97 protein-coding genes, 3 tRNA genes and 3 pseudogenes (2 of these 103 cut by a window edge) are annotated in these 115,343 nt (G+C 57.5%); 38 read left to right on the forward strand and 65 right to left on the reverse strand.

Annotation, left to right across the window (positions count from 1 at the left end):
* On the forward strand, positions 1 to 1,330 hold the 3' portion of the coding sequence (locus tag HV822_RS01050) for an alkaline phosphatase D family protein (protein ID WP_238871826.1). The gene continues 299 nt to the left of window position 1, outside the view; 1,330 of the gene's 1,629 nt are visible here — the last part of the coding sequence; the start codon falls outside the window, past its left edge; the stop codon is at positions 1,328 to 1,330.
* A gap of 21 nt (positions 1,331 to 1,351) precedes the next feature.
* On the opposite strand, the gene arfB is transcribed toward HV822_RS01050, so the two are convergent.
* The 3 genes from arfB to HV822_RS01065 are packed head-to-tail and all read right to left on the reverse strand — an operon-like array spanning position 1,352 to position 3,537.
* Complete coding sequence (arfB, locus tag HV822_RS01055; protein ID WP_238871827.1) at positions 1,352 to 1,765, reverse strand: alternative ribosome rescue aminoacyl-tRNA hydrolase ArfB; 414 nt, start codon at positions 1,763 to 1,765, stop codon at positions 1,352 to 1,354.
* 53 nt (positions 1,766 to 1,818) lie between these two features.
* Complete coding sequence (locus HV822_RS01060) at positions 1,819 to 2,535, reverse strand: glutamine amidotransferase-related protein (RefSeq protein ID WP_238871828.1); 717 nt, start codon at positions 2,533 to 2,535, stop codon at positions 1,819 to 1,821.
* Between the two features lie 15 nt (positions 2,536 to 2,550).
* On the reverse strand, positions 2,551 to 3,537 hold the full coding sequence (locus HV822_RS01065; protein WP_238871829.1) for an Lnb N-terminal periplasmic domain-containing protein: 987 nt from the start codon (positions 3,535 to 3,537) through the stop codon (positions 2,551 to 2,553).
* Between the two features lie 167 nt (positions 3,538 to 3,704).
* Here HV822_RS01065 and HV822_RS01070 point away from each other — a divergent pair, with 167 nt between their 5' ends.
* Entirely contained in the window at positions 3,705 to 4,679 is a 975-nt protein-coding gene (locus tag HV822_RS01070; RefSeq protein ID WP_238871830.1) for a hypothetical protein, read from the forward strand.
* Between the two features lie 9 nt (positions 4,680 to 4,688).
* Here HV822_RS01070 and HV822_RS01075 read toward each other — a convergent pair whose 3' ends face one another.
* Positions 4,689 to 4,853, reverse strand: coding sequence for a hypothetical protein (locus HV822_RS01075; RefSeq protein ID WP_238871831.1), 165 nt, complete (start codon positions 4,851 to 4,853; stop codon positions 4,689 to 4,691).
* A gap of 202 nt (positions 4,854 to 5,055) precedes the next feature.
* Here HV822_RS01075 and HV822_RS01080 point away from each other — a divergent pair, with 202 nt between their 5' ends.
* Genes HV822_RS01080 through HV822_RS01095 form a run of 4 tightly spaced genes read left to right on the forward strand, consistent with a single transcriptional unit; the run spans position 5,056 to position 8,355 of the window.
* Positions 5,056 to 5,658: a PepSY-associated TM helix domain-containing protein gene (locus tag HV822_RS01080; protein ID WP_238871832.1), complete on the forward strand. Its 603-nt coding sequence runs from the start codon at positions 5,056 to 5,058 to the stop codon at positions 5,656 to 5,658.
* A 14-nt stretch (positions 5,659 to 5,672) separates the two neighbouring features.
* Positions 5,673 to 6,182, forward strand: a complete 510-nt coding sequence (locus HV822_RS01085) for a DUF2271 domain-containing protein (protein ID WP_238871833.1) — start codon at positions 5,673 to 5,675, stop codon at positions 6,180 to 6,182.
* A 17-nt stretch (positions 6,183 to 6,199) separates the two neighbouring features.
* Positions 6,200 to 7,054: a DUF4198 domain-containing protein gene (locus HV822_RS01090; protein ID WP_238871834.1), complete on the forward strand. Its 855-nt coding sequence runs from the start codon at positions 6,200 to 6,202 to the stop codon at positions 7,052 to 7,054.
* On the forward strand, positions 7,054 to 8,355 hold the full coding sequence (locus HV822_RS01095) for an NADPH cytochrome P450 oxidoreductase family protein (RefSeq protein ID WP_238871835.1): 1,302 nt from the start codon (positions 7,054 to 7,056) through the stop codon (positions 8,353 to 8,355). Before HV822_RS01090 ends, HV822_RS01095 begins: the two co-directional genes overlap by 1 nt.
* A 35-nt stretch (positions 8,356 to 8,390) precedes the next feature.
* On the opposite strand, the pseudogene HV822_RS01100 reads toward HV822_RS01095, so the two are convergent.
* Positions 8,391 to 10,516 (reverse strand): annotated as a pseudogene (locus HV822_RS01100) (TonB-dependent receptor family protein).
* Between the two features lie 287 nt (positions 10,517 to 10,803).
* Here HV822_RS01100 and HV822_RS01105 point away from each other — a divergent pair.
* The 4 genes and pseudogenes from HV822_RS01105 (at position 10,804) to HV822_RS01120 (ending at position 15,763) form a co-directional block, all read left to right on the forward strand.
* A complete protein-coding gene (locus tag HV822_RS01105) occupies positions 10,804 to 11,007 on the forward strand; it encodes a hypothetical protein (protein ID WP_238871836.1) in 204 nt (67 codons plus the stop codon).
* A gap of 150 nt (positions 11,008 to 11,157) precedes the next feature.
* Positions 11,158 to 12,255, forward strand: coding sequence for a helix-turn-helix domain-containing protein (locus tag HV822_RS01110; RefSeq protein WP_238871837.1), 1,098 nt, complete (start codon positions 11,158 to 11,160; stop codon positions 12,253 to 12,255).
* Positions 12,191 to 13,512, forward strand: a pseudogene (locus HV822_RS01115) (amidohydrolase). Before HV822_RS01110 ends, HV822_RS01115 begins: the two are co-directional and overlap by 65 nt.
* An 817-nt stretch (positions 13,513 to 14,329) precedes the next feature.
* The gene (locus HV822_RS01120) at positions 14,330 to 15,763 is read left to right on the forward strand and encodes a tyrosine-type recombinase/integrase (RefSeq protein ID WP_238871838.1); all 1,434 of its coding nucleotides are present in this window, start codon (positions 14,330 to 14,332) and stop codon (positions 15,761 to 15,763) included.
* 44 nt (positions 15,764 to 15,807) lie between these two features.
* Here the strand turns inward: HV822_RS01120 and HV822_RS01125 are convergent, their stop codons facing one another.
* From HV822_RS01125 to HV822_RS01215, 19 genes are all read right to left on the reverse strand, one after another.
* A complete protein-coding gene (locus HV822_RS01125; protein ID WP_238871839.1) occupies positions 15,808 to 17,625 on the reverse strand; it encodes a DUF2357 domain-containing protein in 1,818 nt (605 codons plus the stop codon).
* A complete protein-coding gene (locus HV822_RS01130) occupies positions 17,622 to 20,111 on the reverse strand; it encodes an AAA family ATPase (RefSeq protein ID WP_238871840.1) in 2,490 nt (829 codons plus the stop codon). Before HV822_RS01130 ends, HV822_RS01125 begins: the two co-directional genes overlap by 4 nt.
* Complete coding sequence (locus HV822_RS01135; RefSeq protein WP_238871841.1) at positions 19,996 to 21,459, reverse strand: hypothetical protein; 1,464 nt, start codon at positions 21,457 to 21,459, stop codon at positions 19,996 to 19,998. The genes HV822_RS01130 and HV822_RS01135 overlap by 116 nt, the downstream gene beginning before the upstream one ends.
* Positions 21,449 to 24,763, reverse strand: a complete 3,315-nt coding sequence (locus HV822_RS01140) for a DEAD/DEAH box helicase (RefSeq protein ID WP_238871842.1) — start codon at positions 24,761 to 24,763, stop codon at positions 21,449 to 21,451. Before HV822_RS01140 ends, HV822_RS01135 begins: the two co-directional genes overlap by 11 nt.
* Positions 24,764 to 24,770: 7 nt before the next feature.
* Positions 24,771 to 26,198, reverse strand: a complete 1,428-nt coding sequence (locus HV822_RS01145; protein WP_238871843.1) for a protein kinase domain-containing protein — start codon at positions 26,196 to 26,198, stop codon at positions 24,771 to 24,773.
* Positions 26,195 to 26,899: a PP2C family serine/threonine-protein phosphatase gene (locus tag HV822_RS18200; protein WP_396264968.1), complete on the reverse strand. Its 705-nt coding sequence runs from the start codon at positions 26,897 to 26,899 to the stop codon at positions 26,195 to 26,197. Before HV822_RS18200 ends, HV822_RS01145 begins: the two co-directional genes overlap by 4 nt.
* Entirely contained in the window at positions 26,899 to 27,714 is an 816-nt protein-coding gene (locus HV822_RS01155; RefSeq protein WP_238871845.1) for a vWA domain-containing protein, read from the reverse strand. Before HV822_RS01155 ends, HV822_RS18200 begins: the two co-directional genes overlap by 1 nt.
* A gap of 518 nt (positions 27,715 to 28,232) precedes the next feature.
* Positions 28,233 to 30,029 (reverse strand): GmrSD restriction endonuclease domain-containing protein, encoded by a 1,797-nt coding sequence (locus tag HV822_RS01160; protein WP_238871846.1) that lies wholly within the window; start codon positions 30,027 to 30,029, stop codon positions 28,233 to 28,235.
* Between the two features lie 29 nt (positions 30,030 to 30,058).
* Positions 30,059 to 32,989 (reverse strand): UvrD-helicase domain-containing protein, encoded by a 2,931-nt coding sequence (locus HV822_RS01165; RefSeq protein WP_238871847.1) that lies wholly within the window; start codon positions 32,987 to 32,989, stop codon positions 30,059 to 30,061.
* A gap of 48 nt (positions 32,990 to 33,037) precedes the next feature.
* Complete coding sequence (locus HV822_RS01170; RefSeq protein WP_238871848.1) at positions 33,038 to 33,184, reverse strand: ATP-binding protein; 147 nt, start codon at positions 33,182 to 33,184, stop codon at positions 33,038 to 33,040.
* A 117-nt stretch (positions 33,185 to 33,301) separates the two neighbouring features.
* The gene (locus HV822_RS01175; RefSeq protein ID WP_238871849.1) at positions 33,302 to 34,429 is read right to left on the reverse strand and encodes a restriction endonuclease subunit S; all 1,128 of its coding nucleotides are present in this window, start codon (positions 34,427 to 34,429) and stop codon (positions 33,302 to 33,304) included.
* The gene (locus HV822_RS01180) at positions 34,426 to 36,030 is read right to left on the reverse strand and encodes a type I restriction-modification system subunit M (protein ID WP_238871850.1); all 1,605 of its coding nucleotides are present in this window, start codon (positions 36,028 to 36,030) and stop codon (positions 34,426 to 34,428) included. Before HV822_RS01180 ends, HV822_RS01175 begins: the two co-directional genes overlap by 4 nt.
* A 31-nt stretch (positions 36,031 to 36,061) precedes the next feature.
* On the reverse strand, positions 36,062 to 37,906 hold the full coding sequence (gene rmuC, locus HV822_RS01185) for a DNA recombination protein RmuC (RefSeq protein ID WP_238871851.1): 1,845 nt from the start codon (positions 37,904 to 37,906) through the stop codon (positions 36,062 to 36,064).
* A gap of 12 nt (positions 37,907 to 37,918) precedes the next feature.
* On the reverse strand, positions 37,919 to 41,296 hold the full coding sequence (locus HV822_RS01190; protein WP_238871852.1) for a type I restriction endonuclease subunit R: 3,378 nt from the start codon (positions 41,294 to 41,296) through the stop codon (positions 37,919 to 37,921).
* 48 nt (positions 41,297 to 41,344) lie between these two features.
* Positions 41,345 to 42,829: a sigma-54 interaction domain-containing protein gene (locus HV822_RS01195; protein WP_238871853.1), complete on the reverse strand. Its 1,485-nt coding sequence runs from the start codon at positions 42,827 to 42,829 to the stop codon at positions 41,345 to 41,347.
* Positions 42,830 to 42,894: 65 nt separating this feature from the next.
* A complete protein-coding gene (locus HV822_RS01200) occupies positions 42,895 to 49,566 on the reverse strand; it encodes a DUF3320 domain-containing protein (RefSeq protein ID WP_238871854.1) in 6,672 nt (2,223 codons plus the stop codon).
* A gap of 391 nt (positions 49,567 to 49,957) precedes the next feature.
* Positions 49,958 to 53,206, reverse strand: coding sequence for an SNF2-related protein (locus tag HV822_RS01205; protein WP_238871855.1), 3,249 nt, complete (start codon positions 53,204 to 53,206; stop codon positions 49,958 to 49,960).
* Between the two features lie 34 nt (positions 53,207 to 53,240).
* Complete coding sequence (locus HV822_RS01210; protein ID WP_238871856.1) at positions 53,241 to 54,230, reverse strand: Fic family protein; 990 nt, start codon at positions 54,228 to 54,230, stop codon at positions 53,241 to 53,243.
* A gap of 137 nt (positions 54,231 to 54,367) precedes the next feature.
* Positions 54,368 to 55,054 carry an OB-fold protein gene (locus tag HV822_RS01215; RefSeq protein ID WP_238871857.1) on the reverse strand — a complete coding sequence of 229 codons (687 nt, stop codon included), beginning with the start codon at positions 55,052 to 55,054 and terminating at the stop codon, positions 54,368 to 54,370.
* Positions 55,055 to 55,191: 137 nt separating this feature from the next.
* Here HV822_RS01215 and HV822_RS01220 point away from each other — a divergent pair, with 137 nt between their 5' ends.
* Positions 55,192 to 56,067, forward strand: coding sequence for a WYL domain-containing transcriptional regulator (locus HV822_RS01220; RefSeq protein ID WP_238871858.1), 876 nt, complete (start codon positions 55,192 to 55,194; stop codon positions 56,065 to 56,067).
* 14 nt (positions 56,068 to 56,081) lie between these two features.
* A complete protein-coding gene (locus HV822_RS01225) occupies positions 56,082 to 56,663 on the forward strand; it encodes a plasmid pRiA4b ORF-3 family protein (protein WP_238871859.1) in 582 nt (193 codons plus the stop codon).
* Positions 56,664 to 56,681: 18 nt separating this feature from the next.
* On the opposite strand, the gene HV822_RS01230 is transcribed toward HV822_RS01225, so the two are convergent.
* Genes HV822_RS01230 through HV822_RS01250 form a run of 5 tightly spaced genes read right to left on the reverse strand, consistent with a single transcriptional unit; the run spans position 56,682 to position 59,072 of the window.
* Positions 56,682 to 57,221: a hypothetical protein gene (locus tag HV822_RS01230; RefSeq protein WP_238871860.1), complete on the reverse strand. Its 540-nt coding sequence runs from the start codon at positions 57,219 to 57,221 to the stop codon at positions 56,682 to 56,684.
* Positions 57,218 to 57,718, reverse strand: coding sequence for a hypothetical protein (locus tag HV822_RS01235; protein WP_238871861.1), 501 nt, complete (start codon positions 57,716 to 57,718; stop codon positions 57,218 to 57,220). The genes HV822_RS01230 and HV822_RS01235 overlap by 4 nt, the downstream gene beginning before the upstream one ends.
* Positions 57,718 to 57,909: a hypothetical protein gene (locus tag HV822_RS01240; RefSeq protein ID WP_228246455.1), complete on the reverse strand. Its 192-nt coding sequence runs from the start codon at positions 57,907 to 57,909 to the stop codon at positions 57,718 to 57,720. Before HV822_RS01240 ends, HV822_RS01235 begins: the two co-directional genes overlap by 1 nt.
* A gap of 56 nt (positions 57,910 to 57,965) precedes the next feature.
* Entirely contained in the window at positions 57,966 to 58,721 is a 756-nt protein-coding gene (locus HV822_RS01245) for a hypothetical protein (protein ID WP_238871862.1), read from the reverse strand.
* A 12-nt stretch (positions 58,722 to 58,733) separates the two neighbouring features.
* Entirely contained in the window at positions 58,734 to 59,072 is a 339-nt protein-coding gene (locus tag HV822_RS01250; RefSeq protein WP_238871863.1) for a hypothetical protein, read from the reverse strand.
* Positions 59,073 to 59,197: 125 nt separating this feature from the next.
* Between HV822_RS01250 and HV822_RS01255 the strand changes: the two genes are divergently transcribed.
* The gene (locus tag HV822_RS01255; protein ID WP_238871864.1) at positions 59,198 to 59,578 is read left to right on the forward strand and encodes a hypothetical protein; all 381 of its coding nucleotides are present in this window, start codon (positions 59,198 to 59,200) and stop codon (positions 59,576 to 59,578) included.
* 61 nt (positions 59,579 to 59,639) lie between these two features.
* Here the strand turns inward: HV822_RS01255 and HV822_RS01260 are convergent, their stop codons facing one another.
* Positions 59,640 to 60,875, reverse strand: a complete 1,236-nt coding sequence (locus tag HV822_RS01260; protein WP_238871865.1) for an ADP-ribosylglycohydrolase family protein — start codon at positions 60,873 to 60,875, stop codon at positions 59,640 to 59,642.
* 87 nt (positions 60,876 to 60,962) lie between these two features.
* Here HV822_RS01260 and HV822_RS01265 point away from each other — a divergent pair, with 87 nt between their 5' ends.
* A complete protein-coding gene (locus HV822_RS01265; protein WP_238871866.1) occupies positions 60,963 to 62,003 on the forward strand; it encodes a helix-turn-helix transcriptional regulator in 1,041 nt (346 codons plus the stop codon).
* The gene (locus tag HV822_RS01270; RefSeq protein ID WP_238871867.1) at positions 62,000 to 62,650 is read left to right on the forward strand and encodes a HEPN domain-containing protein; all 651 of its coding nucleotides are present in this window, start codon (positions 62,000 to 62,002) and stop codon (positions 62,648 to 62,650) included. Before HV822_RS01265 ends, HV822_RS01270 begins: the two co-directional genes overlap by 4 nt.
* A gap of 28 nt (positions 62,651 to 62,678) precedes the next feature.
* Here the strand turns inward: HV822_RS01270 and HV822_RS01275 are convergent, their stop codons facing one another.
* Positions 62,679 to 63,662 (reverse strand): hypothetical protein, encoded by a 984-nt coding sequence (locus tag HV822_RS01275; RefSeq protein ID WP_238871868.1) that lies wholly within the window; start codon positions 63,660 to 63,662, stop codon positions 62,679 to 62,681.
* Positions 63,663 to 63,982: 320 nt separating this feature from the next.
* Between HV822_RS01275 and HV822_RS01280 the strand changes: the two genes are divergently transcribed.
* On the forward strand, positions 63,983 to 65,551 hold the full coding sequence (locus tag HV822_RS01280) for a transposase (protein ID WP_238871869.1): 1,569 nt from the start codon (positions 63,983 to 63,985) through the stop codon (positions 65,549 to 65,551).
* A 369-nt stretch (positions 65,552 to 65,920) separates the two neighbouring features.
* Here HV822_RS01280 and HV822_RS01285 read toward each other — a convergent pair whose 3' ends face one another.
* The 3 genes from HV822_RS01285 to HV822_RS01295 form a co-directional block, all read right to left on the reverse strand.
* A complete protein-coding gene (locus HV822_RS01285; protein WP_238871870.1) occupies positions 65,921 to 66,637 on the reverse strand; it encodes a hypothetical protein in 717 nt (238 codons plus the stop codon).
* A gap of 86 nt (positions 66,638 to 66,723) precedes the next feature.
* A complete protein-coding gene (locus HV822_RS01290) occupies positions 66,724 to 67,374 on the reverse strand; it encodes a hypothetical protein (RefSeq protein WP_238871871.1) in 651 nt (216 codons plus the stop codon).
* A 189-nt stretch (positions 67,375 to 67,563) separates the two neighbouring features.
* Positions 67,564 to 69,714 carry an NERD domain-containing protein gene (locus HV822_RS01295; RefSeq protein WP_238871872.1) on the reverse strand — a complete coding sequence of 717 codons (2,151 nt, stop codon included), beginning with the start codon at positions 69,712 to 69,714 and terminating at the stop codon, positions 67,564 to 67,566.
* Between the two features lie 530 nt (positions 69,715 to 70,244).
* Between HV822_RS01295 and HV822_RS01300 the strand changes: the two genes are divergently transcribed.
* The 6 genes from HV822_RS01300 to HV822_RS01325 all read left to right on the forward strand — a co-directional run bounded on the left by HV822_RS01300 (position 70,245) and on the right by HV822_RS01325 (position 74,710).
* Entirely contained in the window at positions 70,245 to 70,562 is a 318-nt protein-coding gene (locus HV822_RS01300; protein ID WP_238871873.1) for a complement resistance protein TraT, read from the forward strand.
* A gap of 155 nt (positions 70,563 to 70,717) precedes the next feature.
* Complete coding sequence (locus HV822_RS01305) at positions 70,718 to 71,686, forward strand: DUF932 domain-containing protein (RefSeq protein WP_238871874.1); 969 nt, start codon at positions 70,718 to 70,720, stop codon at positions 71,684 to 71,686.
* Positions 71,687 to 71,819: 133 nt separating this feature from the next.
* A complete protein-coding gene (locus tag HV822_RS01310) occupies positions 71,820 to 72,824 on the forward strand; it encodes a YqaJ viral recombinase family nuclease (protein WP_238871875.1) in 1,005 nt (334 codons plus the stop codon).
* A 112-nt stretch (positions 72,825 to 72,936) separates the two neighbouring features.
* Positions 72,937 to 73,833 (forward strand): recombination directionality factor, encoded by an 897-nt coding sequence (locus HV822_RS01315; protein WP_238871876.1) that lies wholly within the window; start codon positions 72,937 to 72,939, stop codon positions 73,831 to 73,833.
* Complete coding sequence (locus tag HV822_RS01320) at positions 73,830 to 74,315, forward strand: JAB domain-containing protein (protein WP_318035912.1); 486 nt, start codon at positions 73,830 to 73,832, stop codon at positions 74,313 to 74,315. The genes HV822_RS01315 and HV822_RS01320 overlap by 4 nt, the downstream gene beginning before the upstream one ends.
* A 212-nt stretch (positions 74,316 to 74,527) precedes the next feature.
* Entirely contained in the window at positions 74,528 to 74,710 is a 183-nt protein-coding gene (locus HV822_RS01325; RefSeq protein WP_238871877.1) for a hypothetical protein, read from the forward strand.
* A 9-nt stretch (positions 74,711 to 74,719) separates the two neighbouring features.
* On the opposite strand, the gene HV822_RS01330 is transcribed toward HV822_RS01325, so the two are convergent.
* The gene (locus tag HV822_RS01330) at positions 74,720 to 75,064 is read right to left on the reverse strand and encodes a helix-turn-helix domain-containing protein (RefSeq protein ID WP_238871878.1); all 345 of its coding nucleotides are present in this window, start codon (positions 75,062 to 75,064) and stop codon (positions 74,720 to 74,722) included.
* Between the two features lie 128 nt (positions 75,065 to 75,192).
* Between HV822_RS01330 and HV822_RS01335 the strand changes: the two genes are divergently transcribed.
* Genes HV822_RS01335 through HV822_RS01345 form a run of 3 tightly spaced genes read left to right on the forward strand, consistent with a single transcriptional unit; the run spans position 75,193 to position 76,316 of the window.
* Positions 75,193 to 75,642, forward strand: a complete 450-nt coding sequence (locus HV822_RS01335) for a hypothetical protein (RefSeq protein ID WP_238871879.1) — start codon at positions 75,193 to 75,195, stop codon at positions 75,640 to 75,642.
* 27 nt (positions 75,643 to 75,669) lie between these two features.
* On the forward strand, positions 75,670 to 76,044 hold the full coding sequence (locus tag HV822_RS01340) for a hypothetical protein (RefSeq protein ID WP_238871880.1): 375 nt from the start codon (positions 75,670 to 75,672) through the stop codon (positions 76,042 to 76,044).
* A complete protein-coding gene (locus HV822_RS01345; protein WP_238871881.1) occupies positions 76,041 to 76,316 on the forward strand; it encodes a hypothetical protein in 276 nt (91 codons plus the stop codon). The genes HV822_RS01340 and HV822_RS01345 overlap by 4 nt, the downstream gene beginning before the upstream one ends.
* A gap of 150 nt (positions 76,317 to 76,466) precedes the next feature.
* On the opposite strand, the gene HV822_RS01350 is transcribed toward HV822_RS01345, so the two are convergent.
* The gene (locus HV822_RS01350) at positions 76,467 to 77,369 is read right to left on the reverse strand and encodes a hypothetical protein (RefSeq protein ID WP_238871882.1); all 903 of its coding nucleotides are present in this window, start codon (positions 77,367 to 77,369) and stop codon (positions 76,467 to 76,469) included.
* Positions 77,370 to 77,573: 204 nt separating this feature from the next.
* Positions 77,574 to 77,791: pseudogene (locus HV822_RS01355) on the reverse strand (transposase); the annotation flags it as partial.
* Positions 77,792 to 77,965: 174 nt separating this feature from the next.
* On the opposite strand from HV822_RS01355, the gene HV822_RS01360 reads away from it, so the two are divergent.
* On the forward strand, positions 77,966 to 78,667 hold the full coding sequence (locus tag HV822_RS01360) for an abortive infection family protein (protein ID WP_238871883.1): 702 nt from the start codon (positions 77,966 to 77,968) through the stop codon (positions 78,665 to 78,667).
* A 376-nt stretch (positions 78,668 to 79,043) separates the two neighbouring features.
* On the opposite strand, the gene HV822_RS01365 is transcribed toward HV822_RS01360, so the two are convergent.
* The 4 genes from HV822_RS01365 to HV822_RS01380 form a co-directional block, all read right to left on the reverse strand.
* Positions 79,044 to 79,586 carry a P-loop NTPase family protein gene (locus HV822_RS01365; RefSeq protein ID WP_238871884.1) on the reverse strand — a complete coding sequence of 181 codons (543 nt, stop codon included), beginning with the start codon at positions 79,584 to 79,586 and terminating at the stop codon, positions 79,044 to 79,046.
* Positions 79,587 to 79,909: 323 nt separating this feature from the next.
* Entirely contained in the window at positions 79,910 to 80,593 is a 684-nt protein-coding gene (locus HV822_RS01370) for an inovirus Gp2 family protein (protein ID WP_238871885.1), read from the reverse strand.
* Positions 80,594 to 80,908: 315 nt separating this feature from the next.
* The gene (locus HV822_RS01375; RefSeq protein WP_238871886.1) at positions 80,909 to 81,097 is read right to left on the reverse strand and encodes a helix-turn-helix transcriptional regulator; all 189 of its coding nucleotides are present in this window, start codon (positions 81,095 to 81,097) and stop codon (positions 80,909 to 80,911) included.
* Positions 81,098 to 81,177: 80 nt separating this feature from the next.
* Positions 81,178 to 82,275 (reverse strand): hypothetical protein, encoded by a 1,098-nt coding sequence (locus tag HV822_RS01380; RefSeq protein ID WP_238871887.1) that lies wholly within the window; start codon positions 82,273 to 82,275, stop codon positions 81,178 to 81,180.
* A 382-nt stretch (positions 82,276 to 82,657) separates the two neighbouring features.
* Here HV822_RS01380 and HV822_RS01385 point away from each other — a divergent pair, with 382 nt between their 5' ends.
* Positions 82,658 to 84,046 (forward strand): ATP-binding protein, encoded by a 1,389-nt coding sequence (locus tag HV822_RS01385; RefSeq protein ID WP_238871888.1) that lies wholly within the window; start codon positions 82,658 to 82,660, stop codon positions 84,044 to 84,046.
* A 717-nt stretch (positions 84,047 to 84,763) separates the two neighbouring features.
* Here HV822_RS01385 and HV822_RS01390 read toward each other — a convergent pair.
* The 11 genes from HV822_RS01390 to uvrB all read right to left on the reverse strand — a co-directional run bounded on the left by HV822_RS01390 (position 84,764) and on the right by uvrB (position 94,865).
* A tRNA-Pro gene (locus HV822_RS01390) sits at positions 84,764 to 84,840 on the reverse strand.
* A 76-nt stretch (positions 84,841 to 84,916) separates the two neighbouring features.
* Complete coding sequence (locus HV822_RS01395) at positions 84,917 to 85,276, reverse strand: MerR family transcriptional regulator (protein ID WP_083727851.1); 360 nt, start codon at positions 85,274 to 85,276, stop codon at positions 84,917 to 84,919.
* The gene (ihfA, locus tag HV822_RS01400) at positions 85,257 to 85,559 is read right to left on the reverse strand and encodes an integration host factor subunit alpha (RefSeq protein ID WP_083727852.1); all 303 of its coding nucleotides are present in this window, start codon (positions 85,557 to 85,559) and stop codon (positions 85,257 to 85,259) included. The genes HV822_RS01395 and ihfA overlap by 20 nt, the downstream gene beginning before the upstream one ends.
* A gap of 5 nt (positions 85,560 to 85,564) precedes the next feature.
* Entirely contained in the window at positions 85,565 to 87,943 is a 2,379-nt protein-coding gene (gene pheT / locus HV822_RS01405; RefSeq protein ID WP_238871889.1) for a phenylalanine--tRNA ligase subunit beta, read from the reverse strand.
* 39 nt (positions 87,944 to 87,982) lie between these two features.
* Positions 87,983 to 88,987, reverse strand: coding sequence for a phenylalanine--tRNA ligase subunit alpha (pheS, locus tag HV822_RS01410; protein WP_238871890.1), 1,005 nt, complete (start codon positions 88,985 to 88,987; stop codon positions 87,983 to 87,985).
* A gap of 107 nt (positions 88,988 to 89,094) precedes the next feature.
* Complete coding sequence (rplT, locus tag HV822_RS01415; RefSeq protein ID WP_083727855.1) at positions 89,095 to 89,451, reverse strand: 50S ribosomal protein L20; 357 nt, start codon at positions 89,449 to 89,451, stop codon at positions 89,095 to 89,097.
* A 31-nt stretch (positions 89,452 to 89,482) separates the two neighbouring features.
* A complete protein-coding gene (rpmI, locus tag HV822_RS01420) occupies positions 89,483 to 89,677 on the reverse strand; it encodes a 50S ribosomal protein L35 (protein WP_083727856.1) in 195 nt (64 codons plus the stop codon).
* Between the two features lie 61 nt (positions 89,678 to 89,738).
* A complete protein-coding gene (infC, locus tag HV822_RS01425) occupies positions 89,739 to 90,290 on the reverse strand; it encodes a translation initiation factor IF-3 (protein ID WP_238873663.1) in 552 nt (183 codons plus the stop codon).
* The gene (gene thrS / locus HV822_RS01430; RefSeq protein WP_238871891.1) at positions 90,287 to 92,212 is read right to left on the reverse strand and encodes a threonine--tRNA ligase; all 1,926 of its coding nucleotides are present in this window, start codon (positions 92,210 to 92,212) and stop codon (positions 90,287 to 90,289) included. The genes infC and thrS overlap by 4 nt, the downstream gene beginning before the upstream one ends.
* A 180-nt stretch (positions 92,213 to 92,392) precedes the next feature.
* A tRNA-Val gene (locus HV822_RS01435) sits at positions 92,393 to 92,469 on the reverse strand.
* A 386-nt stretch (positions 92,470 to 92,855) separates the two neighbouring features.
* Positions 92,856 to 94,865, reverse strand: coding sequence for an excinuclease ABC subunit UvrB (gene uvrB, locus HV822_RS01440; protein WP_238871892.1), 2,010 nt, complete (start codon positions 94,863 to 94,865; stop codon positions 92,856 to 92,858).
* 251 nt (positions 94,866 to 95,116) lie between these two features.
* Here uvrB and HV822_RS01445 point away from each other — a divergent pair, with 251 nt between their 5' ends.
* Positions 95,117 to 96,319, forward strand: a complete 1,203-nt coding sequence (locus HV822_RS01445; protein ID WP_238871893.1) for an amino acid aminotransferase — start codon at positions 95,117 to 95,119, stop codon at positions 96,317 to 96,319.
* 78 nt (positions 96,320 to 96,397) lie between these two features.
* Positions 96,398 to 96,473: transfer RNA gene (locus tag HV822_RS01450), tRNA-Asn, on the forward strand.
* A gap of 49 nt (positions 96,474 to 96,522) precedes the next feature.
* On the opposite strand, the gene HV822_RS01455 is transcribed toward HV822_RS01450, so the two are convergent.
* Positions 96,523 to 97,122: an FMN-dependent NADH-azoreductase gene (locus HV822_RS01455; RefSeq protein WP_238871894.1), complete on the reverse strand. Its 600-nt coding sequence runs from the start codon at positions 97,120 to 97,122 to the stop codon at positions 96,523 to 96,525.
* A gap of 103 nt (positions 97,123 to 97,225) precedes the next feature.
* Complete coding sequence (locus HV822_RS01460) at positions 97,226 to 97,546, reverse strand: 3-phosphoglycerate kinase (protein ID WP_238871895.1); 321 nt, start codon at positions 97,544 to 97,546, stop codon at positions 97,226 to 97,228.
* Positions 97,547 to 97,645: 99 nt separating this feature from the next.
* Here HV822_RS01460 and HV822_RS01465 point away from each other — a divergent pair, with 99 nt between their 5' ends.
* From HV822_RS01465 to HV822_RS01475, 3 genes are all read left to right on the forward strand, one after another.
* A complete protein-coding gene (locus tag HV822_RS01465) occupies positions 97,646 to 98,539 on the forward strand; it encodes a LysR family transcriptional regulator (protein WP_238871896.1) in 894 nt (297 codons plus the stop codon).
* 63 nt (positions 98,540 to 98,602) lie between these two features.
* Positions 98,603 to 99,442, forward strand: coding sequence for an alpha/beta fold hydrolase (locus tag HV822_RS01470; protein ID WP_238871897.1), 840 nt, complete (start codon positions 98,603 to 98,605; stop codon positions 99,440 to 99,442).
* 14 nt (positions 99,443 to 99,456) lie between these two features.
* Complete coding sequence (locus tag HV822_RS01475) at positions 99,457 to 100,023, forward strand: peptidylprolyl isomerase (RefSeq protein ID WP_238871898.1); 567 nt, start codon at positions 99,457 to 99,459, stop codon at positions 100,021 to 100,023.
* A 5-nt stretch (positions 100,024 to 100,028) separates the two neighbouring features.
* On the opposite strand, the gene HV822_RS01480 is transcribed toward HV822_RS01475, so the two are convergent.
* The gene (locus tag HV822_RS01480) at positions 100,029 to 101,153 is read right to left on the reverse strand and encodes a GNAT family N-acetyltransferase (RefSeq protein ID WP_238871899.1); all 1,125 of its coding nucleotides are present in this window, start codon (positions 101,151 to 101,153) and stop codon (positions 100,029 to 100,031) included.
* A 126-nt stretch (positions 101,154 to 101,279) separates the two neighbouring features.
* On the opposite strand from HV822_RS01480, the gene ada reads away from it, so the two are divergent.
* Both ada and HV822_RS01490 read left to right on the forward strand, forming a co-directional pair.
* Positions 101,280 to 102,344, forward strand: coding sequence for a bifunctional DNA-binding transcriptional regulator/O6-methylguanine-DNA methyltransferase Ada (gene ada / locus HV822_RS01485; protein ID WP_238871900.1), 1,065 nt, complete (start codon positions 101,280 to 101,282; stop codon positions 102,342 to 102,344).
* Entirely contained in the window at positions 102,337 to 103,248 is a 912-nt protein-coding gene (locus HV822_RS01490; RefSeq protein WP_238871901.1) for a DNA-3-methyladenine glycosylase 2, read from the forward strand. The genes ada and HV822_RS01490 overlap by 8 nt, the downstream gene beginning before the upstream one ends.
* 41 nt (positions 103,249 to 103,289) lie before the next feature.
* Here the strand turns inward: HV822_RS01490 and HV822_RS18130 are convergent, their stop codons facing one another.
* On the reverse strand, positions 103,290 to 103,415 hold the full coding sequence (locus tag HV822_RS18130; protein WP_275419395.1) for a hypothetical protein: 126 nt from the start codon (positions 103,413 to 103,415) through the stop codon (positions 103,290 to 103,292).
* Between the two features lie 138 nt (positions 103,416 to 103,553).
* Here HV822_RS18130 and HV822_RS01495 point away from each other — a divergent pair, with 138 nt between their 5' ends.
* From HV822_RS01495 to HV822_RS01510, 4 genes are all read left to right on the forward strand, one after another.
* A complete protein-coding gene (locus HV822_RS01495; protein ID WP_238871902.1) occupies positions 103,554 to 103,958 on the forward strand; it encodes a DUF2251 domain-containing protein in 405 nt (134 codons plus the stop codon).
* Positions 103,959 to 104,051: 93 nt separating this feature from the next.
* Positions 104,052 to 104,654 (forward strand): hypothetical protein, encoded by a 603-nt coding sequence (locus tag HV822_RS01500; protein ID WP_238871903.1) that lies wholly within the window; start codon positions 104,052 to 104,054, stop codon positions 104,652 to 104,654.
* Positions 104,655 to 104,809: 155 nt separating this feature from the next.
* Entirely contained in the window at positions 104,810 to 105,715 is a 906-nt protein-coding gene (locus tag HV822_RS01505) for a YihY/virulence factor BrkB family protein (protein ID WP_238871904.1), read from the forward strand.
* Between the two features lie 125 nt (positions 105,716 to 105,840).
* Positions 105,841 to 107,031: a serine hydrolase domain-containing protein gene (locus HV822_RS01510; protein ID WP_238871905.1), complete on the forward strand. Its 1,191-nt coding sequence runs from the start codon at positions 105,841 to 105,843 to the stop codon at positions 107,029 to 107,031.
* A gap of 174 nt (positions 107,032 to 107,205) precedes the next feature.
* Here the strand turns inward: HV822_RS01510 and HV822_RS01515 are convergent, their stop codons facing one another.
* The 9 genes from HV822_RS01515 to hrpA all read right to left on the reverse strand — a co-directional run.
* Positions 107,206 to 107,925: a DUF2057 family protein gene (locus HV822_RS01515; RefSeq protein WP_238871906.1), complete on the reverse strand. Its 720-nt coding sequence runs from the start codon at positions 107,923 to 107,925 to the stop codon at positions 107,206 to 107,208.
* 168 nt (positions 107,926 to 108,093) lie between these two features.
* On the reverse strand, positions 108,094 to 109,143 hold the full coding sequence (locus tag HV822_RS01520) for a porin (RefSeq protein ID WP_238871907.1): 1,050 nt from the start codon (positions 109,141 to 109,143) through the stop codon (positions 108,094 to 108,096).
* 221 nt (positions 109,144 to 109,364) lie between these two features.
* Positions 109,365 to 110,099 carry an HvfC family RiPP maturation protein gene (locus HV822_RS01525; protein ID WP_238871908.1) on the reverse strand — a complete coding sequence of 245 codons (735 nt, stop codon included), beginning with the start codon at positions 110,097 to 110,099 and terminating at the stop codon, positions 109,365 to 109,367.
* Complete coding sequence (locus tag HV822_RS01530) at positions 110,096 to 110,941, reverse strand: HvfB family MNIO-type RiPP peptide maturase (protein ID WP_396264973.1); 846 nt, start codon at positions 110,939 to 110,941, stop codon at positions 110,096 to 110,098. The genes HV822_RS01525 and HV822_RS01530 overlap by 4 nt, the downstream gene beginning before the upstream one ends.
* 2 nt (positions 110,942 to 110,943) lie before the next feature.
* Positions 110,944 to 111,180 (reverse strand): HvfA family oxazolone/thioamide-modified RiPP metallophore, encoded by a 237-nt coding sequence (locus HV822_RS01535; RefSeq protein ID WP_238871909.1) that lies wholly within the window; start codon positions 111,178 to 111,180, stop codon positions 110,944 to 110,946.
* Between the two features lie 97 nt (positions 111,181 to 111,277).
* Complete coding sequence (locus HV822_RS01540) at positions 111,278 to 111,538, reverse strand: zf-HC2 domain-containing protein (protein WP_238871910.1); 261 nt, start codon at positions 111,536 to 111,538, stop codon at positions 111,278 to 111,280.
* On the reverse strand, positions 111,532 to 112,137 hold the full coding sequence (locus HV822_RS01545; protein ID WP_238871911.1) for an RNA polymerase sigma factor: 606 nt from the start codon (positions 112,135 to 112,137) through the stop codon (positions 111,532 to 111,534). The genes HV822_RS01540 and HV822_RS01545 overlap by 7 nt, the downstream gene beginning before the upstream one ends.
* 8 nt (positions 112,138 to 112,145) lie before the next feature.
* Positions 112,146 to 113,267 carry a beta-ketoacyl-ACP synthase III gene (locus HV822_RS01550; protein WP_238871912.1) on the reverse strand — a complete coding sequence of 374 codons (1,122 nt, stop codon included), beginning with the start codon at positions 113,265 to 113,267 and terminating at the stop codon, positions 112,146 to 112,148.
* 297 nt (positions 113,268 to 113,564) lie between these two features.
* A protein-coding gene (gene hrpA / locus HV822_RS01555) for an ATP-dependent RNA helicase HrpA (protein ID WP_238871913.1) crosses the window boundary here: on the reverse strand, positions 113,565 to 115,343 show its 3' portion. It continues 2,130 nt past the right edge of the window; the window shows 1,779 of its 3,909 coding nt (coding positions 2,131-3,909); its start codon lies off the right edge, out of view; its stop codon occupies positions 113,565 to 113,567.

The following is a 115,343-nucleotide window of genomic DNA, read 5'->3' on the forward strand; positions in this document are numbered from 1 at the left end:
GGCCGGCAGTATCGAGCAAGTGCGCTTTGCCGTGCTCTCGTGCTCCAACTATCCGGCAGGCCTGTTCCATGTCTACGCCGCTGCTGCGGCCGAGGCAGAACTGGACGCGGTGCTGCACCTGGGCGACTACATCTACGAATACGGCAACGGCGGCTACGCCACCGAAGATGCAGCCGCGCTAGGTCGCCTGCTGCCGGACGACAACGCCAGTGAAATCCTCTCGCTGGATGACTACCGCAAGCGCTATGCCCTCTACCGCACCGATGAGAACCTGCAGCTGCTGCATGCCAGCGCGCCCTTTATCGCCGTGTGGGACGACCATGAAGTAACCAACGACACCTGGCGCAATGGTGCCGAGAACCACAACGACGGCGAAGGCGACTTCACCGAGCGCAAGCTGGCGGCGCTGCAGGCTTACTTTGAGTGGATGCCCGTGCGCCCGGCCAGCGCCGACGATGAAGAAACTATCTACCGCCGCTTTGACTTCGGTGATCTGGTCAGCCTGCACATGCTCGATACCCGCATCATCGGGCGCGATGAGCAACTGAACTTTGCCGATTACATCAGCGCCACCGGCTTTGATGCAGTGCGCTTCAGCGCCGATGTCAGCGACACCAACCGCACGCTGCTGGGGCTGTCCCAGCTTGACTGGCTGCAGACTCAACTGGCCACCTCGACCGCCACCTGGCAGGTGCTTGGCCAACAGGTGCTGATGGGCCGCATGCTGCTGCCCGCAGAGATGCTTACCGCCCTGCAGAACCCGGGCGCGGTCGACATGACCACCATGCTGACCGAGCTGGTCACCATCAAGCTGCGCCAGCAGGCCGGTGACCCGACGCTCACCGCTGCCGAGATTGCACGTATCGAGACGGTGATTCCCTACAACCTGGACGCCTGGGACGGCTACGCCTACGAGCGCGAAGTATTACTGGGCGCGGCCCGGGCCCTGAATCAGAACCTGGTGGTGCTGGCCGGCGACACCCACAACGCCTGGGCCAACAACCTGGCCACGCTGGCGGGCGATGCGGTGGGTGTGGAGTTTGCGACTGCCTCGGTCAGCTCACCGGGGCTGGAGTCCTACCTGGGCCTGAGTGAGGCGCAAATTCCAGCCGCCGAGCAGGCCATCACCACGCTGGTAGACGGTTTGCAGTATCTGAACGCCAATCAGCGCGGTTATCTGCTGGTGACCTTTACCGCAGAGGAAGCACGCGCTGACTGGCGCTTTGTCAGCACCGTCAAGGCTACCGAGTACAGCATCGACAACAGCCGCGCCCGCAGCTTGCGCACCCTGCCCGGCGCAGGCAATCGCGTACTGGTGCCAACTGCCTGAGCGAGTGCGGAACCAGTCAGTCTACAGGTCGACCTTGCCGCGTAGCTGTTTGGTGCGGCCGCGCTTGACCTTACCGTCCACCCGCTTGAGTTGCGAGCTGCGGGTGGGCCGGGTCGGGCGGCGCTTTTTTTGCACCACAGTGGCAGACAGAATCAGCTCGCGCAGTCGCGCAATGGCATCCTCGCGGTTCATTTCCTGGGTGCGGTACTGCTGCGCCTTGATCACGACCACACCGTCACTGGTGATACGCGAGTCGCGCAGCGCCAGCAGCCGCTCCTTGTAGAACGGCGGCAGACTGGAGGCGTTGATGTCAAAGCGCAGATGAATCGCGCTGGACACCTTGTTGACGTTCTGACCGCCCGCGCCCTGGGCGCGGACGGCGCTCATCTCGACTTCCCAGTCGCCGAGCTGAACCTGATTGGAGATAAAAATCATGGGCGCTCCCGCGCTGAATAAGGGTGCGGAGCAGGATACGCCGCTACCCGGCCTCAGGCAAAGCCTGCACCCTTTTGCAGAAAGTTGACGATCCAGTCGAACATCAAATCGCTGTCCAGCTCCGCGTGCAGCGACGCCTTGCCGGCACGCACCCGCGCCGGCGGAATGGTGTGCGAGCGCATGTCCATCAGGTCGAAGGAGTAGGCTTTTTCAAACTCCGGATGCCCCTGCACGCTAAGGAAGTGCTCGCCGTACTGCAGGAGGTAGTTTGGACAGAAATCGCTGCTGGCAATGACTTGCGCCTGCGCTGGCAGGTCGATGACCTGATCCTGGTGACTGACGATCAGGTCAAGTGACTCTTGCGCCGGTTGCATCCACGGCTGTGGCTCAATCACCTGGTTGAAGGACACGCCCACGCCCCAACCACGCTCGGACTTCTGCACATTGCCGCCCATCGCACGGGCCATCAACTGGTGCCCGAAGCACACCCCAACCAGCGGTTTCTCGGCCGCCCACAGATCACGCACGAAGACTTCCAGCCCACGAATCCAATCCAGGTCTTCGTACACCCCGTGCTTGCTGCCGGTGGTCAGGTACACGTCGCACTCGTGCACATCGCCAGGCAACTCTCCGCGGTGAGCCGCATACACCCGGTAGCTCATATCAGGCAGGCGCTTGCGTAACGCCTGCTCAAACATCTGTGGATAATTGCCATGTGCGCCCAGCAGATCCGCGGCGACATCGTCACACTGCAACAGCCCTACTTTCATACGGTCTCACCTACCTCAGTCGTTCTCACAACCCGGCACTCCCTGACGGATGCGCTGGGAAAAAGGTACCTCACTGTGCTCATCACGCGCACGCTCGGTAATGCGCCCCAGGCGGCGCAGCTCGGCCAGCGACCACGGTTTTTGCAGTCCGCCCTGGGCATACACGTAACTGTCCAGATAGCCGCTGAGCAGCAGGCGAATATCGCTGCGCAGATCCGGACGGATGCGTTTCATCAGGATAAAAACCACATTGGTGCAGTTGGCCCGCAAGGTGTGGTAGAAGCGCGGCCGCACCGCAAGACGATTGGCCGCCTCTACATAACCCAGCAGTAACTGGCGGCCCGCGGCCGGTGACAGGCGCGTGCGGTAGAGGTACATGTCCTCACCGCGATGGTTGCTGCGAACCTTGACGATATCGGTCTCTTCACTGGCGACGATGTTGAGCTCGAAGTGTTTGAAAAAACCAGCGATCGCCGAATATTCCTCATCGCGCACCCGACGAATTTCCACCGACCAGGCCAGATAGCGGCCATCGGAAAAACCAAAGGAAATCAGCATATGCGCAATGGAGCGATGCCCCCAGAAAGAGGTCAGCATATCCACTGAACGAAGTTGGGACAGCGCGTATTCACGGCTCTCCCAGCGAATCTGGTAATCCGTGGCACTACGCCAGTCAAAACAGCGTACCCGCTGCAGCCGCAGACTGTTGCCATCCACCACGCCAGTGGTGGTATAGGCCATGTCATCGGCCCAGTCACAGTTGCCCTTGGGCAGCACACCACGCCACCACAACAACAGGGGGGCAAAGCCCGCCATGAAGGACAGCGCCGCGCGCAAGGGCTCGCCCCGAGAGGCAAACACCAGCACCAGGGCCATCAAAAACAACCAGAGCGCAAGCGGCAAAAAACGCAGCAACAGGCGGTGGGGACGGTGATACCAGAGCGCCGGCAGCGCCCAGAGCGACACCAGCAGCACCACCAATACCTGCAGACACAACAGCATGACGCCTCCTCAACGGACCGCCGTTGAATACAGCGCTTCCACCTGGGCGCAGTCTACACCCTTGCAGGCCGAGTGCCATCCACCAGACGGGCTATACTCAGGCTGTGGGCGGGCTGATCAGTGCTGCGCAGCGTTGATCCGCGCTTGCCGGAAGGGAGCAAAACAACATGAGCAGAGTCCACCTTGCCGTAGTGTTGTTGCTTGGCATCACCAGCGCGCAAGCCGCGCCAAACGATGATACCGACCTGGCCCCCTGGGCCGTTGAGACCATTACCCCGGTCCACGACCGCGTGACCCGTTGGGTGGACAGCACCGCACGCAATCTCGATGGCTTTTTCGGCACGCTGGATAGCCAGGAGGTCGACAACGAATCCTACCTGCGACTAAGCAGTGACTTTGACTGGATGGAGTCAGAGGATTTCGAGATTGACCCAGGCATTCGCTTCAAACTGGACTTGCCCACTACCCGAGAGCGCCTGCGACTGATCATCGAGAGCGACCCGGAAGAATCGCGCGGCACCCTGGAAGAGCAAGGCGCCGAGCCCCTGCGCCCCCAGGACGACAGCCTCAGCAACACGGTGGTGGGCCTGGCCGGGCTGGACAACAAAGACCCCGCTGCCGGCTGGAAAACCCAAGCCGGCGCCGGCGTGAAGGTACGCTGGCCACTCAACCCTTACGCACGTGCCAGCGCCGAGCGCCTGTGGCAGCTGGGTGACAGCCCCTGGCAGCTATCGAGCTATAACCGCGTATCCTGGTTTGAAGATGACGGCTACTCCGCACGCACCCAGTGGGATGTTGGCCGACCGCTGGACAGCCACCGCCATCTACGCTTTATCAGCCAGCTGCAATGGCAGGAGGAGTACGACACGCTGGAGTTCTCGCAAGGGGCGCAAGTCAACGAGGTGCTAGGGCCGCGCAGTGCCATTCGTTACGCCGGGGTATTGGTCGGAGACAGCGCCTCCAACCTCCGCGTCAACGATTACTACCTGCTCGCCGACTACCGCCGAAACCTTCACCGGGAAATGCTGTTCGTCGACATCGTCCCGGAACTGCATTTTCCACGTGAGGCAGATTTCCAGCCCCGCTGGGCCATCAGTCTGCGCATTGAAATGCTGTTTCGTGCGAACCTGCTGAAACGATGACAACAGCCCCTACTCGGCCTCTTCGCGCAGGTTACGACAGACCTCGCCCGCGTCCAGCTCATTGAGTTCTTCGCTCTCCAGCGGCCCTTCCCAGTGGTCATGGGGCGAATCAAGCTCAGGCAGCGGCAGATGCGGCATATTGTTCTCACCAGGATGCTTCTGATCAAACGACATGATGCTCTCCTCATAAGGGTTTCTAGGGGCCAACGAAACAGCAACGGACCCTACCCTTAGTCAAGCAGACCTGAAAGCGGGTTCAAATCGACTGGACGAGCGGAACCAAGCCAAAATTTGCACAAAATTTACAATCGAGAACCTTTCTCAAATAAGGCTTTACCTTTAGGCTAGCGCCTCATCTTTGCAAACACGCGGCGCTATGAAACTACCTTTCCATCTGGGCACCCTGCGCCAGTGGCACTGGATCAGCTCGGCTATCTGCCTGGCGGCCTTGCTGCTGTTCTCGGTGACCGGCATTACCCTGAATCACGCACACCAGATCGAGTCACGGGCCCAGGTCACCGAAATTGAAGCCAGCCTGCCCGCTCCACTGCACGCGAGTCTCCTGCAAAACCCGCCAGAAGACGCCACCTTGCCACCCGAGCTGGCCGACTGGCTGGAGCAGACCCTGCCGGTTTCGTTAGCCGGTCGCACGCCCGAGTGGGATGACGGCGAGCTGTACATGGGCTTTCCCCGACCGGGTGGCGACGCCTGGCTGAGCCTGGATCTGGGCAGCGGCGAGCTGCTGTTTGAAGACAGCGACCGCGGCTGGATCGCCTACCTGAACGACTTGCACAAAGGTCGCCATACCTCAGACACCTGGAGCTGGTTTATCGATCTGACCGCAGTTGCCTGCCTGGTGTTTGCCCTGACCGGGCTGCTACTGCTGCTGCGCCAGGCCAGCCACCGCCCCTTCACCTGGCCCCTGACCACCCTGGGGCTGCTTATCCCGCTGTTGATTCTGCTACTGAGCATGCATTGAGAAAGGAGACCACCATGAAACCCCAACTGGCCTTTGCCCTGGCCGCCCTGCTGGGCAGTAGCGCCCTGCAGGCCGCCGAAGTGCAACTCACCGTGCAGATCCCGCGCCTGGATGTTGCCGAGTATCACCGTCCCTACGTCGCCATTTGGCTGGAAAACGACGCTGGGCATGTCGCCGACCTGACCGTCTGGTACGACACCAAGATGCGCGACGACGAAGGTGAAAAGTGGCTGAAAGACCTGCGCCAGTGGTGGCGTCGCAGTGGTCGCGGCCTGGACCTGCCAGTCGATGGCGTCAGCGCCGCGACCCGTCCACCCGGAGCCCACGAACTGGCCCTGCAAGATCTGCCAGCCTTCAAGGAACTGGCCCCCGGCGACTATGAACTGGTGGTCGAAGCGGCTCGCGAGGTGGGCGGCCGTGAACTGCTGAAGGTGCCCTTCAGCTGGCCCGTCAGCCAAGCCGCTGATCTGCAAGCGCAAGGCAGTCGCGAACTCGGCCAGATCCGCCTGCAACTCACTCCCTGAACAATAAGGACAACATCATGAAACTGCTCAAACAACTCTCTGTACTGGCCGTAGCCGCCGCCCTGCCGCTGACCGCCGATGCCCACCGCGCCTGGATGGTGCCCTCCTCCACGGTGCTGTCTGGCGATGCACCCTGGGTTACCGTAGATGCCGCCGTCGGCAATGGCATTTTTTACTTCGACCACTTCCCGATCATGCTCGAAGGCGTTGGCACACCACCGGCCGACAGCAACCGCCAGCCTGCTCCGCTCAGCATCACCGCACCCGATGGTAGCGATGTTGCACCGCAAAACGGCCATCTGGGTCGCCTGCGCAGCAGCTTTGACCTGCAGCTGGAGCAAAAAGGCACCTACAAAATCGCTATCGCCAACAGCGGCCGAGTAATGGGCATGTACGAGCTCAACGGCGAGCGAGAGCGCGTCATGGGCAGCCTGGGTGACATCGTCAAGCAGATCCCAGCCGACGCCGAGAACGTCAGCATCGTGCGTAGCGACTCGCGCATGGAGCTGTTTGTGACCTCCGGCAACCCGACCGAAGACGTGCTCAAGCCCACCGGCCAGGGCCTCGAACTGCAGCCGGTCACCCATCCTAATGACCTGTACGCCGACGAAGCTGCGGAATTTGTATTCCTGCTGGACGGCAACCCGGCTCCCGGCGTCGAGATTGCCCTGATTCCGGCCGGCGCCCGTTACCGCGACAGTGATCAGGCACGCGAGCTGACCACCGACGCCGACGGCAAGGTAAGCATTGAGTGGGGTCAAGCTGGCCTGTTCTGGCTGGAAGCCGAGTACAAACAGACTGAAGGTCTGGAGGCGCCGGTGACCCAGCGCCGCGCCAGCTACAGCACCACCCTTGAAGTGCTCGCGCCCTGATGGGAAACAGCGCCTGGGCCGTGGTGGCCAGCCTGCTCTGGCTGGCCGCCGCCTGCTATTGGCTGCGCCCGCTATGGCGCCGCGAGCGGACCACTGGCGAGTACCAGACCCTGGTGGTCTGGGCCAGCCAGACTGGTCAGGCGCAGCGCCTGGCCAGGCAGGCTTTGCACGCACTGCAAGCCGCTGGCCACTCGGCCGCTGGCGTGCCGCTGGGGCAAGTGACCCCAGCCCAACTTCTTGCCTGTCGCCAGCTTTGGCTGGTGGCAAGCACCTACGGTGACGGCCAGGCGCCAGACAGCGCGCAGGCTTTTGAACACCGCCTGATGCCGCACAGCCCTGCCCTGCCAGAGCTAAGTTTCGCCCTGCTCGGCCTGGGCGATAGCCAATACCCGCACTTTTGCGCCTTCGCCAAACGGCTGGAGAACTGGCTGCGTGACCGCGGCGCGCAACCCCTGCAGGACAGCATCTACCTCGACAACCAGGACCCAGACGGCCTGGTACGCTGGCGCGCCAGCCTGGCCCAACACACCGGCCTGCACGAGCTGCCGGAAGCGGACGAGCAACCCTGGCAACCCGTCACCCTGCTCAGCCGCAGCGCGCTCAACCCTGGCAGCCCTGGGTTGACCGCCTTTCACCTGAGCCTGCAAGCCGATGATCTGGGTCCGTGGCAAGCCGGCGATCTGCTGGAGCTGCAGCACGCTGGCCAGCGCCGCCTGTATTCCATCGCCAACCTCGGCGTGGGCAAACAGGTGGAGCTGCTCGTGCGTCATGTGATGAAAGAAGATGGCAGCCAGGGCCTGATTTCAGGCTGGCTGTGCCAGCGGGCAACGCCTGGCGATCAGATTGAGGCACGCGTACATCACAACCCGTCATTCGCGCTGCCAGTCAGCCCCGCACCAAGCATTCTGATTGGCAGTGGTACAGGCCTGGCCGGTTTGCGCGCCCTGCTGCAAGACCAGCTACAACGCGGACAACCCAGCTGGCTACTGTTTGGTGAGCGCAGCCCGGAGCATGATCGCTGGCTGGCCAGCGAGCTGGACCAGCTGACACCACAGCAAGTGCTGCTGCAGCGCTGCTTCTCGCGCGACAACAGTAGTGCCGACACGCCGCGCTATGTGCAGGACCTGCTGCGCGAACAGCCCGAGCGGCTGCAAGACTGGGTAAGCCGCGGCGCCAGCATCCGCGTCTGCGGCAGCATGGCGATGGGTCAGGCCGTGGACAGCATCCTGCAGGGTCTGCTAGGCGCGGCCACCATCAAGCAGATGGCGGCCGACGGCCGTTACCGCCGCGATATTTACTAAGGAAGCACTAACTCATTCCACACGCCCTCTGGCGCTCAGAGCCAGCTCCAGGAAAACCCGGCGTACACGCCAAAGCCTTCGCCAGGTGTCAAACGCGCCGCTTCCACCCCGTTGTCGTTGTAACCGGGGGTCACGGTGGCCGCGTAGTGCTCATCGGTCAGATTGCGCAGCTCCAGCCAGGTCTGCCAGTCCCGCTTGGGCGCGTCATAGCCAACCACGGCGCCGAAAATCGTGTACGAATCCGCATTCCAGGAGGTGGCGTAATCCACCGGCACCTTGGACGCATACTGGGTATTCAACCCAACGTAGACGCCTGCCGGGTGCTGATAACGCACCTCACCCTGATAGTAATGCCGTGGCAAACCGGGCAGCGCGTTGCTGCCAAAGGTGTCGTCGTCGCGGTAATGGAAGTCGCTGAAGGTGTAAGCCTGACGCAACGCCAGCGCGCCCAGCTCATCACCCTGCCACAAGGTGCTGGTCAGCCCGGCTTCAATACCTTGGTGCACCGTTGCACTGGCATTGGACTCGGCAAAAATGTTCGGCTCAATCTCGACGGTCAGCAGCTCGTGATTGACCCGCGAGTAGTACCAGGCCAGATCCCACAGACCAACGACCGAATCACCACGGGCACCGACTTCAAAGGTCGTCGCAGTCTGGTTATCCAGGCTGACCGGCGTGCTCTGGCGGTTGCTCCAGGGCTGATTGCTGACCGGGAAACGGGTCGGCGAGCCCCAGATCATCGACCACGGGTGCGGCGGCTCGACCGAGCGGGACAGGTTGCCGTACACCTCGGTGCCGGACGCCAGTTGATAGCGCAGGCCCAAACGTGGCGCGTAATCCCAGGTGCCCTCATCCAGCCGCTCATTGGTGCCCGGCCAGGTAACCTCTACCTCACGCTGGGTATAGATCAGCGCCAGTCCGCTGCTCAGCCACAGGCGTGGTGCCAGCTCCAGCTCGTTGCTGACATGCAGCACGTTGTCTGAGCCTTGGTGCTCGTATTTGCGCATCAGCGTGCCGACCGGGTAGACAGTTCCATTGGCGTTGAGCGGCTGATAGGCGGTTTCCTTTGCATCACTGCTGGGCAGATTGGTGGTGGTGCGCCAGCCAACGGTGGTGTTGGCGTTCAGCCCAAACAGCTGGTGCTGACGCTTGTAGTTCAGGGTTGCGCTGACGTCGCTGTAGTCCACCCGAATGCGGTACGGGCTTTCCATCAGGTCCATCGGGTAGTAGTGGTAAACCAGCCCCATCTCCAGGGTGCTGACGTCATCCAGGCGCAGTGTTGTTTTGTTCGCCAGCCAAGTACTACCGGGCTGCTCGCGCTTGGCATCGCGCGCGATATTGGCGGCGTTAGCCTGGGTTGGGTCATCATCGATTTGCGACTGGGTCAGACGGCCCGGCGTTTGGTGTTCGGTCTCCCGGTAGCGCACGAAGAAGCGGGTTTCCAGATCAGGCGTCAGCTGCAAGCCAACGTTGGCAACAACACCCTTGCCACTCCCTGCCGAGTGATCCTGCTGGCCGTCGTAGTGCAGGTCGGTAATACCGACGTAGTAGTCCAGGTCACCAATCACCTGGCCGGAGGCAATATGGCGCTTGAGGTAGCCATCATTCCCCGCCTCCATGCGCAGTTGCAGGCGCGGCGCATCAAAGCCGCTGCGGGTGATGTAGTCCACCGCGCCGCCCAGTGCCAGCGCACCACGCTCAAAGCCGTTGGCTCCGCGCAGCACCTCGGCGCGGCTGAGCCACAGCGGCTCCAGCAGCTCATAGGGCGTACCGCCCGATCCGGTCAGCGGCAGGCCGTCCAGCAGGATATGGTTGCCGGACGCATGCGCACCGGGGCCACGGTTGATACCGGAGCCACGGATGCTGATCTTACCCCCTCGTTGCCGGGCGACTGGGCGTACACGCCCGGCTGATAGGCCAGCACATCCGCGACACCGGCTACCCGCCCCTGCTCAACCTGCTGCATATCAACCAGATTGGTAGCGCCCGGCACCTCATCGAGCGCCTCACGGGCCTTGGCAACCTCATCGTACTTCTGCCCGGCAACCGTAATCGCGTCCAGTTGGGCAACATCATCTGCCTGGGCAAACGCGGGTGATGCCATCAGACAGGCAAGAAACAACGGCGCCAGACGTTCCGGCGGGGAGATCAGGTTGGACATGCAGCAACTCCGGCAACAGACAGGAAAAATGCGAACGGCGCATTTTACTGGTTTCCCCGGCGTGAACAACCAAGCGCCAGAGCTGGGCACAGGCGGCTCGACAAAGATTGATGCGCCTGCTGGCAAGAGAGTTTTTCCCCTCCGCCACATAATCCGGACAAAGAAAAGACACCTGATATGGGGAGCCAACATGAGCGATCACATCTGCACGCCGGACTACTTTGGCGGCAATATGGACAACTGGCGCACAGCCTCAAGTCTATAAAAGCTCATCGCTGGAGACCGCGATGCGCAACGCCGTCCGCAAGACCCACAGCTATCTGACGACCAAGCACGCGCTCGGCGAAAACAACGCCATCTCAATGATCTCGGTCGCGGTGGACTTTGGTATGACTCAGGTGGCCGACGGCAACCTCGGCATGCACGCCACTATATTCACAAGGCGGTGTTTCCCGAGAACCAGGGCCGCCAAACCAAACCCTGCTAGCTGAGCAGCCGAGCTGTCGGACAGTCTGAAACGACCACGCACAGCGACCGAGCAGCAGCGGAAAAAGCACACAGGATGGCGCGATCCGCACTTGTTTGCTGGTAACCTGCTCGCGACACTGGGCACACCAATAGTGCCCCGGTTGATCCATACCATGACACAGCCTGCTCCCAGCGCATCCAGCGAGCACCTCGACAAGATCGTCAAGGGCTTGCGTGCCTGTGTACCGGAAAGCAGGCTGCAGGCAGCGCTGCAGCGCAATCAGCTACTGGCCCCAACCCGAGCGCAACGTATACCTCTGGCAGCCATACGCACGCTAGTGACCGAGCTGGCCAAGGAACAGCAAGAGCCTTGGTTGCTGGTCCGCGCCTTCAGCTATCTCAACTACACCGAAGCCTTTCTCGCGACTACCTATCTGGGCAACGCCCGCACCCTGCGCGATGCAATCAACCTGAGTAAACGCTACTTCCATCAGAACAGCGATCTCGCCAGTCTTGCGCTGGAGTTGAACGGCAACCAAGCCAGTATTGTGGTAACACCAACAGCCGAAGCCCAGGCAACCGACCAGCAATTGCTGGCGGCGTTGTACGCGGTGATGCGCACCTGCCAAGGCTTGGGTTTACAGCAGGCAAGCGCGGGCATTGCGGGGATGTCTGACGACACCCGGGATGCTTGCCGGCGCCTGCTACGCCTCCCGGTCGCGGTCCTCTCCGGCGAGCAGCGCCTGGAACTGCAGTTTCCCGCAATGGAACTGGCACGTGCGCTGAATACCACGCAGCCCAATATCGCCCGCCTCGCACGCCGAGAGCGCCAGCTGATTCGCACCAACGCAGACCATTGCTGGAGCGAGTCAGTACAGTTGCTGCTGACTGCGCTGCTGCCTCGCGGTGAAACCCGGATCTCACGCTGCGCCAGCCTGCTGGCTGTGGCACCTCGCACCCTGCAGCGCAAACTGGCCGCAGAGCAGCAACCGTTCAGCGCACTGCTTGCCACAGTTCGTCAACGACTCTGCCTGGAGTACGTGCAGGCTGACCACGCAGATGACACACTCGCGCTGTTGCTCGGCTACCGCCAGACCAGCCAGTTCTACCGACAATTTCGCCTATGGTTCGGCTGCTCACCGGGCCAGCTGCGCTCACGCCTCACACCTGAAATAGCAAAAACAACCAAAACAAGAGGACGCATCCATGCGCCGCCACACCCTGCTTCCCGCCCTACTCCTGCCCCTTGCGCTAGCTACCAACGCCGCTGATAGCTCACTCGATGAGCGCCTGACACAGGGCGCTGAAGCCATTCAGCCCAAAGCCATTGCCTGGCGTCACGATATCCACCAGCACCCCGAACTGGGCAATCAGGAGCAGCGCACCGCAGCCCTGATCGCCGAGCATTTAAGCAATTTGGGGATGGACGTAGAAACCGGGGTTGGCACAACCGGCGTCGTCGGGCTGTTGAAAGGCGGCAAGCCAGGCCCGGTAGTTGCCCTGCGCGCCGATATGGATGCCTTGCCGGTACTGGAGGCCACTGGCCTGCCCTTCGCATCCCAAGTCCGTCAACAGTATCTGGGCGAAGAGCGCCCGGTGATGCACGCCTGCGGCCATGACGCCCACGTCGCCATCCTGATGGCAACCGCAGAAGTACTAGCCAGCGTTAAAGCCGATCTGCCCGGCAGCGTGAAGTTCATCTTCCAGCCCGCCGAGGAAGGCCCAAGCGACTATGCCTACGATGGCGAACGCCACTTCGGCGCCCGGCAAATGGTTGAGGCTGGAGTGATGAAAAACCCCGAGGTTGCTGCAGTGTTTGGCCTGCACGTCGCAGCCTCGATGCCAACCGGCCTGATCGGCTATCGCAGCGGCCCCGTGATGGCCAGCTCAGGCGATTTGCACATCCGCGTACACGGCAGGCAAACCCACGGCGCTCAACCGTGGGATGGCGTCGATCCGATCGCTACCAGCGCGCAAATCATCAACGGCTTGCAAACCGTAGTCAGCCGCCAGACCAACATCATGCCCGCCCCGGCGGTAGTCACCATTGGCACCATCAACGGCGGCACTCGCCACAACATCATTCCCGAAGAAGTCGTCATGACCGGCACTGTGCGAACCTTCGGCGACGACGTACAACAGCAGGTAAACGAACGCATCGAGCGGACCGCGAAAGGCATCGCAGAAGCGGCTGGAGCCAGCGCGGATGTGAAGATCATCGACAACTACCTGACCACCATCAACAACCCAATACTGACCGAAAGCATGGTGCCGACCCTGCGCCGTGCAGCCCATGATCGCGTAGTGGTCGCCCCCATGGTCACCGGCTCCGAAGACTTCTCGTTCTACGCCAACCAGGCCCCGGGTTGTTCGTATTTCTCGGCGTGACACCAATGACCCAGATGGGTAAGGCTGCGCCCAACCATTCGCCCGGATTTCTGATTGATGATGCAGCGCTGGTCACCGGCGTGCGAACACTGAGCATGCTGGCAAGCGACTACCTGCAGCAGGCCCAGGCCGAGAATTAACCAACGACCGCCCGGCGTCGGTCCAACCGGCCCGGGCTGCCTTCACGTGCAAGCCCACCCACCCGCTGGAACCTATCAAAGTCCTGGGGCGTGCCTGGCTCGGAGGCTGGTCCCCCCACTGCCGTCTTGACGCCTCCGCACGTTACGAACAAACCGGACCGCTCTATGTCCGGGTCGGCGGTCAGCTTCAATCGATTGTTTAATCAACTGCAAAACGCGCAGCGGCAGGTTGTAGAACGCCATATTTCAGATGTGAGCACCCGCCTCCGAGCACGCACCCGTTCCGGCGTACCCAGCCAACCAGAAAGAGTACTTTGGCATAAGCGGGCTAAAACCAATCCGGGCGATAGTGGAGAGGGGGCAGGCTTCCACTAGCCGCCGGGCAACCCAGCCTGGGATGCCCAGCGCATTCACGGTTGGTATGCAGAATGTAACGAAATAAACCTGCACCAGCCACGCGCCCCTACCGGTGGCGCAGGAGCGGCTTGCCGGTCTGGGTTATGCGCGAATAGTGCGCCAGGTTTGCGCCGCCCGGGCGTAAAAAAGGACCAAACCGCTAAGTGCTTGATCCTTCTTTAAAATATGGTCGGGACGGAGCGATTCGAACATTCGACCCCTTGCACCCCATGCGCTTTTTTGGTGGATTCCCACGGATTCCCATAGACGTTACCGGAAATCAAAAACCCTAGTAAATACGGGGTATACAGGCTAGATTAGCATCCACGAACGTCCACCACCATCCACCGCCAGCCACGCGAACCGGTGGGGCAAAAGTGGGGCAAAATTCTAAGCTACCGTTTTATACAAGGGGTAGACAGTGGCCAAGATTACCGCCAAGCAGCTTGAAGCACTCACCACGAATGACGACGGAAAGACCCTCCGCGAAGATGGCGGATTGGTTGGTAAAGTACGTGCCGGTGTCCGCGGGATCACCGTACTTTTTCGCTACGAATTCAAGCTCGATGGCAAGAAAGGTGACCACCGACTGGGTAGCTGGCCAAAGAAGTCTCTAGCCCAAATTCGTGCTGAACGTGATGGCGTACGTGCAACGGTCAGCAAAGGCGTTGACCCAACCTCCGCCCGCAAGGCAGCCAAGATCGAAGCGCAAGCCGCCATCGCTGCCACAATCGCTGAAGCCGAGCGGCAGGCCAGTGAGAGCAAGACCGTTCAGGATCTCTTCGATACCTGGCTGGCTGACGGTGTCGCTCGCCAGGACGGCAATGCCGAACTGCAGCGCAGATTCAAGAAAGACGTCCTCCCCTTTATTGGCAAAACTCAGATCCGCAACCTGACAGACAAGGACCTACTCAGCGTCCTGCGTAAAGTCAAAGCACGCGGGCTTAACCGCTCTGTTGTGATCCTCAACAACGACTTAGGCCAGATGCTGCGCTGGGCCGAGAAACGCAAACCCTGGCGCCCGCTGATGGCTGACGGCAACCCAGCTGACCTGATCGACGTAAAGAAACTACTTGATCACGACTACCAGGAAGAACGCGACCGCGTCCTGTCAGCCGACGAAATTCGCGAGCTCTGGAACATCTTCATCAAGCTGGAAGAGGACTACACCGCCCTGCCCGCCGGCAGCAAGTACAGCGGCATTCGACCAGTCAACGAGCGCGTGCAATGTGCCGTCTGGATTTGCCTTAGCACCTTGTGTCGCATAGGTGAACTGCTCAAGGCCGAATGGAAGCACGTCGATTTGGAGGCCGGACGCTGGTTTATTCCAGCCGAAAACACCAAAGGCCAGCGCGGTAAACGCCAGGACCACCACATTTTCCTCTCGGACTTTGCAAAAGAACAGTTCCAACGCCTGCAGCACGAAACCGGCTCTACACCATTCGTGTTTCCAAACCGTTCCGGCGATGCCCACGTCAACACCAAAACTGTCAGCAAGCTGATTGGCGACCGCCAATGTCGATTCAAGGATCGCAGCAAACCTCTTGCCGGCAGGCATCACGACGACAGCCTAGTTCTAGCGAAAGGTGCTAACGGCGAGTGGACACCGCACGACATGCGTAGGACTGGCGCAACCATGATGCAAGCGCTGGGAGTACCTCTCGACATCATCGACCGCTGCCAGAACCACCTTTTGGGCGGTTCCAAGGTCAGACGGCACTATTTGCTGCACGATTATGCTGAGGAAAAACGGCAGGCTTGGGAGATTCTTGGCAAAGAGCTGCAGTTGATTTTGAACTTGCCGGCCGCTCCACTCTCGCCTTCCTGTGGGCGTGTATCCCTGGCTGCTTACTGATCACCCCAGTATGCGTGGATTCGACAGTTCGGTCATTATCACTGCTATCTACCTAGGTCGAACCCCATCCAATCCCTGCCAGACCAAAGAAATCCGTCCTCTTCTGGTATGACAGGTGCGCCCTTCAGCCGCATAGAAAAATGTTGCCTCTTCTCTATTGTCTTGAGCGACCAAGTTGCCTGGCAAGCTCCGCATTGACAATAGAAATCCTGCTGCTGCCCGCGCTCGAATCGCGCCGGATGTCCACAAAGTCGGGCAAGCGCTGCGATCTGTTCGATAGCTTCCTCGACGGCCTCCACAACTTGCGTATTAGCTGAATCTTTGAGAGTAGCCTTCAGTTCGGCTACTTTCTGAGAATCGACTGGAGCGAGGAGCCTGACATGGGTAGACGAAATAGATTCAAACTGTTCTGGCCAAGCTTCGGTTAGCTTTTTGGCCGGTGTGGGCAAAGGCCCCAGTTTTCGGCCATGACCTTGGAGCAACTGTCGCAACATCCACTCATCGATCAATCTCCCCATCTTCTCCACGACATAAAGGTCCAGCGGAGAGACTGGAAGACTCTGCGGAGACGCGACACTGTTTGGTACACCTGGCCAACACGCAATGCGACCAGGCTCCAGACTCTCACTGACATTTACTGACGCGCCGAACCAGGCGATCGGCACGATCCTCAGGATAGATCCCTCAGACTGGGTTATGACCCAATCATGCACATCAGGTCGGAGTGTGAAACTCCGCCCCGCCCAGCTGAAGACGAAATCTCCATCAACCCTGCGCAGACCATACCGTTCAAGCGCCCGCCTGATCACAAGACCAACGTAACTGACATAAGCCAGTTGCAACTGAAGTTGCCGCGCCAAGCGCTCTTCCGGGGGGAAGAGCTGCTCTTCCCGATCGTCTTTCAACTTCTCCCAAAGCGGGGGCAGATGACGATAGTGCGGATCGTGGTTGAGAATGTTTGTCCGGTGAACCTGGGCAGGAACCACAGATGCAGGAGGCACCAGCGAATAAAGCCCCCTTTGCTTTAACCCTCTGATTGCACGCAACTGGGACTCCAAGTCGCTAAGTGCACTTTTTCCTGACTCCAACTGCATCCCGGTCTTGTCATCAAGATATGACTCCCCCCAAAGGCTGCAGATATCCTGGCGAAGTCGAAAATGCGTTTGCTCAGAATCTTGGAACTCCAACGCTCGCTCCAGTCGTGAATTGACTCCCCGGATGCGAGCCAATCTACGAGCAAGGTGTCGATCAAGGCGATCTAGTAGCCGCTTGTAGAGTCTGTTCTCATAGATGGCGTAGTCATCCTCGCTGAAACGTGCAAGAACCTTTCTCGGTTGAACACCACTGAGCGTCCGCTGCTGCCAGCAATCAGAGTGTGATGCCAGGTGACTTAACGACGAAGCCGCGAGGCGTCTAGCTCGTGCCACTGGTGCAACCAAGTCGTCATATCGAAGGTCTCTGCGGGGTCGGTCAGATATTGAATGTAGATGTCCATCTCTGAGTACCGCCGCCAAGTCGCGTTCAAGTTCCTCGAGCTCGCATTGGTCGGCCATCTCAGCGGGCAGCATGGGCGATACATTTGCATCATGTGCGTGAGCGATTTTTCCGGCGATGGAAATAATCGCCTCTGCCGACAAATCGGAGTCCGCCTGATCATGGTCAGACCGATCGATAGCGAGCACCTGGGATTCAGTGCCTTGAATCCGGAGGACGCCCGAGCCGTCATCCGAGAGCAGATCGCCGGGCTGCAAGCGACTGTGTCCGTTGACCACGAGTGACTCAAGCAAGCAGTACCGCCCCGGTAGAAGCGCTGCGGGTAAGCGGCTGAGTTTGTTACCCGTAAGGCGGTCCAGAAGCATCATGCCCCACGTTCCTTGCGACGACGGTCTTCAGCCAACAAGGCAAGGGAACGGCGAGGCTCCGATGTCCATCCTTTCCAAACAGTCGTAAGCGCGTGTTCGACGGCGGTCAAATCATCGATAGTCTTATCGAATCTATCAGTGACCTTACCGCGCCTGAGTATTCTGCTGGCAAGCAAATGGTCTAAGGCGTCTTCTTTGCGACCACCTGCAGCCATGTAGACGGGGATAAATCGCTTGGCCTGACGCTCAAGTCGATTGCCCCAGCCTTGGTTAAAGCGATCTTGCAAAATGCTCGTTAGCGGGCCTGTGGTCAACTCCATCAACAGCTCTGAAACCTCATCAGCGTTTTGTTCCACAGCAGCACCGAAACGCTCCATCAATGATTCATAGCTAAAGCTAGCCTTCGGCGTTGTATCTGGCTTGAATCTCGCTTCCTGGCGAGGAAGCGTCATGACATGAGCCCGGTCGTAGGTTTTGTCAGCGAACTCATTTGTCGTTTCATCGTGGTTAGCAGTACCTACAAACCAGACGTTGTGGGGAATCCGAATCTTTCGCCCCTCGACCAACAGCGCTGGCGCGTTCAGCAACTGGCTCTCCGACAAGCTGATTAATCGATCATCTGGGTCATTCTTTTCGAGCGCCGAGAGGAACTCAGCAAAATACTGCTCCGGGCGCGACAGGTTCATCTCGTCAAGCAATATGATGTTACACCGGTCCTTGTAAGCTGCGGTTTGCGCACGGTAGAGGCCTTGCAGGCAGTCGCGCTCATAGAAGCGCTTTTCGAAAGCGTTGTAGTGTCCCAGTAGGTCATCACGATCTCGCCAGCCAGCCTGGACGGCAATGTCAGTGCAATGCCCCCCAACGGCCTTGGCGAACGCCTTGGCCAGACTCGTTTTGCCCGTGCCACTAATTCCCTGAAAGATGTGAAGCGGGCTCATGGCCAACCCGGCAATCAGCAACTGAATAACTTCGAGATCAAAATGCAGTTCTGTACCTTCCTCCGCTTGAGCGATCCGGTGCTGCAACTCAACCGAGAATGTCTTCAAATCGGGAACGTCTTGCTCTGGGAGGCTCAACTCCTTGGCCTTGCGATCCTTGATCCAATCGGCAGTGGATGCGGAATCCATCCATGCCATTTGAGGGAACGGCTTCTCAGATTGCTGTGACTGAGTTAGGTCATCTACCGTTTTGCCCAAGTCATTGAGCCTTGCACTCAAGATCTGATTGTTCTTTTCCAGGGCGCGCTTTTCTCTTTCTAGGTTCTCTTTGTCACTCACGCCGAGGCGAAGGCGATGAAGCTGAGCTTTTGCATCAGCCAAATCCAAATGAACCTCGTCGACTTGGGCCTTTTGCTCATCGCGGAGTTTTCGCAGCGCCTCGTTCTCAAATTGCAACTGATCATCATGGCTGTTTGCAATTTGGTTTTCCAATTGAGTGACTCGACGTTTTTGGGCAGCCAGCTCGTCAAGTATCTCGCGAGCAGACCTCCCTGCCAATGCCTCTGAGAACTCCCGGTATTGCTCTAGCTTCTGTTCAGTCGATGTCCAGTCGCGGTAAACCTTTTCAAGGCGTGCCTCTGCGCGTAGTCTAGCATCGGTCAATCTGGCAATTTCCTGACTGGCCTCGCGAAGTGAATCTTCGCGGATCTGGACCCGTTCACGCTCAAGCTCTTTCCACTCTGCATCTAGTCGCCGTTGCTGCTGCTGTAGAGCTCTCTCATTGTTTGCAATCTCCGCTTCACGTTCCATCACTTCGGATGCGCGCGCGGACTCATCGTCACGTGCTTTCTGCTCCGCTTTAAGGATGCCGAGTTGAATCTCAGTCTTCCTAGACTCGAGCTCCACGATCTCCTTCTTGAGATCACTGAGTGCGGCCACGTTTTGGGCGGCAAAACCGGAACGCGCGTCCAGTTCTCGCTTCTCAAGCTCACGCTCCTTATCGGCCAAACATGATTCGGACTTTTTTATCTCAACGTGTCTTTGCTTCAACTCTTCGTCGAGTTTTTTGATCTCTTCGGTTCGCTTCTTGTTCTCATCACTTCGGCGGGAGAATGCCTCCTCCTTGCGAGCCAGGTCATCAGTGCGTTTTTGTGCGTCTTCTTGTAGGTCATGAACTCTCTTTGCGACATCAGAGATATCCGCTAGCAACCTCTCGAACTCAACTTTTTTCTCGGGCTCTACCTTATTCAACTCTCTGATCTGATCTTCCTCCAAGTCAGGGAGTGCCACAGCAGAAGCATCGCCTTGAATCAGCGATGCAAGGGAGTCAACGCCAGCAGTTGCCTTCTGATATTTCGGCGCAAAATCACTTTGTGCCGAATTCGTATTTTGGGCCTCAGGGGCTTTTCTTGCTTTATTACGTTTAGCCATTTCAATACCAGTCTTTAAAAATTTGAGCCCATTCGATGACAAAGTCAGCGTGTTCCATAGCTTCTTCTTTATCGACTCTTTCGCTACCTGAATGCCCTGCTTTTTTGTTTCTATCACGGGTCATATCAAGCAGACGAGCCAGCTGAAGCTCATCAGCTGATAACTTGAGGAAGGGGTGCGATGACTGATCCACTGTTCCTAGAAGCCCCGCAAACAACAGCGCCTTGAGTGAAGAGTTACTGCGCTTAACAGCTGCGCGCACCTGGTCCAATTTTTGATTCGAAAGTTCGCCAATGACTTCATCGGTAAGGCAAGGAAGCTGAAGATAATTGAGGTAAGAGCTTGCCTCACCATCTTTCCAGTCCCGCTGGTTTTTCCAGTGTGGCAATCGGCGGATTTCAGTTGGATATGCTTTCAACAGCCACTGCAGCACGCTTTCTGCCAGGTTGTGAGTCTCAATGAGAAGGCTAGTCACATCCTCCTGCCAAGACCTCTCCTGACTAGCCAGCACGAGTCTTCGTCTCAGAACGCTAGCGAGGAATCCCTCAACAATCGGCACCTTCCGCGACCAGTTGTAGTCTGCAAGCAGTGTCAAGTCGATCTGATTCTCCAAGGATCGGAGCCACTCCTCTGCCGACAAATCGTTCGATCTCGTCGAACCCACCGCACCAGCGATGTATCGCGCGAGACCATCGTTTCTCGGCAGTACTTCCTGCAGGGGTTTGCGCAACCACGACGCAGCCTGCTGCAACCCGAACGGATCGGCAACCAACCAGGGTTGTGGCCCAGCCTCGTCGGGAAAAACCCATGTCCATAACCACATCGGCTGCGCCGAATCTTCGACGAAGCTCAGGCTCTCAATGCGGACACGTGCCGAAAGCTCGTCATCACGCTGCCTGGCGTGATCGTGATCCGTCCGATAGCGCTGAAACGCATCAAAGAGAGCTGCTGTGTCCAGTGCGCCCTCTCGGAAGTGATTGAGGCGGAAAGGGCGATCCTCCTTTCCGGAATCGAGGTCTCGCAGGAACACTGGGTAACCACGTTCATCGACTCGCTTCGCTTCGATCTCTGGAAGTTCTTCAGTGAATCGCGGCAGCCAGTTCCCCGAAATCGCGTCCTGATACGCGTACCCCATGCGAACTTCCTCGCTGGCATCCTGAGTCTCTTCGAGGACACGCTCACCTTGAGAGGTGACTGATCCCAAGGTGGTCATCCAACCGTTCGGGATCAGTTGAGTTCCAATGATGAATGTCACCAGTTCTCGGTCCAGCCCCAGCAACTCAGCCATTTCCGAACTGTCCTGGCATCTGGCCCTTGCCAGTCCAAGGATCGCCTGCTGGAACAGGTTCAACTTGAGGACACGATTTGTTGGATAAAGGACCTTCCAAACGCGGACAGGCCACAGAAGCGGCCGCCCACCCGGGGGGCGACGGACATCGAAGCGAAGATAGCGGTCAGCGGCCATGCGCCATCTCCTCTCTGCAAAGCTTGAGGAATGCAGCCAGCGCCGGGACCCCTTCCTCAGACTCGGGTCCTTCTGCCATGTGTTTGGCACCGACGGCGACGAGGAGCTTCCTCTGGCGACTCATCGCCACGTTCATGCGATTTGCCAACCGCAAGTGTCCATACTTGCTGTTTAGCAATCGTTCGCGCTCTTCCCCTTCCTTGTGATCGGGAATCACCACGTCGTTAGCTCGCACTACGGCCAGGAAGACGAGGTCAAACTCTTTGCCTTGAAACGCGTCAACCGTGCCGACGCGCAGTCGCTCATCACCTGATTCAGTCTGCCGGTAGGAGCGCGCGATACGGATCTCCCCATCCTCTTCCTCTGCCAAGCCCTCGTCAGCCAGTGCATCAAGTATCAGGTCACACTGGGCGCGGTAGAAACTGATGACCCCAATGCTCAGCGACGGCCCACAAGAATCAGCAATCCGCTTAACCTCTTTTGCAATAGAAATTGCCTCCGCACGTCTTTCATAACCGGGTTTTAGGAATCTTTCTTTCCCGCCCTGCAGAGGCACATCCAACCAAGCCGCACATTTGCCTTGGTAGCCAGGAATCGTGTGAGCGAAATCCTCCGCAGGTCGCCCCGAGTGCAAGACGTCCAATCCCTCAGATTCATAGAACTGTTTGCTGATGAAGTCACCCAGTGTCGGATGCATTCTGTACTGCGTATCGAGCATCACGACGCGTTTGATGTTGTCGACTTTCTCTTGCTCCCTAAGCTGCTTCACCAGCCGCTCAAAGAGACTCTGCTCATACGCCTTCGCTTGGGCCGCAGTCAGGCTTTGCTTAGAAATGAGTTCATCTTCCAACTCTCGCTGAACAAGGTGAGGTAGTTGCCGATGGTCACCAACCAGGATGATCCGACGCCGCGCCATCGCCATTGGAACGAAAAGATCGAGAGGATTTGCTCTTGCGGCTTCATCGATGACAACCGTGTCGAATTCGATTCCTTCTGATGCATCTAGGTCGCTCAACTCCTTCAAGCTGCTCATCGCCTTACCAGCTGACTGCTGGCAGGTCGCACCGACAATGCTGGCGTACTCGCGGACCGCTCTCGCTGCCTCATTGGGGGCTTGGGAAAGTGCCGCGTGGTACGAGGCCACTACCGCAGAGATGCCACGGCGAGATTGACGCAAAGGCGCGTCGATTGCGTGCTCGATGTCGGCCAAGAGACCAAGTGCTTCGCCGCTCAGCGCTTGCTTTAGCTGTGGGGGCCTGTAATCGGGGCTCAACCGATCCAGCATGGACCTCTTAAATGCAGCCAACTCAGCAAGGTCTGCTTCAGTGGCATCGGCAACCGTTGAAAGTCGCTGGAGCAAGCCCCATTCCGCGTCTTGAAGTTTGACCTTGCTGCGCCGCAGCGTGCGCTCAAGCTGGTGAGCTCTGTCCGGCCCGTCATCGGCGAACCCGATAGAACTGGTGCGCAGGGCTCTCAGCAAGCGCATAAGCCCAGTAGGCTCATTGGCCTGACGCTGGGTTTCGATACTCTTCTGCTGTGCAAGAAACTCATCCCATCGGTCCTTAATTTGGGCCGGGAGACGAACGTCTAGATCGAACAGCCGACGCAAAAGGATATCAATCTGTTCGAACTGTGTTTGGCGTTCCTGTGCCGACATGCTCGCGAGTCTCAATGCTGTGATACGTCGATCTAGCTCTTCCAATGGTTGAGTCAGCGGCTCATTCAGCCGAATCGCGTCGAGTCGAACAGAGATTTCTTTCCGTTTGCGTTCACACCAAACACCAACGGGGTCGACACCGCCTTCGTCACGGCGCCCTCGACCGCCAATTCTAACGGCAGGCAAGCCAAAGACTTCTGCACGATTCAGGGCGTTATCGACCGCATCGTGCTGGTAACTGCTAATCAGCACTTGGTGCTGCAGCGAGTTTTCACCGAGTGTTTCGGCAAGGCGCCGCTGCAATGCTGCTATGACCTGGGTCTTACCCGTTCCTGGTGGGCCAACAATCAGCGCAATGTCCGGGGTATTGATGGCTACATCCAAGGCCAGCTTTTGGCGCTCGGTTGGAGGCCCCTTGAAACAAGCTTTGGCGTAGACAGATAGGCCTGATACTTGGCGCCGACGAGCACTTGGGGGGGCTACACCTTCCAGCAAGTAGCTCAATTGCGGCAATCGACGCCCATCATTGATGGATTGTTTTGCGCGCGCACGATTTTTCTGAACATTCTCCTCACCTGCCAGCGAGTAAAAAATATATCCCTTTGCAGACGGACGTTCTGAGCGCCTGTCTTGGGGAAGGGTCAAGACCACACCCTCTCGCTCGAACCGCAATACACCACGAACCGGGCGACGGCGTGCTCGATCAGCTTTGCCCGGCGCGTCTTCAACATCGGAATCAAGATCAAGTTCCCGATCCCCAAGCTCCACTTGCGTCGTTTTCGCCAGCCCCAAAGCTTTCCATCGTTTCCGGAAATCCCTTAGGTGATCCGCATCAACTTTTAGAAACCAGGCCCACTGTTCGCCTTCGACGAGTTCCGCGCTCTTGAAGCGAAGAGAACCCAGTTCCCTCGCGCAATCTCGAGCCTGCTCCCATTCAAGCGCACCATACTCTTGCCATAAACGTAGGTAGCTGCCGTTGTCGCGCAGCGCGGCATCCAAAAGTGCGCGTTGCTCTGTACTCTGGAGACGCATGGCGACACTGGCATCTTGGAAAGAGATCTTACCAACGGCCATCGCTACACGTGCTCTAGCCCCCTTGAGACGAGTGACACTCATCAGTTTCAGCACGCCAGCATCTCGTCTGACGTTGCCGCGCCAGCCTGCACCAAACAGAACGAAACTTTCATCGGAAGCGTTGTCGAAGTGGCCAAGAAAAACACGATCCATCTCTGCGGTCGGTGCTAATTCAGCTGAGATGAATCGCTCATTCAACCAACCAACTGCAGTGGGTACGTCTGGAGGAGAAATCTCATCCCTGCTGGCCAATTGCTCCGCAATGGCCTCATCAACAGAAATCGCCATGTCCAGTTGGATCTGCTCAACCAAATCCAGCGATTGAAGGTGGAGAGCCTCGCCATGCCGATGTCTTAACACCCACAGCGTCAGGCCTCGTTGGACCTGAAGCGCAGTTCGATCTTGACGTCCTTCTACTTTGCCGACGCAAACGGAGTTGCCCTGTCGGAGAAGATAGTCATTACCGTGTGCCTGTACTGACACAGCCTCACCGATTTGCCAATCGGCTCCCAGGTCGTCACATGTGAACTGGGTAAGTTCACCCGACAGAAGAGGAAAGTCGCAGAGTTTCATCGTTGCCTCACCAGTTGAAACGCCAAACGACGTGCTCTTCTTCTACTGCGCCTAGGTGGAGCCAAAAAGACACTCCTGAACGACTGTCTGACTTGAGCCGCTGACGACGCACAACCGCGACGACTTTGTCATCAGATGCTCTCTGCAGGGAAACTTGGGTACCGACTGATGGCTCTATCCACAGCCCATCCTTAGCAAGTTCGACAGTGCATAGCGGACGGGCATCCGCGTACAGGGACGTCCCCAAAGGCAAAGTCTTCAACTCGGTAGGGCTCATACTCAAAACCATCGCCTTACCTGTGCGAGTCCAGCACTCTTTTCGAATCGACGACTCTGGAACATCTTCCGGCAAGTCCTCCCGGAGCAGATCCGGAGGCATATAGCGATATTCCTGCAAAAGAATCGTGCGATTCGTGTCCTGGGCGTGATCGCAAAATGGACAGATGTGCTTCGAGGTGTAAAAAAACGTGCTGCCGCAAGACTCGCATTGATCGCAATGGCCTGTGGCAGCCTCGAAGGCATCTGCCCACTCATTCAGACTTGGCCGTTCACCCGTATTGTTCAACCCAGCATTGAAGCATCGTTCAAACAGCGCACGCAGTGGCGCATTGAGCGTGATTTCGCGGGGAAGGCCTATCGACAAGGCGTTGCTGCGATCAACTGGGTGATCTACCCAAGGGAATTCGCCTCGGAGAGCCGCCTCTTCACTCTCGGGTTCACCCTCAAGAACAACGTCCCCCTTAAGGGGGTGAACCAGCGTGAGGATGCGATACGCCATGACCGCAAAACTCCAGCTGTCGGTCAGGGTGTTGATGCCGGACTCTCCCCTCAGAATCTCTGGAGCCCCGTAATCGGGGGTGAAAACCCCTTGTTGGCCATCGCGCGACTGACTCGCAACGTTGTCGGCATCGATTAACCAGACTTCGGCGTACTCAAGAGACTGCGATACGAACACATTTGCAGGAGAGAGATCGCCGTAGGCGAGTCCTCGGCCATGCAGATCCGCCAACACCCGAGCCAGTCGCGCGAGCATCTTCAACCGACGCAGCAGGCCACCTGTCTTCACATAGCCGGAGAGGCCATCATCTGACATCAAGGCGTCAGTGGCCACCTGTATCAGTTCAGTCATTGGCGCCAGTCCATCCATCAATTCCATGACGTAACCGGGCTGCGGCTGCGTGATGAGGGCTTGCGGATGTGCGATGGGAAGGCCCTCAAGTGGCTGACGCATAAGTGCGCGAATGTTGCTCGTCCAACTGTTTCGCTTTTCTTCTGTGGTTGCGCGAGAGACTTTGACGAGTACATTGGGGTAGTTGGTCGTGCAAACGATCCCCTGACCGCCTTCGCCGATACGCCCTGTCAGTTCATAGGACTGACCGTGTTGGTCTAGCACCGTCCTGTTTTTCTTTGGTGCCTCTGGTGTTGCTGTGCTCATTCAGACGTCCTAAAAATGGCCACGAGTGTTTTGTCGTCGCTGTGTAAGGGTGTCGCCCAGTCATTCAGTTCAGACTGCAACCAGCGTCTGCCTCTGCGCCGATTTCGAGCGCTTAAGTCTTGGTAAAGCGCATCAAAGAAGTCGGCAAGATGGGCTGGTTCGAGGTCATCGGCCACGCCATCTGTCATCAAGACAACACCATCACCCGGCTCGGTGAATCGGCCCCTTGTCCAGCTCCATTTGTCCTGCAGGTGCGTGGACTCAAGTGCCCAAGTCTGATTGCCATAGGCCGCGCGCTCTGGCGTGATGCGACGGAACTCACCAGCGCATTTCACCAGCAGAAGACCATCACCCAATTGGGCTGCATGGACCTCGCCTAGGTCTGTCACGCTACACAACAGTAGTGTGGTCGCGGCATCTCGTGGAGTTGTCGGAGCAATAGCTTCGAGCCATCGCTGATGAATCAAGGGCAAGGTTGCGGGTAGACCGAAATTGCTCGATGTAGCGCGCAAGATCCGCCGGGTAACTTGGCAGGCACTACGTGCTCCCAGATCACTACGTGCTCTCGATCCCAACCCGTCTGCCACAGTCGCAATCCAGCCACCTCGGCAACCCGCCAGGACCATCGCGTCCTGATTAGGCTCGCCCAGATCCCGGTGTCGCGGACCAATAACGCTCGCGCCGCAGGCAATAAACCTCATTAGAAGTCAAGGTCCAGTGCGTCGTCATCCGGGGGCGGAACAACGAAAGCGGTTGAGGTGTCTGGGTTTTGGCTTGCCGTGCGAGTGGTCACACTCATGGTCACTGCACGGAAGAAGCGGTGGATATCCCGGGCGTTGTGGGCCTTAAAAATGGGAGCCTCTGCGTCGTTTGCAAAATCCTTCAGCATTGCTACATCGGCATCCGGCCCAATCGCCATGGCTAGCCGGACCGCCTTCTGCGCCCGCTCGGAGTTACAAAGAGCGTTGAAAGGAGCCTCCCAGTCGTCGTTCGGTTGTCCGTCAGACAAAAGGATCAAAACTGGGCGATAGGCTCTAGAGGGGATACGATCCTTGTCTTCCAGCAACTGACGAGCGAGGTCAAATGCCGCACCCATCGGCGTAGCACCACCAGCCTGAAATTCCGAGACTCCGGTTACGCCATGCGCCGCAACCAACGGTAGATGCATCTGCGCCTTTCCACCGAAGGTGATCAAGCCCACCTGGATTTCGGCGCGCAGACGACTCTCCTGAGCGAAAGTTGAGACCATCTCCTTCATCGCCGCATTTAGCGCCTCGATTTTGCTGTTCTCCCCCATGCTTCCGCTTGTATCAGCCAGGACAATCACAGGGAGAGGGCGAGGCGTGGCGACAGCGAATTTTTTGAGACTACTCATCTTGTTTATCCTTTGATCAGATTCATTACTCGCACTCGGGCACGGTTTCTTGGGTGCTGAAGCCGGCTCCTTGGTAGAACGCATCGCAAGATCGCCGACATATCGACTCACGATGTCTTCCTGGTATTTGGCAAAACCCATGACCTAGCCTCCTATTCATAAAAGTTCTTGTCATAAGTAGTACAAAACGGACGGCCATCTTCATCCTTGATAATCCGGCACGATTAGAGTGGCCGCCCTCGTCCTTGGTACCACCTAGTCAAATCTCGCTCACTTGGCGGCGCAATCGACATCAGCGAAAACCGTCTGCCTCATTGGAAAGCTCGATCAGTTGAGTATCAGCAGTTTGCCAATAATCGGAAGGCTTCCCAGAGTTCCCCTTGAGCACTGCAATAGTTACTTTCCTTGGCGATTTACGCTAAGGATCAGCGAAATGTGTGCCAACTACATAAATCCATATTAATCAACATGTTAAGACCTGAATAACTTGATCAACATCCCGCATGCCAATAAAAAAAGTTACCACCACGAAAACTTTATTACCTTTTGGGCTGACACCTAACCACGACACTCACGAATTTCTCCGATCCTGCGCGCAGGTACCCGTCCTCTCGCACAGCCGACATCCAACCAGGGCGTGCCACCCTCCCCAACTGCTCTCACAACCCCCAGTAGTACCCTTTAATCTTCTGCGCCATCAACCGGCGGCGTTCAGCCAAAAATGCCTCAAACTGTTCTGGCTGGTAGGCACACAGATCTTCGGGCAGGCAGTTGGCGGCCAGGTTTGCCTTAAGGTCATCCAGGCTGATGATCGCACCATAGTGCGCTGCGCCTTGCTGACACTGGTCAAAGACCTTTGCCATATAAGCGGCCGGGGCGGTGTCGCCGATTTTGATGTTCACTTCCTGCTGCACGTACACGTAGTTGGCCACTTGGTTGTACTTGCTTCTGAGCAGCCCCCGCTGCTTGAGGAAGTTCTTCGGGAAGATGTGATGGATATCGCCGTGGTGCGTAAGCATGTCACGCACGGTGATGTCCTTGGACAGGAAGCCCTTGTCACCGCGATTGGCCTGTGCGGCCCAGAATACCTTGATGGCCGGAGCGTTCACTGAAGAGGTGTTCAACGCCTGCGGCAGACCGAAGTCCCAGAAGGCATCAGACAGTTCAGCCGCTTCGATATCAGACAGTACGTCAGCAAACGCTCGCTCGTGCACGGCCTTGATGTCCTTATCGAAGCGGGATTCTGGCGAACCCGAGTAACGCCCCGTCAGCAGCGACATGACGAACCAGCGGCGCACCCAGCTTTCGATATTGGGGTTGTTGCCCAGGTCGCGCTTGAGCTTGAGGTACAGCACGTAGGCGAAGTTCAGCGCGTTAACCGAGCCAATCATCGAGCTGTCCACGTAGCCCGCCGAACGGATGATCATCAGGAAGCGCTTGAAGTGCGTTTCGTTGATGAACTCCTTCACCCCCTCGCTCAGCGTTTTGAAGGACGCCTCTTCGATTTCCTTCTCGTAGCTGCGGGTTTCGAAGTTACGGCCCGAGAGCAGCCCGACTAGATCCGACAGCCTTCCACGATTGAACTTGGTGGTGAAAGCTACGCGCAGCATGTCCGAGTAGCTGGGGTCGTAGAGGTCGTCGTTCTCACTCTTCAGCCAACGCATGGCTCGGAAGTAGTCGGTCTGCACGAAGGCCTTATCGTTGTTCTCAATGTGCGCGTAAAACTCGGGCGCGATGGAGAGGTGGCAGAAGTAGTCGATGGCCTTGCGCAGGGTGTTGCCGTCGAACTCCTCGTTGGCAGCGATCTTCGACATGACAAAGTCTGCCTGGCTCAGCACCACACCCTTGGAATTGATGCGGATAAAGATCTCGGTGACCGTCTCGATATCCAAATCCGCCGCCAGCTCGATCAGGCCGATCTGCTTCTTGGTGATATCGCACAACCTGTCCAGGCGCTCGTAAAGCAGGTCTTCATCGACATCAGGGTTTAGCTCCAGGTAGTCACGACCGACCTTATGCGCCTTGAGTTCACCGCTAACGATGGGCGCGATATCGGCAAACCAGGCTTTGTCTTTCTCGATGGCCGGGTTGCTGACCTCGAAGCGTTCTTCGATGGGGTGGAAGGCGATGCGGATACGCACCTGCTGGTAATCCTGGTTGATCACCTGCTGACCGGCGATGGCAGCGGTCAGCGCCGTGACACGCTGCTGACCATCGATCAGCACCTTCTTGCCCTCGGCCAGCGAGCCGTCTTTCAGCTTCACCGTCGGGTTACGCCAGGCAATGATGTAACCCACCGGAAAGCCCTGATACAGGCTGTCCATCAGATCACGCACCTTGCTGGCGTCCCACACAAAAGGCCGCTGGATTTCCGGAATGGCGATCTCGCCAGACTTAACCCAGCTCAGCAGCGTTTCGATCAGGTGTTGGTTAACCGAGTATTTCTGTGCCGACATAGCGTATATCCCTATATTCGCGCTTGATTCTAAAAACGACTTTCATGACTACCCGCAAGCAGCAAACCCGAATCGAACATGATCCTGTTTTCTGTATGCCTGCAGCCCTCACCCTCAGACCGATAGTTCCGGCACCCCCAGAACTCGCCATTTCGCCCCTTGCGCTGGGTCATTTCCGCACCACACTTCGGGCACGTAGGCACCCAACGCTGACAGTCTGGGTTGATACAAACCTTGAAGCGCCCAGCGCGGCGCATTTGTGAGTCGCAATGCGCGCAGCCGCGCTCCTTGTGAGCGCAGAGCGGGAATTTATTGCAGCCAAAAAACCGGCCAAACTGGCTTTGCCTCGACACCATGGTCCCGGTTTTACACTTGATGCACTTGAGCATGTGCAGCAACTGCTGGCTGAGTGATGTTGAGAACTCGTCCAGATCGAGCTCGTATTCGTTCTTCAACAACTCGACAACAAAAGCCGACGCCACGGCCATATCGGCGATCAGATAAGCACGCTGTCTTGCCCGGGTAAGGGCCACATAAAACAGCCGACGCTCCTCAGCGTAAGGGAAATCCTCTTGTGCCGGCAGCAATGCCTCCAGCAACGGATGCGTGGTTTTCTGCGAGGGGAAACCATGCTTGCCAGTCTCAAGGCCGAGCAGCACCACGTAATCCGCTTCTTTGCCTTTGGCAGCGTGAATGGTGTGACACTCCAGCGCTAACGAAGGGAATCGCGATGCGAGTCGCCGCAGTTCGCCTCTGTCTGGCAAGTTAAAGCCGTAGCGCCCAAGCAGATAGACACTGCTCCCAGGCTCGGCAATTTCTGCGATGCGGGCAACGACCTTCTCCAGCCGGCTTGGCTCCTCGCTGCCGGGTTTAGGCCGGTTGTCTTCCCTGAGCAGGGATACCGCAGGGCGTTTAACCTTTTGCAGCGTATTAAGCTGCTTCCTGACCTGGATCGGGTTTGCCAGCACGAAGCGCGTCGCCACATCACTGATGCTGTTATTGAAGCGGAACGTCAGATCGAGGGCCGTTACTTTGGTCGTGCCAAACCGTTCACTAAATGCCGTTGTAAAGCTCAGATCACTGCCGGTGAAGCGGTAAATAGCCTGCCAATCGTCACCCACGCAGAATAACGAGCACTCCGGCACAGAGTCCCGCAGATACCTGATCAAGCGGGCACGCGCCTCAGAGATATCTTGGAACTCATCCACCAGAATATATCGCCACGGGCTACGGAAACGCCCTTCGCGGACGTACTCAATAGCCTTGCCAATCATGTCATCGAAATCGATATGCCCGGCGCTATCCAACAAGGTCTGATAGTCGTCCAGAATGGGCCGCAGCAGTGCCAGCGCAGCGTCCACCTGCTTCGGGTTCTTCGCGCGCTTGATCGCAGCCTCCACCTGCCCTTGCTCGTAACAATTAGCGCGGTAGCGCTTCAGCAGATCGGCCAGCAGTACGGCAAAGCTGTTGATTGCGCCAAATTCTCGTAATGTTTCGAGCACCGCTTCCGGGGGCAATTCCTGGTACTGAACACCCAGTGCGGCCAGCTGCGCGTCGATGGCATCAAACAAGCCACCTTCCATTAACTGATAGTGGTACAGCTCCACCAGGCGCGTACCTTTATCGGCATGCAACTGGCGCTTCCACGCCATACCCTGGTGGTACTGCTCGCGTTCTACATAGGGGGCTGTACCGCCCTGCCGGTCGATACCGTAATACTCGATGTAGATACCCTGCTCGGGCAGATAGAAATCCGGCTGGTATTGGCGATAAAGGGAGCTGGCTGTCTTGTGCTCGTAAGCAGGCTCATACAGGTAGGCAATACCCTGCTTGAACAGGTAGTTAGCCACCAGACACTCACCCAGGCTTTTAACGGCCTCGCCTTTAAGGGTGCGGATATCATTGGCTAGGATGTAGTCGTAGTACTCCCCCTCTGACGCGAACTCAAAGGGGTTCGCCTCCGGGTACAGGTGGTGCTGGAAATAATCAATCGCCAGCCGCTGGTAATCCGGAGTCTTGAGATGCTGCTCGAACCACTGACTCACCTGCCTGGCCAGCGCCTTGTCATCTTCCGCCAAGGGTGAAAGGGAGGGCTGCTCGCCCTCTACCTTGGCGATAATCGTCTTACCCAGTTTGTGAAACGTACTGGTGGTGATACCGCACTTACCCAGCCGGTGATCGATACGCTCCTGCATCTCCTTCGCCGCTTTGTTGGCGAAAGCCAGCATCAGAATATCCGCAGCCCGGGCCTGCCCACTCGCCATCAAAAAACCTGCACGGCCTACCATGGTGCTGGTCTTGCCCGTACCGGCACCCGCCAACACCAGGTTGTTATCCTCATCTACGACACAGGCAACACGCTGGCGCTCGGTAAGCGGCTGGCTCTCTACCCTGTCGAAGAAAGCGCTGTTGCGCGCCAGTTGCCGATCAACGTATTGCTTGCGCAGCTTTTCCCAGTCCGCTTGCTGCCACCGGGTAACCGCTGCCAGCCACTCGAATGGAGTGACATCTACATCGGTGCACCACTGGGGCTCAGGCACACGTTGAAAACGCTGCAGTGCTTGCTCGGCCATGACCCTGGCCGCGTCCAAGCGGGATTGGCGGGGATACCCTTTTGTCAGCAGGGCCCGGATTTTACGAGCGACCTGCTCTATCTCGGGCGCCAGTTTGCGTAACCAGTGCGCTCGCAACCAGTGAAATAACTTCTCACCGTCAACCTTTCGCAGCCCAGGAAAAACCTTTTCGCCGCAGTCCGTTTGCAGAACCAAACGGGAGAAAACGACTCCCTGCTGGAAGGTTGCCTCGTTAGCCAGCGACGTCGCCTCGATCAGGTAGTTCTCACCGCTCTTGGTTGTGACCTCCAACCCTTTGTCACCCAATGTGAAGGTGGCCGCTTGCGCGCCAAACAGGCGCATCAACCAGTGCGGGGCGACATCTATCGATGAGGATTCAGCAGTCATAGTCAGCCTGTGGGCATGTGTCAGCGAAAGACACACTGAGCGCCTTGTCTATTCAAGCGAGCCCGACCTCTCAAGGCTAGCCGATTGGCCACGGTCATTACGACCGACGATGCCGGTCATGGCTTCGTCGATGGGAATAACCGTGGTGGCGCGGTAGCCGCGAAAATGGGTGAGCTTGACGGACTTGAGGCGCATGAGGATTTCCTTATCTATAGCTGGCCAGAGACAAATGTGACAGGTTCACATTTGCACAGCCGCAGGCTGGGGCAAAGCCCAGAGCGCAGGGAGGTTCAAGTGAACACTTTTTGGCTATCAACACTCACCTCGAAAGACTTTTTGGCTGAGGGCGGAAAATAGATCTGCCAGATTTCCTTCCGATTGGCTTTGTGATTTCAAGCGCTGTTTAGTCGCTTCAAATATCGCTGCGTATTTATTTTGCATCTCAATCGGAGGCAAGAGAATCTGAATATTCTGCATCTCCTGAGCATTAATGTTAGCCATCCCAACAATGCTCTTGCACATACTTTGCAGCGTCGACTTGCCGTGCGTTGAATTCAGATAACCGGAGACATAATAGGAATTACCTTTTTCATTCATGCGAACACGAATTAGGTAGCCGGCAATTGCAGCCACATCATCCCGGTCATATACAGCCGCTTTACCAACCAGCTCTTTACTGTTCGTGCGATTGAAAAGCAAATCGCCTTTTTCAACTAAATACTTTGGCTGTTCTTTCTTGCTGAGGTCTACGTATTTCAAACCGTTGAAATCAATGGCACCGGAGTACGTAATATTCCCCATGCGTAGCATTGGAAACTCGCCTTCTGCTTCGGAAGCTTTTGCCGATGAACCATAATTAGCGGTATCAACCAAATCCCGAATCGTACCTACTGGAAACCCCTTCGGATTGGTCACCGGGTCGCCGAACATGTCCAGAAACACGGCGCGGAGGAAGTCGTCGGCGAGCTGGATGGCTTGCTGGCGTTTGCGGCGGATGGCGTCGGCCTTGTCGAGGATGGCGGCGATGCGCTTTTGTTCGGGCAGGGGTGGGAGCGGGATTAACTCATCATGAACCAGATTTCTATTAAGAGTTGGCACACCAGCCCCCTCAGAAAACCGCTCTAGCTTGAAGGCTGAAAGCATGTAATAGACCCATCGCGGATGGTTGCCATGAAAATCCATCACATACAAAGCGGTGTTCAGCGGCCAAAACCCCTCTTCGCTATAGTGAACCTTTCCAATCGTTCCTGACCTTCCAGTTATTACGCCAGGACCTTTAATTTTTACTTCATCGTGAGCGCCATTTTTTCCATTGGCTGCATATATAGGCACTACACCTTCATTTCTCTCTCCAACCGGCAGGTCGTATCCACGCTTTAGAGTCGCAATATTCCTGAGCGGAACCAAAGGCCACCCTGACTGGTTTTGGAAGAAGCTCACAGCATCCCCTCCAGCTCATCCAGATCCGCCATAATTTCACGCTCCAGCCCTTTCAGCCGTTGCAGAATCACCTTCGGATCTTCGTACTCTTCTTGCTCGTATATCACTTCTTTGTAGCGGTTGATGGAGAGGTCGTATTTGTTGGCGGCGATATCGGCTGCCGATACCACAAAGGCCTTTTGGGTCTTATCACCAAAGGCAGCATTAATCGCATTGGCGCTGATGTTGCTTTCGACCAGACGACGATAAGTGTGCCACTGGGCGATGGCGTCGGGTAGGTCATCGCTGCCCTCACCTTTCAGCTCGGTGCGCTTGTCGTCCAGCGAGTAGCCGTCTGCCTGCAGGTCATAAAACCATACGCGCTCGGTAGTGCCGCCCTTGGTGAAGAGCAGAATGGCAGTGCTTACGCCGGCGTAGGGTTTGAATACGCCGCTGGGCAGGCTGACGATGCCTTCCAGCTGGTTGTTTTCCAGCAGCTCCCGGCGCAGTTGCTGATGGGCTTTGGATGAGCCGAACAGTACGCCGTCCGGCACGATTACCGCGGCGCGGCCACCGAGTTTGAGAGAGCGCAGGATATGTGCAACGAACAGCAGCTCGGTCTTTTTGGTTTTGACCAGGCCGAGCACATCCGGGTTGGTGTTGCTTTCGTCCAGGCTGCCCTTGAACGGCGGGTTAGCCAGCACCACATCGAAGAAGTTCTCTTCCTGCCGTGGGTAATGCTCCTTGATGGATTTGCTCAGGGAGTCCTGGTAACAGATGTTCGCGCCATTCACCCCGTGCAGCATCATGTTCATGCTGGAGACGCGCAGCATGGTGGTGTCGAAATCAAAACCCCAGAACATGTGGCGGTTGATGTGATCCCGGTAGGGTTCCAGCAGGTCGCCAGTGTAGTGCTGATTACCGTCTTCATCGGTGAAGATACCGGCTGCGCTGGAGTGCACGCGGGTGAGGTATTCCATGGTGCGGGCCAGAAAGCCGGCGGTGCCGCAAGACGGGTCACAGATGACGTCGGTCGGCTGCGGGGCGACCAGTTTGATCATCGCGTCGATGATGTGCCGCGGCGTGCGGAACTGCCCGTTGATGCCGGCGGTAGTGAGCTTGCTGAGCAGGTATTCGTAGATATCGCCTTTTACGTCGCTCTGGGTCAGTGGCAGCTCGTTGACCATTTCAACGGCGGAGGTCAGCACAGACTCGTTCTTGATTTCCAGGTCGGCGTCTTGCATGTACTCGCCGATATGGCCCAGTGCCTGAATAGCAGAGCCTTCCTGCCCGAGACCGTCGTTCTCGTCTGACACCCGCCCCAGGGTGGCGAACCACGGGTAGACCTTGTTCTTGAGATGGCTGTGCAGGGTTTTGCCGCCCATGTGGTGGAAGTTTTTCCAGCGCAGCAACTGACCTTCAGGCGTGTCAGGGAACAGGCGATCAACGGGCTTGCCGGTGCGGTTGGCCTTGCGCTCGGCCACGTCTTCCTGCATGTCGAGCATGCGGGCGAACATCAGGTAGCTGATCTGTTCGATCACGGTCAGCGGGTTGGTGATACCGCCGGTCCAGAATTTTTCCCAGAGTTTGTCGATATCGTTGCGGAGTTTGCCGGTAAGCATGGGTGCGGGTTGTCTCTCGGTAACAGGGTTATCAGGCTTGAGTGAGCGTATTAGCCGGTGCTTTTTCGCCGTGTGGCAACACCTCAAGCTGCGGTTCTTCGATGGCTTCGACGATCAGCGACAGCCGCTCGGTTTCAAAGTCCATATGGGTTGGGTCAAGGGCCGGCAGGCTCTTGCTGACCTTGGCAGACAGTTGGCTGAAACGGTCTACCTTGCCGTACAGGCCCTGCTGGCCGGCCAGCGCCTTGACCGTGTTGTTGTAATGGTTGCTCGCGGTATTGAGCGTGCCGCCGAGCTTGGCCAGCCGTTCGGCGACAGTGCAGACCTGGTTGTAGATGTCCCCGGCCTTTTCGCTGATTTCACGCGCTTCAGCATTACTGCGCTCGATCATCCAGAGGTTGGAGACGGTACGCAGAATCGGGATAAGCGTGGTATGCGAGACCAACACGATGTGCTTCTTGTAGCCGTACTCGAACAGGTCCTTGTTGTGCTTCATGGCCTCGATGTACGCGGGCTCGATGGGCATGAACATAAGCACGAAGTCCGGGCTGTGCATGCCAACCAGGTTGGTGTAGTCCTTGGAGGCCAGATCATCGATGTGTTTGCGCACCGCCTTGACGTGCTCGGCCATTGCCAGTTGCTGGTCTTCGACCGACTCCGCCGCGACGGCGCGATCATACGCGACCAGTGACACTTTGCTGTCAATGATAATGTGCTTGCCGTCAGGCAGCTTGATCAGGTAATCGGTCTGTTTGGAGCGGCCATCGGCATCCTTGAAGGCGCTCTGCACTTCGTAGTGCGCATCTTCCACCAGCCCGCTCATTTCCAAGGTACGGCGCAGCTGCGCCTCGCCCCAGGCTCCGCGCTGCTGGGAGTCACCCTTGAGCGCAGAGGTCAGGTTATTGGCCTCCTTGCTCATTTGCATACCGATATCGAGCACCTTGCGGATCTCGGCATTGAGGCTGGTATTACCCTGCAAAGAAGCGTCGTGCACTTCGTTGATGCGCTTTTGAAAGCCATCAATTTGCTCGCGGAAGGGCTTGAGCATGCCATCGATGCTGGTCTGACTGGTTTGGGTAAAGGTCTTGCCCTTCTCTTCGAAAATCTTGTTGGCCAGATTCTCGAACTCCTGGGTCAGTGACTTGCGGGTATCCGCCAGCTGGCTCATCTGCTCCTGAAAGTGCTCTTCACGCTTTTGCAAGGTGGTTTGGAGTGCGGTGTGCTCGGATGACAGCGTTTTGAACTGCTGCTGGAGACCAGCGAAAGCCTCTGCCCGTTCACGCAGCTGCTGCTTGCTCTCGGCCAATTGTTCACGTAGGTCCCGTTCAGCGGTTTCCAGTGACTTGGCGCGCTTGCCCTCACCCGCCAGCTCGTCTTTCAGACGGTCACGGTCGGCGTGCAGTTGCTGATTGGTTTCTTCTCCTTGCTGCAGGCGCTCGCGTAGATCGTTGATTCTATCCTGCTGAGCTCGACCTTCGGCTTGAACAGCTTCCAAACGGCGGGCGGCGTCGTGATGCTGCAGCGTTGCCTGTTCCAACCTCAGCTGTAAGGCCGCGTTGTCATTCTTGCTTTGCTGCTGCTCCTCAGTCACACGCGTGATGTTCTCAGCAGAAGACTGCAACCGGGCTTTCAGCTCGCTCTCTGTCAGTTGCAGCGCCTGATAGCGCTCGTTTGTCAGCCGGAGCTGCTCTGCCACCGAGGCGCTATCCGCAGCCGCTGAAGCTTGTGCCTGTTTCGCCTGCTCAAGCTGAGCAGCCAACGAGCTTAGCTGACGCCCCTGACGCAAAGCCGAGGCAAAAAAACCAACCAGCGCACAGGCGGCTGCAATAACTGCGGTGATCACAATGATGTCAGTAGTCCATTGACTCGCTTGCATGGTCACTCCGGATCAGGCGGCTGGTGCGCTGTCGGCGCGCAGGAAAGGTTTAAGTACGGCAACCAGCTCGCCAACATCTTCAGGTGCAAACACACCATCAATGCCCTCATGAGAAATGCTGTCGAACGGCGGTTCGTAGAGTTTTTCAACGACGATGCTGCCATGTTGGGCGATGTAGTTCTTGAGCAGGTTCATAAAGCGCACCTGCTGGGCAGTCAGACTGGGGTGTGCATGCAGGAAGCCCTTGAAGTGCTCTTCAATGGCTTGGGCATCCAGGCCGATGATCTCGCGCACAGTGAGGTGCAATTGATCTGCAGTGCGGCGGTAGAACTCGTTCAATACATCCAGGCTGACACCCGGATGGCTGGTAAGGATGGTTGAGGTCAGCGTTTTCAATTCGGGCTCTGCGATGGGCTCGCCCTTGTGGATCTTCTGCAGCGTCGGGTTGGCGGCGAGCATCTGGTCCAGAATATCCTTGAGACGGCGTCGATAAATCATCGCTTCGTTGGCGCCAGCGATGACCACCTTGCGCTCGTTGATCTGAATATTGTCGTCACCAGTACGCGTACTGCCGATAGCGTAACCGGGGCCCGTGCCGCTCTGGCGGTATTTCATGATGCCTCGCAGTTCCTTGCGAGCATGTTCCAGCTTGGCAATGCTGGGCTGTTGCCAGAATTCGGCGCTACGCACCTGAGCGATCACCTCATCCTTCTGACGTACCGCCTGGATGTTCACAGCCAGCCTGTCCAGCTCAGCCAGCAGGTCGACCTTGCCATCATCAAAGCAGCTGGCCTGCTCTACCAGACAGCGCTGGATGCCAGCGACGAGCTTGTCTAGCGCAGTGGCGTGCTTGTCGCGCAGCACACGAGCAGACATCAATGGCGCGATGGTTTCGGCAAGCAGGTGCTGGGTCTTGCCATCAAACTGCTGCAGTTGGTCGGTTTGCTGCAGTTGGTGCACTGCACGCAGCTGACGTCGAACGGCCACGCTGTCATCGGGCAAATCGTTAATATCGGCGCGCAACAGTTCAATAGCGGTGTCGAACCCTGCCGCGTTGTTTTGTTTGAGGGCTGCCTTGGCCAATTCCAGACGCGCTTCAAAGGTCGTCTGCAACAATGACTTGCCGCCAGTATCTTCCGGCTCCTGATACTCCTGCTCGAAGAAATCAAAGTTGCCGTAGTGATCGAAGATCAGAAACTCGGTCTTGTCCTTTCCTGGCCCAAACAGATTCGGGCGCAAACGCGTGCCACGGCCGATCATTTGCCAGAACTTGACCCATGACTTAACCGGCTTGGCAAACACCAGATTGACCACCTCCGGCACGTCGATACCGGTATCGAGCATGTCGACCGAGATGGCGATACGGAAGTCGTTATCCGGCTTTTTGAATTCCTTGATCAGGGTGTCCACGTGCGGAACGGCGTTGTGGATGACCTTGCACACCTTGGTGCCGTATTGCGGATACAGCTGGCAGAACAGTTTTTCCAGATGCTCAGCATGGTCCTGACGCTGGGCAAACACGATGGTCTTACCGACCAGAGAGCCGGTTTCATCCTTGATGCCGTTATTGATCAGGTTCTCGAGGATGATGCGGTCTGTGTCGTCGCTGAAGATCTTGCGACCGATATCCTTGCCTGCAACGGTCGTGCGCTGAGCCTCTTCTTCGCCAAGATCCTCTTCGAGCTGCTTCTTCTGCTCGTCGTTGAGCTGGCTGTAATGAATGCCGTCGCGCAGAAAGTCGGTGGTCAGATCCTTCACGCGGAACGGCACCAGATACGGCGGCTCGTTATTGATCGCCGCATCCAGACCAAACTCGAAGGTCGGGTCGGTGGTTTCACAGTCGAAGATGTCGAAGGTATTGCGGCTGATGAATTTGACTGGCGTGGCGGTCAGCCCGACCTGAAGTGCATCGAAGTAGTCAAACAGATCGCGGTACTTGTTGTAGATACTGCGATGGCTTTCGTCGGCGATGATGAGATCGAAAAACCCAACGTCCAGCTGGGCGAAGCGGTTCATCATGCCCGGATACGTGGCGATATAGATGCGTGCTGTCTGATCAACCTTGTTGGTCTCGCCGATAACGCAACGGGGCTCGCTGGGCAGGTTCTGCTTGAACGCATCATCAGCCTGGACGCGCAGCTCCTTGCGATCACACAAAAACAGAACCCGTTTAGCCCATCCGGTGCGCAAAAGCAGCTCGGCCTGCGCGATGGCAACCCGGGTCTTGCCCGTCCCGGTCGCCTGAATAATCAGCGCCTTGCGACGCTGAGTTTGGAAATGCGCTGCTACCGTCTTGATCGCCTCGATTTGATAGGGTCGATCGGCAATTTTCAGGTCGGGGTTGTGCTGCTCCAGCTCGGCCACCCGATACTGCCGCTGGTAGATCAGATACTCGAGGCTGTCCTTGCTGTAAAAGCCGTAAACGGGCCGGTAGGTGTTGTATTGACGGTCATCCCAGATGAAGGTTTCGTAGCCGTTGGAGTAGAAGATGACCGGCCGCTGAAATCCCATGCGCTCGAACCCGTCCGCATACATGCGGGCCTGCTCACGCCCAGCCTGCAGGCTGATATTGCCGGACTTTTTGGCCTCGACCACAGCCAGAGGCTGACCGTTGTCGCCCCACAGAACATAATCTGCGCGGCCTTTGCCAGACGCGTTATCCGGGAAATCGACCTCTACCTCATGGCCAACCTGGGTAGGGTTACCCACATCCCAACCCGCCTGCGCCAGCATGGAGTCGATCAACAGGGCACGGGTCTTGGCCTCGTTCCACTGCAGGCTATCGGATACGCTCTGGCTTTGTTCCTTGCGCTTCTGCTGATCCGGCTTGGCCGGAGGGTCGAGCCTGTCGAGGTTGCGGGTGCGCTCCTGCTCCAGCGTATCCATAACGCGTTGAAGCTCGTCCTGCTGCTTTTGCAGCTCCTTCTCGTAGGTGGCAACGGATTTCTGCAGCGAACCCAGCGCCGCTGTCGGGTCAGATACTTCGGTGAATTCGGCGATGTCTGCCTTCTGAACACCGTAGTACTTGATGGCCATATACATAGCCAGCTGATAGGCGGTGCCCAGTGCCTGCTTTGCATCGCGCAACTCGCCTTCGGCACCGTGCGCCGTGTCGTTGCCCTGGATACGCAGAAAATTGATCTGATGCACCAGTGAACGACTGGTGCAGTCGAGAAACACCGGGTTTTTGACCAACTCGTAGAAGCTGGATTGGGGCAGACGCGGCAGCAGCTCGAGTTGATAAATTGCCTTGGTCAGCTCCTCGGCAAAACTACGCAGGCGCGTCAACGCGCTACCCGGATCGATGTGCAAAACCGCTTCGGCAAGCCCGCCGAGGTTCGCCAGCGTCTCGTTGCCAGGCCGCAGAAACTCGAAGTTGACTGATTTCATGTAAACGATTCTATCCATGCAAGCTGAATAGCGAGGATCGTGCCAAGGCTATTCAACATCGTATTTTTTCATCCAGTTAGTCAGCGTTTGCTGGCTGGCAAGCCCCAACAACTCAGCCGCCCGAGTCTTGTTTCCACCAGTGTATTTCAGCGCCTCGATCAAATGACCTTTCGTAAAATCACGAATCTTCCCATTGATATCAATGCCTTGCGAAATATCCGGGGTAGCGTTGGAGGAAGCAGAAGGTGGCATATCAAAGAGTGCACCAGCGACATCTTCCGGACCGAGAGTATCACCTTGAGACCATAGAGCTGCGCGCAAAAGCGTCGCCTGCAACTCTCGAACATTGCCTGGCCAAGCGTGCTTCAAAACAATATTTTTTGCCTCAGTAGAAAGTTTCTTACCTTCCAATTCACTATCTTGTAAAGCAATGCCAGCAAGCAACGCATCGGCCAGCAGCAGCAAATCCCCTTCGCGCCCCCGCAAGGGCGGCAAGTGCAGGACGCCGACAGCGATACGATAGAACAGGTCTTCTCGGAAGCGCCCTTGCACTACGTCGCTCATCAAGTCGCGATGGGTTGCGGCTATCACTCGGACGTTGACACGCCTCTCAGCGCTATCGCCCACCGGCGTTAAGGTGCCTTCCTGCAAAACCCTGAGTAACCGCACCTGAGCATCCGGGGGCAGTTCACCGAACTCATCGAGAAACAACGTCCCGCCGTCAGCCTGCTGGAAAACCCCAGCGCGGTCGGCAACCGCACCAGTGAAAGCGCCCTTTTTATGACCAAATAACGTGGAGTCAATCAGATCAGCGGGAATGGCGCCGCAGTTCACCGCGACGAATGGCATCCGTGCTCGCGGCCCGGCGTTGTGAATGGCCCGAGCAAACAGCTCCTTGCCGGTACCCGTTTCGCCATACACCAGCACCGGGACCTGCTTCTGCGCCAGCACCTGTGCCTGCTGTTTAAGCCGGAGCATGCTCTTGCTACGCGCGACGATATGATCGAACGCGGCGTCAACCGGCGCAGCCTGCAGTGCAATACGGCTAAGACTTTCACTGCTGACACCAGCGACGGCTGGAACGTATTCGGCTGCAATCTCGAATGGAATGTCGACGGGCTGAACGCCCTGCTCCAATGAAGACTGATAAAAGGACGCGGAGAAGCGTGTTTTACCCAGCAAAATCCAGACAGCCTGCATAGCTGGAGTCCCGGGGCTGAGCAATATCGCCAGAGGTCCACCCGCGACCTGAATACGCTCAAGCTGCCGGAACGCCGCCTGATGGATTTCAGCGAAATTGACCGGTGAGCTTAGCGGCTCATGATAGATCTGGATTGGCACATCAGTCTGTGTGTTCAGCCAGCCCTGATACCGAACCAACTCTTCCTCAGGGTATGAGCACAGCAGCTCCGCACGCGCGAAGCGCTGAGCACGCAAAGTGGCCAACACTGGCCCTACCTCGCCGCCGGCGACAGCCTTGAGATCGTTTCCGCCAATCCACGAAACCAGTACGGGTAATGCTTTACTGCTCATTGACGCTCCGTATCGAAAACTGACTGCGGCTTGCCGAGCCCAAAGCGAGCCGTTCGAGACTCGCGCTATACGCTTTGTACGCCGTTGGCAGCCAACTCCAAACGCGCACGGCTCTGCGCAGACACCTTCTGCAGACCAATTTCCTTCGCCATACCGTAAATGAGCTCATCGCCGCGCATGCCGTGCTCAACCAGATAGCGGGCCAGCGCTTCCAGCTCCTTCACACTGATGTCATCCACCGGACGGAAATCCTCAGCATCATCAGGACGACGAAACCGAACCGCACCATCATGCTCGATGTGTGCTGGCCAGAAAAAGCTACCGGCATCATCCACGGTGTGCCGATGAGCCAGTGTTGCCATCTCACTCACCCGAGACTTGATTCGATTACCCGTCCTCACCCAACCATGGGCTCGCGCAATGCGCTGAGCGAGCACTTCGTCCCGGATCGGGCCCTCATGATGAATGACATGCGACACCATGGCGCTAAGTGCTTCGTCATAGTGCTTGCTGTAAAACGCATCCGGCTTGGGACTACCAACCGCATCGAGCGGGTCACTCTTGCGGTACGACACCGGTGCCAGAGGGGGCATTGATTGCGCCCCTGGAACATCGGCACGCGCATACTGAACAGGCTGCTCTTCAGGCTGCTCACCGTCCACCGTGCCTTCGTTCGCACTCACTTCCGTTGGAGCAGTGCTTGTTTCATAAGGATCTGGTTCGTTCAATAACTCGGCCTCAGCGCGCCGTGCTCTGGCTTGCTCGAGTAATGCCTCAAGGCGCTGGTGGAGCTTGTCGGCGACGCCGCGCGGATTGGTCCACCAATCCGTCGACCAGACGCGCAGGATTTCCCAGCCCAGTCCGCGCAGAACCTGCTCACGCAGCATGTCCCGATCTCGTGCTGTGGCACTGCGGTGATAGGTTGCCCCATCACACTCCACACCTGCCAGGTAGCGGCCCGGGGCATCCGGGTCCACAACCGCCAGGTCGATACGGAAAGCGGACACGCCAATCTGGGTAGCAACCTGCCAACCACGAGCACCAAGGGCCTGCGCTACCTGCTCCTCGAACGGGCTGTCGAAGCCGCCGCGGCTTCCAGTATCCGCCTCCAGGATGGCGCGAGGCCCACGCTCGGCAAATTCCAGGAAGTGCTTCATATCGCGCACACCCAACGATTGGGTGCGGGCAAGATCGATTTCTTCCGGTTTGAACGACGCAAATACGCGCATCTCGTAGCGAGCTCGTGTCACCGCAACGTTCAATCGACGCTCGCCGCCCGATGCGGTCATTGGACCGAAATTCATGGTCAGACGATTACCGGCAGCATCCTTACCAAAGGTATTGGAGAAGTAGATGATGTCGCGCTCGTCGCCCTGTACGCTCTCCAGATTCTTGACGAATACTTCCTCGTACTGCTGATCTGCGAAGTAGCCATCCAGCTCCGGATCATTGCGGCGCTCAGCGTCAAGAAGATCTTCAATCAGTCGCTGTTGCTCGCTGTTGAAGGTCACTACACCGAAGGTTTTGGTCCCGCTCGCGCGCATTTCATCCTTGACCCGAGCGACCAAGCTCCGAATTAGCGCTTTTGCTTCGATCAGATTGGTACGTGAAGCTCCTCGCTCATAAACGCCCGGCACATAGTGAAAGCTCACCGCCGTATCGCAAGTAACCGGTGAGGGGAAGGTAACCAGTTTGTCTCCGTAGTAGCGGCTGTTGGAGAAGGCAATCAGGCTTTCATGGCGGCTACGGTAGTGCCAGTTCAAGTTCAGGGTGGGCAGGTTGGCACTAAGGCATTCATCGAGAATGCTTTCCAGATCCTCTTCAACTTCATCATTGTCGTCAGCCGATCCCGCGCGATCAAAGAATGAGGTCGGAGGCATCTGCTTCGGATCCCCGACCATGACCACCTGCTTGCCCCGTGCAATCGCGCCGATTGCATCCCACACCGGAATCTGGGATGCCTCGTCGAATATCACAAGATCGAACAGTGCCGCATCCGTCGGCAAGTACTGAGCAATTGATAGTGGGCTCATGAGCATACAGGGCGTGAGTAATGTCATCGCCTGCGGAATGGACGACATCAGCTCGCGCAGCGGCTTGTGCCTGGTTTTCTTGGAAATTTCATGCCGGAGCACACCCCACTCGGATGCGTTCTTCACTGTTTCCTGCTGGGGTAACTCAGCGCACAGGCGAGCGCGCAGCAGATCCCGCGTCAACGCAGTGAAGCGCTCATCCAGCTCTCGGAAGTCACGGATGCGCTGCTCATGCTCGGCGCTGACAAACTCACGAATAGTTGCCTCGCGATCAACCGTCGCATTCAACCACCAACGCGCATAATTTGCCTCGAACACCCTGCGGACGGTGCCAGGCACAACAACCCCAGCCTCCATCGCATCGACTAGTGGCTTGAGCCCTGCGCTAATCGACTCATCTCTGGCTTTTCGCCATGCGCTCCAAGCATTCAAACTGTCCTTGGCAGCAATCAACGACTCACAATGCTTGCGCTGTGCCGCCAGCTCAAGCTGTGCCAGCAGGTCTATCGACTCGGGAGCATATTGTCCAACGCTCGACACGGCTTCCATGGCCTGCTGAAGCTCACGCAGACTGTGCAAATAGCGAACACCCGACTCCGACAACAACCCGCCCGGCTCAAGAAGCGTGTTGGCGTCGCCCAGCAAGGGCTCAAGGGCGCTTTTGATGGCACCGATCTCTTCCGGCGTGCTAACCATGCTGGCGATAGCGGACGTCAGTTGATGCTGGAATGCCACCGCTCTTTCGGCGATGTCCGGCTTGGTATGAAGACCGGCCCACACACCCGGAGCATCCTGACGCAGGTCGTCATAGGGCCGCAGTTGTTGCTCAATCTGCGCGCGCTTGACCAACGCCGCGTGCTGACCCTGAAGTGGCTTACCGCAGGCACCTGAAGCAACCAGATCATGAGGTAGCTCCAGCGCCCCACTCTCAGCAACAGCGCGACGCTCTTCCTGGAAAGCAATCGCTGCCGCCAGCACATCGACTGGCGTGTCCATGCCATTCCAAACACCTTTCGCCCCCTCAGCAAGCGAGTCAGAAAGCGCTTTGACCTCTCGCTCAAGCTTTGCGCACTCCCGCAGGGTAGCCAAAGCCTTTCTCAACGACTCACCCCCTGCACCAGAATCGATAAGGTCGAAGCCCTCATCCACCCACTGCCTTGTAGCAATGTACGCAGTGATGGCCTTCTGGAGTTCCAGCGCTTGGTTTATCACCGCCACCGGAGTCGTCTTTGCTCCTCGCCAGAAGCTTACAATCTCCTGTGATACGACCAGACCATCTATTTCTGCCCGAACACCTCGGATCGCAGCCCACCGATCAAGATCCGCTTTGGCGTCGAGCTTGGATTTCTCCTCGGCAACCGCTGCAAGTTGCTTGGTAATCTTGCGTTTGCTTAGAGCAGACATCGGCCAGAGCGACCGATCAGCTTCCTCCCATTGTGCTGCAAGTGCAGCAATATCCAGCTCCTCAACCCTTTCAGAGTATGGTGTGGAAAGAGCATCCTCCAGTTTCCGGGCATCAGAGAACAACGTCAGAGCACGATTCAGTGCGACTGTTGATGAAACAGGCCAAGCATCTGGAAGTTGGCCACGCAGAACCTGATGCTGTTTCAGCAGTTCCAGCGCCCGCTGGGCATCCATCACCAATGCTCGAGGCCAAAAATCTGGCAGCAATGTATTCAGTTTTGAGTGCGCTGCCAGTAACTGGCAGCCCTGCTGTATGCGTTCAGATATTTGCCGCCCGCGGGGGGAAAGGGCAAAACGCCAGTCTTGCCCTGCCGCACCTGGCAGGATTTCAGCAAGACGAGCTAACCCCTCTCGCCCGTGCTCGGTAAGCGGTATCGCCGGGAGCGACCCGGCTTTGATGAAGCTCTCTGAAGCACGAATCGCAGCATCAATCTTGGGTAGAGCCTGACTGGCGAGTTCAACCATTTTCATCTGCCACGAAGGCGACCAGTCCGTGTTGCTGATCGCCTTCAGCGGATGGTTAAGTAGTCCATCATAACCAACAGCCTGTGCGTTAACCTCCAGGCGCTTACTCAGCTCCTGCAGTTTCAGCAAAGCTTCCCGGTCATGCGATGAGGGAGAGGGCCACGAAAGGTTAACGAGCGGCAAACCCTCTCCAGCCAGGGTAGCGCCGATAGCATTGTAGATGCTCAGACCATTAGGATAACGCTGGTGCAATCTATCCACGTAGACATTGAGACCGCGACGAATTTCCTCCAGCCGTTCGGCTTCAATTCTCCAGCTTGCGGGATCAGCGGTACCACGAGCCAACCAGGCGGAGTTCAACTGCGCGAGCACATCCGTTTTACTAGCCTTGTTGGAGTGCACTTCAAGGCAAAACTCACCCAATCCGACTTCTTGTAGCCGACGGTGCACAACATTCAGCGCTGCAATCTTCTCGGAGACGAAAAGAACTCGCTTATTCTCGGCAAGCGACTGGGCAATGACGTTAACGATAGTCTGACTCTTGCCCGTACCTGGTGGACCAATCAGAACAAAGTCCTTCCCTTGCCTCGCTGCAAGCACTGCGGAGAGCTGAGAAGAGTCATACGGCAGTGGACAAAACACCTGTTTAGGGCTGTAGTCCTCGTCCAGCGTGCGCTCTTCGGGGAACGCAACATCTGCCCCCGCCGTATAGGCGTCTCTCGGAGAATCGAGTAGGTGTTGCACAACCGGGTTCTGGCGCAAAGCCTCACTTCTGTCAGTGAGGTCTTTCCACATCAAGTACTTGGCAAACGAGAACATCGAGAGCACGACGTCCTCGGCAACCTCCCAACCTTTGATGTCCTTGACCGCATTTGCGACCCCACGCCAAATGGCGTGAACATCAAGACCCGCGTCATCACGCGGCAACTCGGTATCCGTAAACCCCAGATTAAGACCAAAATCCTGTCGCAGCAGCTCGACCAGCGTTGGGTTGAATCTCGGCTCATCACTGTGGAGCGAGAGGGTAAAACCGGAACGAATACTCCTGCGCTCGAGCTTTACCGGAATCATGATCAGCGGTGCTTTGTACTTCACTCCATCACGATCAGCAGGAGACCAGGAGAGAAAGCCAACCGCCAGGAAAAGTGTATTGGCGCCGCCCTCTTCAAGATTTGCTCTGGCCCCTCGAAACAGTTCAACAAGCCGAGAGTCAAGCTCAGCCTGTGAATGGGCAATGTGGATCTCTCCACGCGCCAACGCATCTGCTGCAAATTTTTTCCTTACATCCTCATGCTCACGAAGCTCGTAAATTTCCTTTGCACGCGGATCTGCGCCATCCATCAAATCAAGACGCGCCATCAACTTGATCTGCTTACCTGTCGACAGCACATCCTCAAGAGCACCGGGATCAGGCGCCTCGAATTTCAATGCTTTTTTTGCCGCCTTAAAGTTGAGCAGATTATTACGCAGAGACAGATCCAGAAGCTTACGCTGCCAGCGGCCCAAGCGATCCTTTGGGTCGATCGCAGCGACATCAATCTCGCTGGGAATCTCGCTTGGCAGCGCGGTCGCAAGCTCAATACCCAGCTCAGCGCGCACAGCCGGTGCCTGCTCCGCCCTCTCTAGAGTCGCGACATTTGCCTCTGCGCTCGCCAACGGTTTAATGCGTTGCATCCGGGCCCGCCGGATGTCGATAGCCATTTCAAATTTGGAGGATTCTTCCTCTGAAACCTGCTGAGCTGCTCGCTCGATGGCAAAGTTCAAGGAAACTGGTTGGGATTGCGTCACCAACGTGGTTTCGAAAAGCTTAAGCTCATCAAGCTTCATACGCTTGCGCAGCGACGAGACGTCCTCGATCGTCGAAGAACTGAATTCTTCCTTCTTCAGCCACACACCTGCAAATGCATGCCCTTCAGTAAACACAATCAACGGGTTGAGCCCTGCTTGTTCCAACGCAGCGCAGAATAGAAGCGAAGAGTCCATGCAAGTAGCCAAACCGCTATCCACAATCTGGCTAGGACTACGTACCTTCTGCCCTTCCCGCTCAAAACTGGCAGGGGGTAAGGCGTAATGCAGGCCCATTTTAGAAACGGTGCTCCAGATCGCAGAGGTAATATCCCAAGCGTGCTGAGCACCACTGGCATATCCGTTCAGCGAGGAGGACTTACCGCTTTTCTCGAGCAGATCAGCCGCGTTTCGCAGCAAATGCTCAACAGCCTTGTCGTTTGGCTGGACAAAAGCCGCCGTCATTTCCGGCAGATGGGATAGCCCACCCCAGTGATTTCGGGGAAGCATTTCGAGGGTAACTTCCTGCCTAGCCACCTCTTGCGGCTCTGCGCCCTCGGTAACGGAGCACAAAACAAAACTGAGGGTGGCGTTTTCGGCTTCGGTCAACCGAGTTAGCAAAGTACCGTCGACAGCGACATCTAGGCCCGGGATCTGCAGAAAAACCCCGGCCCCAAGCGCATCGATATGCCAAGTCTTTGGTTTGAATATGCTGGGCTCTGCGGTAAGCGTCAGTGTCAGCTGACCGAATTTACTCTCGGTCTCATTGATAACCCGCAGCTCACGAATCACCGGAACCGAATTCTGATGATCAGCCAAGTTCAGCTTGGCCACCACAGTGGCGTTGATCTTAACTGACTTGGCAGGGAGCTCATCCGCCTCGGAGATGACTGCACTCCCCTCAGTTAGCTCGACTACATCCACTGCAACGCCACCAGACTCTTGCGTGACAGGTTGTTTGCCAGGATTGTGATTCGGTTCGTCAGACATCAGAGAGCCTCCCTGCAGCACTTCTACTTGAACGCCAAGGACGCCCCAGCGCCCAAACACTTCCTTATTCGATAACTGGATCTGAGGAGCGCTCAGAAATAGCCTTGCCCCCCCAGAAAGATGCCTTGAATCAAGCCAGATAAAGACACCCGTAGTTAGCTGCCATTATCTTGATGGCAGATCCTGTCGCTGTCTAGCAACAGCGCACCTCAAAAGCGCATAAGAAGCGGTCATCCATGACCAAGGGCTCCATCCCTGCCCACTCCAAGCGGGCACAGTTGGATGATATGTCGCGTTAGCTGACAGACCAATAATGGTCATGCATACAGGTCAAGTTTTCAGGCAGGTCTGATGTCATCCGCCTAAGCTGAACAGGTACTGATTAGCTGATTCAGCCTGTGCCAGAGTAGCCCAGCACACAAGCAACGATTCGTTCTTCCCATGTTTGCCGCAAGGCGATGCCTGAAATCCGCTCGATGATCGCCGAAGCCGGCAACGGATCTACGAGCAGCGCCTTACGAATATCACGCAAGCGAACGATTTGGGAGCGCCTAGCTGTTTTGTTCAGATAGCCAAACCAAGTCGGCCGCACGAGATCCAACCAGGCGTCTGCCAGCTGCGTCCAATCGGGGCAGTCGTCTGTGCGGTTATGCTTGAGCGTCTGCAGCAGGCGCTGAATCGCGTCAGCCTGACCCGCGCTTTCAATCCACCCCTTTCGGCCCGTCCAAGCCGAAATGACCTCCTGCATTTGATCCAGTGCACGCTGTTTACGCTGTGGCAACAACAGTCGCTCCTGCTCCGACAATCGCGCCAAGAAGCGCTCAAGTTGCCGCCCAGCACCATGACTGAGCGGGAGATCTTCCTGCCCCTGACCCAGACGTTTCCGCAGTTGCTCGACAATATCCGGCAAATGCACCAACGGTTTAGGCTGCTGATCCACGACCAGCACCCAGCGAGGCGCCCTTTTGGCTTCTCCCGCAAGACAAACAAATAGCCACGGCCGCTCAGACCTCACCAGGCTGACGCGGGACAACACAGCCAGAGTCTCATCTCTAACCGAGGCGTAGTCCTCTGCAGTCAGCACCGCTCGGCCCCCTTCGAGTAGCCCACGAACCGACGCGAATGCATCCTCAACACCGTCCCACGGGATCGTCGCGCGCTGCTCGAGTTCCTGCTGCTGCGCCTCTGGTGTTATCAGTTGCTCCGGTGCAGCGGTTGTCAGCATGGCATCGGGAAGTTGCAGGTTGCCGCCAAGTGACGACTCCACATCTTCTACGCGCGCTACAAACCGCTCATCCGCCTTAAGCGCAAAGGTTTCGGCATCCCTGGGCCACCAGCATTCGATGCTGTCATGCGGACTATCCATGCGATCTATACGACCGACTCGCTGCTCGGCATAACGCACCACGCTGGGCATATCCAGATGCACCATTGCCGAGGCACGCTGAAGGTTAACGCCTTCAGACAAAGCATCGCTGCACAGTGCGATCACGCGCCCTGCACCACGCTCGGGATCGAGTCGCGCCTGCAACACCTGGTTCTGCCGTTTCTTGCCCCCTACCCCAAGCAAAACCTCGGCACCTTTTTCACCCCGCGGGCGCGCCATGAGGTGCCGGAGATAGCGCAGCGTCAACGGGAAATGATCAAAAGCAATCACTTGCTCGTGTTGCCGAGCCAGGTCAAGCAACAGTTGGCATTTACGTTTCTCCCGGCCGTCGCTCATGCGCTCCAGGCGGATGAGGATATAGGTATAACGGCCGACCTCCGCTTCGCACTCGCGGCGATGCGCATCGGGGTCTGATAACCAGACAGGCAACTCGATGCCCAAACGATTCTCAGGAATACGGCCCTGCAGAGCAGTAATACGCTCCTGCATATTGCCGGTGGTGTCGTCGCCCTCTACTGTAAGGTCATCCTGCAAATGCAGCCTTACCAATGCCTCGCGCTCGCCGAGAATATGCCTGAACAGGGCGAGCCGGGATGAGCGCAAACTGGCCATGACATGATGACAGGCAAGTCCGTTGGCGGATCTCAGCCGCATTTGCAGGTAGGCCTCTGCACTCATTCCGGATCGAGCATGGCTCTCGGGCAGGTACAGGGCTTTTTCAAAATGCGTTATGCCCACCAATGATCGGGCAATTGTCAGAATCTCTCCGGCAAGCTTGATGTCACGCGCACTTTCATCCAGCTCGTAGACCTGCGGATGGTGCTCCGGATATCGGCAAACCCGGCCGGAAGGCAAGCGGTATGCGTCCGGCTCAAGATCGACCATGCTGTTGAGCTGTTTCTTGGTGCGGCGCACCATGAATCCGGCCAGCGCACTCTTCAGCGTCGCGAGATCCTCTGGCGCCGCATCTCTCAACCCACCTTTCAGACGCGTCAGTCTTTCCAGGGTCGCTAGAACCTGATCATCGAAGTTGTCTGCACCAAGAATGTCGACCATGCGCAACAGGTCACTGGCAGATCGATTGAACGGGGTTGCGGTAAACAGCACGACCTGATCTGCCAGGTTATGGACTAACTGGCGAGAGCGGTTAGATGTCTGGCTAAGGAAATTATGTGCTTCGTCAACCGCCAGGGTTTGTGACCGCACCATCAGGTCGGAGATGATGCTCTCGTCCCCTGCTCTGGAATGACTCAATGCGCCATGAGACCGAATATTGAGCTGAAGGAAACTCCGCAAGCTTTCGCGCTCCCAATTGGCGATCACCAGCGGAGGGCATACCATCGCAATCAGGCCTTTATGCCCCTTGGATGCTGACCAGATGCGATCATATACGGCGCGTAGCAGATGCACGCCCATTCGGGTTTTGCCAGAACCCGTCGCATCCGCAATCAAGACACCTCCCACGGTTTCGATCAGATACAACGCCTGACCGATACCTTTGCGCTGGGAAGGCCAAAGCGTGACATCGGTCGATTGGCCAATGGACTTCAGGTAGCTGTCTGCCCAGTCACCTTCAAGCAACTCGGCACAGGCACGAGCAAGAGCCTCTCTCCAGGTTACACAGCGCAGCAGGCTTTCCAGCAGCGCCACCAGCGCCTCTTCAGCATCGGTACCTTCCTCCCACAGACACTCAGCGTATTGCCATATCTCTCGGAAACGCCTTGGCTCATCTTTAGGGGTAAAGCGAGCGTTGGCCTCATGCTGGGAATGCAGACCTGGTGCAGTGAAGTTGCTGGAGCCGAGGGTAACGGCCGATTGCGTACAGTAGATTTTGGCATGCACGCGTGGACCAGGCCCCGGATAGCGGACCGAAACGACTCTGTTGCGAAGTAACTCAATGCAATGAATCAGCTGTCCGCTCAAGCGCAGGGAGACGCCTCTGCTGAGCCAATAAGAACGCACTTCCTGCTCAAAGCTTCGATTGTGCAGAGAAAAATCCTGGGAGCTACTCAAGGATGGCTCAGAGCCCAGCAACAGCCTGAGCCGACCGGTAGCATCAGCTCGTTGACTTACCAGGCGTATGAGCTGATCGAGCCCGCTATAGCCGGTTACAACCAGTACCTCACCTGCTGCCAGGAGGTCTGGCATCAGCGTGCGATGAACCTGACGTGCTCCGTGATTAAGCGGCATACGCGCTGGCGGCGGTAACTCGACATCACTTGATGGTGACTGGTCGAACAGCGATCCCTGCATACTTGCGCTCCATTAGGCAGGCCCTACGGTGCTCTCAACGTAGCCGGCGCCGGTACCGCTGGACTGGGCTCCGTGGCGACGTGGGGTCGGTCATTTCGATCAATCCCGCGGCAAGCGCCGGTTTCAAATACGACTTGCCGAAGCTTTGACGATGAGAGAGCCCCAAGCGCTCCATCAACTCGCTAGCCTTGAGTGCAGCCCCTGGAGGCAACTCTGCCAGCAACCGTTTTACTTGGTCGGTTACTTGTTCGGTTACTTGGTCGCCAACCACCGCTTCAAGTAACGCTTCGCGCAATGCCGTCAGCATGAAGAGAACGAACGGAGTGGCTTCAGATACCTTGTCTGCCTCGGCCAGAGCTGCGTAATACTCGCCCTGATGGGCCTGAATAACGGTCTCAACCGGAAGGTAGGCCAGCAGTGGCTGCCAGCGACTCAGGATGAGCGTTTGCCAAAGTCGCCCCATGCGTCCGTTACCGTCCGCAAACGGATGGATAAACTCAAACTCGTAATGAAACACACAGCTAGCGATCAAGGCCGGTAGTTCTGTAGCAGACACCCATGCAAGCAAGTCCTGCATCAGCACGGCCACGCGGCTTGGCGGTGGCGCCATGTGCAGCAGTTGCTCGCCGCGATAGATACCTACGCCGCCCGCGCGATAGCACCCTGCACCGTCCAGCAACCCGTGCATGAGAAGTCGATGAGCCGTCAGCAGGTGCTCCACTGAATCAGGTCGCCAACCGGCCATCGCATCATAGGCTGCAAACGCATTGCGCACTTCCTGGATCTCCACCGGCAGGCCGAGGACACGCTTGCCATCGAGCACAGCGGTTACCTGTTCAACGCTCAAGGTATTGTTTTCGATGGCAAGAGACGCCTGAATGGTTCGAATCCGATTACCCCGCCGAAGCTGCGGGGTCAGTCGGCTATGCTCCTCAGCAGTCAATCGGCCAACCAGCTCGCAGATCTCTGTCACCAGAGTCAGCATGCGGGGAGTCAGCGTTAGCGGCGGTTGGTAATCGGGCACGTCTCACACCTTAGTCATCAGCAAAGTCGCTTCACAACGGCTTAGCGCATAATCGCATGCAGTTAATACTACCTGCTGCATTCTGGACAGCTAACGTAATCAGCTCAAGCACCCGATCCATGCTGATCAAAGCAACGTCAGTCCGCGGGCTTACAGCTCTTGGACATTGGCGTCTTGGCGATATCGCCGCTCCCCGTGCAGACAAGACTGACCCGCATGCCAGCCTGTAGCTTCGCTGCGGAGGATTCATGGGCACGATCCAGTTCGAACTGCGGTTCCATGAACTGATTCACCCCTCCTCGTAGCGTCAGATAAGGGCGTCCGAGAAAGTCAGTGTTAATCGAATCAACAACACCGGTGACCAAAAAACGCTTGCCCTTAAACTGCTGATCCGCGGCAACAGTATTGCGGTCATAGGCCTGCGCCAACTGACTCGCAGTGACCTGCAGCAACGGTTGCTCTACCGGTGCCGGGCGCGGTGTCTGCGGTGCGCTGCTACTGGAAATACTGTTAGAACGAGTGACTGACCCGCTGCTGGTATCTGCCGCCTGCTGGCCAGTCATTGCCAGAAGCGATAAACCCAGCCAGACAAAGCCGATCACTCGGCTGGTGGTGGAGTGCCCCTTGCGTAACAGAAACCAGGAAAACACCAGCGGAAATACTAAGACCCCCACCCCCAACCAGAAGCTTACCGTACGAGGCTGCTCCAACACACGCACCGGCGTAGCCAAGGGCTTCTTGCCGACCGGGGCACCGCATTTCGGACAGGCTGCTGCCATTTCACTCACAGTGCTGCCGCACTCGCTGCATTCAATCAGTGCCATATGTCTTCTCCCTGTTTTCCATAACGAGAAAGCTGCAGCAAGGTGGCTTGCAGCTCAGCAGAAACATATGTAGATTTTTTAGACAGATCTATATTGTTTACCCATACAGGTAAAGTTTTCGCACAGGTAAGGACACCATGAAACGCAGCACCACCCCCGAATCCGTTCGCTGGGATCTTGCCCTTCGCTACCGTCTGATCGAGACGGTCGCCTGGTGGGAAGGTCGGTTGACCACTCAGCACCTGATGCAGAGTTTTGGTATCAGCCGTCAGCAGGCCTCCAAGGACATCAACACCTACATCACCGAGCATGCGCCGAAGAATCTGGAATACGACAAGCACCTGAAGGGCTATGTGCCGAGCAAGCGGTTCCAGCCGCGCTTTATCGACGACAGCGCCAGCGCATACCTGCATCTGCTGAACCAGAGCCACGACCGCGCGCCGCATATTGAAGGTTTGGCATTGGCCTATGCCCATACCGAGGTGCTGGATGTGCCGGACAGGTCGGTGCGTCCTGAGGTGCTGCGGCCGCTGCTGAAGGCCTGTCGCGAAGGTCAGCGACTTGAATGTGAGTATGTGTCGTTTACCACGCCCGATGGCGAGACGCGATTGATCGCACCGCATACGCTGGTATTTACCGGTATGCGCTGGCATGTGCGTGCCTACTGCGAGAAGAACGGCGACTACCGCGACTTTGTGCTCAGCCGATTCCGTGGTGTGCCTGAGTTGATGGATGACCTGTCGGACAATACGCGCGAGGCGGATACAGGCTGGAATACCCGAGTCGCCGTCATCATTGAGCCAGACTCACGTTTGAAGGCTGAACAGCGGGCCATCGTGGAGGCGGATTACGGCATGATCGGCGGGCAGCTGGAGATCCAGACCCGCGGCGCATTGGTGCAGTACGTATTGCAGCGCTACCAGATCGACCCAACCAAAGTGCACGCCAAGCCTACAGCCCAGCAGATTGTGGTCGGTAACCTCGAGCAACTGCAGCCGTGGTTTTACAAGTAACCCAAGGATCCCCGATGGCAACCAAACCCACGCTGTACACATTGTTTATCCAACTGGAGCCGCTGCAAATCGAACCGCCCGTATGGCGTCTAATCCGGGTAAACAGCGACTGCACGCTACGCAAGCTCCATCACTTCATCCAGGCGGCGTTTGGCTGGCACAGCTGCCACCTGCATGAGTTTCAGGTCGGGCTCAATCACTATACGCCGCTGGATCCGGAGTCTACCGACCTGCAGGGCGATGCGCAGGATGACCGACGCGTCAAGCTGACAAAGGCGTTCAAGCATGTGGATCGTGTGCGCTACACCTATGACTTTGGCGACAGCTGGCAACACGTGATTGCGCTGGAAGCTCAGGAGCCGAGCGATGTATCCGGCACCTGGTGCGAGGTACTCGATGGTGCCGGCGCCTGTCCGCCAGAGGATGTGAGCGGCGTGCCAGGGTATCTGGACTTTCTGCAGGCGATTGCTCGGCCAGACAGTGACGAAGGCAAAGAGGCGCTGGCCTGGGCCGGTGGTCACTTTGATCCGACGTTATTTGACTGCAGGGCTGCCAACGCAGCCGTCCAGCGTATCTGCAACAACCTGTGGGGTTAAGACTGAAGAAGCTGCTGGTTACTCCTCTGGCAGCGTCTTGCAGACCGTCATGAAGAAACGCCCCGGCTGGCCGTCAACCATCTCGACGTAGCCTTCGCGCCGCTCCTTGCACCAACCTGCATCCCAATCAGCCGCAAACCGCCTGAACTCGACGCCCTCTTCGCACTCGGCTAGAAAGTCCTGCCAGGCCGTATTCAGGTGTCCGAATGGCAGGTCGGGCACCGCGCCAAGCGGGTCTACAACCCGCTCTCGGGCTTCGATTTCATCCACTGTAAGCGACTCCAGTAAATGGTCCCCGGCTACAGCGAACTCGGGTTTGGGCGCTTCTGGTTCAAACGGTCGCTCCAGCAGAGGAAGCAGAAGCAGCACCGGCCAAATCACACTACTGATCAGAATCAGTGGTAACCAGCGCCGCTTGGGTGGCTGCCAGTCCGGGTCAAGGGCCTGCGCTACCACCTCGGTTATTGGCGGGTTTGTTGCGTAGGCTCGCGCGCCATTGATGCTGAAGCCAATGCCGACCAGCAGACCAATGCCGAGATACAGGTAGAGATAGGTCAATCGTCCGTCTCCTGCTGCGTGCCCGGCCTCGAAAACACCGTCAGCGCCCCGACACCATATCCCTCGGGGGCATCCGGGTTGTCCGATACGCCGTTGTGCTTCTCCGCCGACGCAACAAGCACACCCCGCTCAAAATCCAGCAGCACATCGCGCTCGTAGACACTTGCGTAACCCGCGTGAACGTACTTCAGCAGCCTGCCACGCGGGACCCTGATGCGGCCGGAGTACCAGTGCGCGAATACCCGTTCCGGATAGCCCGGGAAGACCGATTCCAACGACGCGTCCGCCCCATCACTCAGCCAACCCTGGATCGCGATCAAGTACAGCCGGTCTTCCAATAGCTCCCAGGTGGCAACATAACCACGCATGAGCGCCGTGGAGCTAGGTTCAAACTCAGGATAGGCGCCGCCCAAACGAAAGTAGGTGCCAAGCGGTGCATCACACATGGTCAGCCGTTCGCCCTGATAGAAAAGCAGATCACCGATCTGAGCGGTCATCACGCCTCCGATGGTGGATCAGGTAGTTCAGGCACAGAAAAGGCCGCAGCACCGAGCAGCAACGCAACCCCAAACATGAACAACCCCATGCCCCAGGACTCCGTCAAACCCAGCCAGAGTCCGTAGCCCATGGTCGCCAGCTGCAGCATCAGGATGCTGGCGTTAAAGATGTACTTGATCAGAATGCTCATACCGCAATTCCTCCTACCAAGAACAAAGCCCGATGAGGCTCATGGCGCGACGGCGCTTACGCTAACGCTCTCGAAGCAACGCCGGTCTTGATGCGCTCGATGACCTGATCTCTGAACTCTGCATGTCCATACTCCGCGCGCGGATGCGCTATGCGGTAGCAGGTGGCACCGGCCGCTTCAAACTCCCAGAGCTTGCCCGGCACCAGCTTTTCTTTAGCGGTTTGGTACCCGCCGAAGTGATCAATAAACAGGCTCCGAATGGCCTCATCGGCGCCTTTGATGCCTGAAGCGAATACAATGAAATTCGGTTTGAAACGGCGTATCTGCGCAGCAAGCAGTTGCTGTGACGCTGATACGATCTCATCGAACTCGGTAGCTGGGCGATTTCTTGGGCTCTTCTTGTCATAGTCCCAGGCAAACAGGTTCGCGTAGATCAGTGCTCTCGGGTGTAGGTCAAGCTCCCTGGCCAGCCGGAAGTAGTACTGCATAAAACGGCTTCTGGACGTCTCGACGACCTTGTCGCCTTTCAACTTGAAATGACTCCTATAGCGCCCGAGGGACTCATCTACAACCTCCGATACCGCGACGCCACCGAGTCCCGCAGCCCGCTTGATGGTATTTCTTGGCGGAGACGTATTGGTGTTCCAACCTGCCGTCTCACGGCCGACCAGCATGACTTTCGTCTCAGCTGCCCAATACTCCTCAAACGGATCAGGCAAAAACACACCCGAGTACTTGTCTTCGGCCAGGTTGAACTGGTCAATCTGCAGCCCCTGCAGAATGCGTACGTATTCCTGTTTCAATGCATCCATTCGTTACGTCCTCTATCCATTTTCAGATTCGTCATCGACCAGCCAGTCAACGCTTATGGCGCCTTGGCTTATGCTCACGATACCGTTTTTCCATCGAGATTGACCGCACTGCGCACGATACCGAATGAGGATGTCCAGCAGTTCCATCAGATACACCTTGAATCCTGAGTCGTTGGCTAGCACGTACCAGGTGACATCAGTGGACCAGGACGCATGGCTCAGGCGGGCCTCATCATCGGCAGCAAAGCGAACCTCGCAACTGCCATCCGCATGCTCGGGGAACTGCCGGAGCAGCATCCCAAGACGCAAGGATTCGAAGTCTGGATCAAACTCGGTTTCTTCTACGGTCATGGTATGCGGTCCTTCCGGGCATCTGCCGAGTGGCTCATTTGGACAGCATGACAGTCTGAGCGACAGACTCTGTCGCATAGGAGTGGATACTGACATCCACGCAGACAACAAGGAGCCAATGCTCAATGGCGATAGATCTCGAATTTCTGAACTTCATCGTTCCAATCTCCGTGATCGAACGGAAATACCCAGGTGGCTGGCAGCAGTGCAGGACGGACTACATCGGTGAAACCGGCGGCCCTGCAAGGCATGACGACCAGCTGTTTCGGCTTGGCGCCATGGATCCGCTGAGCATGGGGCTTATGGTCAGAGAGTGGGAGGAGATGGGATTTCAGATAGAGCGCAAAGTGAAAGGCGAGAGCAGATGGAACCACGGCTGCATCATTGGAGCCGGCGAATGTGCACCCACCCTACCCTGCGCCTGGTTGATGGTCGCTGACGATGGCATGTCAGCCCGGATGAAACCGGGGCATCCGTATGAAACGAATCTAAATAAACGCAGCTAAGCTCAAAAGCAGTCATGCTCTAGTGGGTCTGAAGCTCTCGCAGGCCCAATGCTCCAGCAATTCACCAGCCCGGATAACGCCGACGCAGCTCCGCCTCGCCACCTGTCTCATACGTCGCCGGAATGTCGACCAGGTCCAGAGCCACCTGCGTAATCACATCACGCAACTCCAGCTCCTCCAGCCAGCGCTCAGGAATAGCCTGTGGGCCATAGATCAAACCGAGCAGATTACCGGCAATCATGCCAGTGCTGTCACTGTCACCACTGTGGTTTACGGCCATGATGATGCCGTCCTCCAAGCTTTCCGCCGCCAGCGCGCACCAGAGACCGATGGCGAGTGCTTCGTCTGCAACCCAGCCTCCGCCCAGTTCGGCGATACGTTCCGGGTTGGGCCGCACGCCCTGCTGGTGCAACCGCAGCACATATTCCACAAGCCTGCGGGTTTCCTGCATTCCTGCTTTGCCACCGTGAGCCTGCAGGGCGATCACCACCACTTCGGCCAACGGCAATGACTGACGCCACAAGCGATTCAGAATGTCAGCAAACAAACCAGCCGCCAGGTAGCCGGTTGGGTGGCCATGGGTCAGCCGAGCCGACTCACACGCGACCGCGAATGGGTCGAACAAAAAGGCACAGGGCGCAACGCGCATGACGCCACCACAGCCCTTGCTGTCGTTCACCGCCGGCTCACCAAACACCCGGCTATCCATCAGCGCAGACAAGCAGGTATTGCCCGGCGCTCGGCGTGACCATAGCGCAACCTCCTCGATCAACCAGCCATCCCGGCAGGGGCTCAATGCAGGCTCAACGCCTTGCGTGAGCAACCAGCGCTGCAACGCGTGGTGAATGACCGCCGGTACGTGACAGCTACCCGTTTCACGCTGACGTACAAAAGCCCGCAACAGCCCCTCAGCGGTGAACAGCATCATCTGGGTGTCGTCGGTTACCGCACCGCGTCGGCCATAGATCGGCGCCATTGAGCGAATACCCCAGTTACCGAAACCCCGACGAATCTCGTCCCAGGACAGGAACTCGACCCTGGCGCCCAAAGCGTCACCGGCCGCCCCTGCCAACAGGCAGCCAAGCACACGCTCTGCCTGAGGTGACATTGGCGCAGGCATCGACCATCGCCGTTCACGCCCACACACAGAAGCTTGTGTCACGCTGATTTCGCCTTCGTCACCGCCTTCAAGAGCAATACGCGGATGGCCGCATACATCGCGCTGCAAATAGCGCAGCAGCAGTTCCTGGCGTTGTGCGGTAGAAAGCGTGTGAGGGCTGGTCAGGGTTGCGTTCATTCAGTCACTCCATGGTCATTGCTGAGTGACATCCTAGATTCGACATGCGACGATTCATGTCGCTGCCACTAGACACAAGGACTTGCCATGAGCCAGCACGATACGTTGATGCGCCACCTCGCCCTGCTGCGCATGATCCCCCGGCACCCCGCCAAGCGCGCGACCACTACCCTGCATGAAAAGCTCAGCGAAGAAGGGTTCACCCTGACGCCACGCTCCTTGCAGCGCGACCTTGAACGGCTCTCGACCTGGTTTCCGCTTACCTGCGACAAATCCGAAAAGCCCTATCGCTGGTCTTACGTTGCCAGCTACGCCAGTGACCTGCCAGCGATGGATACGGTCGAGGCTCTGGTGCTGGTCATGGCAGAGCAAGGATTGGCAGACAAGCTGCCGCCCTCCGCACTCAGTCACATCAGCTACCGCTTTGAACGCGCACGCCAGCACCTTGAGAGTCTGCATGCAAATGGGCTCTCCCATTGGAGCAAGCGCGTTTCCAGCATTCCTGAAGGCAAGTCGCTGATTGCACCAGAAGTCAAAGCAGGCATTTGGGACGCTGTGTCGGATGCCTTGCTCAATCAGCAAGCCATTGAGGTGGACTACCTCAGCCGCTACAAGCAGGATCTCCAGCACTTCACAGTCCACCCGCAAGGACTGGTGACGCGCGGGCAGATCAGCTATGTCCTTGCCACCATCAACCAGCACGATGACATCCGTCAGTTGGCGCTGCATCGCTTTCAAGCAGTAAAACACAGCAGCGAAGCTTACCGGCCACATCCGGACTTCAACGTGCAGGATTACATCACCGAAGGCAGCTTTGGCTTGCCAGTCACAACAGACCCGGTGGTGCTTGTTGCCCAGCTGAACAACCACGTTGCCTGGAAGCTGAGGGAAACACCGGTAAGCGATGATCAAACATTGTCTGAACCCGACGCAGATGGCTGGATTGAGTTACGCGCAACAGTACCGAACGACCAGCAAACCCTCTGGTGGATTCACGGCTTCGGTGCCGGCTTTCACGTAGTGCAACCGGCTGAGTGGCGAGATCATCAGGCGGAACAGGCGGAGAAGATCTTGTCGCAGGCCAGAAAAAACGGTTACCAGCCTGTACAGCAGGAGGTGACGTCATGAGTTACGAACGCCTCAAGCAACGCCAACGCGCCGAACGCCACACCCACAACGAGAACCTTGCCCTGCGCACTCACCGCTCACTCAGCTGGCTCAATCGCGCCGAGCAAGCCGAGGATCTCGACGGCCAATTCATTTTCCTCTGGATCGCTTTCAACGCTGCCTACGCCACAGAAATCGATGAACGCCTGCGCCTGAGCGAACAGGAAACCTTCAAGGCCTTCCTCAACAAGCTATGCGAACTGGATCAGCAGAACACGCTGGAGAAGCTGGTATGGCAAGCATTCCCCGGCAACATCCGGGTGCTGCTCGACAACCCGTTTGTGTTTCAAAGTTTTTGGGATTACCAGAACGGTAAACTCAGCCACGAAGAATGGCAACAGCGCTTCACCGCAGGCAAGCAACGCGCCAAAACCGCCCTCGGCTCCCGCGACACCGCTACCGTCCTGGCCGTGGTGTTTAGCCGACTCTACACGCTACGCAACCAATTGATCCACGGCGGCGCCACTTGGAACGGGAAGGTCAATCGCGAACAGCTGCGCGACTGCGTCGCCATCCTCGGTCAACTGGTACCGCTGGTGATCGAGATCATGCTCGATAACCCGAACACCTTGTGGGGCGATGCGTGTTATCCGGTGGTAAAGGACTGAACCAGCCGCTGACAGGGGCAATTTAGCCTTACACCCCGTCCGCAGTAAGCGCAGCGAACCATCGGGATTGCTGCAAGCGCGCCTTGGTCGGAAGGCATCCCTCCTCATCATCCCAGTGCCCCGGATCAAACTCCTGAGCAAAGAAGCGCCGCAGTTCAGCCTTGAAGGTACCCGCCAGTTCTGACCGAGCCACAATCCCTTCCAGCAACAGCTCATCGGGATAGCGCCGCTTGACCCGTAGCAAAACACGCTTTGGATCCTCGGTAGGAAGCACAGCCAGCACAGCCGTCGATCCTTCCTCATCGACCTCAATCATGACAGGAAGGTCACCCTCGTCGATTTCCCGCCCCCAGGCCACCAGATCATCAAATGGATCAAACACGTTGGACAGATCCATCACCGCGCTGCAATCAGCCAACGACATATGCAACCTTGCCCAACCGTATTGGCCCATTTCGAACAGCACACCCACTGGTGCATCGGTGATATCAGGTCGCAAGCGAAACCAGCGAGGCAGATCTTCGCATGGTCGAAACAGCCGAGCTCCGTTGTGAGCTGCATCGCGTAGCCCTATATGCCCAGTGTTGCCAGACACAAAGAATGGCGTCAGCGACTTCCAACGAGCAGGATCGACTGTGCCGGAAACGGGATCAACACCATTGAACCACTCCACCAACTCGCCATAGCTGCGCCAGCCAAACGGCGCGACAGCACGCAGCTCAATGGCGCCGGCCAGATCATCAAGTACATCCACGACGTATGAAAATGATTTTGCCAGCCGCGGAATCAGACCAGGCCGTAACTGCATGGCAAAGAACTCATCGGGATCGTGACCGTCAAGCAGCAGCAGATCGCCACCAAACGCCAGATCAAGAAGCTGCTGCACGGCAACCCGACGCGCCGACAACCCTTCATTCGATCTCACCGCTGCAGGAATGGCCTCAAGCGCTCGACGCACAGTCTCATCCCGACAGTACTGCAACGGCAGCAACAACCCTACACGTGAGGCCACGCCGGGGCGGTCTCCACCAGTCAGTGCTCCCAATGCGAACAGGCCAGCCCGTATCCCCGACGCGCAGCCACGAAAGCTCCGCCCAGACAAGCCATACTCCGCGAGATAGATACAAGGGAGAAACGCATCTGGGCGTCCCTGAAGACAACCAAAGGTCCGACGGATCTTGGCACTCATCAAAGTCAGCCCCTCGTTTTGGGTAATGCGGAAGACACGAATCAGCTCGGCATTGATTCTGAAATTGCCGCTGAGGCCAGCGTTGAGGCTGTAGAAAAACCCCTGATTTGGTAGTCTGGCGTCAGATCAACAAGGAGTGTTGCATGCCGCGCTTCAAGCCCTACGACTACAGCCAGCACAGCATGGTGGTGATCAACTACCAGGAGCAGCTTCAGCCCGGCACGTTCGAGTACGCCGTTCATTATCTGATTGAACACAAGCTGGACCTTTCGGTCTTCCATCCCCGTTACAGCAACGATGCCACAGGCCGGTTAGCCTATGACCCGGCCATCTTGCTCAAGATTATTCTGTTCGCCTATTCCAAGGGCATTACCTCTAGCCGCCAGATCCAGTGGTGCTGCGAGACCAACATTCTATTCAAGGCGCTGTCCTGCGATACGGTTCCGCATTTCACCACCCTGGCCAGCTTTGTCAGCGAGAACGCCACGGCGATCGAAGCGGTGTTCGAGCAGGTGTTGCTGGTGTGTCATCAGCAGGGTTTGTTGGGTAACGAGCTGTTTGCTATCGACGGTTGCAAGATGTCCTCCAATGCTGCCAAGGAGTGGTCGGGTACCTTCAAGGAGCTCAAGGCCAAGCGCGGCAAACTGCGCAAGCTGATCCGTCACCATCTGAACGAACACCGCCAGCATGATGCGGCGGAGACAGAGGTGGAGATGGAGCGAGCCATCCGCCACGGCAAGATGATCCTCTCGCTGGATCAAGCGATGGAAAAGGTAGATCGGTTTTTAAAGACCCAGAGTCCAAGGATGGGCCAGGGTAAGCGCCGCAAGGAAGTGAAGAGCAATATCACCGATAACGACAGCGCCAAGATGACTACCAGCAAGGGCACGCTGCAAGGCTACAACGGCGTCGCCATGGTGGATCGCAAGCACCAGATCATCATTGAGGCCCAAGCCTTCGGCGAAGGGCAGGAGCACCATACCCTCAAACCCATGCTGGAAACCTTGGAGCAGCGTTATGCCCGACTGAAGATTGCCGATGCTATCTATCAGCACGGCGTGGTAGTCACCGCCGATACCGGCTTTGCCAACGAAGCCAACATGCAATACCTGCATACCAGACAGATCAACGGCTATATACCGGACAACCGCTTTCGTAGTCGTGACCCGCGCTTTGCCCTGCAAAAAGACAAGTACGGCAAGCGCCACCAGAAGCCCGCAGGCGTGACGCGCAGTCCGACATTCCCGGCCAGTGCCTTTGATTTTGATCCTATACACATGACCTGCCGCTGCCCGGTTGGCCAACAACTCAGCCACCGTGGCGTGCGGACAAACGACGCTGGTGTACCGGTAGCCTATTTTGAAGGACGCTTGCTGCAATGCCGAACCTGCCCCAAGCGCAACGCCTGTATGCACAACCCGCAGTCTGCAGAGCACCGCAAGGGCGCGGGGAGGCAGGTTTCGTTTCGATTGGAGGCGAACCGGCCACCGAGCTATACCGACTGGATGAAGCACCGAGTGGACAGCCCCGAGGGCAAAGCGATTTACAGCCACAGGATGTCGGTGGTGGAGCCGGTGTTTGGGAACATCGGCACCAACAAGCGGTTGAGCCGCTTCAGCTTGCGCGGCCGCAGAAAGGTTCAAGGTCAATGGCAGTTGTATTGCCTAGTCCACAATCTGGAGAAGCTGGCGAATTACGGGCAATGCGGCTGACGACGCTTCAGAGGTGGCTGTAGAAAGCCTTGCAAGGCTTGTTTGGCGGATACCAGATCACGCCAGCGTGTTTGAATACAGTACGGCCCAGACGAGTTTGGGTTGAAAGATAAACAAGGAGATGGCTGGAGTGAGCCCGGAATGGGTTTTTCTACAGCCTCGTTGGCCTGCACCCACTGCTTAAAGACTTGGTGGCAGTTCGCTTGACGGACCTGAGTGCTGGCAGCTCAGGTAGAGTCCGATTATCAACCGACAGCTTTTGTCGCGGCTACAACTGCTGCGCTTCATAACGGCAATCTATGAGGAGCCGGGAGCATCATTTCAAAGTAAGAACAGACGCAGGAACTTCACACTTCTGGCATCCACAACTCAGCAGGAACCTCCCCCCCCAACTTCCTCTAGAAAAATCAAAACGCCCGGATAGTAATATCCCGCAGCATTGACATAACAACGCTCCTCCATCCGCGGGAACACATAAGCCATTTGCACTGGCCCATGTCCCGGAGCACAACTAGCCGATGAAGGACACGTAGATAATCCCGATAGCCATTGAGATAGCCTGCCGTTGAAATCAGCCTTTGCGGCTTCGTCCAAAACTGCCGTGGATATAAAGGGAATGACGAAAGTGACAGCATAATGGACATCAGCTTCGCCAACCAGCTTCAGTGCGTCTTGGCGCGCTGCATTCATACCCTCCGTAACTTTCCCGCTACAGCCAGCAGTCTCAAAACCAGGATCTAAACGGAGCCAGACCTGCTTTGCCTCAAACGCATAGTCTTCATGAGGCGTGGACACGTACAAATCTACCCTACCTCTAGCGTCAGAACCCTCTTCAGCGTCAACGACCGATATAGGTGCACCTGCCCGCTTCAAAGTTGAATATTCCTCCAGCGCAACCCAACCCTTGGTCCAGGCAGCGCCGGCGAGAACACTGACGTTTGTGCGCTCGTTATACCACCAGCAACAGTCACCCCCTTCTCCAGCGTCACCCTCCATAATTTTGTCGTAGCGCAACACAGACTCAACCCACGCAGCAAGCAGTTGGCTGACTACATCTTGCCCAGAAGGGCTATGTGTCGACATCATCAATGCATTTCCTTTTCAGTCAAAACGAGTAAAAACAGAAGCGCCGACCAGCACCGTAAACAGCTTTCCAACGCTACTTACTCTGATCAAATGGGCACGCCCAAGAAAAAAAGCGTCGTCCTCTTGTTTGGGTGGACCCCGTACCCCAAAACGGCCTTCTCTGCACCAGGAAACGCGGTCTCAAGTGCATCCCAAATACGAGTAAACCTGGACATGGGAATCACCTCCGGACCACCAATCACGTGACACAGCAATGGACGTAATCGGAGTTGCCGAAGTTTTGAAAGCAATTCCTGCTCCGTGCACTCACAATCGACCCACGCAGCAGTGACTGCCCGACCACCACCTGCATTCAACGCGGAAACGATATCAGCGAAATCGGCACAAACGGGGCCAGTGAAGCGCACGATATCGATCATCGACTCCATTGCCTTCTCAGCCCATACGTCGAATGCTCCCTTCGGAATTCCGGATGGCGCAAGCAGCTGGAAGCACCGCTCAGGAAGAGCCCGCTCTGGATCTTGGTGATCCACAAACAGAGTTAAGCTACTCCTCACCTCAGGCAGATAATCTGCAGGCGCAGCGAGAACAAACTCTAGATCGTAGGGCCGACTATTTTCAGGCGGAAGTACACCAGTCGCCCAATCTCCTCTCTGATTGATGGTGTCCGAATACAGCAACAAAGCTACTCCTTCCGGGTAGTTATCGCAGCCAACGGTGAAAGGCTCAGGTTTCATTGGTCTCTCACAAATAGAAAAAGTCGCTAAATCATCTCCCGCCTTGGCGACAAAACGTGTCGCACGCCTGCAAAAAGAGCACGAAGGTAATCAGCCCACCGCAGTGAATTGCATCGGTTTCATGCAGGCTTGGCTAAAACGAAATGATCTCCAGGCAACCCGGGGCGGTTCACTTTTGTGACGACATATTCAGCAAATGCCGCGCCAAAGCTCATCTGACTCAACAACGCTGACAAGCCAGCGAGCAGTAAACCCATCAGGAAACAACGAACCCACATACCCCTCGTCAAGCTGATCTAAGGGTCTGAGGAGCTGTTTTTCATCACGCAGAATGATTTCCAGTGCTTCACGCGATACCACCCTAAACCCATCAACCGACTGCCCATCGAATTCAATGGAAGTGTCAATAATCCAAGAGCGCATATCCGCCCCAGGTTTATGACTGTGATAGCCCAGCTTGGCCCGCAACTCCTGATCGTCAATCAGCGCGTTGAGCACGGCGACCTGTTTGCGTCGTAGCTGCCAAGCAGCCTTGCGCAACGTGTTGGTGCGATGCAACCACACCTCATGCCTGGTCGAGCGTATGTAGCCTGACTTGACCTCTAGGAGCAGCACAACGCCATCCCTGTGACAGATCAGATCCACTTCACCGGCATCATCCTCTGCAGTCACCAGTGGCCGATAGCCCACTTTCACAGCAAAGCCTCTTTGCCGAAGGCTCTCTGCCAGCACCAGCTCTACTCGCTGGGTTTCTTCCTGTACATCAGCTCTGCGTGCATTCACGCGCCGCAGGTTATTGATGGCTGCCGTCAGGTTATTTTGCTGAGCAACCACCCAAGGAAACTGAAAGCTGTATCGACCGATCTTGTAAAAGGGTTGCTCGTGCAGGCGTGGTGCTGGCATGCCGGGCTGCTGCTTGAGTTGCTGCCCTAGTGCTTTGAGGTCGCTGGTCCAGAACTTGAGAATGGCTTTAGCAGACTCAGCACTGCCTCGCGGACAGTCTTCGCTAACCGTCCAGCCTTTAATCCTACCGATCTTTTCTTCCTCTTCGGACCAGGTCATGGGGAACCTGTTCTCTCCCGACAATAAGCCGTCCATAGCCAAGCGACCAAGTGCATGAGCAAGCACGCCATGTTCTTGGAAATAATGTTGGAACGGCTGGATGAAATGCCCCGTAAAGAAAACCGAGGTCAGCTCGCTCGCCAGCAACACCTGATGAAGCCGAACCTGGATGCCATCACCGAGAGCAATCCGGTCAGTCAAGCCATAAATCTGCTGCAATTGCAGCTCGCTGCGCATAGCCTTGATATACGCCAACTGATTCAGCTCATGATTCTCGGGCGAACCGATAGTTTGCTCGGCCATACCGGATTCAATGAAGGCCTGAACAGCACGGTTCATCCAATAGTGCCAAAGCAGATCGCCTTTACGCTCCGTTCGCTTCCATCGCTCTGTTCCAGCACTTGACTTGTTATAGATAACCGGCTCGCCTGGCTTTAACTGATAACAACATTCCTGATCGAAGCAGAACCAATCAATGGAACCCTCGTAGTCGATTCGCTCTTGGGTTGCGGCAGTAAGAACAGCCAGCCATTCAAGGTTTTCACGGCACCTGGCTCCATCTGCGCTGGACGACTCAGGGAAAAGGATCGGTGACAAGTGGCGCTTCAGCGACCGGGCGAGCCGAGACTCAGTCAGGCGAAAGTCACCTTCCGAGCAAGTCTGGAGTTTCCTTAGAATAATGCGGTTGTAAACCTGCCAGTGCTTACCGGATCTATCGGCGTGCGAGTCGTCGGTAATGCCCTCATAAGCCAGCACGCTGAGATAAGAAAACAGCTCCAATAGGGACAACCGTTCAAGCTGTTTTTCAGCGCTGGCGATCAGCTCGTCAAAGGGCTTGAGCTGAACCAGCAAACGGTCGCAGACAGCAAAAAACACTTCCCACTCATTCCCCGCAAGCCCAGCCCGAAGCGCCAGCCAGAGGGGCGAAGTTACACGCATGAACAGCTTTGAATAGCGAATGGCCCATCTAAGCACCTCAGGGTTACGGCTGGCGAGGTGCAACAGGATCTCGATACTGATTGCATTATCAAAATGCAGCACGCGACTAAGGGCCAGGCTGGCGAGTTCGGATTGGGCAAGCGCATCCTGATCAAGCCAAAACGACACCCGTGCTAAGCCTTGCGCACGCTCGAGAGCTGACAAGTTCTTACCCGCGGGGCGCTGATCAAGGAAGTGATGTAGGCATTCATCAAGAGCTCGGCCCTTGTTGATCTCTGGATGACTCCGTTCATATACCGACTGGTAATGCTGCCGGCAACGCTCTCCCTTTTCTGTCATCCCTTATCGCTCATATCAGCCTGAACCCCCTAGTCTGAGCCTAAACTATCGGCAGGCCAAGGCGCCACTGGGTACAACTCGACTGACCAACAGATCTACCAGCGATTGAGACAAAAGCTGTCAGCGCCGGCATTTTTTATCAAGCGGTTTCTCCTTCCTCGTAGTGTATTGCCATTACGGCAAACGTGTTGGCGCCACCATTGGTACCGTAGTTGGCACTTTTACCGGTGCTGCAGCCAGTTCTGCATCCAGCGCTGCTGCAGGCACGGTGCTTGACGCTATCACCGGTGCATTATGCTGGTTGCATCGCAGGGCTGTGCTTAGGCAGGGTGCTCGATGAGCAACTGCTATGCCGTTTCCGCTACTCCCGCCGCCAACGCCATGACGAGGCAAGCGGGTCTAAAGACTCTTTCACGCCGATCACGCATTGGCGCATCACAGACATTCGATTCAAAACATTTTCAGACCTATATCACCTACCTGAGCAAACCCCGCCGGCAGGCTCAACCGGCGTTTCAGAGGTGATATCCATGATTCCAACCTGTCCTGCCTGTCATTCTGACCAGATCCAGCATTGTCACTACGGCAAACGCGCCGGCGGCACCATTGGTACCGTTGCGGGCGCCTTTAGCGGCGCGTCTGGCGCTACTGCCGGCGCTCTTGAGGGCGCACGCATTGGTGCTACCGTCATGCGCTTTGCTGGCCCCACCGCAACAGCATCTGGCGCAGTGCTGGGCGCGATATCAGGCGGTCTGATTGGCTGCGTTGCCGGGCTCAAGCTTGGTGAGGTGGTCGACCAGGAACTGCTCTGTCGTTATCGCTGTACCCAGTGCGGCAAGCACTTTTAACACCGGCAGAAGTCGGTCCGTACGCGTCGTTTCTCCAGCGTTCTTGTTTCTCTCGTTACCCGCTTTACCTCTCTTTCCCCTACTTCAACGGCCACCCTGCCCCAGCGCCTGCTGGCGCGGGGTTTATGCCGCTACTCAATACTCAGGAAACCCCTATGGCACATCAAATCGAAAACATGGCTTACGTTGGCGCAACACCCTGGCATGGTCTGGGTAGCCAGCTTTCAACGCATCAGCCGCTGGAAGTCTGGCAGCGCGAAGCCGGCATGAACTGGCACATCGAAGAATCGCCGGTGCGCTTTGTATCCGGCAATAACGCCCACCTAGGCAGTATCCATTCATTCCCGGAGCAGAAGGTCCTGTTCCGCTCAGACACCAAAGCGCCGCTCTCTGTTGTCTCCCAGCGCTACAAGGTCGTGCAGCCGATGGAAGTGTTGGAGTTCTATCGCGACCTGACCGAGTACGCAGGCTTTGAGCTGGAAACAGCCGGGGTACTCAAGGGCGGCAAGAAGTTCTGGGCGCTGGCCCGCACCGGCCAAAGCAGCCAGCTCAAAGGCCGTGACGAGGTAAACGGCTACCTGCTGTTGGCCACCTCCTGTGACGGAACACTAGCCACCATGGCAACGCCCACCACAGTGCGCGTGGTCTGCAATAACACCCTGGCCATTGCGGTCGATGGCGCAACTCAGGCGATCCGGGTTCCGCACAGCACCGAGTTCAATGCCTCCCGCGTTAAACAGCAGCTTGGCGTATCGGTCTCGCAATGGAGCGAGTTCATGTACCGCATGAAAACGCTGTCTGAGCGCAAGGTAAAACCAGCCGAAGCGCTGCGTTACTTCCTGCAGGTGATCTGCAGTACCGATGCAGACCTGACTGACCTGACCCAACTGCCACAGCATCGCGCCCTGCAAAAGGTGCAGGACCTGTATCTGGGCCAAGGTCGAGGGGCTCAGTTGGCATCCGCGCAGAACACCGCGTGGGGGCTGCTCAACGCCGTCACTGAGTTTGTAGACCACAAGAAACGCGCCCGCAGTACTGACCACCGACTGGACTCCGCCTGGTTTGGTCAAGGTGCGGTGCTCAAACAAAAAGCCCTGGATCATGCCCTGCAACTGGTTGCCTGAGGGCAATGCCGCACGCTGATCACCTTCCTCAACTGACTAACTACCTCTCCCGTTCGCCATAGGTCCGGCCAGCATCGCTGACCGGGCTTTTGTGCGTCTGGGCGCGGTGTTTTGGCTTACTGGAGAACCCTACATGAAATCGGAAAAACGGAATTATTCAACGCCACGCAAAGGCACTGCCCTGCGCCTGGTCAGTACCACCCAGCTGGACCGGGAGCAGTGGCTAGCTGTGCGCCGCGGTGGTATCGGCAGCTCAGATGCCGCTGCAGCTGTAGGCCTGAATCCCTATAAATCGCAGTTGGCCCTGTGGCTGGAAAAGACCGAGCGAGATGCGGGCATGCCGCAAATCGATCCTCAGGACGATACCACGCCCACCTTCTGGGGCAGCATCCTTGAGCCTATCGTTGCATCGCAGTACACCAAGCGCACAGGCCTCAAGGTACGCAAGGTGAATGCAGTGCTGCAGCATCCCGATCCTCAGCTGCACTGGATGATGGCAAACCTGGACCGGGAGGTCGTCGGTTCATCCGAGGTCCAGATCCTGGAGTGCAAAACAGCCGGCATCAATGGTGCCCGCTTGTGGCGTGACGGCGTGCCTGAGTATGTGCAACTGCAGGTGATGCATCAACTGGCGGTTACCGGTAAACAGGCAGCCGACGTAGCCGTGTTGATCGGTGGACAGGATCTGGAGATTCATCGTATTGAGCGTGATGAAACGATGATCGCGAACCTGATAGAGCTGGAACGTCGCTTCTGGCAATACGTTGTCGATGATACGCCGCCACCGGCTGATGGCAGCGATTCGGCAGATCAGGCACTGCGTTGCCTCTACCCTAAGGACAATGGTCGCACGCTTGATCTGAGTGGCAACCCCACGCTCAGCGTGGCGTATGTTGAGCTCAAGGCCCTCAAGCAGACCATCAACAAGCAACAAAAGCGGGAAGCCGAGCTAAAACAGCAACTGCAACAGGCCATGGGGGACGCCAGTCGAGCGATATTCGCTGGCGGCCAGATCAGCTGGAAACGCAGCAAGGACAGCAACGTGCTGGACGTCGATCAACTCCTCAAAGACAAACCCTATCTGCAAACCCGCTACAGCAAGGTCAAGGAAGGCAGTCGTCGCTTTCTGATCAGCTGACCCTCTCTACTGCGCAACCCGTTCTATCGCTGTCCTCTCCCCTGTTGTCTCGGGCGGCTTCGGCAGCCCGGGGCTTTTTCCGTTTCCTGTTTATCGATCCAAGGAGTACGTCATGCTCAAAGGTCTCGCTATTACCCCACCCGTGTTGGGCCGCGTTGCCATCGGCAAGGTGGTCGAGCGCAACGGCAAACGTCTGCCGGAAAAAGACGATCAGTTCACTCTCACCTCTCAGGTTCAATATGACGGTCAGTGGCTGTTGCATCCGCTGGACAAAGAACTACGCACGTCCGCTACCGACAAGCTGCGTTCCATTCCGGTACGGCTGCTGTTCAACGACCCGCAGCTGAACTTCCGGGCTCACTACGCGTTGTTTGATCGCGCGTCTGGACGACCTCTGTGCGTGGGTGACGGCGAGCAGTGTAAGCGTCGTACCCAAGAAGGCATTCAATCGCTGCCCTGCTCCTCACCGGATGGCTGCCCGCTAGCCCAAGGTGGCCAGTGCAAACCCTATGGTCGACTCAACATCAGCATTGGCGATGAGGATGCCCTGGGTAGCTTTGTGTTTCGCACCACTGGCTACAACAGCATCCGCACATTGTCGGCGCGGCTGGAGTACTTCCGGGCGCTGTCTGGTGATCGGTTGGCCTGCCTGCCACTGGAGCTACGCCTGCGTGGCAAATCCACTCGCCAGAGCCATGGCACGCCCATCTACTACGTCGACTTGACGCTGCGCCAGGGCATGAGCGTTGAAGAGGCCCTGCGCGATGCCAGAGCGCTTGATGAGGCCCGTCGAGAGGCCGGCTTTGACCAAGCGGCATTGGACCAGGCAGCTCGCAATGGGCTCGCCAACGGTGCCTTCGAAGACACCGACGAAGAGTCTGGTCAGGTGCTGGAGGAGTTCTATCCAGATACTCCCGCGCCAGCATCTACATCCCAACCCAGCCTGCAGGAGCGCCTGGCCAACAAGGCGCAAACGGCAGCCCAAGCAAACACCGAGGCAACACCATGACCACAACTGAGCAAACACCGGGCCTGCTCTGTCAGGAACTGCCGGTGTCCGAGGCGGAGATCCTGACATGGGCTGAAGCCATCCTGCGAGCACGCTTTGCCCGCTCCAACTATCTGACCAGCCCAGCGCTGGTACGTGACTACCTGCGCCTGAACCTGGGCGCCGAGGAGCGCGAGGTCTTTGGGGTGATTCTGCTGGATAGCCAACACGGCGTGCAGCGCTTTGAGCGCCTGTTCTACGGGACCATCGACAGTGCCAGTGTGTATCCCCGAGAGATCGTTAAACTCGCTTTGCAGCAAAACGCTGCCGCCGTGGTGCTGGCGCATAACCATCCCAGTGGTAACCCCGAGCCTAGCGAGGCGGACATCAAGCTGACCCAGCGCGTCCAGCAAGCCCTGCAAACGGTCGACATCCGCCTACTGGACCATCTGATAGTCAGCGGTACCCATTCAGTCAGCTTGGCTGAACGTGCCCTGATTTAACTCACCACGTAACCAACACCCTGGAGGTACCTATGTGCCCTACTCCGGTATCGCCCTGCAGTGCATGCGGGGCATTCACGGTCTTGCACCGTGACAACCTGTACCCGGTCACGTTAGCGGCTGCAGTGCTCGACTGTGTATTGCGGCTACACCAGCAACCTACAGCAGCACCATCGCCACCATGGTCGCAACTCGCAAGCCTTATAGAGCAGGTGCCAGACATCAGCAAGGAGCTGGACCAGTGCAAGGCGCAGGCGCACGCACTCAGTGGGCTGATTCAGCGCAACTGGCTGGGGCCCTTTGATCAACTGTGTTTGAGCTGTGGCGTAATTGCCTTTGCAGAAGAAGGTGGGCAGGAAGACGCCGTCGAGACTGACACGCCTCCCGAGGCGTAGACGCTGGCCTCAGCGGGCCAGCCGAGCGCTTAACTGTTTTACCACCTGCAAGACCAGCTCCCGGTCTTCGCCACTCAACCCGTTCAGCAACTGCTCCAGCTCCCGGGCCTGGTCGCCGGTGCGCACGCTGCCTTCGGTCAGCAAATCCGCTGTATCGCAGCCAAACAGCTCCGACAACTGGAACAGGCGGGCGACTGACAAGCTCGCCACACCCCGTTCCAGACGCGATACCGCCTCACTGCCAATATCGAGCTTTTCGGCCAGCTGCTCCTGGGTCATGTTCGCCGCTGCCCGGCGGCGAGCAATGGCCTGACCAATACGGGCCGACCAGGCATCTGTAGTTGATTTGGACATAGCCCCTCCTATTCATCTCGAATGGTTGGGTATCCACCCGTTGACATGAAGGACCTTCAAAGATGACACTCAACCCAATTAGGCGACTTCACGCCAAGTGCAACCAAGGAAAAACCCAAGGAGGAAAAATGAAAGGAAAACACCTGGCCGCTTTGACAGCCGCCCTGATCGCTACCAGCTCAGCGTTAGCAGGTACCTATGAATGGACCGAAGGCTGGGGAATGGGCGTGACCGAATACAGCGTCGATGACGGCAATAACAACAGGCTGGTTATCGCCTGCCCAGGCGATGAGTCCCAGTCACTTTCAGCAAGTGCTTCCATTGCGGGTAAGGAGTACTACTCGGGCTATGACCTGGGATTCGACGTCATTGTCGATGGAGAGAATTACACCAACCCGTTCTACACGGAATGTAATTTCTGCAGAGCGCAATTCGATGTGTTCTGGAAGGCGCTGCGTAATGCAAACCACCTGAAGCTCACTGCTGACGGGCAAACAGTCAACCTCCCAACCACCAACCTCAAACAGCTACTCCTCCCCCTGGGCGCGCCGGAAAACAGCTGCCGCTCTACCTGGTAACCCTCAATCAAACAGAAAGGAATCAGCATGGACCAAGAACCTTATGATCACGACATGGAGGACGTTGCAGCCTCCCGGACACCAACCATCTCCCCTGCAATCATCGGCTGGGCTATTGCGGCTGTTGCCCTGGCCATATTCTCAGTCACATCCAACAACTCAGCCATGGTCCTCGGCGCCAGCACCTTCGCCAAGATCATCGCGGCGGCAGCCGGCTCGGTGCTGGGTCTAGCAGGCGCACTACTCGGCGACGCGCTCCGCCGCTTCGCTCAGCCAGATGGCGTATTCACCCAGGGTGGCATGCTTAGCCTGATCTGGATTCGTGTCTTTTGGTCTATCGGGCCGCAAGTCATAGGCCTGGTTGGCGGAGTATTTTTGGGCGCAGCTTTGGTACTCAAATGATTAAACCTGCAACCTCAAAATTTATCGCTACCACAGCCTGCATCCTGATGTTGCTGGGCTGCTCTGATGAGAGCGACCGCATGCGTGGCAAATTTGTCTCCGGCTGCATGCAAGGTGGTGCGCCGGAGCCTATCTGTCGGTGCGTTTACACCAAACTGGAAGCAAAATACTCTCTGGCGGACATCGAACAAATGAACGAGGCGTACGAAATGCCTCCTGAAACGATGATGAGGGATATCATTCAGTTCGCAATGGCTTGTGATGCTCGCTGAGACGACCGCTGCAATGTATGGAAGACCTCCCAGCGGAGGTCTTTTTTTTTGCCTGAAGAGACCGATATTGCTCCCAGGAATGCTAGGCTAATTAACATAGTAAAACTACTGCTAGACGCCGCTTGCCGACAATGGAGGACAATGACCCTATCATTTCTGCTTGCCATGCCACCACCAGCGCTTATTAGCCACATCGCTAAGATCTTCTTCCCACCCCCTCATCCAGTCTTCATAGCCAGAGTCGGAAGGGACCAAACCTGCTTTGCCATCAAGTAGGCTTAATCGTCGAATTATACGCTTCTCGCCAGACAGTTTCTTATACCGTTCACTGACTTTAACCCCTTGTGACGTGAGGCATTCGGCTAGTTTACAGGCAAAGAAAATGACATCGTCGGTGTAAATAGCTATCGCCTGGACAGTTGAGCCGTACTCATTGTTAACCACCCCTCCCACAGGCAGTCCGAGATAGTAATGCTCGGGCATAAACCCTGCTGGCAATGCACCATTCCTAAACACTCCTAAGAGCTCGTTATATGACTCAAGCATCCCGTTGAGATTTTCAACGGCGTCCGCTAGGGCTATCACTGACCTTACCCCATTTGGGGATATACTCATGCCGTTTAGAACAATACCCTGTAGCTCAGAAATGGGCGGCGCTATAGCTTGGAGTTTGAAGTTATTAATGCGTAGCGTAAACGGTCCTGCTGCTCTTCCGGCAGCTTGGTGCTGAGCGAATCTCTTCAGATCTGATTCGTACTTGCTACGGAGCGCTAAAACATGCTGCCCTTTAAGAGCACCTGCTACATCTATTACCGATGCACAGAGTGTTATTGCGACATCGATGCTGCGAAGCTCAGCCAATAGCTCGTCCCGCAACTTGGAGCTCCTAGCTATACGGCCGGCCATCCATGCACCAACGCCTGCACCGAGTCCTGCGCTAATTAAAGCACTGCCCCATTCTCCAGCGGCAGCACCTGGAACGCTAGATACCCAGGAAAACAACGGTGCCGTGGCTGTAAAAACGCCGTTAACCGGCTCCCACAAATCAGCCATACCAATTCCTCACACTCTGCACCTCGGCCATTAGAGGCAAATGAATCACCATCTTAACGGGATCGCCATCAGCCTGTCCCCGTGATAGTGAGCGAGTAGTTAAGACGCAGAACTCTTTGGCCTTACGAGCGGCGCCGTAAGACCGAATCACAGAGTCAGACAACGGTAGCTCCTGGCCGACGCCCGTCTGCTGCTAATCAGCTAGGCATCGACGATAGCGCCCTGACGCAGCGACAAACCTCGGTCACTCAGGTAGCCATTGGTTACGGCCAGGATACCAGCAGCCAGTTCGTGCTTTTCCAGCAGACGACGGAAGTTGATGATCGGGTTTCGTCGGGAATAGGCTCCAGGCTCAGCCCAGCCAACTGGCGCAGGATAGTAGTCTCCTACAGCGCTTCATCCATGGCCGGATCACTGTAGCCATCGGCCCAATCTGCGCGGACTGGATGCGCGCCAACCTCATCACGGTTGGATTGCGACCGGGGAGACTGCGCCCCTCCACTGAGCTCCATCGCTTGACAAGCCAAGTGCTATAGTGGGATTTCCGCTCACAGCATTTATTATTTTTAGTTATGAACTGTCATTGAGAATAGGATATGGAAAATTTGTTGCATGCGATTCTACGAGAAATTAAAAATGGTGCCACATCGTTTGACCCCAGCAGCGCTGGTGGCGATATTAAAAAATTCCAAGACATAGCGAAAACAATTGTTTATGCCGATAGCCAAGGGTATATCTCTAGAATTATTCCCCACATGGAATCTATGAGCGGGCAGCGACATTATGACTGCATATTAGTGAGCGGTGGACTAACATATCTGGGCGAGCAAACCCTAATTGAGCTTTCGGGCCAGCCGACACCAATCGATGAGGCGTTCCTTGATATTCTAAATCGCATTCCAAGCTACAACATCCGGGAGAAATGGGACAAAGCTCTCCATCGCCGTATAACAGACCCCAGCGGCGCAATTACTGCTGCCAGAAGCCTGCTTGAGACCACATTAAAATGGATCGTTGAACAACGAGGCGGAAAGCCCTCTAAAAACAACAAAGAATTGTTTAATCAGGCAATTGATTCTCTAAGAATCGAGGTCGAAGGAAAACCGATCGAGAAAACCATTAATGGTCTCAACACAATTCTTTGGGGCATAGGTGAGATGCGAAACAATCATGGCGATGCGCATGGTGCTGCGTCAAGCAGTACGCCGCCAACCGTCGGCGAGGCAGGTTTTTGTGTGAACCTGGCTGGGGCAGCGGCGTTGTTTCTATTGGAGGAGTTTGAGAACGGGGAGACTTAAGTCTCCCCGGAAGCGATTTATTATTTATCGGCTACAAGAACCAGCAAACAGAAGCGATATATCACGCCGTCACTCTAGGCATTGCGGTACCTGAACTGGTTTACATCAGAACTTGAAAAACTTGCGTGCTACAGCGAGCTGGGACTGTAAGTGTTCAGCGGTGCAAACTTGCAGAAGCGGTTGACCTCCTCTTCAATCTCCTCCCAGCTCACACCAGCGCTATTTATAAACTTGCGTGCTTCGCGCGCCCGTTCCTGGTCTGAGGGATGCCCCGCAAAGCGTTTATCTACGATACCGAATGCTTGTTTAAGTGGTCTTTTCCACACGGCTTGGTTCCTTTCAGGGTGGTGTCATAGATTTCCGCCGCCGCACGCTGCTAATGCGTTTCCACCAGGCTTCCTTTGAAGAAGATAAACCGAGGGGACCAGAAGCAATATCGGCGTACCAGAGCGATAACCTGCTCGAGCGTCGCTGTTTCAGCTGGCTGCTTGAGCCGGCAAAAATACATACCGCTCCACTCCGCATCAAAATACTCTTGAAGCTCTAGCGGATTCAACGTTTCGGCAATAGGCCTACCGTCAGGGTCTTCCTCATCGATTTGACTGGCATAGCACTCGAACAGCCGCTCTTTCAAAAGATCGAAGGCATACGGCTCCCACTGGAGCGGACAGCTTTCATCATCCAGGTCAGGTAGCCCTGATGGGTCGAACGCCAGGAGAAAACCTCGAAAGTATGCATCCTCAATCGGTTTGCACTGGTCTGCAGCGGCTGCGACTTGATGCCAGTGGTCAAACCCAACAGCTTTCGCCGTGAGCTCAAGTGCCTGGTGGTGAGGAATGCATTCCGCTCGCTTCGTCCATCGTGCTCGTTGCTTCAGAACAGAGACGGCTTTCTGAGGGATCAAATAGATGTATTGCATGGAGAGGCTCCTCTGCTTACGGAGATCCGGTGCCCACTTCCGAGATCCACACAGGGAATCCCAAAGATATGAAAGTAAGAAGAGAATCGTCCCGTTCGGGTTCGCCAAGGTGGGCAGCAGGTTTCGATCCAACCTGCCCAAAGCTTACGAGCTGCTGCTTTGTGATTTCAAGCGTTTTCTCATATGCAGAGCTCGCCTTGGAAGACCTGAATCAGGCTCTCACTCAAGGGACTGCAGTGTTCGGGGCGATGCAAGGTTTCAGCAAGCTCCAGCCGAAGGAGCAGGCCGTTTTGCCCCTCCTACGCCGGACCGTCAGTCTCCGCCTACCGTCTGCTGGCGTTAAAGCCATGTGCCCTCGAACCAAACTCCTTGGTAGCCGCTTTGCACAGGTAACTCGCTGCGTAGAACACGTCCTCCAGGGCTTGATCATCGCTCTGATGAAGCATCCATGAAGAACGACCGGGAGGAAGACTGACCAGGCCTGAAGCGTTGTGGTAGTCGACCCCGATAGCGCTCGCCCACGCGCCCCTGATGCGATTGTAAAGGCAGTCAGCATCTGGATTGGTGTAGTCCCCCACTGACCGATAAGCATCACCGTTGAGCAAAAGCAGAACGTGGTAATGGGGCCTGCCACTCTCCTGGCCTACCTCTCGAGCCCAGACGTATCTGAGGTGGTGCTTGTTGGCCTTCCCGTCTCGTGCTTTCACACAAGCATAATTAGAGTCGAGACGGTAACGCAGGCTGGCTATGAAACGCTCCATGACAGAATTCGCGGTCGCCTCAGGAGGTAGATCCGCACGCCTGCTGTACCTCAGGTCTATGCGCACGGCAAATACACGTGGAGTGGCAAGGCTAGCGGTGATGATGGTTCTGAGGAGCTTGTCGAGGTACTCCTCCACGGCTGGGCCTTGGGCTACTTGGATGGGTAGGCCTTGATAAGGGCTACTGAATACCAGTCGCTGGTTTGTGTTGAAGGGGTTACGTTTGTAGTGGTGGTCGTCGCTCATGAACACTCTCCTAGGTTGGTTCATAGCAACGTGTGATGTGTATAAATTTATCTATCGAGAAGCACCTCCACGGTTGGCTCTGGTCCTTGAAGGACCATCGCTGACGGTGTGCTCCTTCTCAGGGCTTGATAGGTGTGGACAGGATGTGTACTGGTAAATCTTGGGTGGTACTAATATATATACCGGAGAGCCTGGCTAGGCGAACGCTTGAGCCCTGCACAAGATTGAAAGCGGATCCGTGGGAGTCGGGAGAAATAGAATTCTGGAAAGGTATTAAACACAAGAGCCCTTGGGATGTGACCCTAACCATGCGTCTCAACCAGCTACGTCGCGCTCTGCCACCCGCGCTGACATCCACTCTAAAATCTCGCTTTCAAGCCAAGCCACCGAACGCCCGCCAAGCGGAACCGCTCTGGGAAACGTTCCCGCGGCGATGTACTGGTAAATAGTTGCGCGGGCTAGGCCGGTGAGTGCCATCACTGATTTCAACCGAAGAAATTTCATTCTGAGCGACCTCTGAACGTGGATTCAGAAGATCTGGCGAGGATGTAAAATCCTACTCACAGCCCGAAGAAAAGCACCGTTCAATAATCGGCATAGCGCTTATACTTCGAGAAGGTCGACATCAAGCCTGCCTCGTGGCGCACCTCGGCCGGGATGCTAGACTCACAAATATAGTCCGTCCAGCCATCGAAAAAACCCCAATGATCAGCCACCCGAAAACAGCGCCCCCCACTATCCTCTTTTTCAATAGCAAGCACCGCGCTTAAACCTGGGGCACCTTCAGGGGGCACTGCAGAAACAAGGAAAAACTCATGCGCCCCTAAGTACCGCGGCGAAATACGCTTCAACCGTGAATAAACAGATCCAGCTAAAACCTGAGAAAACTTACAAATTAAAACCTGCACAGAAACCCCAGAAAACTTTCTAGCAAATCGTGAGGGACTTCGATCTTTAACCCAACTTGCGACCTGAGCCAAAAATTCACCATCATATGCAACTTCACCATTAACAACCCTGTCGAGGCAGTGGGATAAAAAATGTGAAGCGCATCTCTCAACAACAAACTGAAGCATACCACACACCGCCTTTCTTCGCTCTTCAGAGAGGCCGGAGAAAAGAGAAGAAATATCATTGAAGCCTTCATAGAAGACAGCTGAATTATCGAGACCCAAAATACTCGAAAAATCCCCCTCATCTGCCAAATCAAAAATCAGCTGCGCAGCACTTTTTCCACCAAATTCAGTGCAGGATTCAAAAACAAAAACGGAAGACCCGCTCCCAGTCGATACAATATCCGGGTGATTGAGATTCAGCAAGTAAACAGTTTTCTTAGACCCAATGAAATCCGACCCACTAAACCCCGGAATTTTTGACCGTATTAAGCCAAAGGCATTCAACTTGAACAGTTGAGATTCTAGCCTATGCGCAGATAACCCAGTCAGCTTCCTTAACTCCGCACTACCAACCCCCTCGACGACTCCAAACTTATTAGCACGACAAAGCAAAACAACTAAAAGCAACCGATTAGTGAGACTCAGCCTTGCCTTTAACCCCGCTCGCCCCAACTTCGACTTCTGTTGTACCTGCTCAAGATATGAAGGACCTATAGTTCTTTTTGCCCGCAACACCCTGTCAATGACCGAACTCAAAGCGGGGGTCGATCCGTTGAGCTCGATCACGTTAGACCATCTATATCGAATCCGACGACTTCCAGCCCGACCTTCTGTACGGCAGATGCTGAATACCTCCGATTCGACAAGCTCCCCAAGTACTCGCCTAAAAAGCCGTTCCGAGATACCGGTCCTCCGCGCGTAGCATTCCAGCCCCCACCGTGATGCCAGCCCTGCAGGAAAGCAAGCTGATACTCCTGCAAGAAGCATCTTCGCCTCTGCAGACAAATTGGTACCGCTGATCTGGAGCGAAAATTGGGTCACCACCTGATCCTTCTTCAAGAGAAATTCTTATTATTAGAGCATAAAACAGGGTGTTTTCCTTTTTTTTATCACGCGTCATATGACGCGTGATATCATCGAAAAAGCATCATAAAAAAGGGAGTCGGATATGCTGAAAGATTGGGTAAAAAGGCACGACAACGTGGATAGAGATTGGCTAGTAAATTACCTATCCAGCCCTACCCGGCTTGGGGACCCCATAGGCAATACTTACGAGGACATTCTGAACAGATGGGAAAGCCGACTGTTAAGCACGCCCAACCCGAAAGAAATAATGCAGGCACTGAGTGCAGCCTGGGCGACCAAATGCTATAGGGATCGCGACAAGCACAGTAGCTGCAACTTAATGCTTAAGAGCGCATCAAAGAAAAAGCTGAAAGAGCTCTCGAGCAGCTTTAAGATAAGCATGGGAGCAGTTGTTGACGGGCTGCTTTTGGGCGAAGGTCCTCACCAAATTTCAAAAGAAGTCCGAACCGAAAAAAGAGAGAAAAGCAGACAGATTGCAAAGATGAAAAAGGAAAATGTCGAGGAGAGATGTTACTCAGAGGCATTAAACGAAATGCTTACAGCTGCCATAATTGAAATATCAAGACTCAAACTATCAACTCCCAAAGAGAACGACAAAACACCCCCATCAGCTTGCGTCGTTGCACAAGCTGCCGAATTGGAAGTTAGGGAAATCGCCGTTGGATTAGGACAAAATCTCGCCCTTATGAAAAGGCTGCGCCAAGGACACACTTTTGACCTAGAGTACATAGGCAACCGACTAAAAACGGGAAATAGTAGCCCACTTGCGTTGAGGCCACACAGTATTAGGCGCAAGCTCTCTCTAGCAAACCTGCCCAGCCCTAGAGCAAGGCTAAGCGAAGCAGAGCACCAGTTAGCGCCAGTGCAAGAAATTTTAGATGGGAGCTGGCTCTCGCCAGGAAACATACTAACTATCAGCGGCCGCGCCGAACAAGACTCAAACCGTATTGCCAGCGCAATAGCGATACATCATTGCACTAATGGGGCTCGAATACGCCACACCACCGCTTTCGACTTATTTAACAAGCTAGAAGAATCAAAAAACATCCATCTAGAGCAAAAGATCTCTCACTTAAATAGCATTGCCGACCTGCTGATAATCGGAGGATGGGACAATATAGGCTGGACGGGCCGAAGGCTCGAGATACTCCTCGATCTAATTACTAGCAGAGAGCGCTTCGGGTCAACCATTATAATCAGTAGAATAAGTATCGACGCATGGTTGGAAAACATAAAAGACGACAGAGTTATGCGTCAAGCATTCTCTTCCAAGCTACTTGACAACTCATACAAACTCACAATCACCCCAGAGCCTATAGCCAGCGATACAGAAGCGTTAAAGACCAGTACTGGAAAAACCTCAATAGCCAGTCGCTTTACATATTACAGCATGATAAAGAACACCGGGCACATCAGCGTTCCGCTCACCTCTCAGCATTGTATTACCCACATACTTTCAACTAAAAAATGAGTCTCATCACGCCGAAATTACGCTAGAAGCCATATGTACAGTTCCAATACTCACCTGACACCAGCCCCGTTCCGGAGCTGAGTTAAGCAGCGTCCTCCGTGGCCGGTTCTGGCTGCTCAACAATACCTTCGATGAACGCCTGGCTTGGCGTTCTGCCATTCCTCATTCGACGCTGGTGTGGCCACGCGTGCTTGCAATGATGCAGATATTGATCGAAGTCCTCCTGCATCTGTTCAACGCTCTCATACCACGTCGTACGCCCTGCTACGCGGAAGTGCTTGTCCAACAAGGAGCGGCGCAGTCGCCCCACAAAACCCTGGCTCCGTGGTCGTAGAACATACCGGGTTCGGCGGCCTAGTCCTTCTAGTTGCAAGACGAGTTCTAGGGGGTAGTTATCCGGTCTGTCGCCGTATTCTCGGTCGTTACGTGGCAGCAGGACCCGGCCCCCTATTACAGCCTGCTCAGCCGCAACGGGACGCGCCACCATGTGGTACGCGCATAGCCAGCCGCAGCCTACCTACAGGGGGGCGAGCACAGCTCCACAGACATATAGACGCTGCTAGCGCCTGGTGTCAGCGCTTAGCACTCCTCCACGAGGACAGCCTCGCCTAGGACAGCCAACATCGACGCAAAAATCCGGTGGGGCAAAAAGTGGGGCAAAAATGCGAGGCAAACAAAAAGGGGCTAGACCGTATCGATCTAACCCCTTGATTTGATTGGTCGGGACGGAGTGATTCGAACACTCGACCCCTTGCACCCCATGCAAGTGCGCTACCAGGCTGCGCTACGCCCCGACGATGCTTCGGTTTGTCTGCCGAAGCGGGTCGCATAATACATTAACTATCTGAAATGAGAAAGTTTTTTTTGGTATCAGCGAACGCGAAGCACGTTGAGCACTTCTTCCAGCTCGGCAATTGTCTGACGGATCAGTTGCTTGTACTGGGTGAGGTCTTCCCGTGCTTCTTCACCGGACAGACGCTGACGCGCACCGCCGATAGTGAAGCCCTGATCGTACAGCAATGCACGAATCTGGCGGATCATGAGGACATCCTGGCGCTGATAGTAGCGTCGATTACCGCGACGCTTGACCGGCGACAGCTGCGGAAACTCCTGTTCCCAATAACGCAGAACATGGGGTTTCACTGCACACAGCTCGCTGACCTCACCAATGGTGAAATAGCGTTTGCCGGGGATAGCCGGCAATTCGTCGTTATGGCTGGGTTCCAGCATAGGCTTCTACTCGTGCCTTGAGTTTTTGTCCTGGGCGAAAGGTCACTACCCGGCGGGCAGTAATGGGTATTTCTTCGCCGGTCTTGGGATTACGGCCGGGGCGCTGACGCTTGTCGCGCAGATCAAAGTTGCCGAATCCCGACAGCTTGACCTGTTCATTGGTCTCAAGTGCATTGCGAATTTCTTCGAAAAACAACTCGACCAACTCTTTGGCTTCGCGTTTGTTGAACCCTAACTCTTCGTACAGCCGCTCAGCCATTTCCGCTTTTGTCAGAGCCCCCATTTGACCTATTTCCTTAGTGTGGCGTTGAACCCTTGCTCCAAGGACTGCAGCACTCTGTCCATGACAGCATTCACCTCGTCATCGGTAAGAGTGCGCGACGAATCCTGCAACGTCAAGCCGATTGCCATGCTTTTTCTATGCGGATCAATACCTTTGCCCTCATAAACATCAAACAACCTGAGGTTCTTGAGGTGTGCGCCGGCTTCCGCACGGATGCAGGACAGCAAATCTTCAGCCAGCACGGTACGGTCCACCACCAGCGCTATGTCCCGTCTGACTTCAGGGTAGCGGGACAATTCCTCAAAGCGCGGCAATTGACCTTGGCAGATCTTTGCCAATGCCAACTCGAACACAAAAACCGGGCCGTTAAGGTCCAGATCGGCCACCAGCTGCGGGTGCAGCGCGCCCATCAGACCTACCTGCTCGCCGCCATTGAGGATGCGCGCGGACTGGCCCGGATGCAGCGCCGGGTGCTCAACCGGTTCAAAGCGGAAGGTTACGCCGGCAGCGCTCTGCGCCAGAACAGCCTCTACATCGGCTTTCACGTCGAAGAAGTCGATCTTCTCTGCGCCGTTGGCCCAGCCTTCCGGCTGGCGGCTACCGGTGACGATGCCGGACAGCATGACTTCCTGCTGCAGGCCATCGGCAGCGGGAATAAAGCGCTGACCGCTCTCGAACAGACGCACGCGACCCTGCTGACGGTTCTGGTTGTACTGCACAGCCTTGCTCAGGCCCGGCCACAGCGAGGGACGCATGACGGCCATGTCGCTGGAGATCGGGTTGGCCAAGGCCAGCGGCTCGATCTGCGGCTCAAACTGCTTGCTCAAACCAGGCTCGATGAAGCTGTAGGTGATCGCTTCATGGTAACCACGGGCAACCAGCAGACGGCGCAGCGCCGGCAGCTCGCCGCGGGTTTCAGGCTTGCCGGCCAAAGTCAGGGCCGCTGTCGGCGCGCTGACCGGCAGGCGGTTGTAGCCATACAGACGGGCCAGCTCTTCAATCAGATCCACCTCGATGCTGATGTCGAAGCGGTGGCTGGGCACATCTACCTGCCACTGACCCTCTGCCTGGGCGCTGACACCCAGACCGAGCCCCTTGAGGTAACCCACAACGTCGGCTTCGCTCATTTGCATGCCGAGCATCTGGGTGATGCGTTCGTTGCGCAGGGTAATCTGCTTGAGCGTAGGCAAGGCGCCCTGCTCTACCGCCTCGATAACCGGACCCGGCTCGCCGCCGACGATCTCCAGGATCAGTGCAGTAGCACGCTCCATGGCTTCGCGCTGCAGCTGCCAATCTACGCCGCGCTCAAAGCGGTGCGAGGAATCGGTATGCAGGCTGTAGCCACGCGCCTTGCCGGCGATGGCGATGGTGTCGAAGAAGGCGCTTTCCAGGAACAGATCACGGGTGTTCTCGCTAACACCGCTGTGCTCGCCACCCATGATGCCGGCCATGGCCAGCGGGCGTTCGTGATCGGCGATGACCAGGGTGTCGGCACGCAGGCTGACTTCCTGGCCGTCCAGCAGCACCAGCTTCTCGCCCTCTTCTGCCAGGCGTACACGAATGCCGCCCTTGATTTCAGCGAGGTCAAAGGCGTGCATCGGCTGACCCAGTTCGAGCATCACGTAGTTGGTGATGTCGACAACCGCATCAATGCTGCGGATATCGCTGCGACGCAGGCGCTCGACCATCCACAGTGGCGTGGCGCGCGACAGGTCAACATTGCGGATCACCCGGCCCAGATAGCGCGGGCAAGCCTCGGTAGCAACCAGCTCTACCGGGCGCACGTCCTCGTGTACCGCTGCAACCGGCGCCACCTCGACACGGGTGACGGCAGCGCCGTAGTTGGCACCCACTTCACGGGCCAGGCCGGCGATGGACAGACAGTCACCGCGGTTCGGGGTCAGGTCGACCTCAATGATGGCGTCGTCCAGCGCCAGATACTCACGCACGCTCTGCCCAACCGGGGCATCCTGCGGCAGCTCGTACAGACCGTCGTGGTCTTCTGAAATCTGCAGTTCAGCCGCAGAGCACAGCATGCCGAAGGATTCGACACCGCGCAGCTTGGCCTTCTTGATCTTGAAGTCTTCGCCCAGAACCGCGCCCACCATGGCGAACGGAACCTTGATGCCGGCACGGGCATTGGGTGCGCCGCACACCACCTGGAATTCTTCACTGCCGTTGCTGACGCGGCAGACGCGCAGCTTGTCGGCGTCCGGGTGTTGCTCTGCGCTGAGAATCTCGCCCACCACAACACCGGAAAACTCGCCGGCTGCCGGGGTAACGCTATCTACTTCGAGTCCGGTCATGGACAGGCGCGCCACCAGCTCATCACGGGAGATGTCGGGGTTCACCCAGGTGCGCAGCCACTGTTCACTGAATTTCATTATCGATTCCTGCTGTCAAAAGGGTTGCGGGTGCGGCGCTCAACGGAACTGCTCAAGGAAACGCAGATCGTTGTCGAAGAAAATACGCAGATCGCCCACGCCATAACGCAGCATGGTCAGACGCTCTACGCCCATCCCGAAAGCAAACCCCTGATATTTTTCCGGGTCGATACCGGACATGCGCAGTACGTCCGGGTGCACCATGCCGCAACCCAACACTTCCAGCCAGTCGGCCTTCTCCTCGCCGTTCTTGACCACACGACGACGGATGTCCACCTCGGCGGACGGCTCGGTAAAGGGGAAGAACGAGGGACGGAAGCGCACTTCCAGGTCAGCCTCGAAGAACTCGCGCAGAAACTGCTCGATGGTGCCTTTCAGATCAGCAAAGCTCACACCTTCGTCGATCAGCAGGCCTTCAACCTGATGGAACATGGGTGAGTGAGTCTGATCCGAGTCGCAGCGGTACACGCGGCCCGGGCAAATGATGCGGATCGGCGGTTGCTGGCTTTCCATGGTACGCACCTGCACCGGCGAGGTGTGAGTACGCAGCAGGGTATTGGCGTTGAAATAGAAGGTATCGTGCATGGCACGCGCCGGGTGGTGGCCCGGAATATTCAGCGCCTCGAAGTTGTGGTAATCGTCCTCGACTTCGGGGCCTTCCGCGACGGTGTAACCGACGTGGGCAAAAATCTGTTCGATGCGTTCCATGGTGCGGGTAACCGGGTGCAACCCACCGGTTGTCTGACCACGGCCAGGCAGCGTGACATCAACACGCTCGGCAGCCAGGCGGGCATTCATCGCCGCGCTTTCCATCTCGGACTTGCGTCCGTTGAGCACGCTCTGCACCTGCTCTTTGGCCTGGTTAACCAGGGCGCCAACCTTGGGGCGCTCCTCGGCCGGGATGTTGCCCAGGGTCTTCATCACCTGAGTCAGCTCGCCTTTCTTGCCGAGGTACTGCACGCGGATCTGCTCCAGCGTGGCCACGTCTGCGGCCTGTTTGATTGCCTCAAGTGCTTGTGCGACCAGGGCGTCAAGGTTTTCCATCAACACGTACTCCAGAAACAAAAATAGGGGAAGAGCTTGGAGGCTCTTCCCCTATCATTGACGTTGCCAGCCGCGCCGCAGGGCGCGGTGATTGTCGTAACGAGGGCTTAAGCCAGGCTAGCCTTTGCTTTTTCGACAATCGCGGTAAACGCCGCTTTTTCGTTCACGGCCAGATCAGCCAGAACCTTGCGATCGATCTCGACGGACGCCTTTTTCAGGCCGGCGATCAGGCGGCTGTAGGACAGACCGTTCTGACGAGCACCTGCGTTGATACGGGCAATCCACAGCGCGCGGAACTGACGCTTGCGCTGCTTACGGTCACGATATGCATACTGACCAGCTTTGATAACCGCTTGCTTGGCAACGCGGAACACGCGCGAGCGAGCACCGTAGTAACCTTTAGCCAGCTTGAGAACTTTCTTGTGACGCTTACGCGCCATGACACCACGCTTTACACGAGCCATTGCTTTCTTCCTCTAACCTGTAACCTGATGATTAACGCAGACGCAGCATGCGCTCGACTTTTTGGACGTCAGCAGCATTGAGCTGCGAAGTACCGCGAAGTTGACGCTTACGCTTGGTGCTCATCTTGGTCAGGATGTGGCTTTTGAAAGCATGCTTGTGCTTGATGCCGTTCCCGGTTTTCTTGAAGCGCTTGGCAGCGCCACTTTTGGTCTTCATTTTTGCCATGTTCAGTTACTCCAAATTGAAGTGCATCAAATAATCGCAAGGCCTGGCGTTGCCCTGGAGATTACTTTTTCTTTTTGGGGGCGATGACCATCATCAGCTGACGACCTTCCATCTTCGGGTGCTGTTCCACGGTGCCGTATTCAATCAGGTCGGCTTCGACCCGCTTCAACAGCTCCATGCCCAGCTCCTGATGGGCCATTTCGCGGCCACGGAATCGCAGGGATACCTTGGCCTTGTCCCCGTCAGAGAGAAAACGCATCAGGTTGCGAAGCTTGACCTGATAGTCTCCCTCTTCCGTCCCTGGACGAAACTTGATTTCTTTAATCTGAATCTGCTTCTGATTCTTACGCGCGGCGGCCTGCTGTTTCTTCTTTTCGAAGATGTGCTTGCCGTAATCCATGATGCGGCACACGGGCGGTGCCGCATCGGGAGAGATTTCAACCAGATCCAGCTTGGCCTCTTCAGCAGCGGCCAGCGCCTCTTGAATGGATACGACGCCGACTTGCTCTCCGTCGGGGCCAATCAGACGCACTTCACGCGCCGTGATGTTTTCGTTAATCGGCGGGCGTTGCGCAGCTTTTCTGTCTTGTCTCATCTCGCGTTTAATCTTTATTGCTCCGAATTCGGGCGGCCTCGTTGTGCCACAGCGCGAGATAGGAATTCAGCGAACTCGGTTACAGTCATTGAACCCAGATCTTTACCCTCTCGCGTGCGCACGGCCACGGTGTGCGACTCGACTTCCCGATCACCTACAACCAGCAGGTAGGGAGTCTTGTGCAAAGTATGCTCGCGGATTTTAAAGCCGATCTTCTCGTTTCTCAAGTCCGCAACGGCGCGATAGCCGGATTCATTGAGAGTTTTCTCTACGTCGGCACAGAACGCGGCCTGATTATCGGTGATATTCAGCACCGCAGCCTGGGTCGGCGCAAGCCATGCCGGGAAGTCACCCGCGTAGTGCTCAATCAAAATACCGATAAAGCGCTCAAAGGAGCCGAGAATCGCACGGTGCAGCATGACCGGCGTCTTGCGGGCACCATCTTCAGCCACATACTGCGCGCCCAGACGGCCCGGCAGCATGAAGTCCAGCTGCAGCGTGCCGCACTGCCAGACCCGACCAATACAGTCGCGCAGGGAGAACTCGATCTTCGGACCGTAGAATGCACCCTCACCCGGCTGCAGATCCCACTCCAGACCGGCTTCGTTCAGCGCGTCTTCCAGGCCTTTTTCAGCCTGATCCCACAGCGCATCGTCACCAACGCGGCTTTCCGGGCGAGTGGACAGCTTCAGCTCGACATCATCAAAGCCAAAGTCGCGGTACACCTTGAGGGTCAGGGCAATAAAGTCTGCCGCTTCCTTCTTGACCTGCTCGTCGGTACAGAAGATGTGCGCATCGTCCTGGGTAAAGCCACGCACGCGCATCAGACCGTGCAGCGAACCGGACGGCTCGTTACGGTGACAGGAGCCGAACTCGGCCAGACGCAGCGGCAGCTCGCGGTAGCTCTTCAGACCCTGATTGAACACCTGGATGTGGCACGGGCAGTTCATCGGCTTGACCGCGTAATCACGGCTTTCCGACTCGGTAGTGAACATATTGGCAGCGTAGTGCTCCCAGTGACCGGAGCGCTCCCACAGCACACGATCAACCACCTGCGGCGTCTTGATCTCTTTGTAGCCGGCATCCACCTGCACCTTGCGCATGTACTGCTCGAGTACCTGATAGATGGACCAGCCATTAGGGTGCCAGAACACCATGCCCGGCGCTTCTTCCTGGGTGTGGAACAGGTCAAGGCGCTTGCCGATCTTGCGGTGATCGCGCTTCTCGGCCTCTTCCATGCGCTGGATGTAGGCAGCCAGTTGCTTCTTGTCTGCCCAGGCAGTGCCGTAAATACGTTGCAGCTGCTCGTTCTTGGCATCGCCGCGCCAGTAGGCACCGGAAATCCGGGTCAGCTTGAATGCTTTCAAAAAGCGCGTGTTCGGCACGTGCGGACCACGGCACATATCGACGTATTCTTCGTGGTAGTAGAGGCCCATCGCCTTCTCGTCGGGCATATCCTCGACCAGACGCAACTTGTACTCCTCACCACGGGACTCGAACACCTTGATGACCTCGTCACGCGGGGTCACTTTCTTGATCACGTCGTAATCGCTGGCGATCAGCTCGGCCATACGCTTTTCGATGGCGGCCATGTCATCCGGCGTGAAGGGGCGCTCGAAGGAGATGTCGTAATAGAAGCCATCATCAATCACCGGGCCGATAACCATCTTGGCGGTGGGATACAGCTGCTTGACGGCATGACCGATCAGGTGAGCACAGGAGTGGCGGATAATCTCAACGCCTTCTTCGTCCTTGGCGGTGATGATCTGCAGGCTTGCGTCCTGCTCGATCAGGTCACAGGCATCGACCAGACGACCATCTACCTTGCCGGCGATCGTAGCCTTGGCCAGGCCGGCACCAATCGACTGGGCGACTTCAGAAACGGTAACGGGATTATCGAAATTGCGCTGACTGCCGTCAGGGAGGGTAATAACGGGCATGTGCCACTCCTTCTCAGTGGTGACCCCTACGCAAGGCCACATGATGGAAACGCCGCACGGATGCCCCGCTGCAGTTCATACCGATGTCACGATTACCGGCAGCCCTCATCAGGCTACTGCAACAGCACTCCGTACAGCACAGAAACAAAAAACCCGGCCACAGGGACCGGGTTTTAAATTTGGTAGGCACGATTGGATTCGAACCAACGACCCCCACCATGTCAAGGTGGTGCTCTAACCAACTGAGCTACGTGCCTGCGATGGGGGCGAACTTTACGCACCGCCCCGCACACTGTCAAGCACTAAGTTACTGAAAACCTGAAAAAACCTTAGGGTCTGTTGCCGCTTCGTTCACCCGCCTGCCGGAGACCATTTTTCGGCCAGGCAAGGCGGAGGGAGCGCAGCGTGGTCATTCCACATAAGTGACCGACAACGCAGCATGGCCGAAAAATGGCCCCGGCCCTGCGGGTTGCGCCTGTAAAGCCGCCACTCGGCGTCGCTCGTCGCTCACGTGGAATGACCACGCTACGCTTCTCGCTCCTTGATTGGCGGCTTTACAGGCTGCAACAGGAGGGTAAACGAAGCGGCAACAGACCCTAGCCACCGCAGCAACTCGCCCCACTGATCATTCCGCGTACAGGATTCAGGCCTGCATCAACTGATCACGCAGCTTCTGGATCTGATCACGCGCCTGGGCAGCAGACTCGAATTCCAGATCGCGCGCGTGCTGCAGCATCTTCTCTTCCAGCTCGCTGATGCGCTTGGTGATTTCCGCCGGCGTGCGCGGCGCCGCATACCCTGCACTGTCTTCGGCGGCCTTTTGCTGACGCCGGCGACCGCTGCGGCTACCCGGCACCACCGCGCCCTCCAGAATATCCGCCACGCTTTTGGTAACACCGCGCGGCGTAATGCCGTGCTCTTTGTTAAAGCTAATCTGCTTCTCGCGGCGGCGCTCGGTTTCACCAATGGCGCGCTCCATCGATCCGGTGATGCGGTCCGCATAGAGAATGGCCTTACCGTTCAGGTTACGCGCAGCGCGGCCAATGGTCTGAATCAGCGAGCGCTCCGAGCGCAGGAAACCTTCTTTATCCGCATCCAAAATGGCAACCAGCGATACCTCCGGCATATCCAGGCCTTCGCGCAGCAAGTTGATACCCACCAACACGTCAAAAGCGCCAGTACGCAGATCACGGATAATCTCGACGCGCTCCACGGTATCGATATCCGAGTGCAAATAGCGCACCCGCACGCCGTGGTCACCCAGATAGTCGGTCAAATCCTCGGCCATGCGCTTGGTCAGCGTGGTGACCAGCACGCGCTCTTCCTTATCCACCCGCAGGCGAATCTCAGAGAGCAGGTCATCCACTTGCGTAGTGGCCGGACGCACTTCGATCTCCGGATCAACCAGACCGGTCGGGCGCACCACCTGCTCGACCACGCGACCGGCGTGGGCCTCCTCATAAGGGCCGGGGGTGGCAGATACGAAGATGGTTTGCGGCGAGATGGCCTCCCACTCATCAAAGCGCATGGGCCGGTTATCCAGCGCCGAAGGCAGACGAAAACCGTACTCGACCAGGGTCTCCTTGCGCGAGCGGTCACCCTTGTACATGGCACCGACCTGGGGCACGGATACGTGGGACTCGTCGATAATCAGCAGGGCATTATCCGGCAGATAATCGAACAGGGTCGGCGGCGGCGCGCCCGGCTCACGGCCCGACAGATAGCGTGAGTAGTTCTCAATGCCGTTGCAGTAACCCAGCTCCAGAATCATCTCCAGATCAAAGCGCGTGCGCTGCTCCAGGCGCTGAAACTCGACCAGCTTATTCTGCTCTTTGAGCACAGCCAAACGCTCATCCAGCTCCACCTTTATATGTTCCACGGCTTCAAGCAATGTCTCACGCGGCGTCACATAATGGCTTTTAGGGTAAATAGTTACGCGCGGAACCTTACGTAAAACCTCACCCGTTAACGGGTCGAAGAAGCTGATCGTCTCAACCTCATCATCAAACAATTCGATACGAATGGCTTCCAGGTCAGATTCCGCCGGAAAGACATCAATCACATCACCACGCACCCGGTAGGTAGCGCGCGCTAACTCCATATCGTTGCGGGTGTACTGCAGCTCCGCCAGGCGGCGCAACAGGGTACGCTGATCCACCCTATCACCCCGGTCCACGTGCAGCACCATGTGCAGGTAAGACTCCGGATCACCCAGACCATAGATGGCCGACACCGTGGCGACAATGATCGCATCCGGGCGCTCCAGCAGCGCCTTGGTGGCCGACAGACGCATCTGCTCGATATGGTCATTGATGGAGGCGTCCTTCTCGATATAGGTATCGGAGGACGGCACATAGGCTTCAGGCTGGTAATAGTCGTAGTAGGAAACGAAGTACTCGACGGCGTTGTTCGGGAAGAACTCCTTGAACTCGCCATACAGCTGCGCCGCCAGCGTCTTGTTGGGCGCCATGATGATCGCCGGGCGCTGCATTTTCTGGATGACATTGGCGATGGTGAAGGTCTTGCCCGAGCCAGTCACCCCCAGCAAGGTCTGGTGCGACAGGCCCGCCTCCACTCCCTCGGTCAGCTGGGCGATGGCCGTAGGCTGATCACCAGCCGGCTCGAAGCGGGTTTGCAGGTTGAACTGACTCATCACTACCGGACCTCACAGGGCTACAACAAACGAACATGATAACGCAGCTGGCAGCACGAGCGTCTGTCTCTGCAATATGCAGCATGGGAACCCGATTGGAGTTATGCGTTCAGTTCTCTATAATAAACGGCCGCTAACATTGACCCGGCTGGCGGAGCGCTTCACCCCTCCCGCCTGCCCGCCCGCTCGATGTCCAGCACCGGCACAGCCCGACACCCTACATTCACTTGAATATCGAGTTTGCCCATATCATGAGTTTGTTTTCCCCGGTAGAACTGGCCCCGCGTGACCCCATCCTTGGCTTGAACGAAGCGTTCAACGCCGATACCCGTGCGAACAAAGTCAATCTGGGCGTTGGCGTGTACTGCAATGAAGCCGGCAAGGTGCCGCTGCTGCGCGCGGTGCAAGCTGCCGAAGAGGCCCGTGTGGCCGAGCACGCCGCCCGCGCCTATCTGCCAATTGACGGCCTGGCGCCCTACGATCTGGCCGTGCAAAAGCTGCTGTTTGGTGCTGACTCCGCGCTGCTGGACTCCGGCCGCCTGATCACCGCCCAGGCCCTGGGCGGCACCGGTGCCCTGAAACTCGGCGCCGACTTTCTCTACCGTCTGACCGACAAGCGCACCGTGGCGATCAGCAACCCGAGCTGGGAGAACCACCGCGCGCTGTTCGAAGCCGCCGGTTACGATGTGGTCAACTACACCTACTTTGACCCGACTACCAACGGCCTGAACCTGAACGGCATGCTGGCCGACCTGGAAGCCCTGCCCGAAGGTAGCGTGGTCATCCTGCACGCCTGCTGCCACAACCCGACCGGCGTCGACCTGGGTCTGGCCGACTGGGCCAAGGTCATCGACGTAGTTGGCCGCCGTCAGCTGGTGCCTTTCCTGGATATCGCCTATCAGGGCTTTGGTGAAAACCTGGAAGACGACGCCGTTGCCGTGCGCCTGTTTGCCGAGTCCGGCCTGCCCTTCCTGGTAGCCAGCTCCTTCTCCAAGTCCTTCTCGCTGTACGGCGAGCGCGTTGGCGCCCTGACCATGGTCACCGCCAGCAAGGAAGAAACCGCGCCGGTGCTGTCGCAGCTCAAGCGCGTTATCCGCACCAACTACTCCAACCCGCCGACCCACGGCGCCAAGGTAGTCGCCGCAGTACTGACCAACCCCGAGCTATACGCCCAGTGGGAAGACGAACTGGCTGAAATGCGCGACCGCATTCGCGACATGCGCGCCGCGCTGGTCGAGAAACTGCAGGCCGCCGGTGTAGAGCAGGATGTCACCTTCATCCAGCGTCAACGCGGCATGTTCTCCTTCTCTGGCCTGAGCAAAGATCAGGTTGCTCGCCTGGCAGACGAGTTCGGCATTTACGCTGTCGGCAGTGGCCGTATCTGCGTAGCGGCGCTGAACACCAGCAACATTGATGCTGTGGCAACCGCCATGGCCGCAGTGATGAAGGGCTAAGCTTCAAAGCATGGCTTGAAAACCAGGCTTCAAGACGTTGACTTTGATCGATTTTTTGGTAAAGTGCGCAGCGTCCGATCCGCGATAGCTCAGTCGGTAGAGCAAATGACTGTTAATCATTGGGTCCCTGGTTCGAGTCCAGGTCGCGGAGCCAAATTGAAAAACCCGGCATCAGCCGGGTTTTTTATTGCCTGCAATTTGCCTTACGCCAGCGCGGCCAGCACCTCATCTGCCTCGGCGCGCCCCTTGGCAGCCTCCTCCGGCCCCATCGACTGGCCTTCCACGTTCACAAACTCCACATCCGTAATGCCGATAAAGCCCAGCAGTTGGCGGACGTAGGGTTCCTGGAAGTCCAGCGGCGAACCCTCGTAACGACCACCACGGGCGGTAACGACGTAAACCTTACGATCCGGCGTCAGGCCAACCGGACCAGCCTCGGTGTACTTGAAGGTACGACCAGCCCGCAGCACATGGTCAAACCAGGCTTTGAGGGTAGAGGTAATGCCGAAGTTATACATCGAGGAGCCGATCACCACGATATCGCTGGCCAGCAGCTCATCCACCAGTTGATTGGAGAGCGCAGAGGCCGCCTTTTCCGCCTCTGTTTGCTCCTCGGCCGGCTTCATCCAGCCGCCCAGCAGGGTCGCATCCAGGTGCGGCACCGGCTCAGCGCCCAGGTCGCGGGTTACCACCCAGGAACCCGGGTTAGCGGCCTCGATCTGACGTACCAGTTGCGCGGTGTACTCACGCGTCAAGGAACCTTCCTGGCGGGCGCTGGACTGCACTACAAGAATCTTTTTCATGGTGTTACTCCATCAATGTTGGCGAGATGGAGCCATGATAGAACCAATAAAAAGATAAAAAAGCGCAAAAATGCGCTAAAATCAATCAAGCAAACTGATAGATCTAGCTCGCGTGGCAATTCAGCGTGATGCGCACCCGGGTGATGGCTCGCAGGAACGACTGGCTGATCGTCGTACTTTCTCCTGCCGCCAGCTTGACCCGCCGGGGCGTCGGACGCTCAGGCCCGTTGACAAAGCTCGCTTCGCAGAGCGCGGCGCTCTCGCCACTATTACGCAGCAACACGGTGGCGATGTTGCTCATATCGCTGGCTTCAGCCTCAATGGAGACGCCGTCGAACTGGCTTTGCAGGTCAATTGGAAAAGCGTGCACAACAGCAGGCGACAGCCAGGACAACAGCAGGCTGGCAGCAACAATTTTGCGCATGGTTAGCTCCTTGCAGCAGATTGGCTTACGGCACTACGCTGGCGCCGCGCAGGACAATCATTTGTCCCCCGCACCCACAATACGGCAGAGGATGGCAGGATGAAAGCACCCCGTGTAACCCTGGAGCAATGGCGCACGCTGCAAGCCGTAGTCGACCAGGGAGGCTTTGCCCAGGCAGCCGAGGCGCTGCACCGATCACAGTCTTCGATCAGTTACACGGTTGCCCGCATGCAGGAGCAACTAGGCATCCCGCTGCTGGAAATAGAAGGTCGCAAGGCGGTACTGACCGAAGCTGGCGCAGCCCTGTTGCGCCGCTCCCGGCAGCTGGTCGCCCAAGCCAACCAGCTTGAAATGCTGGCCAGCGAGATGGACCAGGGCTGGGAGGCAGAGGTACGTCTGGTGGTAGACGCCGCCTACCCCACCGATCGTCTGGCCAGCGCCCTGCACGCCTTTATGCCGCAAAGCCGTGGCTGTCGCGTGCAACTACGCGAAGAAGTGCTCTCCGGTGTGGAAGAGCGTCTGCACGATGGCAGCGCCGATCTGGCCATCTCCGGCCTGAGCATCGCCGGCTACCTGCCCCAGCAGCTCAACGCCGTGCAATTTGTAGCGGTTGCGCACCCTGATCATCCATTGCATCAATTGCAACGCACGCTCACCCACGATGACCTGGCCACTCATCTGCAAGTGGTGATTCGCGACTCAGGCGAGCGCCAGCCGCGCGATTCCGGCTGGCTGGGCGCCGAGCAGCGCTGGACCGTTGCCAGCCTCGGTACAGCTGCCCGCCTGGTTGCCCGCGGCCTGGGGTTTGCCTGGCTGCCCGAGCATGAAATCGTCCAGTATCTGAACAGCCAGCAGCTCAAACCGCTACCGCTGGAGCAAGGCGCCCAGCGCTCGGCGTACCTGTTTCTCTATGCCAACAAGGAGCGCCCGGTCGGCCCAGCCACGCGCATTCTGGCTGACCTGATCATTGAACATTCGATGACAGACCATTGAAGGGCTTCAATTCCCGACAATTCCGCGCCTAGAATGACCATTTCGACCATTCGGACCCTGCCCATGCCGCAGATCACGCTGAACGACTGTCAGTTTCACTACACCGACCAGGGCTCCGGCCCGCCGCTGCTGCTGCTGCACGGCCTGGGGTCCAGCGAGCAGGACTGGGAATATCAGCTCCCCGCCCTGACCCCGCACTACCGGGTGCTCTGCCTGGACATGCGCGGCCACGGCGGTAGCGACAAAACCGGCAAGGGCTACTCGATTGGTCTGTTCGCCCGCGATTGCCTGGCCTTTATCCAGGCAATGGATCTGCACAAGCCCCATATCGTCGGCCTGTCGATGGGCGGCATGATCGCTTTTCAGCTTGCTACCGACGCCCCTGAAGTGCCCGTCAGCCTGACCATCGTCAACAGCGCCCCCGAGGTGATTCCGCGCAAGCCGCTGGAATACTGGATGGCCGGCAAGCGCCTGTTTTTTGCCCACGTGCTGCCCATGTCGGCCATCGCCAAGGGCCTGGCCCGGCTGCTGTTTCCCAAGCCAGAGCAGGAACACCACCGCCAGACCTTTATGGAGCGCTGGTGCAGCAACGACCGCAAGAGCTATCTGGCCTCCCTGCGTGCCATTGTCGGCTGGGGTGTGAGCAACCGGCTGGAGCGCATCAACTGCCCGGTGCTGGTGGTCAGCGCCGACCGCGACTACACCCCGGTCGAGCACAAGCGCGAGTACGTCAGCCACCTGGGCGATGCCCGGCTGGAAGTCGTCGCCGATTCGCGGCATGCTACGCCGGTCGATCAGCCGGACGCTTTTAACCAGTTGCTGCTGGATTTTCTCGCCGAAGTCGACAGCGGCCCGGCCGCCGCAATAACAGATCCCGCCCAAGCGGGACTTACAAGCCCCTGACCACGGAGTCATCCATGCTGAAACACCTGATTGGCGCAGCCGCCCTAACCCTGCTCAGTACCGCCGCCCTGGCCGACAACCCTCGCGTGCAGCTGAGCACCAGCCTGGGCGACATCGTCGTCGAGCTGAACGAAGAGCAGGCCCCCATCAGCACCGAGAACTTTCTGCGCTATGTCGAAGCCGGCCACTATAACGGCGTGATCTTCCACCGCGTGATTCCGGGCTTCATGATTCAAACCGGCGGTTTTGACAGCAACATGCGTCAGCTCGACACCGGCCGCCCCATCAAGAACGAAGCCGACAACGGCCTGAAGAACCGCCGCTACACCCTGGCCATGGCCCGCACCCAGATTGTCGACAGCGCCACCAGCCAGTTCTTCATCAACCTGAGCGACAACGATTTTCTGGACCACGGCGGCCGCGACTTTGGCTACGCGGTATTCGGTGAAGTGGTCAGCGGCCAGCATGTGGTCGAGACCATCGGCAAGGTACAAACCACCAGCCGCGCCGGCCACCAGAACGTGCCGGTCAACGCGGTCAGCATCATCAGCGCCACTCGCCTGGAAGAGAGCGCGGAATAACGCCCTTACTCAGCTGCCTGCCTGAACGGCAGGTAGCTGAGCGCATCCTCCCGATACGCCTCTACCCCAGCGCGCTCGCGCAGCAGAAAATCTCCCACCGCTTCATGCAGCCCCGGTTGCAGCTTGTGCCATGACTGCGTCAGAACCGGCTCAAACCCGCGCACCAGCTTGTGCTCACCCTGAGCGCCGGCATCGAAACGCGCTAGCCCTTCGGCGATACAACGCTCCATACCCTGGTAGAAACAGGTTTCAAAGTGCAGGCGGTCAAACTCTTCAAGGCAGCCCCAGTAACGGCCATAGAGCGTATCGCCGCCCACCAGAAAGAGCGCACCCGCCACCGCTCGCTCCCCCTGCTTTGCAAACAGCAGGCGCACATTGGCGTTGCAATAGCGGCTCAGGAGAGTAAAAAACGCAGGCGGCAGGTAGGGCTCCTGCCCGCGCTTGTAGTAGGTGGCGGCATAAAAGGGATAAAACTGCGCCCAGGCAGCGGCATCCAGTTGCTCGCCGGTCAGCCACTGAAAGTGAATGCCCTGCTCGCGGATAGCCTGCCGCTCCTTGCGGTAGTTCTTGCGCTTGCGTGAATTGCACGCCGTCAGAAAATCATCAAAACTCGCGTAGCCCCGGTTGAACCAGTGAAACTGACAGCCCAAACGCTGTAGCCAGCCACGTTGCGCCAGCCAGCCATTCTCTGCTCCAGTATTGAACAGCAGGTGCAGGCTGGACACCTGCTGGGCCTGTAGGTCGACATCCAGACTGTCCAGCAAAGCGCCGGCCGCATCCGCATCACGGGCCACCAGTCGCGGCCCCTGCACCGGCGAGAACGGCGCCGCACTCAGATACTTCGGGTAATAGCTACGACCGGCGCGCTCCCAGGCGTCAGCCCACTGCCAGTCAAAGACATACTCGCCCCACGAATGGTCCTTGAGATACAGGGGCAGCAGCGCTTGCAGCTGGCCGCCACGCTCCACCACCCGGTGCGCCGGTTGCCAGCCAGAGGCCGCGCACACCGCGCCGCTGTCCTCCAGCGCACGGATAAAGCCATGGCTCAGAAATGGGTAGTCCGTCGCCAGCAGGCCATCCCAGCTGGCAGCGTCAACATCATTGATGGACGTGAGGTGTTTGGGCACCATGAATAAACTCGGCAGGGTCAGTACAGCCCGATGATGACCGTCTGCAGATTCAGTAGCAAGATAGTGGATGCGGCTAGCGCCCCGCACAGGCACCATCACAGCACACACCTCGGCCAGAGCCAGCCCATGACGCAGCCAACTTCCAGCAGCCAGCAACAGCGCTGGCAACAGATTCAGCAGCGCGACAGCACCGCCGACGGCAGCTTTATCTACGCCGTGATCACCACCGGCGTGTACTGCCGCCCCAGCTGTCCGTCACGTCACGCCAAGGCCGAGAACCTGCGCTTTTTTGATAACGCCGCCCAGGCCCGCGCCGCCGGCTTTCGTCCCTGCCTGCGCTGCAAGCCAGATGAAGCAGCGGGCGATGCACAGCAAACCCGCATCACCCACCTCTGCCGCCTGATCGAGCAGGCCGAACAGCCGCCCACCCTGCAGCAGTTGGCCGATGCCGCCGGACTTAGCCGCTGGCATCTGCAGCGTGAGTTCCGCAAGGCGACCGGCCTGTCGCCGGCCGAATACGCCCGCGCCGTGCGACAACAGCGCCTGCAACAGCAGCTAACCCACGCAGGCAGCACCACAGACGCAGCGCTGGCCGCGGGCTACAACTCCGCCAGTCACTTTTATGCGCAGGCACCCACCGAGCTGGGCATGTCGGCGGCGAGCTACCGTCAGGGCGGGCAACAGCAACGCATCGGCTTTGCCACCGGCCGCTGCCCCCTGGGGCGGGTGCTGGTGGCTCAGAGCGATGTCGGCGTGTGCGCCATTTTGCTCGGCGATAGCGACGAAGCGCTTGAACGCGACCTGCGCGCACGCTTCCCCAAGGCCGAGTGCGTGGCAGACAACACACTAGGTGAACAACTGGCCGCCGTGGTCGCCCTGATCGAAACCCCGCACAACGCCCCGCCGCTGCCGCTGGATATCCGCGGCACCGCCTTCCAGCGCCGGGTGTGGCAAGCCTTGCAAACCATTCCGCCCGGTCAGACGCGCAGCTACTCGGAGCTGGCCGAGGCCATGGGCACGCCCAGCGCGGCCCGCGCTGTCGCCGGCGCCTGCGCTGCCAACCCGCTGGCCATCGCCGTGCCCTGCCACCGTATCGTCCGCAGTGACGGCAGCCTATCCGGCTACCGCTGGGGCGTGGAGCGCAAGCGCGCCCTGCTGCAACGCGAGGCGCAGGGACCAAAGGATGACTGAACCTGGCACCACCCTGACCCTCTCGCTGCCGGCAGACTTTCGTCACGCCGATGTGCTGCGTTTCTACGCCCGTGACCGCGAGCAGGTGTCTGAGCGCACAGCAGACCAGCGCATCGAAAAGGCACTGCACTGGCAAGGCCAACCCGCCCTGCTGCAACTGGATTTCAGCGAGCCGAGCAACCTGCAGGCCCGGCTGTCGGTTGCAGAACCCAGCACCACTGCGCTCGCGCATTACCTGCGCAGCCTGCTCGGCCTGAATCAGGATATCGACGGCCTGCACGCCACCCACGGCGACCACCCCGAGATCGCCCGGTTACTCCAACAGACACCCGGCCTGCGTATGCCGCAAAGCGCCAGCCCCTTTGAAGCCGCCTGCTGGGCTGTCATAGGCCAGATGATCAGCGTCGAAGCCGCCATCTCCGTACGCCGCCGGGTTATCCGCGCATTGGGCACGCCGCTAGACAACGGTCTGCTCTGCCACCCCCAAGCCTCACAGCTGCTGAACGCATCACACGAGGCGCTGCGCAGCTGCGGTCTGTCCGCCAACAAAGCCGCTACCCTGTTGCGCATGGCCGAAGCGGTAGAGAGCAACCAACTGCCATTAGACACCTGGGCCGCCACCAGCCCACCACCTGCCGCAGCTATTGCCCATGGCCTTGCCGGCATCAAAGGCATCGGCCCCTGGACCCAGAGCTATATCCTGCTGCGCGGCTACGGTGTACTCAACGGCTCCATGCACGGCGACATTGTCGTGCGCAAACGCCTCGGCGCCCTACTTAAACTGCCGGACACGCCAGACCAGCCCTTCACCGAGCAGTGGCTGGCTCAGTTCGGTCCCTGGAAAGCACTGGTCGCAGCACACTTGTGGGCAATGCCTGCGGACGCTCCCGCAAAGGACTACTGAGCAATAAAGCAACGGCCCGTGGCCGACTATCGAGATATTGATTAAAAGCCAGCGATGCTGGAACCAGCCAGCCCAACCGCCAGTCCAAACGCCAGAGCAGCACTGACCACCCCATTCTCGCCATCGCGCGCTCGCGACAGGATCACCAGGGAGGGTGATATCAACATTCAGCCGCATAAGAACAGCACCCAACAGGCCCGGTGTTATCCGGTGCCTGGCACGCGCCTCTTCCAATACACACCCTCTGGACAGTACCTGCCAGGGTTGCTATGCAAACACCACCTACCTGTTGGAGTCCTTTTCTCATGGCCGATGAGTCGATGATTTACGCAGAAACGCAATTCAGCGTCGGAACCGAAACCGTTTTGGAGAGCCGTTCGCCAGTGAACAGCTTTGCGGTTGTCTTCGAGGACGACGGCAGCACGGGATACTTCTACGGCCTCGATGTTAACCAGGAAGGAAACCCGATCCTTGATGCGCTGCATATCTACAATGTCGACAACATCTCGGACAAGCATTTGCCGTCTGAAGCGCAAATTGTCTGGTCCGGCGACGGCAACAAGTCACTGTTGCTGATCAACGGATATCCGCACGCAGCATTCAATTTCCTTAACCAGAGAGGCTACTGCCGAACTAATTTCCCACCGCCAGATGAGCGATGGACGCAGCACAGCCACGAGTGGGCTGACGAGGTACTGGCGCTATTCTGAGCAGCCCCACCACGCAAGATATAACCGCTGCCACAGGCAACTTGCCAGACAGCCCCCATAAATGGAATCACCGTCAGCCAGTAGAGAGCCACGATGGAAATCATCCTCATAGTCTGTCTGATCCTCCTATTAGGAGCAGCAGTGTATTTTGCACTGCGGCTTGCCAAGTGGGTTTTGCGCGGTAAGAGACGAACCCAACTGGTTGGTGTGGTGCTGGCAGTATGCGTCCTTGCCGTAGCTATCGATCACAGCTTCCTGCGGAACATGCAGCTCATACAGTCTGCGGTGTACCCCAGCCTCTATCTGGTGAAATACCCGCAAGACGATCAAGACGCCCTCCACCAGGCAATCAGGGATGCAGTCGCCGCTCACCTTCGCGTCGACTGGCCAGACGGAAAAAAGCTGGCGTACCAGAAGGAAAACTCGATTTTCTTTTACACCTATTACAAAGCCTTTCCCTTTAGCGTTTTTCAGGACGAGGGCACAGCGTACTTCCTGGAGAATGAGGAAGACCTGGGTGGTCTGGTCACCGAAGAGCTAGGCATGTACGAAAGGTACAAACTCGCAGACTTTCACTACGCGCCCTGCACCTCGAATAAAGCGCTGCTCTGCGGCGAACTGCGCTTTTTCAACGCGCAAAAGCTAGTGGACTCCGAACGCCTTGCCAATCTCCCAACATCGGGAAACACGCAATAAAGACAAAGAGTTAAGCATGGTGCACTAGCCGCTGGATAACGCGAAGGGGCTGGCCCCGCTCCGCCGTGCATGCCTACAATGCCCTAACCCCACAAACCAATGCGACTCAAGGCACTCTCGACAATGCTTACTCGCGACTACGGCAACGCTCCTCAATGATCAAACACTGGTTCGGTATTTTCCGCGCAGCGGTGCAGAACTGGCTGGAAAGCCAAGCCTTTATCTACGCCGCGGCCCTGGCGTTTTTCACCGTGTTTTCCATCGCACCGGTGCTGGTAGTGGTTGTCGCGCTGGTGGGGCTGGTATTAGGTGAAAGCGCGGTCGAAGGCCAGCTCTTTGCGCAACTTGAGGGCACTATCGGGCCGGAGGCCGCTGGCGTCATTCAAACTGCCGTCGCCAACTCACAGATTGACCAAAGTGGTATCTGGCCAGCGTTGATCGGGATTTTTGCCACCATCGTCGGGGCTACGACAGTGTTCACCAAGATGCAGCAGTCGCTGAATCAAATATGGGGCGTTGCCCCACGCCCCTCACGCAACAACATCTGGGCGTTGATCACAAGCCGCCTGCTGTCGCTCACCCTTATTCTCGCCATCGGCTTTATTCTGCTGGTGTCGCTGATGCTGTCGGTGGCATTCAGTGCCGTAATGGCATTTGCTGACAACTGGCTGCCCATACCAGGGCCAGCCATGTTGGCGATGGAGTTTGCCCTGTCGCTGACGCTGACGACCCTGCTGTTCGCCGCGATGTTCAAGATTCTGCCTGACGTACAGCTGTCGTGGCGTGACGTTGTGGTTGGTGCATTTATTACCGCAATCCTCTTTACTGCCGGTCGTTTCTTGATTGCTCTTTATCTGACCTACTCAGCCACTTCATCAGCGTACGGCGCTGCGGGCTCACTCGCGCTGCTGCTACTTTGGGTAAATTACTCCTCGATGATTCTGCTGTTTGGCGCCGCGTTCACACGGGCGCACCTGGAGGCGCGTGGCATGCACGTACGCCCCACACGCACCGCAGTGCGTGTCCAGCGCGAGCTGCTCGCGCAGGCGCTACAGGACTGAGGCTTATAAAGTATTTAGCAATCGACGGCCCATAAATCACCCTGACTTATAGACCGGCGGCCTGCCCCTATCCTGCGGCCAAGTCTCGTAAGTTACGCCTACAACAATAACGATGGAGTACACACATGAAGAAAGGGATCATCTCGCTGGTAGTGCTGCTGGCCCTGGCCTGCGGCGTTTTTTGGGCAACTGCCGATAAGGATATGCGCCGCGTAGTGCTGAACCTGCCGACCAGTACCAACGTGCTGTTCTGGACCAGTGATCAGCGCGATGCCGGCTTCCGTGCATTGGACCGTATGCCGATTCTGAGCCAGTCCCGGGTCATTGAGGCCGGTGATTCTGTCTCCCCCCTGCCAGCAGGCGCACCACTGGATGTAGGTGTAGATGTTGACGCCTACATGGCGTCGCAGCACGCCGCCGCCCTGATCATCGTCCACAACGGCAAGGTACGGCTTGAGCAGTACGGTCTGGACTTTGGCCCAGACGGACGCTGGACCAGCTTCTCGGTCGCCAAGTCGTTCACCTCGACGCTGGTCGGCGCAGCCATTCAGGATGGCTACATCAAGAGCATCGACGATATGGTCTCGGACTACATCCCGGATCTCAAAGGCTCGGCCTACGACAACGTGACCATCAAGCAGCTGCTGACCATGACCTCCGGTGTGGCCTGGAACGAGGACTACGCCGACCCACAGTCCGACGTGGCACTCTTCAACTCCCACAAGGCAGACCCGGGCGTAGACGTGACCGTCAGCTACATGCGCCAGCTACCCGCCGAGGCAGAGCCCGGCACCAAGTGGGTCTACAAGACCGGTGAAACCAACTTGATTGGTGTGCTGGCCAGCTCTGCCGCCAACAAGCCACTGGCCGAGTACCTGTCCGAGAAGATCTGGAAACCGTTCGGCATGCAGCAGGACGCCAGCTGGATGCTGGGCTCCACTGGCCATGAAATTGGCGGTTGCTGCGTGCAGGCAGCTACCCGTGATTACGCCCGCTTTGGTCTGTTCATGCTCGGTGGCGGCATTGCCGGTGGCGAGCAGGTGCTGCCAGAAGGCTGGATTGGCGAGGCGACCACCAAGCAGGTAGATATTGGTCGCCCGGGCTCCGGCTACGGTTTTCAGTGGTGGACGCTGGATGACGGTGCCTACATTGCCCAGGGCATTTTTGGCCAGGGCATCTTTATCGACCCCAACCGTCAACTGGTAATCGCCTCCAACGGCAACTGGCCGCAGGCTACCGACAGCCAGGGCGGCACCCAGAGCCAGGAACGCCTGGCGTTCTTCCGCCAGGTGCAGCGGGCCATTGATGCCGAGTAGTCGAGAGACCAGAGCGGACTAGCCGCAGGCGCGTCCGCGCACTTGCGCCGCGTGAAGCGGCTACGCGTGGCCAAGGCTACGCGATTGACCACCCTACCGACACATGCACAAAAAAATCCCCGCGCAAGGCGGGGATAAACGTGCAGCACACAAAACTGACGGGGCATTGAATTCTTACTGAGCTGCCCACTCCAGGAAGGCATCGCGGCTTTCCGGGCTGAGCATCAGGTAAATCTGCTTGAGGGTTGCCAGGGTCGAGGCATCGTGCGGCAGGGTTTGTGCCGGGGCAGCAGCCTGCGACGGAGCCGGTACAGCCAGCGGAGCAGCGGCCGCGCCAGCCTGGGCCTGCGGTGCGGCGCCCAGCGGCGCAATGCCGGTATCCTGGGTGGCAACAACAGAGCCGCCACCAAACATCTGGCCGAGCATGGAGACGTAGCGCGGGCCCGGCTCGCTGGCCACGCGCTCGCCGGTGCGGGTGTTGACCGCGTAGCCGGAGAAGTCATCTTCCATCGCTTCAGCTTCACGCAGGTTGCTCGGCTCATCAATTTCAAGGCGCCATACATCACCGGCCTGGCCGTCGACCAGGAAGGTAGCGCTGCGGGTGCGGACGATTTCGTGGCTCAGGCCACCGCCTACGTCGTAACCATTTTCAAAGTAGGCATTGATGCGGTATTTGCCCGGCTGCAGCTCCAGCTGACGCAGGCCGTTGCCTACCATGCGATTGGCTTCCGGTGCCGGCTGACCGTTGATGTTCAGCACTTCCAGAGTGTTGGGCATTTCGACTACCAGCACCTGGGAGGTTGGCTGTTCGGCGCCCGAGTAGAGTTTGACGGGGGCCTGCTGGGCACAGGCGGACAGCAGTGCAGCGGCGGCGAGACAGAGAAGTTGACGCATGGGATAGAGCTCCTGGCACAAGTGAACATTGGGTCCGTTGGTGATCAACTTTCATGACCACTTGGCGACGAGATTAAGACTGTTGCATGTCACTTTAATGACAAAGCCGGACTGTTTTCTGTAACAGTCCGGCTTTGAGATTACTTCTGGTCCTGTCGTGAGACGGGATTAGAAGTCGTAACGCAGACCTACGGAGAAACCGGAAGCGTCTTCACCAGCAGCACCAGCCGGGTTGGCGGTACGTGCCTGACCCCAGGGAGTCAGAGCGACGTTGGCGTCGTTCTCGGTGATGGCGTAGTTGGCGTATACACGGACAGCCTTGTCCAGCTTGTGCTCGATACCAACAGCGATCATGTCGGTGTCAAAGTCGTCAGCGTCAGCATCGCGAGTCATCCACATGCCTTTCAGCGCAGTGGCCGAAGCCAGCTTCAGCTCAGCGCCTACACCGTAGGTGTCAGAAGTCAGAGCGTCTTGAACAGCTTGAGTGACAGCCGGGTTGGTGTAGTCAACAGTCTGGTAGAAACCGACCAGCTTGAAGCCGTCAGTGAGCTTGAACGCTGCAGCAGCGCGGATACCGTCACGCTCGCCGCGGCCGGTATCTTCGTCAGCAGACTCGTAAGCCAGAGCCGCTTCCAGAGCGTCGCCAGCGTAGTTCAGAGAGCCGCTGATTACGCTTTCGTCGGTGTCGTCTTCGTTAACAGTACCTTCCTGAACGGAGTAACCCAGCTTGGCGAAGAAGCCGCTCATGTCCGGAGTGGTGTACTCGATGGTGTTGTCATAACGCTCGTCGAAACGGGCGTTGCCAACGCGAGTCAGGTTACGCATGTCGCCGACCTGGTCGCCGAACAGGTTAGCCGGGCCACGAGCCGCTTTGAAGGGGCTGTCGAAACGACCCATGCGCACAGAACCGAAGCCGCCTTTCAGACCAACGAAGGTATCGCGGGTGTTGAAAGAGCTACCGTTGTCGGTGCCGAAGTCAATCTGCTGCTCGATCTGGAAGAAAGCAGTCAGGTTCGGGTTGATCTCGTGGTCACCCTTGAAGCCCAGGCGGGAAGAGTTGCTGGACAGGTTGGTTTCGGAGTAATCAGCACCGTCATCCAGGAAATCCACGGATACGTGGGCGCGGCCGTAGATGCTTACGTCGGCCATGGCGACAGCCGGGATGGCAGCAGCCAGTGCAGTAACAGCGAATCCAGCGATGTGCTTGCGCAGAGTCATTGAGTCTTCCCTCAGTAGTATTTTGCGTTGACAGTGAAACAACACATTGGGGCTCGTTGATGGGACGGGCCCGGTGTTGGAGGGAATATTCGCAGTGCTGTATTTCAGATCAGTTGCGTACAGATGAACATTCAATGACAGGGGAACTTTCCCCTGCACATCAAACTCTCTCAGCGGCGGGTTTTGGTAAAGCTAGAGAAATCAGCCAGATAGGCGTTATTTCAAGAGGTAGGTTGAGTAGCGCGCAACACGTCGGCGGCCACCCAGTCAGATACCAGAGACAGCGCCCCGGACATGAACTGAGCGTCGGCTGTCACATGCAAACGCGCCAGCGCGGTACGCAACGACAGCGGCTCGCGGCTCAGCACATCAGCCAGCTGCCAGGCAAAGGGCGTGAGCTGCATAAAGCGCACGCGGTCTTCACCATCACGCCAGACCAGCAGGCACGTCGGTTGCGCGGGCGGTTCAACGGGCTGGTAATCCAGCCCCAGCTGCTGCACCGGCCATTGGTAGAGCAAGGGCCAGGCAAGGGAAGACCAGTTCAGCAGGGTGTCGGCGTCAGCAGCGCCCTGCCCGCCCGCCGGCAGCTGCTCATTGCTGATATCCAGCGCCAGCTCTACCCACTCGTAGTGCGCCAGCTCTAGCAGCCACGGCGGGTCATTGGCGTCCGCTTGATAGCCGTCCTGCAGCCAGTCGATAAACTGCTCGCCAATGTCGCGAAAATACGGTGACTGGCAGGTGTGGCCGGCCACGAATGCGTCAATCAGCTGATCCCACCGCGCCGCCGGCAACACCTTGTGCAACACCGGGAAGGTGCCGCGCACAAAGCCCTCAATATTGTTACGGATCAGGCGCTCGTACACCGCTACCCGCTGCGGCGGCAGCGCTGCTGGCAGCGGCTGTTGATGCGGCGCGCGGACGCGGGCGGTAAAGCGCTGCTGCAGCTCAACACTCATGCGCGCACCTGTATGGCAGCAGCCTGCTGGTAACGCCGAATCTGCTGCAGCTCCTGCTGCAAGTCCTCCAGCGGAGGCATGTTGAAATCCCGTTCCAGCAGCGTTGGGCGTACGCCGTGGCATTGGTAGGTGTGCTCTAGCAACGCCCATACCGGGTCGATAATCGGCGCACCGTGGCTGTCTATTTTAAGGTCTGGCTCGGCGTCAAAATGCCCAGCCATGTGCAGATAGGCGATGCGCTGGGTGGGCATCGCGCTGATATACGGCGCAGCATCGCCGCCCAGATTGACGCTATTCACGTAGACGTTGTTTACGTCCAGCAGCAGGTTACAGTCGGCCTCTTCCAGTACGGCGGCGACAAACTCGGGCTCGCTCAGCTCACCCGGCAGGGTCAGATAGGCAGACACATTTTCGATTATCAGCGGCCTGCCCAGGGCATCCTGCACCTGCCCGATACGCTCGGCAATGCGGCGCACGTTGACCTCGGTGAAGGGCACGGGTAGCAGGTCATACAGCTGACCATGATCACCGCAGGCGCTCAGGTGCTCGCTGTACACCTGTACCTGATTGGCATCCAGAAAGGCACGCAAATCACGCAGCAAACGGCTATCCAGCGGCGCCAGCCCACCCAGGTTGAGCGACAGGCCATGGCAGATCAGCGGATAACGTTCAGTGACCGCAGCAAACTGGCGGGCCAGGCGCCCGCCCAGGCCGATCCAGTTTTCCGGCGCCACTTCAAGAAAATCCGCGACCGGCTCTGGCGTCTGTGCCAGGGCACCGAGCAGACTGCGGCGCAGCCCCAGCCCGACTCCGTGCACCGGCAGGGTAACGGTTGCGTTCACCCTCAGCTACCGCAGGTGCCTTCACCGCACTTGCCTTCCTGATCGCCCTTGCCTTCTTCATCACCGCAAGAGCCTTCGCCACACTTGCCTTCCATATCACCCGCACCGTGGTTGTCAGCCAGGCTGTAGCCGCTTTGCAGCTCCTGCACAGCGAAGGGGTTTTCAGTAGCCTGTACGGCACCGGCGGCTCCCAGCAGGGTCGCACTAAGGGTCAGGACGGCGGTATTGAGCTTCTTCATGCGCATTCTCCAGTAACGTCTGATAAAGAGCGTGACGGGTTGCCACCCTCTGCATACTAGACGTTACTTGGTGAGCACTGTTACAGCGGCGGGCAAATCATTTTTGGGCGTTGCCCTGATCCGTCTCGGCGCCGCGCTGCTGCTGGGCCTGCATGGCTTTAAGCAGCGCCTCTAGGTCGGGCGCTTGCTGATCCGGGAGCTGACGGATAACCCGCTGACTGATGCGCAACTGGCGAATGAAACGGCGGCAGCGCACACACATCGCCAGATGCGCACGCACGGCGATGCGCTGCTTCCACGTCAGCTCACCATCCAGCAGATCGCTGGACAACGCCACCAGCCCCTTGCACTTCAACATTCGCCGGTTTCCTCAAAATGCTCCAGGGTTGCAAACACGCTCAGCCGGGCGCGATGCAGCAGCACCCTCACATTAGAGTGAGAAATATCCAGCAGGTTACAAATGTCAGGCAACTCCAACGCCTGTCGCTCGCGCAGCAGCAGCACGCTGCGTTGCAACTCGGACAGGGTCGCCAGGGTATGTTCCAGACACTCGCGCAGGGCCTGCTCGTTGAGCAGCGCTTCGGGAGAGTCGGTATGCCAGAGCGTCGGAGCCCTACCCCAATGGCCATCAGCGGCAAAGCGCGCGTCGTCGATGGTACCGTGCGGGCCGCTAACATCCTCCAGCGAGACATCACGTCGCTGCTTGCGCAAGCGGCTCTTGGCGGTATTGGCAGTGATGGTCAGCAGCCAGGTTTTCAGGCTGGCACGTCCGGCAAAGCCTTGCAGGTTGCGCACCACGGCCAGCCAGCTGTCCTGCACTACTTCATCGGCACTGGCACTGCCGACGATGGCAATCGCCACCGCGCGCATGGCGCCCTGGTACTGCTGCACCAGCTCGCGGTAGGCGGCCTGCTCGCCCTTGAGCAGGCGCTGGATCAGATCCTGCTCATTGGGCATTGCGGCAATCAGCCCTTGCGTACGATCACGCTACCGATGGAGTAACCGGCACCAAAGGAGCAGATCACACCGTGGCTGCCCACCGGCAGGTCGTTCTGATACTTGTGGAAGGCGATGATCGAGCCAGCAGAGCTGGTGTTGGCGTATTCATCCAGCACCACTGGTGCTTCCTCAGCGCTCGGGTCACGACCCAGCAGCTTGCGTGCGATCAGCATGTTCATGTTGAGGTTAGCCTGGTGCAGCCAGAAGCGCTTGACGCTGTCGACCTGCAGACCTACTTCACCCAGGTGTTCGCCAATCAGCTCGGCTACCATCGGGCAGACATCGCGGAATACCTTGCGACCGTTCTGCATGAACAGCTTGTCGCGGGCGCCCACGCCAGACTCGTCGCAGCGGTTGAGGAAGCCAAAGTTGTTGCGGATGTTGTTGGAGAACTTGGTCAGCAGCTTGGTGCCGAGAATCTCGTAAGGGTGCTCGCAGACCGCATCTTCAGCGCGCTCGACCACCACGGCGGTGCAGGCATCCCCAAAGATGAAGTGGCTGTCGCGGTCACGGAAGCTCATGTGGCCGGTGCAGACTTCCGGGTTGACCATCAGCACCGCGCGGGCCTGGCCCAGCGCCACAGTATTGGCCGCGTTCTGGATGCCAAAGGTGGCAGAAGAACAGGCCACGTTCATGTCAAAACCAAAGCCGTCGATACCCAGGGCTTCCTGTACTTCAACCGCCAGCGCCGGATAGCCGCGCGGCAGGTTGGAGCAGGCAACGATCACGCCGTCGATATCTGCGACAGTGCGGCCCGCGGCTTCCAGCGCCTGATGGGCTGCCTTGACGGCCATTTCGCACAGCAGCGACTGCTCGTCATCACTGCGCTCGGGAATGTCCGGCACCATACGGTTTACATCCAGAATGCCGCTTTTGTTAATCACAAAGCGGCTCTTGATGCCGGACGCTTTTTCGATAAATTCGGTGCTGGAGCCTGCCAGCGCTTCAACAGTGCCGGCTTCGATGGCAGCGGCATTCTCGGCGTTGAACTGCTCGACATAGGCGTTGTAACTGGCGACCAGCTCTTCGTTGCTGATGCTCTGGGAGGGGGTAAACAAACCTGTTCCGCTGATCACGACTTTGTGCACGGTCGGTCCTCTTCTGATGTTATGAACACCGCTCCCTCACGGTAGTACCGGGGGAACGGCCAGTTGTCTGTGCTGCGGCGCTACCATGGTTGGTCGGGCGTCTGCACCCGTGCGCATGCCTGCATGAATGTCAGAGGCTTGTGCGCCTGTGCCGCCTTGCAAGCGGTTGTCTCACCTTGACGACACCAATTGGCTGCGAGGCACGCCGCAAACCCGCATTTTTCAAAGCGCTAGCATAGACGAATAGCGCGTCAAGATCACGCCATTCGCCGCTCATGACCGCCCGTTCGCTGCCGGTTACTGGCTGCTCCCCCCCTGAATCTCGCGCCACAGTTTGCCCAGACGCTTGCCAGATACCGGCATACGCGTACCAAGCTGCTGGGCAAACAGCGACACGCGGTACTCCTCCAGCATCCAGCGCCACTCATCCAGCCGGGCATCCCAGCGTCCTTCTTTCTGCCAGCGCTCGCTCAGAGCCTGATATTGCTGCCACAACCCTTGCAGCTCATCGGTCCAGGCGCGGTCCCGCGGCACCTGCCCCGGCAGCTTGTCCAGGCGCTGCTCGATGGCGCTGAGATAACGCGGATACTGGCTCAGCCATTCGCCGGGCACAGCTCGGGCAAAGCCGGGATAGATCAGGTGGTTCAGCTGTTCACGCACATCGTTCATTGCCAGCGCGTGGGCCAATTCCACCTTGCCCTTGAAGCGCTTGCGCAGCCCGTGCCATTGCTTGAGTATCGCCAAAACCTGTTTAGCCAGCTCCTCGCAAGCCGGCACCCAGTCAGCACGGCCTGCCGCAAGGCGCGCACCAAGCGTTTGCGCATCACGCGGCAGGGGCGCGTCCGCCGGCAAAAACACCCGATCTATCGCTCCCAGCAGCACGTCGTCGGTCAACTGCTTCTGGGTGCCCAGATCGCGGTAGTAGATAGCCGCGTCCTTGATGGCAGTCAGCTTCTGACGTAAATAGCGCGCTTGCTCGTTGAGCTGCGGGCTTTGCAGCAGCAGACGCTGCAGACCAAGGCGGTGCTCGCGCTGGGCCAGCTGCGGTACATCAAACAGCTGCTCGACCACCTCTTCGCCCTGCTCCACCCAGGCCGGGTAAAAGTTGACCGCGATACCCGCCTGCTTGCGCACCAGCGTCTCTGGCAGCGTATAGCTACCCGGCGCCTCGCTGGGAGCGCTTTGCTCCGGCTGCTCCACCGGCGCTGCCTGCAGCGGCAGGCCCTCAATCTGGGCACAGAGCGCGCTGTAATCGCGCCCGGCGCAAATCGGTTTGCCGGCCGCATCCACCACTTCGATGCGCATGCGCAGGTGGTCTTCCAGCTCGGTATCGCTCCAGGCGTCATCGTCCAGCCGCACGCCGGTCATGCGCGTCAGCTCACGGCCAAGTGCCTGGGTCAGGCTACCATCGGCAAAGGGCATGCGCTCCAGCGCAGCGCGCACAAAGTCAGGCACCGGCACAAAGTTCTTGCGAATAGCCTTGGGCAACGCGCGTACCAGCGCCACGCACTTGTCGAACAGCAGGCCCGGCACCAGCCAGTCCAGGCGCTGCGGGTCGATGCGGCGCAGCAAGGATGCTGGAATGCGCACGGTCACGCCGTCCGCTTCATGGTTGGGCTCAAAGTGATAGCTCAGCGGCAGCGCCACCGACTCCCAACGCAGCACGTCCGGGTACAGCTGGGCGCTAACGTCACTGGCCTCGCGCTGCAGCAGATCATCGCGGGTCATGTGCAGCAGCTTGGGCTCTTTCTCGCTGCTGCGCTTGAGCCAGCGCTCAAAGCTCGCCAACTGGTAGATGTTGTCCGGGATGCGCTGATCAAAGAAGCGATACAGGGTTTCGTCATCTACCACGATATCGCGCTTGCGGGCCTTGGCTTCCAATTCATCCAACTGAGCCAACAGGTGCTGATTAGCCTTGTTGAACGCCGCACGGCCATGCCACTCGCCACCCACCAGTGCCTGGCGGATAAACAACTCACGCGAGGTGACCGGGTCAATCGGGCCAAAGTGCACCTTGCGCCGCGGTACGATGATCAGCCCGTACAGCGACACCTGCTCAAAGGCCACCACCTGACC

The organism is Halopseudomonas maritima, from assembly GCF_021545785.1.
Classification (GTDB): domain Bacteria; phylum Pseudomonadota; class Gammaproteobacteria; order Pseudomonadales; family Pseudomonadaceae; genus Halopseudomonas; species Halopseudomonas maritima.

Bases quoted from the DNA above. Each gene is read 5' to 3' on its own strand.
- HV822_RS01505 (WP_238871904.1), top strand. From the start codon at position 104,810: ATGATCAAACACTGGTTCGGTATTTTCCGCGCAGCGGTGCAGAACTGG.
- HV822_RS01315 (WP_238871876.1), top strand. From the start codon at position 72,937: ATGCTCAAAGGTCTCGCTATTACCCCACCCGTGTTGGGCCGCGTTGCC.
- HV822_RS01195 (WP_238871853.1), bottom strand. From the start codon at position 42,829: ATGAGCAGTAAAGCATTACCCGTACTGGTTTCGTGGATTGGCGGAAAC.
- HV822_RS01225 (WP_238871859.1), top strand. From the start codon at position 56,082: ATGGCAACCAAACCCACGCTGTACACATTGTTTATCCAACTGGAGCCG.
- HV822_RS01090 (WP_238871834.1), top strand. From the start codon at position 6,200: ATGAAACTGCTCAAACAACTCTCTGTACTGGCCGTAGCCGCCGCCCTG.
- HV822_RS01345 (WP_238871881.1), top strand. From the start codon at position 76,041: ATGATTAAACCTGCAACCTCAAAATTTATCGCTACCACAGCCTGCATC.
- HV822_RS01545 (WP_238871911.1), bottom strand. From the start codon at position 112,137: ATGCCCAATGAGCAGGATCTGATCCAGCGCCTGCTCAAGGGCGAGCAG.
- HV822_RS01365 (WP_238871884.1), bottom strand. From the start codon at position 79,586: ATGCAATACATCTATTTGATCCCTCAGAAAGCCGTCTCTGTTCTGAAG.
- HV822_RS01480 (WP_238871899.1), bottom strand. From the start codon at position 101,153: ATGGTGCCCAAACACCTCACGTCCATCAATGATGTTGACGCTGCCAGC.
- pheT (WP_238871889.1), bottom strand. From the start codon at position 87,943: ATGAAATTCAGTGAACAGTGGCTGCGCACCTGGGTGAACCCCGACATC.
- HV822_RS01105 (WP_238871836.1), top strand. From the start codon at position 10,804: ATGCGCAACGCCGTCCGCAAGACCCACAGCTATCTGACGACCAAGCAC.
- HV822_RS01525 (WP_238871908.1), bottom strand. From the start codon at position 110,099: ATGAGTGTTGAGCTGCAGCAGCGCTTTACCGCCCGCGTCCGCGCGCCG.
- HV822_RS01135 (WP_238871841.1), bottom strand. From the start codon at position 21,459: ATGGCCGCTGACCGCTATCTTCGCTTCGATGTCCGTCGCCCCCCGGGT.
- HV822_RS01500 (WP_238871903.1), top strand. From the start codon at position 104,052: ATGGAAATCATCCTCATAGTCTGTCTGATCCTCCTATTAGGAGCAGCA.
- rmuC (WP_238871851.1), bottom strand. From the start codon at position 37,906: ATGCAAGCGAGTCAATGGACTACTGACATCATTGTGATCACCGCAGTT.
- ada (WP_238871900.1), top strand. From the start codon at position 101,280: ATGACGCAGCCAACTTCCAGCAGCCAGCAACAGCGCTGGCAACAGATT.
- HV822_RS01375 (WP_238871886.1), bottom strand. From the start codon at position 81,097: ATGAAATTTCTTCGGTTGAAATCAGTGATGGCACTCACCGGCCTAGCC.
- HV822_RS01330 (WP_238871878.1), bottom strand. From the start codon at position 75,064: ATGTCCAAATCAACTACAGATGCCTGGTCGGCCCGTATTGGTCAGGCC.
- HV822_RS01285 (WP_238871870.1), bottom strand. From the start codon at position 66,637: ATGATGTCGACACATAGCCCTTCTGGGCAAGATGTAGTCAGCCAACTG.
- HV822_RS01080 (WP_238871832.1), top strand. From the start codon at position 5,056: ATGAAACTACCTTTCCATCTGGGCACCCTGCGCCAGTGGCACTGGATC.
- HV822_RS01220 (WP_238871858.1), top strand. From the start codon at position 55,192: ATGAAACGCAGCACCACCCCCGAATCCGTTCGCTGGGATCTTGCCCTT.
- HV822_RS01160 (WP_238871846.1), bottom strand. From the start codon at position 30,029: ATGTCGGCACAGAAATACTCGGTTAACCAACACCTGATCGAAACGCTG.
- HV822_RS01260 (WP_238871865.1), bottom strand. From the start codon at position 60,875: ATGAACGCAACCCTGACCAGCCCTCACACGCTTTCTACCGCACAACGC.
- HV822_RS01240 (WP_228246455.1), bottom strand. From the start codon at position 57,909: ATGAGCATTCTGATCAAGTACATCTTTAACGCCAGCATCCTGATGCTG.
- HV822_RS01165 (WP_238871847.1), bottom strand. From the start codon at position 32,989: ATGACTGCTGAATCCTCATCGATAGATGTCGCCCCGCACTGGTTGATG.
- ihfA (WP_083727852.1), bottom strand. From the start codon at position 85,559: ATGGGGGCTCTGACAAAAGCGGAAATGGCTGAGCGGCTGTACGAAGAG.
- HV822_RS01350 (WP_238871882.1), bottom strand. From the start codon at position 77,369: ATGGCTGATTTGTGGGAGCCGGTTAACGGCGTTTTTACAGCCACGGCA.
- HV822_RS01310 (WP_238871875.1), top strand. From the start codon at position 71,820: ATGAAATCGGAAAAACGGAATTATTCAACGCCACGCAAAGGCACTGCC.
- HV822_RS01495 (WP_238871902.1), top strand. From the start codon at position 103,554: ATGGCCGATGAGTCGATGATTTACGCAGAAACGCAATTCAGCGTCGGA.
- thrS (WP_238871891.1), bottom strand. From the start codon at position 92,212: ATGCCCGTTATTACCCTCCCTGACGGCAGTCAGCGCAATTTCGATAAT.
- pheS (WP_238871890.1), bottom strand. From the start codon at position 88,987: ATGGAAAACCTTGACGCCCTGGTCGCACAAGCACTTGAGGCAATCAAA.
- uvrB (WP_238871892.1), bottom strand. From the start codon at position 94,865: ATGAGTCAGTTCAACCTGCAAACCCGCTTCGAGCCGGCTGGTGATCAG.
- HV822_RS01280 (WP_238871869.1), top strand. From the start codon at position 63,983: ATGCCGCGCTTCAAGCCCTACGACTACAGCCAGCACAGCATGGTGGTG.
- HV822_RS01535 (WP_238871909.1), bottom strand. From the start codon at position 111,180: ATGAAGAAGCTCAATACCGCCGTCCTGACCCTTAGTGCGACCCTGCTG.
- HV822_RS01470 (WP_238871897.1), top strand. From the start codon at position 98,603: ATGCCGCAGATCACGCTGAACGACTGTCAGTTTCACTACACCGACCAG.
- HV822_RS01190 (WP_238871852.1), bottom strand. From the start codon at position 41,296: ATGAAATCAGTCAACTTCGAGTTTCTGCGGCCTGGCAACGAGACGCTG.
- HV822_RS01200 (WP_238871854.1), bottom strand. From the start codon at position 49,566: ATGTCTGACGAACCGAATCACAATCCTGGCAAACAACCTGTCACGCAA.
- HV822_RS01370 (WP_238871885.1), bottom strand. From the start codon at position 80,593: ATGAGCGACGACCACCACTACAAACGTAACCCCTTCAACACAAACCAG.
- HV822_RS01395 (WP_083727851.1), bottom strand. From the start codon at position 85,276: ATGCTGGAACCCAGCCATAACGACGAATTGCCGGCTATCCCCGGCAAA.
- HV822_RS01465 (WP_238871896.1), top strand. From the start codon at position 97,646: ATGAAAGCACCCCGTGTAACCCTGGAGCAATGGCGCACGCTGCAAGCC.
- HV822_RS01095 (WP_238871835.1), top strand. From the start codon at position 7,054: ATGGGAAACAGCGCCTGGGCCGTGGTGGCCAGCCTGCTCTGGCTGGCC.
- HV822_RS01075 (WP_238871831.1), bottom strand. From the start codon at position 4,853: ATGTCGTTTGATCAGAAGCATCCTGGTGAGAACAATATGCCGCATCTG.
- HV822_RS01070 (WP_238871830.1), top strand. From the start codon at position 3,705: ATGAGCAGAGTCCACCTTGCCGTAGTGTTGTTGCTTGGCATCACCAGC.
- HV822_RS01455 (WP_238871894.1), bottom strand. From the start codon at position 97,122: ATGAAAAAGATTCTTGTAGTGCAGTCCAGCGCCCGCCAGGAAGGTTCC.
- HV822_RS01340 (WP_238871880.1), top strand. From the start codon at position 75,670: ATGGACCAAGAACCTTATGATCACGACATGGAGGACGTTGCAGCCTCC.
- HV822_RS01180 (WP_238871850.1), bottom strand. From the start codon at position 36,030: ATGCTTACCGGCAAACTCCGCAACGATATCGACAAACTCTGGGAAAAA.
- HV822_RS01255 (WP_238871864.1), top strand. From the start codon at position 59,198: ATGGCGATAGATCTCGAATTTCTGAACTTCATCGTTCCAATCTCCGTG.
- HV822_RS01335 (WP_238871879.1), top strand. From the start codon at position 75,193: ATGAAAGGAAAACACCTGGCCGCTTTGACAGCCGCCCTGATCGCTACC.
- HV822_RS01060 (WP_238871828.1), bottom strand. From the start codon at position 2,535: ATGAAAGTAGGGCTGTTGCAGTGTGACGATGTCGCCGCGGATCTGCTG.
- HV822_RS01445 (WP_238871893.1), top strand. From the start codon at position 95,117: ATGAGTTTGTTTTCCCCGGTAGAACTGGCCCCGCGTGACCCCATCCTT.
- rplT (WP_083727855.1), bottom strand. From the start codon at position 89,451: ATGGCTCGTGTAAAGCGTGGTGTCATGGCGCGTAAGCGTCACAAGAAA.
- HV822_RS01300 (WP_238871873.1), top strand. From the start codon at position 70,245: ATGATTCCAACCTGTCCTGCCTGTCATTCTGACCAGATCCAGCATTGT.
- HV822_RS01290 (WP_238871871.1), bottom strand. From the start codon at position 67,374: ATGAAACCTGAGCCTTTCACCGTTGGCTGCGATAACTACCCGGAAGGA.
- HV822_RS01520 (WP_238871907.1), bottom strand. From the start codon at position 109,143: ATGACTCTGCGCAAGCACATCGCTGGATTCGCTGTTACTGCACTGGCT.
- HV822_RS01295 (WP_238871872.1), bottom strand. From the start codon at position 69,714: ATGACAGAAAAGGGAGAGCGTTGCCGGCAGCATTACCAGTCGGTATAT.
- HV822_RS01140 (WP_238871842.1), bottom strand. From the start codon at position 24,763: ATGAAACTCTGCGACTTTCCTCTTCTGTCGGGTGAACTTACCCAGTTC.
- HV822_RS01270 (WP_238871867.1), top strand. From the start codon at position 62,000: ATGAGTTACGAACGCCTCAAGCAACGCCAACGCGCCGAACGCCACACC.
- HV822_RS18130 (WP_275419395.1), bottom strand. From the start codon at position 103,415: ATGTTGATATCACCCTCCCTGGTGATCCTGTCGCGAGCGCGCGATGGC.
- HV822_RS01145 (WP_238871843.1), bottom strand. From the start codon at position 26,198: ATGAGCACAGCAACACCAGAGGCACCAAAGAAAAACAGGACGGTGCTA.
- HV822_RS01475 (WP_238871898.1), top strand. From the start codon at position 99,457: ATGCTGAAACACCTGATTGGCGCAGCCGCCCTAACCCTGCTCAGTACC.
- HV822_RS01235 (WP_238871861.1), bottom strand. From the start codon at position 57,718: ATGACCGCTCAGATCGGTGATCTGCTTTTCTATCAGGGCGAACGGCTG.
- HV822_RS01215 (WP_238871857.1), bottom strand. From the start codon at position 55,054: ATGGCACTGATTGAATGCAGCGAGTGCGGCAGCACTGTGAGTGAAATG.
- HV822_RS01385 (WP_238871888.1), top strand. From the start codon at position 82,658: ATGCTGAAAGATTGGGTAAAAAGGCACGACAACGTGGATAGAGATTGG.
- HV822_RS01265 (WP_238871866.1), top strand. From the start codon at position 60,963: ATGAGCCAGCACGATACGTTGATGCGCCACCTCGCCCTGCTGCGCATG.
- HV822_RS01305 (WP_238871874.1), top strand. From the start codon at position 70,718: ATGGCACATCAAATCGAAAACATGGCTTACGTTGGCGCAACACCCTGG.
- HV822_RS01125 (WP_238871839.1), bottom strand. From the start codon at position 17,625: ATGATGCTTCTGGACCGCCTTACGGGTAACAAACTCAGCCGCTTACCC.
- HV822_RS01155 (WP_238871845.1), bottom strand. From the start codon at position 27,714: ATGGGTTTTGCCAAATACCAGGAAGACATCGTGAGTCGATATGTCGGC.
- HV822_RS01540 (WP_238871910.1), bottom strand. From the start codon at position 111,538: ATGTTGAAGTGCAAGGGGCTGGTGGCGTTGTCCAGCGATCTGCTGGAT.
- HV822_RS01205 (WP_238871855.1), bottom strand. From the start codon at position 53,206: ATGCAGGGATCGCTGTTCGACCAGTCACCATCAAGTGATGTCGAGTTA.
- HV822_RS01110 (WP_238871837.1), top strand. From the start codon at position 11,158: ATGACACAGCCTGCTCCCAGCGCATCCAGCGAGCACCTCGACAAGATC.
- HV822_RS01515 (WP_238871906.1), bottom strand. From the start codon at position 107,925: ATGCGTCAACTTCTCTGTCTCGCCGCCGCTGCACTGCTGTCCGCCTGT.
- HV822_RS01320 (WP_318035912.1), top strand. From the start codon at position 73,830: ATGACCACAACTGAGCAAACACCGGGCCTGCTCTGTCAGGAACTGCCG.
- HV822_RS01245 (WP_238871862.1), bottom strand. From the start codon at position 58,721: ATGGATGCATTGAAACAGGAATACGTACGCATTCTGCAGGGGCTGCAG.
- arfB (WP_238871827.1), bottom strand. From the start codon at position 1,765: ATGATTTTTATCTCCAATCAGGTTCAGCTCGGCGACTGGGAAGTCGAG.
- HV822_RS01085 (WP_238871833.1), top strand. From the start codon at position 5,673: ATGAAACCCCAACTGGCCTTTGCCCTGGCCGCCCTGCTGGGCAGTAGC.
- HV822_RS18200 (WP_396264968.1), bottom strand. From the start codon at position 26,899: ATGAGGTTTATTGCCTGCGGCGCGAGCGTTATTGGTCCGCGACACCGG.
- HV822_RS01460 (WP_238871895.1), bottom strand. From the start codon at position 97,546: ATGCGCAAAATTGTTGCTGCCAGCCTGCTGTTGTCCTGGCTGTCGCCT.
- HV822_RS01170 (WP_238871848.1), bottom strand. From the start codon at position 33,184: ATGCGCCTCAAGTCCGTCAAGCTCACCCATTTTCGCGGCTACCGCGCC.
- HV822_RS01510 (WP_238871905.1), top strand. From the start codon at position 105,841: ATGAAGAAAGGGATCATCTCGCTGGTAGTGCTGCTGGCCCTGGCCTGC.
- HV822_RS01065 (WP_238871829.1), bottom strand. From the start codon at position 3,537: ATGCTGTTGTGTCTGCAGGTATTGGTGGTGCTGCTGGTGTCGCTCTGG.
- HV822_RS01490 (WP_238871901.1), top strand. From the start codon at position 102,337: ATGACTGAACCTGGCACCACCCTGACCCTCTCGCTGCCGGCAGACTTT.
- HV822_RS01360 (WP_238871883.1), top strand. From the start codon at position 77,966: ATGGAAAATTTGTTGCATGCGATTCTACGAGAAATTAAAAATGGTGCC.
- HV822_RS01250 (WP_238871863.1), bottom strand. From the start codon at position 59,072: ATGACCGTAGAAGAAACCGAGTTTGATCCAGACTTCGAATCCTTGCGT.
- rpmI (WP_083727856.1), bottom strand. From the start codon at position 89,677: ATGGCAAAAATGAAGACCAAAAGTGGCGCTGCCAAGCGCTTCAAGAAA.